At 54.1% G+C, this 112,483-nt stretch carries 124 protein-coding genes, 1 other RNA gene and 3 pseudogenes (2 of these 128 cut by a window edge); 43 read left to right on the forward strand and 85 right to left on the reverse strand.

Annotated features, from left to right (window positions below; genetic code table 11):
• The 9 genes and pseudogenes from lysC (HA50_RS31750) to HA50_RS17870 all read right to left on the reverse strand — a co-directional run.
• A protein-coding gene (lysC, locus tag HA50_RS31750) for an Rz1-like lysis system protein LysC (RefSeq protein ID WP_244193594.1) crosses the window boundary here: on the reverse strand, positions 1-131 show its 5' end (the start). 190 nt of this gene lie to the left of the window's left edge; 131 of the gene's 321 nt are visible here — the first part of the coding sequence; its start codon is at positions 129-131; its stop codon lies off the left edge, out of view.
• Positions 52-402, reverse strand: a pseudogene (locus tag HA50_RS17840) (Rz-like lysis system protein LysB); the annotation flags it as partial. The gene lysC (HA50_RS31750) and the pseudogene HA50_RS17840, both read right to left, overlap by 80 nt.
• A complete protein-coding gene (locus tag HA50_RS17845) occupies positions 399-911 on the reverse strand; it encodes a lysozyme (protein WP_084876894.1) in 513 nt (170 codons plus the stop codon). The pseudogene HA50_RS17840 and the gene HA50_RS17845, both read right to left, overlap by 4 nt.
• On the reverse strand, positions 892-1,107 hold the full coding sequence (locus HA50_RS17850) for an HP1 family phage holin (protein WP_244193623.1): 216 nt from the start codon (positions 1,105-1,107) through the stop codon (positions 892-894). The genes HA50_RS17845 and HA50_RS17850 overlap by 20 nt, the downstream gene beginning before the upstream one ends.
• Before the next feature lie 9 nt (positions 1,108-1,116).
• Positions 1,117-1,320: a tail protein X gene (locus HA50_RS17855; RefSeq protein ID WP_084876895.1), complete on the reverse strand. Its 204-nt coding sequence runs from the start codon at positions 1,318-1,320 to the stop codon at positions 1,117-1,119.
• Positions 1,320-1,775 carry a head completion/stabilization protein gene (locus HA50_RS17860; protein ID WP_139810958.1) on the reverse strand — a complete coding sequence of 152 codons (456 nt, stop codon included), beginning with the start codon at positions 1,773-1,775 and terminating at the stop codon, positions 1,320-1,322. The genes HA50_RS17855 and HA50_RS17860 overlap by 1 nt, the downstream gene beginning before the upstream one ends.
• A gap of 139 nt (positions 1,776-1,914) precedes the next feature.
• A pseudogene (locus HA50_RS31175) lies at positions 1,915-2,028 on the reverse strand (baseplate assembly protein); the annotation flags it as partial.
• 4 nt (positions 2,029-2,032) lie between these two features.
• Positions 2,033-2,383 (reverse strand): GPW/gp25 family protein, encoded by a 351-nt coding sequence (locus tag HA50_RS17865; RefSeq protein WP_084876897.1) that lies wholly within the window; start codon positions 2,381-2,383, stop codon positions 2,033-2,035.
• A complete protein-coding gene (locus tag HA50_RS17870; RefSeq protein ID WP_084876898.1) occupies positions 2,380-2,970 on the reverse strand; it encodes a phage baseplate assembly protein V in 591 nt (196 codons plus the stop codon). The genes HA50_RS17865 and HA50_RS17870 overlap by 4 nt, the downstream gene beginning before the upstream one ends.
• Before the next feature lie 82 nt (positions 2,971-3,052).
• On the opposite strand from HA50_RS17870, the gene HA50_RS17875 reads away from it, so the two are divergent.
• Positions 3,053-4,189 carry a hypothetical protein gene (locus HA50_RS17875; protein WP_084876899.1) on the forward strand — a complete coding sequence of 379 codons (1,137 nt, stop codon included), beginning with the start codon at positions 3,053-3,055 and terminating at the stop codon, positions 4,187-4,189.
• 7 nt (positions 4,190-4,196) lie between these two features.
• Here HA50_RS17875 and HA50_RS17880 read toward each other — a convergent pair whose 3' ends face one another.
• The 12 genes and pseudogenes from HA50_RS17880 to HA50_RS17930 all read right to left on the reverse strand — a co-directional run bounded on the left by HA50_RS17880 (position 4,197) and on the right by HA50_RS17930 (position 10,107).
• A complete protein-coding gene (locus HA50_RS17880; protein ID WP_084876900.1) occupies positions 4,197-4,643 on the reverse strand; it encodes a phage virion morphogenesis protein in 447 nt (148 codons plus the stop codon).
• Positions 4,640-5,107: a phage tail protein gene (locus tag HA50_RS17885; protein WP_084876901.1), complete on the reverse strand. Its 468-nt coding sequence runs from the start codon at positions 5,105-5,107 to the stop codon at positions 4,640-4,642. Before HA50_RS17885 ends, HA50_RS17880 begins: the two co-directional genes overlap by 4 nt.
• Positions 5,040-5,360, reverse strand: a complete 321-nt coding sequence (gene lysC, locus HA50_RS31755) for an Rz1-like lysis system protein LysC (protein WP_244193595.1) — start codon at positions 5,358-5,360, stop codon at positions 5,040-5,042. Before lysC (HA50_RS31755) ends, HA50_RS17885 begins: the two co-directional genes overlap by 68 nt.
• Positions 5,281-5,631 (reverse strand): annotated as a pseudogene (locus HA50_RS17890) (Rz-like lysis system protein LysB); the annotation flags it as partial. The pseudogene HA50_RS17890 and the gene lysC (HA50_RS31755), both read right to left, overlap by 80 nt.
• Entirely contained in the window at positions 5,628-6,011 is a 384-nt protein-coding gene (locus tag HA50_RS17895) for a hypothetical protein (RefSeq protein WP_084876903.1), read from the reverse strand. The pseudogene HA50_RS17890 and the gene HA50_RS17895, both read right to left, overlap by 4 nt.
• Entirely contained in the window at positions 6,008-6,523 is a 516-nt protein-coding gene (locus HA50_RS17900; protein WP_084876904.1) for a lysozyme, read from the reverse strand. Before HA50_RS17900 ends, HA50_RS17895 begins: the two co-directional genes overlap by 4 nt.
• Positions 6,504-6,719 carry an HP1 family phage holin gene (locus tag HA50_RS17905; protein ID WP_244193624.1) on the reverse strand — a complete coding sequence of 72 codons (216 nt, stop codon included), beginning with the start codon at positions 6,717-6,719 and terminating at the stop codon, positions 6,504-6,506. The genes HA50_RS17900 and HA50_RS17905 overlap by 20 nt, the downstream gene beginning before the upstream one ends.
• Before the next feature lie 9 nt (positions 6,720-6,728).
• A complete protein-coding gene (locus tag HA50_RS17910) occupies positions 6,729-6,932 on the reverse strand; it encodes a tail protein X (RefSeq protein WP_084876905.1) in 204 nt (67 codons plus the stop codon).
• Positions 6,932-7,399, reverse strand: a complete 468-nt coding sequence (locus tag HA50_RS17915; protein WP_084876906.1) for a head completion/stabilization protein — start codon at positions 7,397-7,399, stop codon at positions 6,932-6,934. The genes HA50_RS17910 and HA50_RS17915 overlap by 1 nt, the downstream gene beginning before the upstream one ends.
• A 91-nt stretch (positions 7,400-7,490) precedes the next feature.
• Entirely contained in the window at positions 7,491-8,159 is a 669-nt protein-coding gene (locus HA50_RS17920; RefSeq protein ID WP_084876907.1) for a phage terminase small subunit, read from the reverse strand.
• Positions 8,160-8,162: 3 nt separating this feature from the next.
• Positions 8,163-9,212, reverse strand: a complete 1,050-nt coding sequence (locus HA50_RS17925; protein ID WP_084876908.1) for a phage major capsid protein, P2 family — start codon at positions 9,210-9,212, stop codon at positions 8,163-8,165.
• A 49-nt stretch (positions 9,213-9,261) separates the two neighbouring features.
• The gene (locus HA50_RS17930; RefSeq protein ID WP_084876909.1) at positions 9,262-10,107 is read right to left on the reverse strand and encodes a GPO family capsid scaffolding protein; all 846 of its coding nucleotides are present in this window, start codon (positions 10,105-10,107) and stop codon (positions 9,262-9,264) included.
• A 145-nt stretch (positions 10,108-10,252) separates the two neighbouring features.
• On the opposite strand from HA50_RS17930, the gene HA50_RS17935 reads away from it, so the two are divergent.
• Positions 10,253-12,016 (forward strand): terminase ATPase subunit family protein, encoded by a 1,764-nt coding sequence (locus HA50_RS17935; RefSeq protein ID WP_084876910.1) that lies wholly within the window; start codon positions 10,253-10,255, stop codon positions 12,014-12,016.
• Positions 12,016-13,056, forward strand: a complete 1,041-nt coding sequence (locus tag HA50_RS17940) for a phage portal protein (RefSeq protein WP_084876911.1) — start codon at positions 12,016-12,018, stop codon at positions 13,054-13,056. The genes HA50_RS17935 and HA50_RS17940 overlap by 1 nt, the downstream gene beginning before the upstream one ends.
• Positions 13,057-13,172: 116 nt before the next feature.
• Here the strand turns inward: HA50_RS17940 and arsH are convergent, their stop codons facing one another.
• Entirely contained in the window at positions 13,173-13,871 is a 699-nt protein-coding gene (gene arsH, locus HA50_RS17945) for an arsenical resistance protein ArsH (protein ID WP_084876912.1), read from the reverse strand.
• A gap of 85 nt (positions 13,872-13,956) precedes the next feature.
• On the opposite strand from arsH, the gene HA50_RS17950 reads away from it, so the two are divergent.
• The 3 genes from HA50_RS17950 to arsC are packed head-to-tail and all read left to right on the forward strand — an operon-like array spanning position 13,957 to position 16,049.
• The gene (locus HA50_RS17950; protein ID WP_009639374.1) at positions 13,957-14,277 is read left to right on the forward strand and encodes a transcriptional regulator; all 321 of its coding nucleotides are present in this window, start codon (positions 13,957-13,959) and stop codon (positions 14,275-14,277) included.
• A gap of 44 nt (positions 14,278-14,321) precedes the next feature.
• The gene (locus tag HA50_RS17955) at positions 14,322-15,611 is read left to right on the forward strand and encodes an arsenic transporter (protein WP_084876914.1); all 1,290 of its coding nucleotides are present in this window, start codon (positions 14,322-14,324) and stop codon (positions 15,609-15,611) included.
• A 12-nt stretch (positions 15,612-15,623) separates the two neighbouring features.
• Entirely contained in the window at positions 15,624-16,049 is a 426-nt protein-coding gene (gene arsC, locus HA50_RS17960) for a glutaredoxin-dependent arsenate reductase (RefSeq protein WP_084876916.1), read from the forward strand.
• Between the two features lie 475 nt (positions 16,050-16,524).
• Here arsC and HA50_RS17970 read toward each other — a convergent pair whose 3' ends face one another.
• From HA50_RS17970 to HA50_RS18020, 11 genes are all read right to left on the reverse strand, one after another.
• Positions 16,525-16,782 (reverse strand): hypothetical protein, encoded by a 258-nt coding sequence (locus tag HA50_RS17970; RefSeq protein WP_084876921.1) that lies wholly within the window; start codon positions 16,780-16,782, stop codon positions 16,525-16,527.
• Positions 16,783-16,858: 76 nt separating this feature from the next.
• On the reverse strand, positions 16,859-17,092 hold the full coding sequence (locus HA50_RS17975; RefSeq protein WP_084876924.1) for a DinI-like family protein: 234 nt from the start codon (positions 17,090-17,092) through the stop codon (positions 16,859-16,861).
• A gap of 9 nt (positions 17,093-17,101) precedes the next feature.
• Positions 17,102-17,287, reverse strand: coding sequence for a hypothetical protein (locus tag HA50_RS17980; protein WP_084876927.1), 186 nt, complete (start codon positions 17,285-17,287; stop codon positions 17,102-17,104).
• Between the two features lie 170 nt (positions 17,288-17,457).
• The gene (locus HA50_RS17985; protein ID WP_084876930.1) at positions 17,458-19,737 is read right to left on the reverse strand and encodes a replication endonuclease; all 2,280 of its coding nucleotides are present in this window, start codon (positions 19,735-19,737) and stop codon (positions 17,458-17,460) included.
• 38 nt (positions 19,738-19,775) lie between these two features.
• A complete protein-coding gene (locus HA50_RS17990) occupies positions 19,776-20,072 on the reverse strand; it encodes a DUF3850 domain-containing protein (protein WP_084876932.1) in 297 nt (98 codons plus the stop codon).
• An 18-nt stretch (positions 20,073-20,090) separates the two neighbouring features.
• On the reverse strand, positions 20,091-20,297 hold the full coding sequence (locus HA50_RS17995) for a TraR/DksA C4-type zinc finger protein (protein WP_244193596.1): 207 nt from the start codon (positions 20,295-20,297) through the stop codon (positions 20,091-20,093).
• Complete coding sequence (locus HA50_RS18000) at positions 20,297-20,524, reverse strand: DUF2732 domain-containing protein (RefSeq protein WP_084876426.1); 228 nt, start codon at positions 20,522-20,524, stop codon at positions 20,297-20,299. The genes HA50_RS17995 and HA50_RS18000 overlap by 1 nt, the downstream gene beginning before the upstream one ends.
• 70 nt (positions 20,525-20,594) lie before the next feature.
• Positions 20,595-20,912, reverse strand: coding sequence for a hypothetical protein (locus tag HA50_RS18005; RefSeq protein ID WP_244193618.1), 318 nt, complete (start codon positions 20,910-20,912; stop codon positions 20,595-20,597).
• Between the two features lie 64 nt (positions 20,913-20,976).
• Positions 20,977-21,159 carry a phage filamentation protein Fil family protein gene (locus HA50_RS18010; RefSeq protein WP_084876935.1) on the reverse strand — a complete coding sequence of 61 codons (183 nt, stop codon included), beginning with the start codon at positions 21,157-21,159 and terminating at the stop codon, positions 20,977-20,979.
• 10 nt (positions 21,160-21,169) lie between these two features.
• Entirely contained in the window at positions 21,170-21,679 is a 510-nt protein-coding gene (locus tag HA50_RS18015; protein ID WP_084876938.1) for a phage regulatory CII family protein, read from the reverse strand.
• Between the two features lie 30 nt (positions 21,680-21,709).
• The gene (locus HA50_RS18020; RefSeq protein ID WP_084876940.1) at positions 21,710-21,931 is read right to left on the reverse strand and encodes a regulator; all 222 of its coding nucleotides are present in this window, start codon (positions 21,929-21,931) and stop codon (positions 21,710-21,712) included.
• Between the two features lie 140 nt (positions 21,932-22,071).
• Here HA50_RS18020 and HA50_RS18025 point away from each other — a divergent pair, with 140 nt between their 5' ends.
• Positions 22,072-22,653 carry a phage repressor protein CI gene (locus tag HA50_RS18025; protein ID WP_084876943.1) on the forward strand — a complete coding sequence of 194 codons (582 nt, stop codon included), beginning with the start codon at positions 22,072-22,074 and terminating at the stop codon, positions 22,651-22,653.
• Positions 22,650-23,687: a phage integrase gene (locus HA50_RS18030; protein ID WP_084876945.1), complete on the forward strand. Its 1,038-nt coding sequence runs from the start codon at positions 22,650-22,652 to the stop codon at positions 23,685-23,687. Before HA50_RS18025 ends, HA50_RS18030 begins: the two co-directional genes overlap by 4 nt.
• Positions 23,688-24,392: 705 nt before the next feature.
• Here HA50_RS18030 and HA50_RS18040 read toward each other — a convergent pair.
• A complete protein-coding gene (locus tag HA50_RS18040) occupies positions 24,393-24,803 on the reverse strand; it encodes a hypothetical protein (protein ID WP_084876947.1) in 411 nt (136 codons plus the stop codon).
• Between the two features lie 13 nt (positions 24,804-24,816).
• Positions 24,817-25,506, reverse strand: coding sequence for a hypothetical protein (locus HA50_RS18045; protein ID WP_084876949.1), 690 nt, complete (start codon positions 25,504-25,506; stop codon positions 24,817-24,819).
• A 1,114-nt stretch (positions 25,507-26,620) separates the two neighbouring features.
• Here HA50_RS18045 and HA50_RS18050 point away from each other — a divergent pair.
• On the forward strand, positions 26,621-27,337 hold the full coding sequence (locus tag HA50_RS18050) for a helix-turn-helix transcriptional regulator (protein WP_084876952.1): 717 nt from the start codon (positions 26,621-26,623) through the stop codon (positions 27,335-27,337).
• A 112-nt stretch (positions 27,338-27,449) separates the two neighbouring features.
• Here HA50_RS18050 and HA50_RS18055 read toward each other — a convergent pair whose 3' ends face one another.
• Positions 27,450-28,070: a hypothetical protein gene (locus tag HA50_RS18055; RefSeq protein ID WP_084876954.1), complete on the reverse strand. Its 621-nt coding sequence runs from the start codon at positions 28,068-28,070 to the stop codon at positions 27,450-27,452.
• 817 nt (positions 28,071-28,887) lie between these two features.
• On the opposite strand from HA50_RS18055, the gene HA50_RS18060 reads away from it, so the two are divergent.
• Positions 28,888-29,550, forward strand: a complete 663-nt coding sequence (locus tag HA50_RS18060; RefSeq protein WP_084876956.1) for a formyltransferase family protein — start codon at positions 28,888-28,890, stop codon at positions 29,548-29,550.
• Positions 29,551-30,185: 635 nt separating this feature from the next.
• The gene (gene ddlA, locus HA50_RS18070; RefSeq protein ID WP_084876961.1) at positions 30,186-31,280 is read left to right on the forward strand and encodes a D-alanine--D-alanine ligase; all 1,095 of its coding nucleotides are present in this window, start codon (positions 30,186-30,188) and stop codon (positions 31,278-31,280) included.
• Between the two features lie 3 nt (positions 31,281-31,283).
• Here the strand turns inward: ddlA and HA50_RS18075 are convergent, their stop codons facing one another.
• From HA50_RS18075 to HA50_RS18090, 4 genes are all read right to left on the reverse strand, one after another.
• Positions 31,284-32,708 carry a GGDEF domain-containing protein gene (locus tag HA50_RS18075; RefSeq protein WP_084876964.1) on the reverse strand — a complete coding sequence of 475 codons (1,425 nt, stop codon included), beginning with the start codon at positions 32,706-32,708 and terminating at the stop codon, positions 31,284-31,286.
• Positions 32,709-32,961: 253 nt separating this feature from the next.
• The gene (locus HA50_RS18080; protein WP_139810984.1) at positions 32,962-34,410 is read right to left on the reverse strand and encodes a SulP family inorganic anion transporter; all 1,449 of its coding nucleotides are present in this window, start codon (positions 34,408-34,410) and stop codon (positions 32,962-32,964) included.
• A gap of 2 nt (positions 34,411-34,412) precedes the next feature.
• Complete coding sequence (locus HA50_RS18085; protein ID WP_084876968.1) at positions 34,413-35,054, reverse strand: carbonic anhydrase; 642 nt, start codon at positions 35,052-35,054, stop codon at positions 34,413-34,415.
• A 569-nt stretch (positions 35,055-35,623) separates the two neighbouring features.
• Entirely contained in the window at positions 35,624-36,433 is an 810-nt protein-coding gene (locus tag HA50_RS18090) for a 5'-nucleotidase, lipoprotein e(P4) family (RefSeq protein ID WP_084876970.1), read from the reverse strand.
• Between the two features lie 109 nt (positions 36,434-36,542).
• Between HA50_RS18090 and HA50_RS18095 the strand changes: the two genes are divergently transcribed.
• The gene (locus HA50_RS18095) at positions 36,543-37,262 is read left to right on the forward strand and encodes a purine nucleoside phosphorylase YfiH/LACC1 family protein (protein WP_084876972.1); all 720 of its coding nucleotides are present in this window, start codon (positions 36,543-36,545) and stop codon (positions 37,260-37,262) included.
• On the opposite strand, the gene idnR is transcribed toward HA50_RS18095, so the two are convergent.
• From idnR to idnD, 4 genes are all read right to left on the reverse strand, one after another.
• Positions 37,226-38,254 carry a DNA-binding transcriptional regulator IdnR gene (idnR, locus tag HA50_RS18100; RefSeq protein WP_084876974.1) on the reverse strand — a complete coding sequence of 343 codons (1,029 nt, stop codon included), beginning with the start codon at positions 38,252-38,254 and terminating at the stop codon, positions 37,226-37,228. The genes HA50_RS18095 and idnR overlap by 37 nt on opposite strands.
• Positions 38,255-38,285: 31 nt before the next feature.
• Positions 38,286-39,605 carry a gluconate:H+ symporter gene (locus HA50_RS18105; protein WP_084876977.1) on the reverse strand — a complete coding sequence of 440 codons (1,320 nt, stop codon included), beginning with the start codon at positions 39,603-39,605 and terminating at the stop codon, positions 38,286-38,288.
• A gap of 70 nt (positions 39,606-39,675) precedes the next feature.
• Positions 39,676-40,440, reverse strand: coding sequence for a gluconate 5-dehydrogenase (idnO, locus tag HA50_RS18110; RefSeq protein ID WP_084876979.1), 765 nt, complete (start codon positions 40,438-40,440; stop codon positions 39,676-39,678).
• A 10-nt stretch (positions 40,441-40,450) separates the two neighbouring features.
• A complete protein-coding gene (gene idnD / locus HA50_RS18115; RefSeq protein ID WP_084876981.1) occupies positions 40,451-41,482 on the reverse strand; it encodes an L-idonate 5-dehydrogenase in 1,032 nt (343 codons plus the stop codon).
• A 468-nt stretch (positions 41,483-41,950) separates the two neighbouring features.
• Here idnD and HA50_RS18120 point away from each other — a divergent pair, with 468 nt between their 5' ends.
• A complete protein-coding gene (locus HA50_RS18120) occupies positions 41,951-43,954 on the forward strand; it encodes an NADPH-dependent 2,4-dienoyl-CoA reductase (protein WP_084876984.1) in 2,004 nt (667 codons plus the stop codon).
• Here the strand turns inward: HA50_RS18120 and rlmG are convergent, their stop codons facing one another.
• On the reverse strand, positions 43,955-45,073 hold the full coding sequence (rlmG, locus tag HA50_RS18125) for a 23S rRNA (guanine(1835)-N(2))-methyltransferase RlmG (protein ID WP_084876987.1): 1,119 nt from the start codon (positions 45,071-45,073) through the stop codon (positions 43,955-43,957).
• A gap of 81 nt (positions 45,074-45,154) precedes the next feature.
• Here rlmG and HA50_RS18130 point away from each other — a divergent pair, with 81 nt between their 5' ends.
• Positions 45,155-45,655, forward strand: a complete 501-nt coding sequence (locus HA50_RS18130; RefSeq protein WP_084876989.1) for a M48 family metallopeptidase — start codon at positions 45,155-45,157, stop codon at positions 45,653-45,655.
• Here HA50_RS18130 and HA50_RS18135 read toward each other — a convergent pair.
• Entirely contained in the window at positions 45,652-47,340 is a 1,689-nt protein-coding gene (locus HA50_RS18135; RefSeq protein ID WP_084876991.1) for a chloride channel protein, read from the reverse strand. The genes HA50_RS18130 and HA50_RS18135 overlap by 4 nt on opposite strands.
• A 151-nt stretch (positions 47,341-47,491) precedes the next feature.
• Between HA50_RS18135 and HA50_RS18140 the strand changes: the two genes are divergently transcribed.
• From HA50_RS18140 to sstT, 3 genes are all read left to right on the forward strand, one after another.
• Positions 47,492-48,472, forward strand: coding sequence for a Gfo/Idh/MocA family protein (locus HA50_RS18140; protein ID WP_084878603.1), 981 nt, complete (start codon positions 47,492-47,494; stop codon positions 48,470-48,472).
• Positions 48,473-48,767: 295 nt separating this feature from the next.
• Complete coding sequence (locus tag HA50_RS18145; protein WP_084876993.1) at positions 48,768-49,739, forward strand: TerC family protein; 972 nt, start codon at positions 48,768-48,770, stop codon at positions 49,737-49,739.
• 232 nt (positions 49,740-49,971) lie between these two features.
• On the forward strand, positions 49,972-51,207 hold the full coding sequence (gene sstT, locus HA50_RS18150) for a serine/threonine transporter SstT (protein WP_084876995.1): 1,236 nt from the start codon (positions 49,972-49,974) through the stop codon (positions 51,205-51,207).
• 81 nt (positions 51,208-51,288) lie between these two features.
• Here the strand turns inward: sstT and HA50_RS18155 are convergent, their stop codons facing one another.
• From HA50_RS18155 to uxaC, 3 genes are read right to left on the reverse strand one after another with little or no spacing between them, the layout of a single operon-like run.
• Positions 51,289-52,779 (reverse strand): UxaA family hydrolase, encoded by a 1,491-nt coding sequence (locus HA50_RS18155; RefSeq protein ID WP_084876998.1) that lies wholly within the window; start codon positions 52,777-52,779, stop codon positions 51,289-51,291.
• Between the two features lie 4 nt (positions 52,780-52,783).
• Positions 52,784-54,232, reverse strand: coding sequence for a tagaturonate reductase (locus HA50_RS18160; protein WP_084877001.1), 1,449 nt, complete (start codon positions 54,230-54,232; stop codon positions 52,784-52,786).
• A gap of 2 nt (positions 54,233-54,234) precedes the next feature.
• Entirely contained in the window at positions 54,235-55,650 is a 1,416-nt protein-coding gene (gene uxaC, locus HA50_RS18165) for a glucuronate isomerase (protein ID WP_084877003.1), read from the reverse strand.
• 397 nt (positions 55,651-56,047) lie between these two features.
• Here uxaC and HA50_RS18170 point away from each other — a divergent pair, with 397 nt between their 5' ends.
• From HA50_RS18170 to HA50_RS18215, 10 genes are all read left to right on the forward strand, one after another.
• A complete protein-coding gene (locus tag HA50_RS18170) occupies positions 56,048-57,349 on the forward strand; it encodes an MFS transporter (protein ID WP_084878605.1) in 1,302 nt (433 codons plus the stop codon).
• Between the two features lie 91 nt (positions 57,350-57,440).
• On the forward strand, positions 57,441-58,214 hold the full coding sequence (gene exuR, locus HA50_RS18175; RefSeq protein ID WP_084877006.1) for a transcriptional regulator ExuR: 774 nt from the start codon (positions 57,441-57,443) through the stop codon (positions 58,212-58,214).
• 322 nt (positions 58,215-58,536) lie between these two features.
• Positions 58,537-59,211, forward strand: coding sequence for a DedA family protein (locus HA50_RS18180; RefSeq protein WP_084877009.1), 675 nt, complete (start codon positions 58,537-58,539; stop codon positions 59,209-59,211).
• Positions 59,211-59,573, forward strand: coding sequence for an EnvZ/OmpR regulon moderator MzrA (mzrA, locus tag HA50_RS18185; protein ID WP_084877012.1), 363 nt, complete (start codon positions 59,211-59,213; stop codon positions 59,571-59,573). Before HA50_RS18180 ends, mzrA begins: the two co-directional genes overlap by 1 nt.
• 174 nt (positions 59,574-59,747) lie before the next feature.
• Positions 59,748-60,122 carry a DUF1090 domain-containing protein gene (locus HA50_RS18190; RefSeq protein WP_139810959.1) on the forward strand — a complete coding sequence of 125 codons (375 nt, stop codon included), beginning with the start codon at positions 59,748-59,750 and terminating at the stop codon, positions 60,120-60,122.
• A 35-nt stretch (positions 60,123-60,157) separates the two neighbouring features.
• Positions 60,158-60,463 carry an ElaB/YgaM/YqjD family protein gene (locus HA50_RS18195; protein ID WP_084877018.1) on the forward strand — a complete coding sequence of 102 codons (306 nt, stop codon included), beginning with the start codon at positions 60,158-60,160 and terminating at the stop codon, positions 60,461-60,463.
• Positions 60,464-60,465: 2 nt separating this feature from the next.
• Entirely contained in the window at positions 60,466-60,864 is a 399-nt protein-coding gene (locus tag HA50_RS18200; RefSeq protein ID WP_208617298.1) for a phage holin family protein, read from the forward strand.
• Positions 60,861-61,145, forward strand: a complete 285-nt coding sequence (locus HA50_RS18205) for a YqjK-like family protein (protein ID WP_084877023.1) — start codon at positions 60,861-60,863, stop codon at positions 61,143-61,145. Before HA50_RS18200 ends, HA50_RS18205 begins: the two co-directional genes overlap by 4 nt.
• A gap of 210 nt (positions 61,146-61,355) precedes the next feature.
• A complete protein-coding gene (locus tag HA50_RS18210) occupies positions 61,356-61,766 on the forward strand; it encodes a DoxX family protein (RefSeq protein WP_084878607.1) in 411 nt (136 codons plus the stop codon).
• A gap of 74 nt (positions 61,767-61,840) precedes the next feature.
• The gene (locus tag HA50_RS18215) at positions 61,841-62,815 is read left to right on the forward strand and encodes a glutathione S-transferase family protein (protein ID WP_084877026.1); all 975 of its coding nucleotides are present in this window, start codon (positions 61,841-61,843) and stop codon (positions 62,813-62,815) included.
• 170 nt (positions 62,816-62,985) lie between these two features.
• On the opposite strand, the gene rnpB is transcribed toward HA50_RS18215, so the two are convergent.
• Both rnpB and rsmI read right to left on the reverse strand, forming a co-directional pair.
• An RNA gene (rnpB, locus tag HA50_RS18220) (RNase P RNA component class A) lies at positions 62,986-63,364 on the reverse strand.
• Between the two features lie 33 nt (positions 63,365-63,397).
• Positions 63,398-64,261 carry a 16S rRNA (cytidine(1402)-2'-O)-methyltransferase gene (gene rsmI, locus HA50_RS18225; protein ID WP_084877029.1) on the reverse strand — a complete coding sequence of 288 codons (864 nt, stop codon included), beginning with the start codon at positions 64,259-64,261 and terminating at the stop codon, positions 63,398-63,400.
• Positions 64,262-64,323: 62 nt separating this feature from the next.
• Between rsmI and HA50_RS18230 the strand changes: the two genes are divergently transcribed.
• From HA50_RS18230 to dolP, 4 genes are read left to right on the forward strand one after another with little or no spacing between them, the layout of a single operon-like run.
• Positions 64,324-66,393, forward strand: coding sequence for a penicillin-binding protein activator (locus HA50_RS18230; RefSeq protein ID WP_084877032.1), 2,070 nt, complete (start codon positions 64,324-64,326; stop codon positions 66,391-66,393).
• Complete coding sequence (locus tag HA50_RS18235) at positions 66,351-66,746, forward strand: YraN family protein (protein ID WP_084877035.1); 396 nt, start codon at positions 66,351-66,353, stop codon at positions 66,744-66,746. Before HA50_RS18230 ends, HA50_RS18235 begins: the two co-directional genes overlap by 43 nt.
• 14 nt (positions 66,747-66,760) lie before the next feature.
• Complete coding sequence (diaA, locus tag HA50_RS18240) at positions 66,761-67,348, forward strand: DnaA initiator-associating protein DiaA (protein ID WP_084877038.1); 588 nt, start codon at positions 66,761-66,763, stop codon at positions 67,346-67,348.
• 14 nt (positions 67,349-67,362) lie between these two features.
• Positions 67,363-67,935 (forward strand): division/outer membrane stress-associated lipid-binding lipoprotein, encoded by a 573-nt coding sequence (dolP, locus tag HA50_RS18245; RefSeq protein WP_084877041.1) that lies wholly within the window; start codon positions 67,363-67,365, stop codon positions 67,933-67,935.
• 31 nt (positions 67,936-67,966) lie between these two features.
• Here dolP and HA50_RS18250 read toward each other — a convergent pair whose 3' ends face one another.
• A complete protein-coding gene (locus tag HA50_RS18250; RefSeq protein ID WP_084877044.1) occupies positions 67,967-68,668 on the reverse strand; it encodes a pirin family protein in 702 nt (233 codons plus the stop codon).
• A gap of 127 nt (positions 68,669-68,795) precedes the next feature.
• Between HA50_RS18250 and HA50_RS18255 the strand changes: the two genes are divergently transcribed.
• Complete coding sequence (locus HA50_RS18255; RefSeq protein WP_084877047.1) at positions 68,796-69,695, forward strand: LysR family transcriptional regulator; 900 nt, start codon at positions 68,796-68,798, stop codon at positions 69,693-69,695.
• A gap of 40 nt (positions 69,696-69,735) precedes the next feature.
• Here the strand turns inward: HA50_RS18255 and HA50_RS18260 are convergent, their stop codons facing one another.
• The 11 genes from HA50_RS18260 to pmbA form a co-directional block, all read right to left on the reverse strand.
• The gene (locus HA50_RS18260) at positions 69,736-71,646 is read right to left on the reverse strand and encodes a BglG family transcription antiterminator (protein WP_084877049.1); all 1,911 of its coding nucleotides are present in this window, start codon (positions 71,644-71,646) and stop codon (positions 69,736-69,738) included.
• 24 nt (positions 71,647-71,670) lie between these two features.
• A complete protein-coding gene (gene dagF / locus HA50_RS18265; RefSeq protein WP_084877052.1) occupies positions 71,671-72,408 on the reverse strand; it encodes a 2-dehydro-3-deoxy-phosphogluconate aldolase in 738 nt (245 codons plus the stop codon).
• A complete protein-coding gene (locus tag HA50_RS18270) occupies positions 72,405-73,526 on the reverse strand; it encodes a DgaE family pyridoxal phosphate-dependent ammonia lyase (protein ID WP_084877055.1) in 1,122 nt (373 codons plus the stop codon). The genes dagF and HA50_RS18270 overlap by 4 nt, the downstream gene beginning before the upstream one ends.
• Positions 73,510-74,643 (reverse strand): amidohydrolase/deacetylase family metallohydrolase, encoded by a 1,134-nt coding sequence (locus HA50_RS18275; protein WP_084877057.1) that lies wholly within the window; start codon positions 74,641-74,643, stop codon positions 73,510-73,512. Before HA50_RS18275 ends, HA50_RS18270 begins: the two co-directional genes overlap by 17 nt.
• A gap of 43 nt (positions 74,644-74,686) precedes the next feature.
• On the reverse strand, positions 74,687-75,328 hold the full coding sequence (locus HA50_RS18280; RefSeq protein WP_084877060.1) for a DUF4310 family protein: 642 nt from the start codon (positions 75,326-75,328) through the stop codon (positions 74,687-74,689).
• Positions 75,329-75,340: 12 nt separating this feature from the next.
• The gene (locus HA50_RS18285; RefSeq protein WP_021183537.1) at positions 75,341-76,117 is read right to left on the reverse strand and encodes a DUF4311 domain-containing protein; all 777 of its coding nucleotides are present in this window, start codon (positions 76,115-76,117) and stop codon (positions 75,341-75,343) included.
• 27 nt (positions 76,118-76,144) lie between these two features.
• Positions 76,145-76,444, reverse strand: coding sequence for a DUF4312 family protein (locus HA50_RS18290; RefSeq protein WP_084877064.1), 300 nt, complete (start codon positions 76,442-76,444; stop codon positions 76,145-76,147).
• Positions 76,445-76,446: 2 nt separating this feature from the next.
• A complete protein-coding gene (locus tag HA50_RS18295; RefSeq protein WP_084877066.1) occupies positions 76,447-76,803 on the reverse strand; it encodes an SFCGS family glycine-rich protein in 357 nt (118 codons plus the stop codon).
• Positions 76,804-76,828: 25 nt separating this feature from the next.
• Positions 76,829-77,161, reverse strand: a complete 333-nt coding sequence (locus HA50_RS18300) for a glycine dehydrogenase (RefSeq protein WP_084877068.1) — start codon at positions 77,159-77,161, stop codon at positions 76,829-76,831.
• A gap of 253 nt (positions 77,162-77,414) precedes the next feature.
• Entirely contained in the window at positions 77,415-77,801 is a 387-nt protein-coding gene (gene cybC, locus HA50_RS18305) for a cytochrome b562 (protein ID WP_084877070.1), read from the reverse strand.
• A 69-nt stretch (positions 77,802-77,870) separates the two neighbouring features.
• Positions 77,871-79,211, reverse strand: coding sequence for a metalloprotease PmbA (pmbA, locus tag HA50_RS18310; RefSeq protein WP_084877072.1), 1,341 nt, complete (start codon positions 79,209-79,211; stop codon positions 77,871-77,873).
• A 116-nt stretch (positions 79,212-79,327) separates the two neighbouring features.
• On the opposite strand from pmbA, the gene yjgA reads away from it, so the two are divergent.
• Entirely contained in the window at positions 79,328-79,870 is a 543-nt protein-coding gene (gene yjgA, locus HA50_RS18315) for a ribosome biogenesis factor YjgA (protein WP_084877075.1), read from the forward strand.
• A 709-nt stretch (positions 79,871-80,579) separates the two neighbouring features.
• On the opposite strand, the gene mpl is transcribed toward yjgA, so the two are convergent.
• Positions 80,580-81,935 carry a UDP-N-acetylmuramate:L-alanyl-gamma-D-glutamyl-meso-diaminopimelate ligase gene (mpl, locus tag HA50_RS18325; RefSeq protein ID WP_084877080.1) on the reverse strand — a complete coding sequence of 452 codons (1,356 nt, stop codon included), beginning with the start codon at positions 81,933-81,935 and terminating at the stop codon, positions 80,580-80,582.
• A 168-nt stretch (positions 81,936-82,103) separates the two neighbouring features.
• Here mpl and fbp point away from each other — a divergent pair, with 168 nt between their 5' ends.
• Positions 82,104-83,111: a class 1 fructose-bisphosphatase gene (fbp, locus tag HA50_RS18330; RefSeq protein WP_084877083.1), complete on the forward strand. Its 1,008-nt coding sequence runs from the start codon at positions 82,104-82,106 to the stop codon at positions 83,109-83,111.
• Here the strand turns inward: fbp and HA50_RS18335 are convergent.
• Both HA50_RS18335 and HA50_RS18340 read right to left on the reverse strand, forming a co-directional pair.
• Entirely contained in the window at positions 83,102-83,779 is a 678-nt protein-coding gene (locus HA50_RS18335) for a hypothetical protein (RefSeq protein ID WP_084877086.1), read from the reverse strand. The two genes, fbp and HA50_RS18335, sit on opposite strands and share 10 nt — an antisense overlap.
• A 111-nt stretch (positions 83,780-83,890) precedes the next feature.
• Entirely contained in the window at positions 83,891-85,450 is a 1,560-nt protein-coding gene (locus HA50_RS18340) for a methyl-accepting chemotaxis protein (protein WP_084878609.1), read from the reverse strand.
• Positions 85,451-85,623: 173 nt separating this feature from the next.
• Here HA50_RS18340 and HA50_RS18345 point away from each other — a divergent pair, with 173 nt between their 5' ends.
• From HA50_RS18345 to ppa, 3 genes are all read left to right on the forward strand, one after another.
• On the forward strand, positions 85,624-86,037 hold the full coding sequence (locus HA50_RS18345; protein ID WP_084877089.1) for a lysozyme inhibitor LprI family protein: 414 nt from the start codon (positions 85,624-85,626) through the stop codon (positions 86,035-86,037).
• 72 nt (positions 86,038-86,109) lie between these two features.
• Entirely contained in the window at positions 86,110-86,559 is a 450-nt protein-coding gene (locus HA50_RS18350) for a DUF441 domain-containing protein (protein WP_084877092.1), read from the forward strand.
• A 100-nt stretch (positions 86,560-86,659) separates the two neighbouring features.
• Complete coding sequence (gene ppa, locus HA50_RS18355) at positions 86,660-87,190, forward strand: inorganic diphosphatase (protein WP_031376399.1); 531 nt, start codon at positions 86,660-86,662, stop codon at positions 87,188-87,190.
• 53 nt (positions 87,191-87,243) lie between these two features.
• Here ppa and HA50_RS18360 read toward each other — a convergent pair whose 3' ends face one another.
• Genes HA50_RS18360 through tamA form a run of 3 tightly spaced genes read right to left on the reverse strand, consistent with a single transcriptional unit; the run spans position 87,244 to position 93,106 of the window.
• Positions 87,244-87,597 (reverse strand): gamma-glutamylcyclotransferase family protein, encoded by a 354-nt coding sequence (locus HA50_RS18360; RefSeq protein WP_084877095.1) that lies wholly within the window; start codon positions 87,595-87,597, stop codon positions 87,244-87,246.
• Between the two features lie 2 nt (positions 87,598-87,599).
• On the reverse strand, positions 87,600-91,370 hold the full coding sequence (tamB, locus tag HA50_RS18365) for an autotransporter assembly complex protein TamB (RefSeq protein WP_084877098.1): 3,771 nt from the start codon (positions 91,368-91,370) through the stop codon (positions 87,600-87,602).
• On the reverse strand, positions 91,367-93,106 hold the full coding sequence (gene tamA / locus HA50_RS18370) for an autotransporter assembly complex protein TamA (protein ID WP_084877101.1): 1,740 nt from the start codon (positions 93,104-93,106) through the stop codon (positions 91,367-91,369). Before tamA ends, tamB begins: the two co-directional genes overlap by 4 nt.
• A 454-nt stretch (positions 93,107-93,560) precedes the next feature.
• Between tamA and paeA the strand changes: the two genes are divergently transcribed.
• On the forward strand, positions 93,561-94,904 hold the full coding sequence (gene paeA, locus HA50_RS18375; protein ID WP_084877105.1) for a polyamine export protein PaeA: 1,344 nt from the start codon (positions 93,561-93,563) through the stop codon (positions 94,902-94,904).
• A gap of 77 nt (positions 94,905-94,981) precedes the next feature.
• On the opposite strand, the gene HA50_RS18380 is transcribed toward paeA, so the two are convergent.
• A complete protein-coding gene (locus tag HA50_RS18380) occupies positions 94,982-95,188 on the reverse strand; it encodes a DUF1107 domain-containing protein (RefSeq protein WP_084877108.1) in 207 nt (68 codons plus the stop codon).
• A 317-nt stretch (positions 95,189-95,505) separates the two neighbouring features.
• Here HA50_RS18380 and HA50_RS18385 point away from each other — a divergent pair, with 317 nt between their 5' ends.
• Positions 95,506-96,060: a YtfJ family protein gene (locus HA50_RS18385; protein ID WP_084877111.1), complete on the forward strand. Its 555-nt coding sequence runs from the start codon at positions 95,506-95,508 to the stop codon at positions 96,058-96,060.
• Positions 96,061-96,114: 54 nt separating this feature from the next.
• Here the strand turns inward: HA50_RS18385 and cysQ are convergent, their stop codons facing one another.
• Both cysQ and fklB read right to left on the reverse strand, forming a co-directional pair.
• Positions 96,115-96,861 carry a 3'(2'),5'-bisphosphate nucleotidase CysQ gene (gene cysQ, locus HA50_RS18390; RefSeq protein ID WP_084877115.1) on the reverse strand — a complete coding sequence of 249 codons (747 nt, stop codon included), beginning with the start codon at positions 96,859-96,861 and terminating at the stop codon, positions 96,115-96,117.
• A gap of 422 nt (positions 96,862-97,283) precedes the next feature.
• Positions 97,284-97,904 (reverse strand): BamJ family beta-barrel-assembly machinery protein, encoded by a 621-nt coding sequence (gene fklB / locus HA50_RS18395; protein ID WP_084877117.1) that lies wholly within the window; start codon positions 97,902-97,904, stop codon positions 97,284-97,286.
• Positions 97,905-98,121: 217 nt separating this feature from the next.
• On the opposite strand from fklB, the gene HA50_RS18400 reads away from it, so the two are divergent.
• Positions 98,122-98,775, forward strand: coding sequence for an OapA family protein (locus tag HA50_RS18400; protein WP_158087420.1), 654 nt, complete (start codon positions 98,122-98,124; stop codon positions 98,773-98,775).
• A 46-nt stretch (positions 98,776-98,821) separates the two neighbouring features.
• Here the strand turns inward: HA50_RS18400 and rplI are convergent, their stop codons facing one another.
• The 4 genes from rplI to rpsF are packed head-to-tail and all read right to left on the reverse strand — an operon-like array spanning position 98,822 to position 100,262.
• Positions 98,822-99,271 carry a 50S ribosomal protein L9 gene (gene rplI, locus HA50_RS18405; RefSeq protein WP_084877122.1) on the reverse strand — a complete coding sequence of 150 codons (450 nt, stop codon included), beginning with the start codon at positions 99,269-99,271 and terminating at the stop codon, positions 98,822-98,824.
• Between the two features lie 39 nt (positions 99,272-99,310).
• A complete protein-coding gene (gene rpsR, locus HA50_RS18410) occupies positions 99,311-99,538 on the reverse strand; it encodes a 30S ribosomal protein S18 (protein ID WP_000135199.1) in 228 nt (75 codons plus the stop codon).
• Positions 99,539-99,542: 4 nt separating this feature from the next.
• Positions 99,543-99,860, reverse strand: a complete 318-nt coding sequence (gene priB, locus HA50_RS18415) for a primosomal replication protein N (protein WP_084877125.1) — start codon at positions 99,858-99,860, stop codon at positions 99,543-99,545.
• A 6-nt stretch (positions 99,861-99,866) separates the two neighbouring features.
• A complete protein-coding gene (rpsF, locus tag HA50_RS18420; RefSeq protein ID WP_013510684.1) occupies positions 99,867-100,262 on the reverse strand; it encodes a 30S ribosomal protein S6 in 396 nt (131 codons plus the stop codon).
• A gap of 388 nt (positions 100,263-100,650) precedes the next feature.
• On the opposite strand from rpsF, the gene HA50_RS18425 reads away from it, so the two are divergent.
• Positions 100,651-100,857: a hypothetical protein gene (locus tag HA50_RS18425; RefSeq protein WP_084877128.1), complete on the forward strand. Its 207-nt coding sequence runs from the start codon at positions 100,651-100,653 to the stop codon at positions 100,855-100,857.
• Between the two features lie 49 nt (positions 100,858-100,906).
• Here HA50_RS18425 and yjfP read toward each other — a convergent pair whose 3' ends face one another.
• Positions 100,907-101,656, reverse strand: coding sequence for an esterase (gene yjfP / locus HA50_RS18430; RefSeq protein WP_084877131.1), 750 nt, complete (start codon positions 101,654-101,656; stop codon positions 100,907-100,909).
• Positions 101,657-101,818: 162 nt separating this feature from the next.
• On the opposite strand from yjfP, the gene HA50_RS18435 reads away from it, so the two are divergent.
• Positions 101,819-103,750: a methyl-accepting chemotaxis protein gene (locus HA50_RS18435; RefSeq protein WP_084877133.1), complete on the forward strand. Its 1,932-nt coding sequence runs from the start codon at positions 101,819-101,821 to the stop codon at positions 103,748-103,750.
• 55 nt (positions 103,751-103,805) lie between these two features.
• Positions 103,806-104,132, forward strand: coding sequence for a biofilm peroxide resistance protein BsmA (gene bsmA / locus HA50_RS18440; protein WP_084877136.1), 327 nt, complete (start codon positions 103,806-103,808; stop codon positions 104,130-104,132).
• Here bsmA and HA50_RS18445 read toward each other — a convergent pair.
• The 8 genes from HA50_RS18445 to hflK all read right to left on the reverse strand — a co-directional run.
• Positions 104,106-105,734, reverse strand: coding sequence for an isovaleryl-CoA dehydrogenase (locus HA50_RS18445; protein WP_084877138.1), 1,629 nt, complete (start codon positions 105,732-105,734; stop codon positions 104,106-104,108). The genes bsmA and HA50_RS18445 overlap by 27 nt on opposite strands.
• A gap of 84 nt (positions 105,735-105,818) precedes the next feature.
• The gene (gene rlmB / locus HA50_RS18450) at positions 105,819-106,553 is read right to left on the reverse strand and encodes a 23S rRNA (guanosine(2251)-2'-O)-methyltransferase RlmB (protein ID WP_084877141.1); all 735 of its coding nucleotides are present in this window, start codon (positions 106,551-106,553) and stop codon (positions 105,819-105,821) included.
• Positions 106,554-106,620: 67 nt separating this feature from the next.
• Positions 106,621-109,059, reverse strand: coding sequence for a ribonuclease R (rnr, locus tag HA50_RS18455; protein ID WP_084877143.1), 2,439 nt, complete (start codon positions 109,057-109,059; stop codon positions 106,621-106,623).
• A 16-nt stretch (positions 109,060-109,075) separates the two neighbouring features.
• Positions 109,076-109,519: a nitric oxide-sensing transcriptional repressor NsrR gene (gene nsrR, locus HA50_RS18460; protein WP_084877145.1), complete on the reverse strand. Its 444-nt coding sequence runs from the start codon at positions 109,517-109,519 to the stop codon at positions 109,076-109,078.
• A gap of 191 nt (positions 109,520-109,710) precedes the next feature.
• Positions 109,711-111,009, reverse strand: coding sequence for an adenylosuccinate synthase (locus HA50_RS18465; RefSeq protein WP_084877147.1), 1,299 nt, complete (start codon positions 111,007-111,009; stop codon positions 109,711-109,713).
• A gap of 169 nt (positions 111,010-111,178) precedes the next feature.
• A complete protein-coding gene (locus HA50_RS18470) occupies positions 111,179-111,376 on the reverse strand; it encodes a DUF2065 domain-containing protein (RefSeq protein WP_084877150.1) in 198 nt (65 codons plus the stop codon).
• 58 nt (positions 111,377-111,434) lie between these two features.
• Positions 111,435-112,439, reverse strand: coding sequence for a protease modulator HflC (gene hflC, locus HA50_RS18475; protein ID WP_084877153.1), 1,005 nt, complete (start codon positions 112,437-112,439; stop codon positions 111,435-111,437).
• A gap of 3 nt (positions 112,440-112,442) precedes the next feature.
• A protein-coding gene (hflK, locus tag HA50_RS18480; RefSeq protein WP_084877155.1) for an FtsH protease activity modulator HflK crosses the window boundary here: on the reverse strand, positions 112,443-112,483 show its final stretch. 1,198 nt of this gene lie beyond the right edge of the window; 41 of the gene's 1,239 nt are visible here — the last part of the coding sequence; its start codon lies off the right edge, out of view; the stop codon is at positions 112,443-112,445.

Consider the following 112,483-nt stretch of genomic DNA (forward strand, 5'->3'; position numbering starts at 1 on the left):
AGGCAGCTGGTCACGCGCGGACATCCAGTCCAGATAATCTCTGGCGCTGGCGAAGGCGGGACGGGCGTGCAGCCGGATAACATCGTCAGGCAAAGGAGCAGCAGACCAGTCGCGCAGTGTTGGATTCGCATCGGTTTCCCTCTGTATTTGCATTTCACGGTTGAGCGCGCCGGAACTTGCACGCCCCTGCATCAGCCGCAGCGCGGCCTCGCGTTTCTGGCTGTCGCGGTTTTCCGTGTTCAGCCGGGTGATAGCTTTATCCCGGCTTTCAATACCGGCCGACAGGGTGCCGATAATCCGCTGCGCGCCTGCCAGCTCATCACGGGCAACCGACCAGCGCCAGCCGGTAAAGGACAGTGCCAGTAGTGCAACGGCTAACAGCATTGTAATAGCGCGAGTCATGCTGCCCCCTTCAGGCACCAGGCCATTTCCCGCCCACGGCGGTCATCCAGCCCATCGTTAAAAATCCCTTTCACATACACCCAGCGTTTGAGCTGATGACAGGCATCAGACCAGCGGCCCTTATTCAGCAACTTCACCAGCGTTGAACCGCAGGCGTTGCCCGTGCCGACGTTGAAGGCAAACGACACCACGGCGTCGTAAACCTTTTGCGGCAGCTGCGTGAAGATACAGCGGGACAGCGCCGCCTCAGTGCGCAGCACGTTGGTGATAAAACTCCCCGCCGCCTGCCGTTCGGTAATGCTCCTGCCCGGTACGACGCCGGACGTGTTCCCTATGCCGTCGGTCCAGACGTTTGCGCTGCACTGGTACGGTTTCAGGCGACAGCCCTCGTAATCCGCAATCAGCTTTAACCCCTCAACGGAGGTATGCAGCTGCTGAAACCCCGGCAGCGTGGCGGCAATCGCCAGTACCGCGCCGACGGCGCAGCGCTTAACGGTTTGCAGATTCATAGTCCTCCCGGCTTACGCGGCCGCTGGCGAAAAGCTGGTAAGTCTTGCGGCGGTAGTACCAGCTCACCAGAAACATACCGACGCCCAGCACCATGCCGAGCAGGGTCGCCATGTCCTGCAAATCCCACTTACCGAGCCAGCCCATCACTACCGCCATGCAGTAGGTGAGAAAGGCGCTGATGCGTTCCATCGAAATAGTCATGATTCAGTCCCACAGGTTGACGGTTTCCGACGTTGACGACTCCGGCAGGTCGGGCAGCTCGACGGCATAGCCGTGCGGCAGTACCGGCCCGGCATCCGCCAGACCGTTATTCGCTGCATAAACCAGCTCCGTGACCTGCTCCGTGCGCCCGTAATAGCGGTTGCAGATTTCGTCAACGGTATCGCCCTGCATCGCGTAGACCTTCATCACAGCAGGTCCACAATGCAGCCCGGCCGTGAGGCGATGCGGCTGATACTGAATCGCGCATCGCGCCAGTATTCGTCCGCGCTGGCCTCAATCTCTCCGGCCTTTTTCGTGCCGGTCGCGTCATAGCCGCGATAGCGCTCGGTGATAGTGGCGGCGGTCAGTGAGGCGACGGCCGCAACGTAATGCGTCACTTTCTCGCTGACGCCGTCCAGGGTTTCGGCCGGGACATCGGGCAGCGTTTTATAGCCCGCCGCCATCTGGTCAGCCCGCCAGTCGTACAGCTCGGCGTTCACTTCTGAAATCGCCGTTTTTACCGCCAGGCGCAGGCGCTCCGCCGTGACCGTTCCCTCGTAGCGCAGCGCATCACGCAGCTGCTTCAGGTCAATGTCAGGCCAGAAAAACGTATTCTTTACCGGCGGCTCGGCACTCTCTGCCGGTCGCGGTGCGGGGATCACTACGAAGTTGTTCCAGTTGCCCGTTAAGCATGTCTTTCTGGTAGCGGTTGTCGCTGGCCTGCTGAAGCGCAAGCTGTTGGGTATGTTGAATGTCCTGCAGCAGGCTACTCTGTTCGAGCTTTAACTCTAGCTAGCTAGGGTCTTCCGGGTAGAGTGAAATCAGTGTGGCTTTGCGTTCAGCCAGCAGGGTTTCATAGTCCAGCGTTTCCACCACGTCAGGCGCGGGCAGCTGGCTCAGGTCGATGGTTGCCATGTTCTCAGCTCACAGGAACGGTTAAGGAAAAAGACTGTGCGGTGTCGGTGCGGTTGCCGGTCAGCTCAACCACCATGCCGCCGTTAAAATCAGACTCGTAGCTGATGCCGGTCAGCCTGACGCGCGGCTCCCACTGAATGATCGCCACATAGCAGGCCGACATAATCTGGAGACGCAGCGCGGCGTTTTGTGGCTGGTCAATCAGCGCCGACAGCAGTGAACCGTATTTACGGCGCATCACCCTGGAGCCTATCGGCGTCACCAGAATGTCGCGAATGGACTGCTGGATATGTTCGAGGCCGGTCAGTGCTTTGCCGGTTTCGCGGTTCATGCCGATGTATTTTTCGGTTGTCATTGCGGGCCATCCGTTCTGCTGCCGCCGCGTTGTACTCCGCCGTGATCGTGGCCATCAACGACAACACCGTTAGAGCTTAAGCTGCCGCCGGTGTGCGTCACGTTGCCTTTCATCGTGCCGCCTTTTGTCACTTCCAGCGTGGCGGTTTTCAGCAGGGTTGTGCACTCCACCTCTGGCGAATCAAACAGGATTTTGACGGCGGCTTTTATGGTGGCGGTCTGAATGCCGGTTGCCGTTAATGCGCCGTTCTTCGGCTCGTACTCGATCACCGCGCCGTCGGGAAAGGACCAGTGCAGCGCATCAGCAGAGGCTGACGGGGCCGGGTTGTCATCCGAGAAAATACCGGGCAGCACAAAACCGGTGTCGAGTTCGCCACCGATACAGAAGATCAGCACCTGCTCACCCACTGACGGCGCATTCCATGAACGGGTTTTACCCGCACGGGCGCTCAGCCAGTAGAGCCAGTCAGTGGTGTTATTTCCTGTATCGACGCGGCATTGCCCGCCGTCCAGATTTACGGCGGAGACGGTGCCAATACGGATCAGGTTGCGCAGCAGGCGCAGGATTTCTGCCATTTGTTCATTCATGAGAGCATAATGAGTCTGTAAAAGTGCTACGACAATTTGATGCTGTTTGGCTACTAATGGCAGAACAATATTAGGAGGGAAAATGCAGGATTACTTCAAAACAGATTACGTAAAGAAATTAATAGTATCATGCATCTCGGAGTTGAAAGGACGCAGCTACACTGATGCATTCCAGGAAGAGAGGAATGGCTTCATCGAAAGTGTTTTACTTAGTATGCATCAGGATGCAAATAAATGGGATGAGGATACGCAATTTAACATCAGGATAATGTCTCAGCGTTTAAATAGTTTACTGTCTGAGAAGCTTAAAGATGAAAGGAGTTGTAATCATTTATACGTACTCTGTTTTAGATTTTATAACGAATTTTATTTATTTCAGGAAGGGAATAGCGACACCCACAACCACATAATTAATTTTGCCTTGGATAATGCACAAAAAATATCCGAATTTGATAATCAATTATCTCAGCAAATTAAATATGCATTGAATGCTATGAACGCTGCAATTGTAAAGGAAATAATGTCAAATCAGGACTTAAAATCCATTAGGGAGTTTATATCAGTTAAGGAGGAGGCAACCAGGTTACACTCAGAATGGAAAGAGCAGGTTAAAGATTTAAGAAACTCCTGGAATGAAAAGTGCAGCAAAATAGAGAGGAAATGGAAGGAAGAGTTTAGCATCAAAGAAGGGAGAGTTAACGACCTTAAAAATACCTTGGACGAATATGAAACGGCATTCAACTTTGTTTCTTTATATGATGGTTTCAAAAAATTAGGTGATGAAAAGAAAACTCAACTTTGTTGGGCAAAACGCTTTCTTATAACTTTAGGTGGCATTCTGCCATGTTTGATTTTTTGGGAATTGCATAACATATTACAGCCCCAATCCCATCCAACCAGCCCTTACGACCTATTGTCTTTGATACCGGCGCTGGCTCTTTCATTGGTGCTCGTTTATTATTTTAGAGTGTCTCTTTCGAATTACAATTCCGTTCGCGCCCAACTTATGCAAATTGAATTGAGAATGAGTTTATGCCAATTTATTCAAAACTATACAAAGTACAGCGCAGAGATTAATAAGAGCAACCCAGGCTTGTTGGCGAAGTTTGAGGAGATTGTATTCTCAAATATCATGGTCTCGGAAGATAAAATCCCTTCAACATTTGATGGGTTAGAACAAATCGCAAGTTTGATTAGCACCCTGAAAGCTAAGGGATAATTTTCGTTTAGACTAGCGCGGCTATTATCTGATTCTGTATAAAGTCTAAATCAGTTTCACTTAATCCGAGTAATGGCCGAGCTTCATACTGCACCTCTTTGCCTTTCCGTGATGGCCTGTCCCGCAGGCCATAATGATGCACACGGGCCATCCGCTGCACGCGGCCGGTAAAGCTGACCACGGCCTCATCAGAATCAGCCTGGGCTTTCATGTATTTTGCGGTACGCAGCTTCGCGAACATTTCGCGCTTAACCCGGCCTTTTTTACGGCGAACCGGCTGCGTTTTGCGGGGTTTAAAAGGGGTGCCGTCCGGTGCCTGCTGGCGTTTGATATTATCCTGCTGGCTTGCCCGCAGCTTTTTGGCGATGTTACGCGCCATCTCTTTGCGTGCCGGGGCTGACAGGTTATTAATCAGCGCGCTCAGCCGGTCCTCAACCACTTTTAGCTCGCTCATGACTGCCACTCACTGATTAACTCACCCCGCAGATAGAGCTGCACAGGGCGCGTATCATTCTCCGGCAGCGGGTTCTCGCCAACGTGGTTTACGTGCAGCTCATCACCTTCCTGTTTCACGATCACCCGTTCAGTCAGCTGAATATCAATACTGATATCACTGGCCGTATCGCTGATGACGTCCGCTTTAAAGGTAAAGCCGGTCTGCTGTTTCTCCTTCGTCGCCATCACGTCGGGCTGGTTTACCCGCAGCCAGGCCAGCAGCGGCACAATCAGCAGATCAATATTGTCGGTGTAATCGGTGATCACCATGTTCAGCTGGTACTGATACTCAAACGACAGCGACGCGGCGAGCGTCGAGACAATGCGCCCATTATCGATAAACACATTCAGGCAGTCAGGGTTTCTTTGCAGCATCGGGACGCTGGCTGTCAGCGCCTCGCGCAGTTGTTTCGGTTTCAGCATCATGTTGTTCCTGGCAGTCTTTAATGGTTTCCACCTGCAACCCGCAGGAAACGAGCGCCGACTCTAAACGGCGGTTATCCGCCGCCAGATCGCCAGCCGTTCTCAGGCTGTTGCCCGGTATCAGGCAGCTGGTCACGCGCGGACATCCAGTCCAGATAATCTCTGGCGCTGGCGAAGGCGGGGCGGGTGTGCAGCCGGATAACATCGTCAGGCAAAGGAGCAGCAGACCAGTCGCGCAGTGCTGGATTCGCATCGGTTTCCCTCTGTATTTGCATTTCACGGTTGAGCGCGCCGGAACTGGCCCGCACCTGCATCAGCCGCAGCGCGGCCTCGCGTTTCTGACTGTCGCGGTTTTCCGTGTTCAGCCGGGTGATGGCTTTATCCCGGCTTTCAATACCGGCCGACAAGGTGCCGATAATCCGCTGCGCGCCTGCCAGCTCATCACGGGCAACCGACCAGCGCCAGCCGGTAAGGGCCAGCGCCATCAGTGCAACCGCTAACAGGGTGGCGACGATCCGCGTCATACGTGACAGCCCCTGAATAAGTGCCTTTTAATCAGCCAGGCGAGCGATACGATTGAGACACCATAGATCAGGCTGACGAGCGGACCACACAGGAGCAGACTTATCGCAGCCACACCGGCGCATGTCAGGCAGAAATTCCGTTTTCGCTTCGGCACACAAAACCAGAGAATGGTAAAAAGCGCTTCCCGGCGGATGTTCTCGCCGCCGCAGCGCACCGCAATAAAGGCGAACTGAAAAAAATAGAGTGTCTGCCGCAGTACCACCCCCGCGATATTTCCGGCCGGGTCTGTTGCCAGCGGGGGCGTGATTAGATCAACCGGCACCAGAAAAAGACACGCAACAACAAACCAGTAGCCGCTAGCCTGAAAATACTTTTTCATTCTGTTGCTCCTTTTAAACACCAGGCCATTTCCCGCCCACGGCGGTCGTCCAGCCCATCGTTAAAAATGCCTTTCACATACACCCAGCGTTTGAGCTGGTGACAGGCATCAGACCAGCGGCCTTTATTCAGCAGCTGCACCAGCGTTGAGCCGCAGGCGTTGCCCGTGCCGACGTTGAAGGCAAACGACACCACGGCGTCGTAAACCTTTTGCGGCAGCTGCGTGAAGATACAGCGGGACAGCGCCGCCTCGGTGTGCAGCACGTTGGTGATAAAACTTCCCGCCGCCTGGCGCTCTGTAATGCTCCGGCCCGGTACGACGCCGGACGTGTTGCCGATACCGTCTGTCCAGACGTTAGCGCTGCACTGGTACGGCTTCAGGCGACAGCCCTCGTAATCCGCAATCAGCTTTAACCCCTCAACGGAGGTGTGCAGCTGCTGAAACCCCGGCAGCGTGGCGGCAATGGCCAGCACTGCGCCGACGGCGCAGCGCTTAACGGTTTGCAGATTCATAGTCCTCCCGGCTGATGCGGCCGCTGGCAAATAGCTGGTAGGTCTTGCGGCGGTAGTACCAGCTCACCAGAAACATACCGACGCCCAGCACCATGCCGAGCAGGGTCGCCATGTCCTGCAAATCCCACTTACCGAGCCAGCCCATCACTACCGCCATGCAGTAGGTGAGAAAGGCGCTGATGCGTTCCATCGAAATAGCCATGATTCAGTCCCACAGGTTGACGGTTTCCGACGTTGACGACTCCGGCAGGTCGGGCAGCTCGACGGCATAGCCGTGCGGCAGTAACGGCCCGGCATCCGCCAGACCGTTATTCGCTGCATAAACCAGCTCCGTGACCTGCTCCGTACGCCCGTAATAACGGTTGCAGATTTCGTCAACGGTATCACCCTGCATCGCGTAGACCTTCATCACAGCAGGTCCACAATGCAGCCCGGCCGTGAGGCGATGCGGCTGATACTGAATCGCGCATCGCGCCAGTATTCGTCCGCGCTGGCCTCAATTTCTCCGGCCTTTTTCGTGCCGGTCGCGTCATAGCCGCGATAGCGCTCGGTGATAGTGGCGGCGGTCAGTGAGGCGACGGCCGTAACGTAATGCGTCACTTTCTCGCTGACGCCGTCCAGGGTTTCGGCCGGGACATCGGGCAGCGTTTTATAGCCCGCCGCCATCTGGTCAGCCCGCCAGTCGTACAGCTCGGCGTTCACTTCTGAAATCGCCGTTTTTACCGCGAGGCGCAGGCGCTCCGCCGTGACCGTTCCCTCGTAGCGCAGCGCATCACGCAGCTGCTTCAGGTCAATGTCAGGCCAGAAAAACGTATTCTTTACCGGCGGCTCGGCACTCTCTGCCGGTCGCGGTGCGGGGATCACTACCGTGGTCATAATTGGCCTCTGAATAGGTGGGCGGTGGAGGACAGCGCAGAAGCCTGAAAGGCGCATTGCTGTCCTGCCGCCCGGCGCGGGGCGCGTCCGGTCAGCGGCTGGCCTGTGCCTGCTTTTTCATGGCAGTCGCCAGCCGCTCAATGTCTTTTTTCACGCCGCAGCCCTCGTGCAGTTGCAGCGCGCGTTTAAGGTGATGCATGGCCTCATGAGTCCCGCCCGCGTCGCGATACACATACCCGGCAATTTTGTGCAGCTTGGCGCGCACCTGGTCGGGCATGTCTTCGGCGTCGGTCAGCCGGATGGTTTCCAGCAACGGCGCAATCTCCACCGTTTCTTTTGCCGTCCAGGCGCGCGTCGCGGTGCTGGCTACTTCTTCGGCCAGCAGATAGGGCAGGCTGTCGCGCTTGAATCCGTCAGGTGTCACCAGCCCGTGTTGCAGGGCATAGCGGGCGATTTCCAGCGCACCGGTGACGTCACCGGTATCGAGTCGCCAGATCATGACGGTCATCACGACGGCATCCTGCACACCGTGCCCGCCGCTCATCACGCCTGCAATCCACGGCAGATAGTCCGGCAGCAGCTGGCGTTTCAGCTCCGCCTTACGCTCTACTGAGTGAATTTTCTTCAGGTGGCGCTTGTCCTCGTTGAGTTTCACGAGCATCTGCTCATAGCCGGTAGCGTGGCGCAGCGGGTTAACATCCCGCTGCTGTGCGGTTTCGGCCTGGACGCGCATACGGTGACGGCGGGCGGGACTCAGCATTGGTTATGCTCCTGCTGCGCTGAAGTCGCCCAACTCGATGTTTTCCACCAGGCATCCGGCTGCGTAATCCTCGATCACGTAGTCCTCGTTGATGGATTCGTAATTCTCGATGCGGTCGCGCTTCGCCACTTCATCAATCAGGCGGCGGTGCGTGCCTTCCTGCCAGTAGATGGACAGGTTATCCAGGCGGGTGATCAGCAGGGCACTGGCCGGGAAGTACGGCACACGGACGGCGGGCAGGTTGCCGATGCGTTTCTGGCTGATGATCATGTCAGTCGCCAGCTGTTCGGTGCTGGCCTGGTTCTGGTTTACCAGCGGGAAATACTTGTCAGCCAGCAGCTGACGACCGCAGATAACAACCAGCTCCGGATCTTCCTGATACCAGGGTTCGATCAGGTCGTTGGTCGCATCCATCACCAGCGCATCGAGGTTGGCGTAATCACCCCCTTTACCCACGCGGATTTTTGCGGTTGTGGTGCCATCGCCAGAGGTGATTTTGTCCATCACGCGATCAGGGGCGTTGTCGCGGTACTTCTGCAGCCAGCCTTTTGCCACGTCCTGCAACATCGGATTGGCTGCGCGGTTAGAGGTTTTGGCACGACTGGTGCCGTTAAAGCCAATCATGATGCGATCCAGCGCCTGGCGTTTCACGATGGCGTCACGCAGACGGGCCTGAAAATCTTCGTAGCGTGCCCACAGGTCGAGCTGGTTATAGCGGATATGGAAGTCAAAGTTGACCTGGACACACTCGTAGCCTTCGGCGTCGAGCGCGGAGAAATCAGCGGTTTCACGCTCGTCGCCGCCTGCCGTGTCGGCGGTGCTGGCAATCGAACCGGACACGCCGATCCCGATTTTCTCGCCCTTCATTTCTGTCACCGGCACGATGTTGATGCGGGTCAGAAACTCGGATGACTCCTGCACGCGGTTCATCAGCGTCTGCGATACCGACGGCTCGACGGTGAATTTCTTGTTCATGTCGCCGGTTTCGACGCCGTTCAGCTCGGCCAGGCGGGACATGTAAGCGTTAAATTTAAAGCGGGTATTCTGGCGCATTAGCGTTCCTGTTTATCAGTGTTCGGGGGTGTTCTCAGACCGGGCGTTATCAGCAGTCGGTCTGCGCGCTGCCTTTGCCGTCGCCACCGGTTGACGGCGGGCGGCGGGTAAAACTGCCGTCGGTTTTCGTGAGTTTGTCCTGTAGCGCGCTCATGGCCTCGCGGTCTTCGCCGGTCTGTTTCTCCAGCGCATCAAGGCGGTCAGAAAAGGTTTTCTCCAGCGTCGCCAGCTGCTGCGTATGCGCATCACTGTTCTGCTGGACCTGCTCGGCGACCGTTGTCACCGCCGCGCTCACGTCGCTGAAACGCTCGTCATCGGTTTTCTCTTTGCGGGAAAACAACTCTTTCACGCGGGTCAGCAGCGACGGGCCTGCGTCGGCTTCTTCGTAGAACTCGATCAGGGTTTCTTCGGCGGCGCTGAACAGGTTTTCTTTATCCTGCTTGCGGGACGCCAGCGGATTCGCTTTGGCGCTGGCGCTGAAGCTCAGGTATTCCGTGCCGAGGCTCGCCGGGTCATCGGTCACGGCCAGACCAACCAGATAAGCCTCGCCGGTGTCGGCAAATTTAGGGTTGACCTCGATTGAGGTGTAAATCTTCTGCCGGGCTTTGGTCAGGTCAACCAGATCAGGAGTGGGATCGATATAGCCATACAGGGCCAGTTTGCCTTTCAGCGCGCCGTCGGTGATTTCCTCCGCCTCGACTTTCGTCACATCGCCAAAGCGGCGAAATGTACTGTCAGCGGCATAACCCTTGATGTGTTCCATGTTGACGCGGGCACCGTACACGGCCGGGTCATAGTTTTTTGCCATCTGCGTGATCCACTCGCGGGAAATCACGCGGCCGTCGGTCGTTGCGCCTTCCGTTGCGATGCGAAAACGCTTTGCTTTAGTTGCCATTAATCAGGCTCCGGTCGGTTAAGGGGGTCGGTTCGGGGCCAGTTTCCCCGCCGTGGCGTAATCCCTCAACGAATGCCCGCCCGCTCACCGACCAGCAGACAGCGAGGACAGGCGCGCCCTTTTTGCCGCCGGTAGCCTTAGCGGCATGAACATGACACCCGGCACCACCATCAGCGATCCGCGCCGTCAGGCCGCACTGCTTTACTGGCAGGGCTACTCTGTGCGCCAGATAGCGGAGACGCTCGGACAGAAAACGCCAACCGTGCAGAGCTGGAAACTTCGCGATGAATGGGAGAACGTTGCGCCCATCAGCCGCGTGGAATTCAGTCTTGAGGCGCGGCTGACTCAGCTCATCCTCAAAGACGTGAAGGAGGGAAGGGACTACAAAGAGATAGACCTGCTCGGCCGACAGATTGAGCGGCTGGCCCGCGTCGAGCGCTACCGGGGCAGCGGCAACGAGGCGGATCTCAATCCGAACGTGCGCAACCGCAACCGGGGCGAGCGTCAGCCGGTTATCAAGAACGTTTTCAGCGACGAGCAGACCGACAAGCTGACCGGCCTGTTTATGGATGGCTGCTTTGAGTACCAGCTCAGCTGGCACAAAGCCGGGCTGGCGCACCGTATCCGCAACATCCTCAAATCCCGTCAGATTGGTGCAACGTTCTACTTTGCCCGCGAGGCGTTGCTTGATGCGCTGACTACCGGCCGCAACCAGATTTTTCTGTCTGCCAGCAAGGCGCAGGCGCATGTCTTCAAAAATTACATTATTGATTTTGCCCGGTCGGTGGATGTTGACCTGAAGGGTGATCCGATTGTGCTGCCAAACAGTGCCCGCCTGATTTTTCTCGGCACCAACGTGCGCACCGCGCAGAGCTACACCGGCAATCTGTACCTGGATGAATATTTCTGGATACCAAAATTCCAGGAGCTGCGCAAAGTCGCCAGCGGCATGTCGCTGCATAAGAAATGGCGCACCACGTATTTTTCGACGCCGTCGAGCCTGTCGCACAGCGCGTATCCGTTCTGGTCCGGGGAGCTGTTTAACAAAGGACGACGCAACCGGGATGACCGTATCGAGATTGACCTGTCTCATTCGCACCTGGCAAAAGGTGCGCTGTGCGGTGACGGCCAGTGGCGGCAGATTGTTACCGTTGAAGATGCGCTGACGGGCGGCTGCGACCTGTTCGACATCGATCAGCTGCAACTCGAATACAGCCCGCATGAATATCAGAACCTGCTGATGTGTGAGTTTGTCGACGACGAGGCCAGCGTGTTTCCGTTCGCCGAGTTGCAGGGGTGCATGGTCGACAGCCTGGAGGAATGGACCGACTTTAACCCGTATGCGCTGCGCCCGTTCGATTACCGCCCGGTGTGGATTGGTTACGATCCCTCGCACACCGGCGATAGCGCAGGCTGTGCCGTTATCGCGCCACCGCTGGTTGTCGGTGGCAAATTCCGCGTGCTGGAGCGCCACCAGTGGCGCGGCATGGACTTTGCCGCGCAGGCGCAGTCGATTAAAGAACTGACGGAGAAATACGCCGTTGAATACATCGGCATTGATGCGACCGGCATCGGCCAGGGTGTGTTTCAGCTGGTCCGCCAGTTCTACCCGGCCGCGCGGGAAATCCGTTACACCCCCGAGGTGAAAACCGCAATGGTGCTGAAGGCAAAAGACACCATCAGCAGCGGCCGGCTTGAATATGACGCAGGCCAGACCGACATCACCCAATCCTTTATGGCTATCCGCAAAACCATGACCGCCAGCGGCAACCGCTCCACCTATGAGGCAAGCCGCAGCGAAGACGCCAGCCACGCCGACGTCGCCTGGGCAGTCATGCACGCACTGTTAAACGAACCGCTTACCGCAGCCAGCGGCGGCGCAAATCCTTCTTTCATGGAATTCTACTGATGAGCAAACGCAAAGGCCGCAAGGCATTTACCGCACCTGTCCGGCCCGCGCCGGTGGCATCGCAGCCGGTGGAGGCGTTCACCTTTGGCGATCCCACGCCGGTGATGGATAAGCGCGATATTCTGGATTATGCCGAGTGTATCCATAACGGCCGCTGGTATGAGCCGCCGGTCAGCTTTCACGGGCTGGCGAAAAGTCTGCGCTCGGCGGTGCATCACAGCTCGCCGTTGTATGTGAAGCGCAATATACTGGCCTCGACCTTTATCCCGCACCCACTTCTCAGTCAGCAGGAGTTCAGCAAATTCGCGCTGGATTATCTGGTGTTCGGCAACGCCTTTGCCGAGCTGCGCCGCAATGCGCTCGGCCAGCCGCTGCGACTGGAAACCTCACCGGCCAAATACACGCGGCGCGGGGTTGAGGATGGGGTGTACTGGTTTGTGAATGAGTGGAAAGACGCACACCAGTTTGAAGTCGGGCAGGTGTTTCACCTTATCGAGCCGGATATCAATCAGGAGCTGTACGGCCTGCCGGAATACCTCAGCGCGCTTAACTCCGCCTGGCTGAATGAGTCGGCAACGCTGTTCCGCCGCAAGTATTATCAGAACGGCGCGCACGCCGGTTACATTCTGTACATGACCGACGCGGCGCAGAGCAGCAGTGATATCGATCGGATGCGCCAGGCGATGCGCGACACGAAAGGGCTGGGGAACTTCCGCAATCTGTTTATGTACGCGCCGAACGGAAAACCGGACGGGATTAAAATTCTGCCGCTGAGTGAGGTGGCAACGAAAGACGATTTTTTCAATATCAAGAAGGCCAGCCGCGACGACCTGTTAAGCGCGCACCGCGTACCGCCGCAGATGATGGGGATTATCCCGGATAACACGGGTGGGTTTGGTGACGCGGTTAAGGCGGCGCAGGTATTTGTCCGCAATGAGCTGACACCGTTGCAGGAACGCCTGAAGGAGATTAACAGCTGGATTGGTGATGAGGTAATAACTTTCCGCCCCTACGAGCTGGAAGCAACCAGCACAGCCTGATTTGATTAGTCAGGCGTGTTCTAACGGCTCAGAGCTTAACCTAATCTGACAGGCAGCTCTGTGCCAGGAGCGGACGTTGTTAAGCTCATGCAGTATGGATTAACGAAGAACAGACGTTATATTTTGTCCTGATTGACACGGGATGAAAGCTCCTGATGGCTTTCTTTTCGCTCGCTGTAACGATCCGCAAGATAACTGGTTTGTCCCTTAAGCAGCAGCGTGATTTTAAACAGCTCCTCGGCTACATCGACGATGCGGTCATACCATGACGAAGGTTTCATTCGTCCGTTTTCGTCGAACTCTTGCCATGCCTTGGCTACGGAGGACTGGTTGGGGATAGTAAACATCCGCATCCAGCGGCCCAGAATACGCATCTGGTTCACTGCATTGAAGGACTGTGAACCGCCGCAGACCTGCATTACCGCAAGTGTTTTTCCCTGCGAAGGACGAACCGCGCCTTCACTTAATGGTATCCAGTCAATCTGCGCCTTCATAACTGCGCTCATAGCCCCGTGCCGTTCCGGAGAACTCCACACCATCCCGTCACACCATCTGACCAGTCCGCGCAGCTCGGTGACTTTAGGATGCGTGTCCGGCGCATCATCCGGCAGGGGTAAACCGGAGGGGTTAAAGAGTTTTACCACCGCGCCCATCGCCGTCAGCAGGCGACCAGCTTCTTCCGCGGCAAAGCGGCTGTAGGAGCGCTCTCTTACTGAGCCATACAGGATCAGAATCCGTGGCGGCTCCTGCAGGTGCAGGCGTTCAGCGATGTGTTGATCAAAGCATTCAGTATTCAGGGCAGGAAATTGTTCCATTATTCTCCTCCGAAGAGAGCAGATGATTTCAAAGTTAACACATATGATTTACCATATGTATATTCTAAAGGGAACGGAGTGAAAAATGCTACAACCTGTTCAGCTTTTCAAAATCCTGTCGGATGAAACACGGCTCGCCATCGTCATGCTTCTCCGGGAGTCAGGAGAACTGTGCGTCTGCGATATCTGCGCGGCCATTTCCGAATCGCAGCCCAAAATCTCGCGACATATGGCTATCCTTCGCGAGGCTGGGCTGGTTCTGGACCGTCGTGAAGGCAAATGGATCCACTATCGTCTGTCACCCCACATACCGGCATGGGCAGCTGAGACAATCACGACGTCCTGGCAGTGTATGCGGGAGGATGTGCGTGAATGGCTGGATAAATCAGCCTGCACCTCCTGCTGAAAAAGAAAAACACATTTACATAATCATATATAATGGAGTCTGAGATGCTTTTGGCAGGGAGTATATTTTTACTGACGCTGGTACTGGTGATCTGGCAACCCAGAGGCCTGAGTATTGGCTGGAGCGCGAGTATCGGGGCTGTGCTGGCGCTGGTAACCGGTGTCATCCATATCGCTGATATTCCCGTTGTCTGGAATATCGTCTGGAACGCGACAGCGGCATTTATTGCGGTCATTATCATCAGCCTGCTGCTCGATGAGTCCGGCTTCTTTGAGTGGGCCGCACTGCATGTCTCCCGCTGGGGTAACGGACGTGGCCGCCTGCTGTTTACCTGGATAGTGTTACTCGGTGCCGCTGTTGCTGCTTTGTTCGCCAATGACGGCGCCGCACTGATCCTGACGCCAATTGTGATTGCGATGCTGCTTGCAATGGGATTCAGCAAGGGCACAACGCTGGCCTTTGTGATGGCCGCAGGATTTATAGCAGATACGGCCAGCCTGCCGCTCATTGTTTCTAACCTGGTGAATATCGTCTCGGCGGACTTTTTCGGTCTGGGGTTTACGCAGTATGCCTCCGTTATGATCCCCGTAGATGTAGCAGCGATTGCGGCCACGCTGGTCATGCTGCATCTCTTCTTCCGCAGGGACATTCCGGCGACGTATGACGTTTCGCTGCTGAAGACGCCTGCCAGTGTGATAAAGGATCCGGCAACGTTCAGGGCGGGCTGGATTGTCCTGTTATTGCTGCTTGTCGGTTTCTTTGTTCTGGAGCCTCTGGGGATCCCGGTCAGTGCGATAGCCGCTACTGGCGCAGCAGTACTGTTTATAGTGGCGAAAAGAGGTCAAGCCATCAACACCGGAAAAGTCCTACGCGGTGCGCCATGGCAGATCGTTATTTTTTCACTGGGCATGTACCTGGTGGTCTATGGCCTGCGCAATGCAGGGCTCACGGAGTATCTGTCAGGCGTGCTGAACCTGCTGGCAGAAAAGGGGTTATGGGCAGCAACGTTCGGCACCGGGTTCCTGACCGCGTTCCTGTCGTCGGTAATGAATAATATGCCGACGGTGCTGATTGGCGCGCTGTCGATTGACGGGAGTACGGCGACTGGCGTCGTCAAAGAGGCAATGATTTATGCCAACGTGATTGGCTGCGATTTAGGCCCGAAAATCACCCCGATTGGCAGTCTGGCAACCCTGCTTTGGCTGCATGTGCTTGCCCAGAAAAATATAACGATTACCTGGGGATATTACTTCCGCACCGGCATTATCATGACTCTGCCCGTGCTGTTTGTCACTCTGGCCGCGCTGGCGTTGCGGCTCTCCATCACTTTGTAATGAGATACAGATATGAGCAACATTACCATCTATCACAACCCTGCCTGCGGCACTTCACGCAACACGCTGGAGATGATCCGTAACAGCGGCAACGAACCGACGATAATTTATTATCTCGATACGCCACCGACCTGCGATGAGCTGATTAAACTTATTTCAGATATGGGAATTACGGTGCGTGCATTACTGCGTAAGAATGTTGAGCCTTATGAACGCCTGGGTCTTGATGAAGAGAAATTTAGTGATGAGCAGTTGATTGATTTCATGCTTCAACATCCGATCCTGATTAATAGGCCGGTAGTCGTTACGCCGCTTGGTACTCGTCTTTGCCGCCCTTCAGAAATAGTGCTGGATATTCTACCGGAAGGTCAGAAAGGAGCGTTTACCAAAGAGGATGGCGAGAAGGTCATTGACGAAACGGGGAAGCGGATTAAGTAATCTGCCCACTTCAAAATATCGGACGCCTGTTTACGCTATGCAGGCGTCCGCTATCGCTCCAAGCCGACAGTCAGTTTTGATTGCGTTATACCCACAAAACTGTCAGTTCGAGTCTGAGTAAATCCTCCTGATTTCCGGTCGACTTGCAAATGGTCACCCCGCCTCATCTCTCTGTTAAAATCGCCACCTGACCGTACCCTTTCAGACGCTCTCAGACGCGTTTTACGGGGTTTTGCCGTTTCGCTCCCCTGTTTCGCTGCGATGGCGAGCGCCCGCCTCCGTGCGGCTGGTGCAGCCTGTTCATACATGTTTGCCCCCCTCGCGCGCAATGCTATCCCCGCCACGCCTGCCCGCTTTGTGCATCGCTTTTAATGCAGTTGCATGATCCATGAAAAACGGCACCTGAACTGGTGCCGTTATCGATTTTGACTGTGGTTTGATGCATGCAGATCCATGCACCTTATGCATGCATCACTCATTCCAGCACAAAATCGTCAGGGGAATCTGGCTTCCTGGTTGCTAGGCTATCCTGTTCCTGCATAAAAAGTATGCCCTGACGGAGGGATACGGGGTAAGAAAGCTCAAACATGAAAACAAAGTCATAGGTACGCCCGAGCCAGTAACCACCGCCGATCTCTTTTGGCCTCTGGAAAAATACCCATTCACCAGGCTTGTAATAAGTCAGCGTTTCACCCCGGTAAACAATCTGGAATTTTTCAACGCTTTTAACCATGAACTAACGCCTCGCGGTGCTCGTTGTTCAACCTTGCTAACGCCAAAATAAGGATTTTGACGCCAGCAACGTTATATCAATGCTGCCAGCTGTCGTCCTGCCAAACGGTCTGGAGGATGTCCATTACATTTTTTTTATCTTCATCCTGCCTGATGCCGCTTAACTCAATGCCGTTTGCGCTTCCCTTACGAATTCGGATTGCCGTTTTAGGGTAAATGGGAAGGAGGTTTTTAAGTAACTCTGACTCAAGAGCATCAAGCGTTGCCTGACTGATTTTCTGCTCTTTGTCGATCATGATTTCGATTCGCATGGGTGAACCTCATTCAGCAGCGTAGAAAAATTCGTCATCAGAATGTTGATGAGTCTCTGAGTTTGCCAATTCAGCAATAATTGTGAGCGCCAACTCCAGGTCAGACGGCTTGCAGTTCGCGATTAGTGATATCTCCGCAATGAACTGCACGCACGCCATTTTCTTATGTATCTGGCTTGAATCCTGAACCGTCATCTTCCCTCCCTAATGGTACTGTGTTTTTATACAGTATCACAGCATTCGCAACTAGAGAAAGAAAAATGTACATACCTGAAAGGATTTTCATCTGACTGATACAAAAGCACTTTCCGAGCAGTTCCTTGCTGCAGTGAACGGAAGAATGTTTGTAATGAAATGCCTATTGGTTACAGGGTGTTTAACCTGTTTACTCTATCGATGGGCGTGTTTTTTCTGACTGAATCAGCTAAACGGTTAAAACGTTCTAATATCCCATCCTTTCTTACCTCGATATTTGGGCGTAGCAGGTCGCCATAAGCCGAACTGCGGAACATTCGTCCGGCTATTTCGGTCTGAGTGCCACTAATCAAACGCACGGCCAGCCCGCGACTGATAGTTTCGCCGCATAAATCTCTAACCTGGCTAATCACGTTATCGCAAGCCGATTCAATTTTGTCTGACCGTCTAAATTTAAGATGCTGCTTTTGAGGCTCTTGTGCTCTTATTCGGGTAAAAAGCTGCCGCCGTTCTTTACGGTTCATGCTTTCAAAGTCAATTTTCTCGAAACTTTCCGGCGGGTTCGAATCCTCAGATCTCAAACCTCCCGTACAGTTATTGACAGAACTCCAAGAGGGCGCGGACGCGCCCTTAAGGTCAACGGCCAAATCAAGGGCACGTTTTGGAACAATCCTCCACTGTGCCAGGCGGGTTAAAATTGGCGTATCTGCGCCAACCTCCGTTGCATAAACTCCCTTAATACGGACAGTTTCTTCACCATATTCGTTAATGTCTTCGCTGGGCTGATACCAGGTGCGAACGGCCAGATCATCGCGGCGTACAAACGGCCCGCCCTGTGCATTAACATAAGCAGCCCAATCACCAGCGTCCGCAGCATCGTGCGCAGCTGCAAATTCAATGCTCAGGCCATGCGCGGTTTCACTGTCAGCCATGCGGCGGAGTTCACGATAAACCGTGACCGGTGCACCGCCTACAAACTGGAACTGGCGAATGTGCCAGCGTGCTGCCCAGGCTGAAACCGCTGGCGCAGTCTCTTTCAACAATTTGCCGCTTTCGTCGTCCAGCTCGCCATCGAGCGCATAGCCATCAATGTTTTTAGAGATGTACTTCGCTATGTATCCGGTGGCGCTGCCTTTCTCCGGGTCGATGGCTTCAGCGTGAAAACGCGCTTTACGGGCCTTATCGGTTGTCAGTTCGCTGCTGTCTTCCTGCCAGGCATAATCGCGCATGACTTCACGCACGCGATCAACATTTTCAGGAAGCATGAACATCAGCATGTGCCAGTGTGGGGTCGCATCGTGATGAGGTTCTGCAACACGGATCCCAAAGATGCGGATTTCTTCGCGGTGAAGTTTGGCGCGTATTTTTTGCCAGACATTGCAGAGATAGCGCTGCGTGTCCGCCGGGCTTGCACCGTTCCACTTACGGTTACGATGGCCGGTCTTGATTGTGGCGTGATAGCGCGCCGGGGCAGTCAGCGTATAAAACTCACCAACAAACCCCATCTGATTGCAGATATTTTCAAAGCCACGGATCCGGTTCATTAACTCACAGCGCTTGATAGCCGGATTTGAAACGCTCCCGTCGAACTTATCGATCAAACTGATTCGCTCGCCAGTCTCCTCGTTCTCCAGCTCAAGCCCTTTAAGAAATTCACGCGTGCGGCGCTTTTGCTCACGCCATTCAGCAACAGTCATATTGCTTGCGTATGGGGTGTGCTTCTTGCTGACGTTAGCGAGCGCAATTTGCAGATGTTCACGCCATGATGATGCAACACGACGCAGGCGGCTTTTCCACCATTTTTCCGTTTTCATGCGCATGATCGCTGGCGTAACTTCTTCAGGATCAAACAGACGGGATGTGACTTTTTCCCATAGCGGCGGGGTCTGATTAAACTCACGGGTAATAGTGGCTGCGGTCATATAAACGCGATGCGTATACCGATAATCTGACTCAGTGCTGACCTGTTCGTGCACCTGCGCCAGTTCGGCCATGATGAAATTAGCGATATCACCGGACAGGAGATCAACGTCAGAACGAGCCATATCAGGCAGACGGTTAAAGCGCTTCATTAATTCCCACAGCGCGCCGCCAGCACTGGCCGCACCTGTTTTTCTGATGGCGTTCTCAGTCAGCAGATTAAATGTGCCAGCTTTCATTTCACCGAGATGATACTGCGCGTTAACGACTTCAACGCGTGGCAATGTGCGCTCTACGAAAGTTTTCGTAAAGTACGCATTGGCACGGGCTGTGCCCTGTGTTTTTTCAAGATCACTGATACGGTGTTTAACGTCGAGCTGCACCAGAGTTGGCTGCTTTTCGAGTAGCTCCTGTGCATGCACTAAAGCCGCAATCATCTGACTGCGGCTACGGGCTTCCTCATAAGTGGGATATGGGCTGGTGATGGCTTCCCGTGGGGCATTCCACGGGTAGGCGTATTCCTGGAACATTCACATAACCCGGCGTAAACGCTGTTGCATAATGGTGCTCATGACAATTCCCTCAACTTTGCAGCAAGAATTTCAATAGCGTAATCATGAGGAGTGGTTGAAATTGAAAGTACCACCCAATCTGAACCTGAATTAATAAAGTCTTTAACCGGCAATATGTGAGTTACCTCTACAAGAATTACGTCAGGAGTAAATTCACTTTTAAACTCACACAACAAGAGATAATCACCGCAATGAAAATTGCGGTCATTAATTCTTAGCTCTGCTTTTTTTGTGCCATTACATACAGCCTCAAAATGCTCAGGGGTTATTTTCAGGCAATGAATCTTTCTCATAACTCAGTTCCTTTGTAATTAGCGTTTTTTAAACTCGCTGAATTCTTTGCACATCACACAGACAGACACACCCGGCAACGCACGACGACGCGCCTCGGGAATTTCTTCACCGCATGAAAGACAGAAAAACTCACTCGCCCCTGATGGACGGTGAGTTGCATTTGCCAGATTGCGCGCCAGTTCTTCCTGTACGCGCTGTTGAACCCGGTCCATTGAGTCAGCCATTAGTGCAGCTCCTGCGATTCATTCTGATAACGCTCTGCTTCCCGGCGTATCAGGTCGGCAGCTTCAATGCCGCTTAAACCTTTTTGATGCACATGTACCGCCAGTTCAACGAGGCGCTCAGAAACCGCCAGCGCACGGTCTTTGCGTTCCTCAACTCGCGCTTTAGTGATGATTGCTGCCAGCGCTTCAGTGTCGGCATCAAACTTATGTATTTCGATATTTCGCATTTCTCTTTCTCCAGAATTTGGGCAAAAAAAGGCCCGGCGGGTTTACGCCATTTAATTTATTGAGTGTTATTTACTCAGCTAAAAAACAGTCTGCCGTTGAAAACTGACGCGGTAATATCCGGCCCCAGCGCGCCATTTTATTCATGGCAATAATAATCAACTCCCGTCGATGCTCTTCAAAATATTGAAAAGGTTTACCAATCTCCTCCGGCTTAAAAGTTTTCGGGTTTTCACGATTAGCCAATGTCAGAACACAGAATTTGAATTCATCATTCTGATGATTGAAATAACGCAATGCGGGGTTCGCATTGTTGTCTCGCATTTGACGCCACTTTTTACGAAATTCATCAAACGTCATTGGCTGAAGCTTATCAACACGAGCGCCCATCAAATGAATTTTGGAAAAACTGGCGGGTTCGTGTTGTTTCGGTACTTCCCATAAAACTTGCATATTAACCACCGAATACACGGCGCAGGCGTAGAGCAAAACCGATGCGCTTAGTTGAAAGACCTTTGAGCAATGCCTGCTGACTGTCACACGGATGCCAGCGCTTGCCGTTCTCTCCCATAATCCAGCCATTGCCATATGACATTGACGGGCTTTGACGCTTTAGACGTGCTGCAAATGAGATCATCGCCCTACCTTCAGTTAATACCGATTGAAGCACCCAGCCCGCTTATTGCATCAACGGTTGAGGCTAAAGTCGGGTTTGACTGAATACGGGTTTGTACTGCCAGAGCGGCCAGCATCATGCAACGAATACCAGTATTGGCAGCTTCGACGATTCCACGGCGGCAGGTTGTTGTAATTTTCTCAGGGTCAGCGGCGTTAGCGGCCAGTAATCCAACCTCTGCGGTTGCCTTGAGCACATAAGCAGAATATTTATCCTTCGAAATTTCGTTGACCGGTACACATGGCAGGCATTGCAGTTGCGCAAGCGCGCCATCAATTAACGTCGCATCTTCCGTCAGATCAGTAAGCAAAAGCATCTCAGCGACCGTCAGTTGATGGACCTGATCAGGATTCAACTTGTTACGCAGGGTCTGAACTTTCATTTCAGCTTGCCCAGCCAATTCCGCCATGTTGTGCGTAAGAGCAAACTTGCGGCAGGCTTCGTCGAAATGACTATGTGTGGAAACCTTAAAATCAAACATGATTAGCCCTTGCCTAGTATCTAAGATTTATTACGCATTAAGCGAAATATCACATTCGCTTAAGGCTTGAATGGTAAGTGCGGCCATGTTGATTTCGACTAAACCTTTCTTCTGCAACCCTTTAGGTTTGATTGGCAACTTTCCGTATTCAATCAGGTTCTTGGCTGTTTCTTTGTTTGTCCCTGTACGGCGGCAGTATTCGTCGAGAGGCAGGTAAGGCTCGGGGATGATGATTGTAATGCTCGGGCGCATGGTGCAAACTCCTTAGCTAAATCCGATAGGTCAATATCGGTCAATAACGGGCAATGCGTCTTAAACTACAAAACGAGGACAGGTTAACTCGTAAAAAACTACACGTCAATATTGTGTAGCTTTTTGCTAACCAAAAACTTATGCCAAAACTACAAATCGACATGACCGGTGACAGCACCCCCATACTGGATCGGGTAATCGAGGCATACGGATTTGCCAAAAAAATTATGTTAGCTGATCATCTTGGCATCGCATCCAGCAGCTTAGCGGGACGCTATAAGCGTGATTTATTCCCTGCTGATATCGTTGTTCGCTGCATGGCCGAAACCGGGGCCACCCTTGAGTGGCTAGCAACCGGTAATGGGCATAAGTTTGATGAAAGCGAATCACAAGCGACCAATATAATTAGGAAAAAACTAGTGAATGGGATCATTCTTGATGATAAAAGTGTTTACTTTGATGAATCCCTTTACTCACATTTAAAAGAAGCCCCCATCCAACCTTTCCTCCTTTTAGATGAAGCATCACAGTTCATAATTGATACCAGCTTCAACGAAATTGAGGATGGCGACTGGCTTGTAGAAATCGAGGGAAAAACAAACATCCGAACCTTAACCCGTATCCCGGTTAGACGAGTTCACGTTAGTAGTTCTGGCATTGCTTTTGATTGCGCAATAGATGAGATCAAAGTAATTGGCCGCATAGCACTGACTATAAAATGACAATCCGCAAGTTAAGTTCAGGCCAATGGGTTGCAGATTTTTATGCTGTGAACCGAAGTGACGGAAAGCAGGGTAAGAGAGTACGCAAAAAGTTTGCAACCAAAGGCGAGGCGTTGGCTTTTGAAAACTACACACTTCAAAAAATAGAAGATGCCCCCTGGCTTGGTGATGGTAAAGACAGGCGAAAGCTAACGGATATCGTTCTGCTCTGGTTTGAACGGCATGGCATAACATTGCGTGACGGTGAAAAACGGAAAAGCTCGATGTTGTGGGCCGCTGAATGCATGGGGTCGCCGATGGCAACTGAATTCACCGCACAGCTTTTCACTGCGTACCGAGCGAAAAGACTGGAAGGGAAATTCTCACGCACTAAACGTGTTAGCCAAGTATCACCTCGAACTATGAATTTAGAGCATGCCTATTTTCTGGCTGTATTCAATGAATTGAAAAGGCTGGGCGAGTGGTCAGCACCTAACCCCTTAGAAAATGTAAGGCAGTTCAGGACTGAAGAAAGTGAGATGGCTTACCTTACTGGAGAGCAAATTGATCGGCTTTTGTATGAATGCAGGAACAGTTCAGCCAAAGACCTTGAGATGATAGTTAAACTTTGCTTAGCCACCGGTGCACGCTGGGGTGAGGCAGAGGCTCTTAAACGCTCCCAGTTATCCGCCGGTAAAGTTACATTCATCAAAACTAAAGGGAAAAAGAATCGAACTATTCCACTGGACCAGGATTTGTTGCTTGAGCTACCCCATAAGAATGGGGGTCTTTTTACCCCTTGCTATTACGCATTCAGGAACGCATTAGAAAGAGCCGAGATTGAACTTCCGGCCGGTCAGCTAACTCACGTCTTGCGCCATACTTTTGCGAGTCACTTTATGATGAATGGCGGCAATATATTGGTACTGCAAAAAATCCTCGGTCATACAGATATAAAAATGACTATGCGCTATGCCCACTTCGCCCCAAACCACTTAGAAGAAGCAGTTAGACTAAATCCGCTAAAGTGTCGCAAAAGTGTCGCAGCAAGTTAGGTTTATTGCCCTATATCGACTTATATTGACTTCGTAACTTCATGTTTTTTATTTAAGTTATTGTTTTTTGGTTGGCCTTAATGGTTCTCATAATCGCTTGGTCGCTGGTTCAAACCCAGCAGGGGCCACCAAATTTAGATATGTAAATCATGCACTTAAGCCGCTCTCTGAAGCGGTTTTTTTATTGGTCACTTTTAGAGTGGCGATGAAATGGCGATGGATTTTCACCGCCACACCTTCCAGCCTGACTATCGATAACAGGCAACCTCTGATTTAGAAGGACTCTAAATGAAGCATTTGAACGTAGTTTTGCTCAGTGCAGTCCAGCCTTAGTAGTTTCCTCTTCACCCGCAGCCAGTCTAACTTTCAGTGAGTTAGTAAATCTCGATATAGCGCCTGAATCAGTTATTGGTCCTTTTAACGGAAAAGAAGAGAACAAAGAGACATCAGGAGAGGTATACAGCCAACGCATTCTGGAGGCACAGCAAAAGTGGAAAGCCTACTGGGACCAGCTTTGTCTCTCAGTTGCTACTGAACTGGATGAGGATTCATATGATTATCAGTCATACATTGGCCAATGCACAATAAACCTAAATAAAAATCATGTCAGTGAAATTAAGCAGATGGAATTACCTCCTGCTAGCTGGCTTTAAAATATTGAGATATCCTTCATCTTTTTGTCATTGATATAATATAGAATATCTCTCAGTTAATCACTTTTGTTAGCGTTATGACATTCTTATCTTTATTCTGCGATAATAAGAATTGAACTTTCTTTTCCCTGTCAGACATCCAGACTTGTGTTAAACCATTATCTTCTTTTCTGAATAGAGAATACCCTTTTGATTTAAGATATTCTTCCAATTGCATCATCCCCCCCCCAGTATAAACAATAGCACTCATTTCCCCTTGGCTACCATCAGGGGAGGCATAGATAAAAGTGAATCTATCCGCGACTCTGGGAGCATTCTTTATCTCCTTATCCGTATAAAAATAATAGCTGTAAAGATCATTTTCTTTATACTCAAAATTTCCCCTGACCGGAACGTAAAGATAAAAGGCTACAATAATAATCAATAGAAATATAGAAAAACACCCCAGTCCTCTCATCTTCATATACTTCCACCACTCAATTCAAAAAGGAAAAATAAGTACCATTCCTGTTTAATACTCTGACTTTATCTGACCTGAAATCAGTGTACGGCTGAATCCACCGCATAAAATCAGGAAGGTTTCCCTTATAGGGCTTTTTGATTATACAGGGATCTTCTGGATCAGGGAAAAGTAGTGGTAAAAAACCAGTGTTTTTATAATTACCTATCGGACCATAGTAGTCCCACCGCTTCAGAGCATCAAATTTACTTACTAATCCAAGTCTTGATTGATAATTAGAAGGCAGTACCGCTCGATAAAAGCCCAGCAAATCAGATGTTAAGTCTTCACAGCTGAATCCGCTATCCGTATACCAACTGAAAAAAGCTGATGCCTGATACTCTTCAAACATCCTGGCAGTTGCCATCATCATCCCCAATGCAATACTATGTATCTCACTAACTGAACGGCCTTTTTTAATTTCCCATTTAACATATTTTCCAGTTCCAAATCGTTTACTGAAAGCATGCATCTTTTGTGTATAATCAATCTTATAATAATCATTTTTACCTGCCTCACCTCTGCGAAAATCTGCCAACAGAGAAGTTATATCTGTACCCTGCGCATGGCCCAAATCAATCCAACCCAGCACATTACTGTATACCAGACCATTTCTTCTATTGCTATTCCATTCATATGGCTCAATAATTTCATTACGATTACTCATAGCAACGTCCTCTGTAAATTTTCCTTTTTATTCTCGCCATCCTGAATGCAAGACTATGAAGAGTTTTTAGAAAAAGAAGTTCAATAAAAAGGCACATACTTAAGATAAAGCCTACCCCGGCTACCTTAGCCAATCCTTATTAAATTTTCACCTGACCATTCAGACCATATACTTATCAAAATAAAATATCCACCTTAAAAATTCACCTTAGATTCATTCTGTGAACTACCTTCTCTTTTTTACACCTCCTAACTCTAAAGATGTATGGGCCCTCAAATTCAGCATATAACTTATTATAATGATGTCCTTACCAATATTTACATTGTGATAATTTTCCGATTTCATAATTTATACCAAAAATTCTAAACTGCGAGTTTTTTACTTTCCAGCCTGATCACATCAGACTGACACACCTGCCTGCAAACCAATCATCAAATTTATGATCCACCTCACATCCCCACAAACTACACCAAGGTATAGTTTGCTCATGTATTTCCCTGGTGTTGGCCTGATTTGGCATCCCCTCGTCCGAGGGGATTTTTTTAACTTCACACATCCTGAAAAGCAGATCCTTCAGCCATATCCGCCCCACTCTGCATATTCTGACCCAATTCAATCACTAATTCCGGCGTAAACCAGCCACGCTTTCCGATTTAATCCGAAAGCGATTTTCGATATAAACCGTTCATTTTTTACCGAAATTCTGAATCAGTGATTACAGCCAGGGAAGTGAGCGGCGACAAGCAAAGGACTGAATGCTAATTTCTGGCGCAATTATAGCATGAGGGAGAAAATAGCCCTGCTTTATTCCAATATAAACCAAAGTCTTGTAGACTGACACTTCCGATGCAATCATGCCAGTTCCGGTGTGACCAATATAACATGGCACAGTTTAGGAACTGTCGCTCAGACCTCTTCCTACCTGATAATAATCATGGCCTGATCGTCATTAGAGTGTAATCGTTTTATTTAAATCTGTATTAAGCACAGGAAAAATTATTGATGCACATACAGATACCCCGGAGAGATCGACTATAATAGCTTGTAATGACTTAAGCTTTACTTTATTCGGAAAGCTATCGTTCTGAACATTTCTTTTAAAGAGAATTGACTAATGAAAAGTTACTTTTCAGATAACGAAAAAAATAATTATATAAAAAACAGTTTGGAAAGAAACATACTAAAGTACGGTAATTTTAAGTACGCATACGCTGTAATGGATAAAAAACATACAGATAACATAGTCGTCATTTATAACATAGAAAATGATTTTGTTGATGAGTATCTTTCCAATAAATATCAAAATATTGACCCTATTATTATCACTGCATTGAATCGCATAACATCTTTTACCTGGGATGATGACATCAAAATAAACTCTTATTGGCCAATGGATAAAGTTTTTGTTTTAAAATCTTGTAATTTTTTAGCTGGTCATACTTTTGTTGTACATGATTATTATAGCAATCTGGCAACGCTAACATTATATTATGATAAATTTCTGATGACTGATGTTGCTGAACTTATCAAAAATCTTAAAAATGATTTTCAGGATATTCTACTGAATACCCATGAAATGTTGCTTCAGATCTACATGAAATCAAAAGAAAAGTGCGCTATGAATATGGATCTGTCTACCCGTGAAGCTGAAGTACTCTACTGGAGCAGTACCGGAAAGACCTATGCTGAAGTTGCTGGGATCCTGCACCTCACCGTTAGCACGGTTAAATTCCATATGGGAAATACAGTCAGAAAACTTGGCGTCAAGAATGCAAAACATGCTATTAGCTTAGCAAATGAACTCAACCTTATACCCCGACCAGGTAAATGATTCTGAGCGTTCGCCTTCGTATTAAAAGCTAACAGTCAGACGGTAACCAAAATATAAAACGACTGACCTCCAATCATCAGTATTGTATCAGCTCACTTAACGTACTTATTGATTATAATTCAGAAAATGCAATGGTTTGCTGTGGTTCACGCCAGATTGGAAAGAACTCAGGGAAACCCTCTACCTTCCTGGGAGATCCTGCATCACGAAAACCAAATCGCCTGGATATGATTTGTCCACCGCGCCTTGTGCACTCGGAGTAGCATGGAAAACCATTTTTATCCAGAATGACATTCAGTTCACTGAACAACGTCGCCAACACTCTTGTGCTTTCATGGCCGCGATGTGCGCGCTTTACTGCCGTGAGAAATAAATAACAGTGAGGCGGGGTTCGGGGATGATAGTTATCACATCCCTTCATCCACGCTGCAACGGTCGTATAGTCTGAGTCACATGCCCGGCGCAGCCGGTTATCGATATCAAGCTGTTCGTTGCTTATTGCCATAAATTCTGATCGAAAATAAACCTGAACTCCCGCATAGTTTTCAATAAAGTGTATGCCGCCATATTCTCTGGCGAAATCAACATAGACACGAAAAAAACGCCACATTCTGTCAAACCGACCTACCTGATTGATAAAAACAAATTTATATATCGGATCGTCAAAAAACTCAGCTGTCAGCAGATCGCAGATATTATCCAGATCTGAATCCCTGGCTTGCATACATTGCATTTTTATCTCCTTATTTTACTTTATGCCTTTATTGAATAGCAGGTAATCATGATATTTCGCTAAAATATATTTATTCAGCCAGACCTTTTTTAGCCAGTGATTTGTGAAAACTTAATCTGGAATAGGGGGGGCACACCTAGCCTTAAGTACAGTATCATAAGGCATTGATGATTTTGCTGCATAACTTCACACTTTCGGAAGAAATTATGAAAGAATGGTTGTGATCATCAGATTTCAACTCAAATAAACAATAATATATTGATTTGTAATTTATTTTATGTCCGTATAATGAGAATCGTATTGAAAGAGGATTTTTATTAGGATGCTGTATACGCCGCTTCCAGCAACTGCACACAGCACTGCTACGCGTACTACTTTCGAGGCAACTTAATGAGTTTCGCGTAGCGCGAAGGGTGAGGTTCCACCTGTATAACTAATTAGATAAGCAATTAGTTTAGCTGATTATCTACCATCCGTGATGTCTACTATAATATCATCCAAAGTGATTTCATGAGGTTCTCCTTAATCAAAAACAATTTAATTTTTTGTTAAAAAAATAATCATAGCCTGCACCTTACCATCCTCACCTCGGAAGACCGAAAAATAGATTGATTTGTAGAGTTAAATTATTGTAGCTTTCATTTCCAGTATTGTAACTGAACGAATCACTACCCTTAATTAACTTGACTGAGGTGGTATATGTACACTTGCCTTACTGAATCACTATTTCATACTAGCTTCCTTGCAAAAAAACTAAATAATCATAACCTGAAATGGATCGTAAGAAACGCTCGTGAACTCGATTGCGAAGAATTGAATGAAATGCATTCAAGTCTTAGCAAAAAAAATTCATAGACAAAAAGACTTAAATACTATCGAAAGATCTTATCGCGGACTGAGTGAAGCAGAAGAGTATTTAGCGTTAACATATGGAGTACCTGAATTACATCCATTAAAACTGGCTAACATTGTCACAACGATCGACTTTACTGATGATTTTCTTTCTCATTGTACGGATGGCGTGAATGCGATTGACAATTCAGGTGCGATTATATTCCTTAACGTCATTCTTAAAAATAAATGGATTGATTTTTTTGAACAACGAATAGTTAATGCTCATCCCGCTGTTTTACCTTACGCAAGAGGAATGTTCGCCATTGAGCAATTTCTCGTTGATAACACTCACTGTCAATTTGAACAAGCTGCTGGAGCAACAATCCATTATATCGATATGGGAATTGACACAGGGGCTATCATTGAGACGGCTCAATTGGAAAAAATATGGGATCTTGAATCAATTTGGGCAGTTAAAGGAGAATCTTATCTCCTGGCATTCGAATTAATGAAATGTTATTTAACGCGCAAAGAAAAATTCACCTTAACTGATTGTCATAGGGCAGATAAAACTATATCAAGCCCTTTGTATTTCAGGCGTAACTTTTCACCCGAAATAAAAAAACATCCGAGACCAAATTCATAACATTGAAAGGTAACAATGCATGATGCCAATGTCGGGTTGTTTATCCTGTTAATCATTTCAATCTACATCTATATCGCAGAAAAGTTTAAAGAGATTAAATCCCTGCTCCCCCCTAATGGTAGGTGGGAAGTCAGGAAAAAATGTAATAATCGCTAAATTCAAAGCCAGTCAAGATATCTGGATTAATTACCGGGACACTTTTTTCCAGTCTGCCGTTCCCCATGCTCAAGGTACGCATAATTTAGGAAATGCAATAAAAGCCTGCACTCTTAATATGAGCACCTGGCGTATTGAAGAAATCAACCTCATCAATCCAGATGATTACCGGCTGAACTTATGAAGGGGAGACCTCCATCCCCTTTACATCAACGTCTTTCTCCCTGGCAATCCCTAAATCTCACGATGCAAAAATTCCCCACCTTCCTCAAATTTATGATCCACCTCACATTCCCACCAACTATACCAAGGTATAGTCCAATCATTGATTTCCCTGGTGTTGGCCTGATTTGGCATCCCCTCGTCCGAGGGGATTTTTTTAACCTCTCTCCCCTAAAGGCCGCGGCGACCCGCTATACCTGCGCCCCCCACCCCGTGCTATCTTACCCATTCGCTTTACCGCAATCGGACAAAAAACAATGGCAAAACAGCGCGTGGGAATCATTTTTGGTGGAAAGTCGGCCGAACATGAAGTGTCATTACAATCAGCAAAAAACATTCTTGAGGCCATCGATAAAAGTAAATTCGAGGTGGTGCTGCTGGGTATCGATAAGCAGGGAGAATGGCATCTGAATGATGCTTCCGGCTTTCTGCTTAATGCGGAGAATCCCGCACTGATAGCGCTTAACCGCTCCGGTGAGAATGTCGCGCTGGTGCCTGGGCAGGCATCGCAGCAGCTAATCACCCGTCACAATGCCCATCCTCTGTCGCAGGTTGATGTCATTTTCCCGATTGTGCATGGCACGCTGGGCGAAGATGGTTCGCTACAGGGTCTGCTGCGCATGGCGAACCTGCCATTTGTCGGTTCCGGCGTGCTGGGTTCTGCCGTCAGTATGGATAAAGATTTCACCAAACGTCTGCTGCGTGATGCCGGGCTGAATGTTGCCCCGTGGGTCAGCGTCACCCAGGCACAGCGCGCCCAGCTTGATGTGCAGGCAGTGGTGGAGCGTTTTGGCCTGCCGCTGTTTATCAAACCCGCGAACCAAGGATCCTCGGTTGGCGTCAGCAAAGTCAGCCATATTGAAGAATTAGCGGCTGCACTTGATCTTGCCTTTACCTTTGACCGCAAAGTCCTGATTGAGCAGGGTATTAAAGGCCGCGAGATCGAATGTGCCGTGTTAGGGAATGACGACCCCGTCGCCAGCCCCTGTGGCGAAGTGGTGGTGCACGATGAGTTTTACTCATATGACACCAAATACATCAGCGAGAACGGTGCTCAGGTTGTGGTGCCAGCTGCGATCGATGCTGAAGATAGCGAAGCGATCCGTGCCGTGGCGCTGAAAGCATTTCAGGCGCTGGAGTGCAGTGGTATGGCGCGTGTGGATGTGTTTCTCACGGCGGGCGGAGAGATCATCGTTAATGAAGTCAATACGTTACCTGGCTTCACCAACATCAGCATGTATCCCAAGCTATGGCAGGCCGCAGGTCTGGATTACAGCGCGCTGATTACCCGTCTGATCGAGCTGGCGCTGGAACGCCATCAGCAAAGCAGCGCACTGAAAAGCAGCGTGTAGCTATCAGGCAACATCATTTACCATCGTGCGAGGCTCAACGGCTGGCGAAGTTTGATTGCGGCCGTTGCGCTTCGACAGATAAAGGTTCTTATCTGCCGCCGAAATCAGGCGGTTAATCACGCCCTGCCACTCCCGCTCGTTCACCGCACTGCCATGTGCCAGCCCAAGGCTGCCGGTCACGGTCACGGTATTGCCCTGCAACCAGAACTTATCTTTAACCATCGACTGGCGAATCGCTTCGGCCAGTTGATACAGCTGGATGTGGCTGTAGTCAAACACCACCACGACAAATTCTTCGCCACCAAAGCGGCAAACCAGCCCGCGATTATTCACCACATCCTGAATACGCCGGGCAATTTCTTCCAGCACGCCATCACCGGCGTCATGACCAAAGTTGTCGTTAATGGCCTTGAAGTAGTCAACATCCAGCATCACCACCCCGGCGACACGGTGCAGAGAGAAAGGCTCCTGGCGCAGATTTTCATACAAGCCAGAACGCGACAGCAGCTGGGTGAGGAAATCAAAATTGGCGCGCAACGATAGCCGCTGATTCAGCTGGCGGATGGCGTCCATGCTGACGGCCACCAGCAACGGGCTGATGGTGATGGTCGCAACGCCAAGACGTACCGAGGTGAGATGGCTGATCGGCAGCAAAGCATCATCGCCCTGAATATTCATCACCCCGTGGGAAACCAGAATGATTTCGGTGATCCCGGTAAGCAGCAGTACCAGGCTGGTGATGGGGATCGGCAACACAATCGCACACCAGATCAATGCCGGAACCGGGAAAGTCAGACTACCCGCCCCGCCAATCATCGCGCCGATAGTCAGCGACAATACGACACCCACCAGCGGCAGCAACTTGCTGGCATGTAATAACGAACACCAGGCGACCGAGCGCAGCGGGCGCGCCAGCAGAACTGGCAGCAGCATCAGCGAGGTAGAAAATTGCTCACTGAACCAATCGCCCCAGGCGGTAACAAAACGCGCACTGAAGCCGACTTCCTGCACCCAGGCCCCCCAGGTCGCGCACGACATCGCTGCCAGCAGGCAGGCGGGGAAAATACGCATGGCGTTAATCACCCGGCTATTTGCCGATGGGGGCAACAGATGCTTAATCAGCATGCTGACCGCCACCAGGATAAACAGGATATTGGCCACGTTGAGGGTCACAGCGAGCATCGCCCAGCCGGAGAACACCGTATCGTTAAAGACCATCGCCACAAAACAGACGACATAACTGGAGATACGATGCAGAAAAGGGTTACGCACCATCAACCCGGTAATCAGCGCGTTGACCGGCCAGAACAGCGACAGCTCCTGCGGCACACGCAGATGGCTGCCAATAAAGCAGAAAAACAGCGTGATGAGGAACAGCGAGAGAGCATTCTTTTTAAAATTATTCTCTGCAAACAGCTTAACGCGCATACGTCGAACCCTGTAACCTGGAAAGTCGCTGCCATATGCCGGGGGCATCAGCAGGCATTAAACCTGAAAAAAGGACATTCTGATTCGTTAATTAAGCCCGTGTTCATCATTCAACTCTGCGCCTGGGGGGCCTGAGAGAAGCCAGGCAATGATGGAGAAAAGCGCGACAATTATGCCCTGTAAATAAAAAAATCGGATATCCGAGATATCCGATTTTTAAGTAATAACACAAATTTCAGTTGCAGACGGATTGCTATTTTACCGCGACTGGCCACTGACTCAGTCGAATGCCGCGTTTATCCGCATTTTCGCCAAAATCCTGTAGCACCGCTTTGACATCCGGGTCGAGATACTCGGCATTATCGTGGTCCACAATCACCACGCTGTTTTCCGGGATCTCTGCCAGCAGGCCCTGCAATTTGGGGTTATGCATAAAGGTCAGATTCTGCTGGAAGCGCAGCACGTAGTGGTCGTCATAACGGGTCAGCTGCAACGCATTGCGGTGGCTCTGATACAGGCTGAAAAGTATCTGGGTAACGATACCGATGCCGATCCCAGCCAGCATCCCAAACACGATAATGCCGCCGATGGTGGCAAGGAAGGGGACATATTGCTGCGCCCCCATGCGCATTTGCTCGACGAGCAGACGTGGCGTTGCCAGCTTATATCCGGTGTACAGCAGCACAGCCGCGAGGCTGGCGAGTGGGATCGCATTCAGCAACTCGCTAAACCACAGCCCGCAAATCAGCAACAACACGCCATGCAGCAGAATCGAGACTTTACTTTGCGCCCCCACGCTGACGTTCACCGAACTGCGCACAATCACTGCGGTGATCGGCATCGCCCCCAGCAACCCGGCGGTGAGGTTACCCACCCCCTGAGCAAACATCTCTTTGTTTGGCGAGGGGGCCGGATGTTGTGGACGCAGTTTTTTCAGCGCCTCCTGGCTGAGTAACGTTTCCAGGCTCGCCACCAGCGCCAGCGTCAGCGCCACCACCCATACCGCAGGATTTTGCCATGCCAGCCAGTCCGGGGTTTCCAGTTCGGCTGCCAATGCCGCCATGCTGTCAAAGGCAGGCAGAGTGATGCGCGGCAAACCCGCCACACCCGACACCGTTGCCAGGCATCCCACCAGCACTGCCACCAGCGGGCCGGGGATCCAGCTGAGCACTTTGATCGATTTGATAAATGGCGTGGTCCAGAACCACAAAATCAGCAGCCCGACACCGGCCACCAGCATCGCCGAGGCCGAGAACGCGAATTCGCCATTCAACAGCGACACCAGCTCCGCATCCCCCGCCGCCCCCAGCGCGACCGGAATTTGCTGGATAATCAGCAAAATACCAATTGCCGCCAGCATCCCCTTGATGACACTCCCCGGAACCAGGGCAATAAAACGTCCGGCACGCAGCACACCAAACAGGCACTGCAACAAACCCGCGAGCATCAACGCGGTGAGAAAAGCGGAGAAGCTGCCCAACGTCTCAATCGACGCCACCACGATGGTGACCAGGCCCGCCGCCGGTCCGCTCACGGCAAAGCGTGACGGACTGAGCGCCGTGACCAGCAATCCGCCAATCACGCCGGTGAGCAGACCGGCAAACGGTGGCAGACCACTGGCCTGGGCAATCCCGAGACAGAGTGGCAGCGCCACCAGAAACACCACCAGACCGGCCGGAATATCCTGACGCAGGGTATTCAGATTCATGGTATCGATTCCTCTGCAGATTGCTGAATTAACTCTTTCAGATGGCCAGACTGCAGGTCATACACGCAGCCAAACACATCCAGTTGTTGTCCGGCCTGCCACGCCAGCCGCACCGGTTCGGTTACCACTAACTGCGAAAACTGGGCAATCACGTTAGCTTCCACCAGACGATTAAGTTTGCTGCCCTCTTCTTCCTGCGCGCTGGCCGCACGATATTCCACCAGCCCCTGCGCTAAACCGTTGCGCAGGGCGGCAATGCGCCGCGCCAGCGCCGAATCTTCCTTTGCCAGCGGGCTTTCCGGCAGACCAAGAGCCGCCTGCACCCCGCCACAGCCGTAATGGCCGCACAACACCACACGCTGAACGCCGAGATAGAAAATCGCGTACTGCAACACGCTCATCAGATTGTCGTCATCAGGCACCACCATGTTGGCGATGTTGCGATGGACAAACAGTTCGCCCGGATGCGCGCCGGTTAATACCTCAGCTGGCACACGGCTATCAGAACAACCAATCCAGAGGGAATGCGGTTTTTGCTGATGAAGATATTTTTCGAAATAGTGCGGATTACGCTGGCGGCGCTGTAATGCCCAACTGCGATTTTTCGCTAATAAGGGTTTGAGTGTCGTCACAATTATCTTCTCTTAATGTCCGGGAATACCGTATCCAGGCAAATTACGCCGTGAATAAGACAGGGCTCAGGGGAAAAAGCGGAGCTTCCTCACAAAAAATGGTTATAGACGCTTAAGAGTAGTAATGCACCATGGTTATTTCCAGACCCTTCCATTTAAGGCTAAATGTAAATTTAGATTCAGTTTATGTCGGAGGAAAGTAAGGTTTTGCAAGGCGGCGGGGAAATGTTACGGCGGATGATACGCATTAATATCATATAGTTAAGTTGATAATTAAATCATGCATAATCAATACAATGACAAAAAAATACACGCAATTAGATTATGGTTAATTTTCTTTTAACGTTGCGGGCCATTTAATACCAGGAAATTTCTTAATTATAAAATTTATGATTGGATGATTTCACTGTCTTACCGTTAAAAACGCCGAATATTACGCTATTTATAGCGCCCGGTTGCGGTAAGAGATCACGAAAATAATGAGAAGAATAATAGTTGCGATGAAAAGTAAATATTTCCGGACCTGGAAGGGTTAAATAGCGCCCGACATCGCAGGCGCTTTTTTTCCTGACGAATTATTTACCGTTCCACGCTCTCAGACGCGCTTCACGTACCTGCAACTGCTGTTCCGGCGTCAGCTTGTTGTAGTTTTCCGCCATCCCGCTTTCCCAGTCACCGTACAGCGGGTTGGGCAGCACGATAAATTGCGTACCAAAGCGTTGATGATTGCCGCTGACAAACGCCCGACGCTGCTCATTGTTCTGATGCCATGTCGCCCCCCCGAAGTCATTCAGGTTGTCTCCGGCGTACAGCACCACGTTATAGCCTTCGGCTTTGATCGCATCGAATCGTGCCTGTTTGTTGGAGCTGCCAGTGCTGAGCCGTACCGTTTTCTCATTCACTCCGCTGAAACCTAGCTTCTTCAGGTTATCCACCGTCGCGGCGTAATCCTTTTGGTCGCGATTGGATACATAAAACATAGTGCCGCCATGGCTGTTGACGTAGTTGGCAAACTCCACTGCGCCCGGTACCGCCAGAGCCTGACGCGCCTGTGTCCAGGCTGACCAGGTTTTGCCGCTAAATGGCTGACCATTTTTTGCCTGCCACGCACTGTAGGCGCTGTTATCGATCATGGTTTCATCGAGATCGACGATCACCGCCTTGGGCTTACCAGCCAGCGAAGGAGCCTGATCAAACGCCATGCGCGCGGTGTTGAACGCCTGCCAGCTCAGAGCCTGATACTCGCCCGATTGCTGGAACCAGTTTACCGCCAGTACCGACTGCTGGCCGAGCTGCGCCTGTGCCTGCTGTTTCGAAGGCTGCGCACAGCCGGTGAGCGCCAGCGCCATCAGGCTCGACGTGACCAGCCAGGTGGTTTTTTTCATCATTTCATCCTTAAGTGATTACGGTCAGTTTGTGTAAAGCTGTCAAAATGTAGCAGTTAACGTAAGCTGTTGGCAGCAGAAAGCGATCGGCTCGATAAAGGAGATACTTATGGCTCACCCCGAACATCCGGCACCACGCTCAGCATTGCTCGATGCGCTGGGCTGGCTGGAATATGCTTTTCAGCCAGCGGGCGTACCGGCTCCCGGCGATGCCGCCTATGGACATCAACGCCACAGCGCCAACGTGGTGATGGCGGGTGACAACCTGCCGCCCAAAAGCTGCGAATCCGATGGGGTGATTGGTGAGGATAACCGGCCGGTCGCGGTCTACACGGCCGACTGTCTGCCGGTGCTGTTCGCCGATACCCATAACCATCAGGTTGCCGCGGTACATGCCGGGTTGAAAGGAACCTTGTCCGGCGTGCTGAATAGCGCCATTGACCGCCTGTTGGCGCTGGGCGCTCAGCCCGCGACCCTGCATGTCGCCATCGGTCCGGCAATTGGGCCGTGCTGCTATGAACTGGGCGAGGATTTAGTGACGCAAATGCAGGCGCAGCCCGGTTTACCCGCGCTGAACTGGTCGGCCATCCAGCCGGAAAATCCGCAGGCCATCCGGCCTCAGGCACGCGCCCAGCAGCAGGGGATTTGGTTTGATTTGCCGCATCTGGCGCGGGGATTATTACAGCAACGCGGCATTCCGGCAGAGCAGATTGAAGTGGTGCCGCTATGTACCTATTGCATGGCCGAAGCCGGTTCCAGTTACCGCTACAACACCCATTTTGCCAGCGGTTATCAATCCCGCTTCTCATGGATTCGCTGTCGCGACTGAATGGTTTCGCCCATAAAGATCTGATAGTTGAGATCGATGCTGTCAGCATTAAAGGTCGGATCGGCAATTTTCTTCAGCAGCAGCTCCGCCGCCTGGACGCCAATGGCATAGCGCGGCGTGATCACACTGGCGAGGCTGGGATACATCTCCCGGCTGATATCAAGGCCGTGAAAACCGGTAATGGCGATCTCATCCGGCACGTTGATACCGTGGCGCTGACACCAAAGCAGCGCGCCCAGCGAAATATCGTCATTGGTACAGAAAACCGCGTCCAGTTCGGGGTGCAGGCGTAGCGTCTGCTCCAGCATGGTGGCTCCGAGCCGCTGGGAAGAAAGGGTACGCGGATTGATCCGTGCCGCACGTAGCCCCCGTTCCTGCATCGCTTTGCGGAATCCCTGGAAGCGAAACTCATCCCGACGATCATCCAGCGAACCGAGATAAACAATGCAGCGTCGCCCCTGCTCCAGCAGCGTGCGCGTCATATCATAACCCGCATTGAAGTTGTTAAAACCCACCTGCATATCGAGGCACGGCCCCTGAGTATCCATCACTTCAACGATGGGAATCTTTGCCGCACGCAGATACTTCACCGTACGCTGCGTATGCTGTTTTTCACACAAGATGATGCCGTCAATATTCCACGCCAGCAGATTGCGCACCTGCTGCTCTTCACTGCGTGCATCGTAGTTATAGTTGGCGATCAGGGTCTGGTAGTGACCGGCGCGGGTGGCATGTTCGATGCCGCTCAGCAGATCAGCAAAGATCTGGTTTTTAAACGAAGGGATCAGTACGCCCAGCGTGTCGCTTTTCGCCGGTGACTGCCCCCCGGCCACAGGCTGAGGCACATAGTTCAGTTCTTCGATGACCCGCGCAATACGTTCGCCGGTATGGCTGGCCACCTTATCCGGCGTACGCAGGTAGCGGCTGATGGTCATTTTGGTGACGCCCGCCAGCTCGGCAATGTCCTGAAGAGAGATACGATGCTCAGTCATGATGGCTCACCTCCCTGTGCAGCCACATCGGTTAGTGGATCAACGAATTGAGGATCAACACGCCAGCCAGACCCAGCACCGAGATCAGCGTTTCCATCACTGTCCAGGTTTTCAGCGTCTCAACCACGCTAAGGTTGAAATACCCTTTGAACAGCCAGAAACCCGGATCGTTAACGTGCGAGGCGATCACGCTGCCCGATCCCACGGCCAGCACCATCAGCGCCGGATCGGCGTGGGTCGCTGCGATAATCGGCGTCACAATCCCGGCCGTGGTGATGGCCGCCACCGTCGCCGAACCCAGCGCAACACGCAACATCGCAGCCACGGTCCAGCACATCAACAGCGGAGACAACGAGGAACCTTTCATCATATCGGCGATATAGTTGCCGACGCCGCTATCCACCAACACCTGCTTGAAGGCACCGCCACCGGCGATGATAAAGATGATCATGGCAATGGCGGCGATAGACTCTCCGCACATGTCCATCACCTCGCCCATCTTACGGCCATTGCGCAGACCCAGCGTCAACACCGCAATCACCACGGCGATAAACAACGCCACTGCCGGGTTACCGATAAATTCAAAAAACTGGCGCAGCGGATTCTCTTTCGGTGTGGTCAGCTCAAACACCGCAGCAATCGCCATCAGCACCACCGGGATGACGGCGGCAAAGATGCTGATACCAAAGCCCGGCATCTCTTCTTCGGCGAAGATTTTCGGGTTATACAGCCCTTCCGGCGGTGATTTTTCAAAGCTTTTGAGGAATTTGGAGAAGATCGGACCTGCGACAATCACGGTGGGAATGGTGATGATCATGCCGTACAGCAGCGTGGTACCGAGGTTCGCACCGAAAATGGTAGCGATAGCCGTTGGCCCCGGATGCGGCGGCAGGAAGCAGTGAGTCACCGACAGCGCAGCCACCATCGGCACACCGACATACAGCAGCGGTAAACCGGCAGCGGCCACGATGGTGAACACCAGCGGCAGCAGCAGCACAAAGCCCACTTCATAGAACATCGCCAGGCCAACAATCAGGCCGGTGACTACCAGCGCCCATTGCAGCCGTTCCTTACCGAAGGCGGCAATCAGCGTAGTGGCAACACGTTGCGCGGCCCCGGTGTCAGACACCAGCCGCCCGAGCATGGCACCAAAACCGAGGATCATCGCCAGTCCGCCCAGCGTCGAACCGATCCCTTTCTGGATCGACGCCATCACATTCAGCGGCGTCATCCCTTCGGCGATACCCACCACAGCGGAGACAAACACCAACGCGATAAAGCCGTTGATCTTAAAAACAATCATCAACACCAGCAGGAGAACCACGCCCAAAACAATTATGGTTATTGGCATTTTTTATTATCCATAGAGAAACAAGAGGTGATTAAGGTTTAGGCGCACCCTGGTGAATGCGCCAATTGAATCACACAGCCACGCGCATACCGCCATCGACGAACAACAGGTGACCATTAACAAAATCAGACGCTTTGGAGGACAGGAACACGGCAGCGCCGATCAGTTCCTCGGGTTTACCCCAGCGCGCTGCCGGAGTGCGTTTGGTGAGCCAGCCGGTAAAGGCGGGATCGTCCGCCAGCGCCTGGGTCATTTCAGTCACGAAATAACCGGGAGCAATGGCGTTGACCTGGATATTGTGACGCGCCAGTTCCACGCACATGCCACGCGTCAGCATGGTGACGGCCCCTTTGGACGCGGCGTAAGGCGTGATGGTGTCGCGCCCCAGCTCGCTCTGCATCGAACCGATGTTGATGATTTTGCCCTGCTGACGATCCACCATCTTCTTCGCCACGGTTTGTGAGACGAGGAATACCGCGGTCTGGTTAACGGCGATAACGTCATTCCAGTCCTGCTCCGGGAATTCGAGGAACGGACGACGACGCTGAATCCCGGCGTTGTTCACCAGCACATCAATCGCACCCCACTCCGCTTCAATCTCATCCACCGCCTGCTGTACCTGGGCTGACTGCGTCACGTCAAACGCCTTCGCCTGGGCGCGCAGCCCCAGATCGCGCAGCTTGGCAGCGGCCTGTTCCGCACCGCCCGGGGTGGTGGCGTTAACAATCACTTCCGCACCGGCCTCGGCCAGGCCGCGTGCCAGCAGGAAACCAATGCCGCGTGCCGAACCAGTGATCAGAACACGTTTACCTTCGAGGGAAAAAAGCTGACTCATAACCATCTCCTTAAAATGTTAACTGGACTTTTGCGGCACGGGTTTTGTCACCCGCAAACTGCAGCGCAGCATCAATGTCCTGCCAGCCATACTCACCGCTGAACAACGGCAATGGGTTGACAATGCCCTGAGCCAGCCACTCGACGGCAGTGTTGAATTCGTGGGTAAAACGGAAGGAACCGACCAGGTTAATCTCTTTGGCAATCAACTGCATAATCGGGAACGAGGGGATGGCACCGCCCATACCCACCTGCACCAGCGTGCCTTTGGCGCAGACCACATCCAGGCAGCGTTGCAGCGATGACGGATGCCCGGAAGCTTCAAACGCCACGTCAAAATAGCCCTTATCGGCCAGATACGGCGTGAAGTCGCCAGTGGCGGCATGAATCACGTCCGTGGCCCCCATCTGCTGCGCCATTACCAGCGAACGCTCGCTGATATCGCTGCACACCACCGACGCTGCACCGCGTGCTTTAGCCGCGGCGGCAATCAGGCAGCCGATCGGGCCAACCCCGGAGATAAATACATGCTTGCCGCTGAGATCGCCGGCCTGATGGGTAGCGTGAATGCACACCGCCAGCGGCTCGGCAAATACCATCACACTTTCATCAGCATCCTGGGGAAAGGGGACGCACTGCGCGCTATCCACCACTTTGTACTGGGTGAAACCGCCGTCAACGTGCGGTACATACATGGCGCTGCCGAAGAAACGCATGGAGACGCATTGGTTCTCCTGCTCGCGCTGGCAATATTTGCACTCGCCGCAGGGCTTAGAAGGGTTAACCGCCACTTTCTGATCGGGCTTCAGTCGTGGGTCGTCGCTTTCAACCACATAGCCAATCACCTCATGGCCGAGAATCATCGGCATTTTGACTTCAAAGCTGCCGACTTTGCCTTCCTGATAATAATGCAGATCCGAACCGCAAATGCCGCCGCGCGTAATGCGCACCAGCGTCCCTTTGCCGTTCCATTCCACCTGCTGCTGTGCCACGCTGACTTGTTGTTTTCCGGTGATCACGCAGGATTGCGTTTCGATATTCATAACTTCCCCATTCAGTGGTGTTGCAATGGGGGCCATAAAACCGGGTTAGCGGGGTTAAAACTGTGACGAAGATCACTCAAAAACATGTTACGAAAAAGCTGTTACGCATAACGTGATACACGATCGTCCTACCCGGAACTCAATGAGAGAAATATCCAGGTTATCGCCAGACCGGTCCTGGTTACCTCCCATCCCGAACCTGCGAAGATACGCCCATCCTCAATGGGGATAGCTGGATTGAGTCTCAGTAATTAATAACTAAAGAGCTAAGTCGTTAGCCATGACCTTAATGCCATTTCAGGGTGAGTAAGTTCTTTCCCGTGCCTGGGTAAAAGATGTCCGATTCTTGCGCCCGTACTTACCACCCTGCTTTTTTTGATGTGACTCACAGGCTGAATACGTCCCACTTCCTTCCTGATAAATACCCATTAAAGTTAACTCATCCGACCACTTCATTAGTGAGTGATTATGACTGAGTACCCTGCGCTGTTCGCCCCACTGGATCTGGGTTTTACCCAACTTAAAAACCGTTTTCTGATGGGTTCCATGCACACCGGTCTGGAAGAACATAGCGATGGCGCTGAACGGCTGGCCGCCTTTTATGCAGAACGGGCGCGAGAAGGCGTGGCGCTGATTGTCACCGGCGGCATCGCCCCCAATCCACAAGGTGTGGTGGCGCAGGGCGGCGCGATTCTTCATCAGGAAAGTCAGTGCGGCTGGCACCGTAGCATCACCGATGCGGTGCATGCAGCCGGGGGTAAAATTGCCCTGCAAATCCTGCACGCGGGACGCTACAGCTATCAACGCAATCTGGTGGCCCCTTCGCCGTTACAGGCACCGATCAATCCCTTTATGCCGCAGGCGCTGAGCGAAGCGGATATCCTGCAAACCATTGCCGACTTCGCCCATTGCGCCCGGCTGGCGCAGCAGGCGGGCTATGATGGCGTGGAGATTATGGGTTCGGAAGGTTATCTGATTAACCAGTTTCTGGTAGCGCACACTAACCAGCGCGAGGATGACTGGGGCGGCGATATCGCGCGACGTCAGCGTTTTGCGCTGGCGGTCACGCGGGCAGTGCGCGCTGCGGTGGGCAACGACTTCATCATTATCTTCCGTATTTCCATGCTGGATTTGGTGCATAACGGCAGCACGCTGGCCGAAACGCTACAACTGGCGTCAGGGCTGGAGCAGTGCGGCGTCACCTTGTTTAACAGCGGCATCGGCTGGCATGAAGCACGAATTCCCACCATCGCCACCTGCGTACCACGCGCCGGATTTGCCTGGGTAACGAAGCACCTGCGTGACCATGTTTCCGTACCGGTGATTGCCACCAACCGCATCAATCACCCGGCGGTAGCCGACGAAATAGTGCGTGACGGCATCGCCGATATGGTGTCGATGGCGCGCCCTTTCCTCGCTGATGCCGCATTTGTCAGCAAAGCCCAGGCCGGTAATGCCGATGCCATTAACACCTGCATCGCCTGTAATCAGGCCTGTCTCGATCAGATTTTTGTCGGCAAGGTGACGTCCTGCCTGGTCAATCCCCGCGCCTGCCATGAAACGCTGATGCCCGTGACCGCCGCCTCCCCACCAAAACGGCTGGCGGTGGTTGGCGCAGGCCCGGCGGGCATGGCGTTTTCGTTGCAGGCGGCACAGCGCGGCCATCAGGTCACGCTGTATGAAGCCAGGACGCAAATCGGCGGGCAATTCAACATTGCCCGGCAAATTCCCGGCAAAGAGGAATTCAGCGAAACGCTGCGCTACTTCCGCCATCAGCTTGAGGCCGCTGGCGTAACCTTGCATACCCAATGCCGCGTCACGGCTGAGCAACTGGATGACGCCGATGAAGTGATCGTCGCCACCGGCATTGCCCCACGCCAGCTCACGCTGCCCGGCATCGATCATCCCAGCGTTTTAAGCTATCTCGACGTGCTGCGCGATAAAAAGCCGGTGGGGCAACGCGTGGCGATTATTGGCGCGGGCGGCATTGGTTTCGATACCGCAGAATTTCTGCTGCATCAGGCCACACATCAGGAAGATTTCTATCAAAGCTGGGGCATTGATCATTCGTTGCAGGCGCGGGGAGGATTAATACCTGCTGCGCCAGTGCCTGCCGATCGCCAGATCTGGCTGTTGCAACGCAAATCCGGCAAACCCGGTGCCGGGCTGGCAAAAACCACCGGCTGGATCCATCGCGCCAGCCTGCAAGCGCACGGCGTGAAAATGTGGGGGGATGTGGAGTATCTGAAGATTGATGATGAGGGGCTGCACTTGCGCCATCTGGGTGAGGACATCACGCTGGCAGTGGATAACGTGGTGATCTGCGCCGGTCAGGAACCTCTGCGCGAACTGGCCGATCAACTCAGGGCGCGCGGTAAAGCGGTCCGGCTGATTGGCGGTGCGGACGTGGCGCAGGAGCTGGATGCCCGCCGCGCCATTTCACAAGCGACTGAGCTGGCGCTCAGCCTGTAATCAACGCAGTTTGACGGAACGCAACACCACAAACTTGGCGGTTGACGCCACCAGCGTGCAGTTGCCGAACAGCTTTTTCATCTTGTGATGATAATCGAGGTGGCGGTTGCCCACGATGCGCAACTCGCCGCCATATTGCAGACAACGTTTGGCATCACGCAGCATTTGCCACGCCAGATGATCGGTTACGGCATGCTGCTGGTGGAACGGCGGGTTACACAACACCGCGTGCAGACGATCGGAAGGGAATCCGCTCAGCGCGTTGTTCACGCGGAACTGGCAGCGCGCTAAATCCTGCGGGCGGTTCACTTCGACGTTAAGACGGCTCGATGCCACCGCCATGTAAGACTCATCAAAGAACAACACTTCAGCCTGTGGATTCTGCTCCAGCGCCATCAGGCCAATCACCCCATTACCGCAGCCGAGGTCGAGAATCTCCCCTTCAACATCATGTGGCAGATGCTGCATAAAAAAGCGCGCACCGATATCCAGCGAGCTACGGGAAAACACGTTGGCATGGTTATGGATCTGATAGTCAGTGTCATCCAGCGGCCAGACGGTGGTTGGTGACTGTGCAGCCAGCTTTGGCGCGGTGTAATGGCTATACACCAGACGCGCCTTTCTCCATGCCAGTGAGGTTTTGCTTTCGCCAAGAATGCGCTCAAACAGTTGCAGGGTGGAGCTATGGATATCTTTGGCTTTCGCCCCGGCCAGAATCAGCGTGTCAGGCGTCACCACATCACGCAGCGCACGCAGCTGATGCTCCAGCAATGCCAGGGTTTTAGGGATTTTGATCATCACCACCGCCGGGGCGGCAGGCAGCGCCGCCAGGCTGTCGAGAAACTGCACCTGATCTTCATCCATATCATTGAGGCGCAGGTTTTGCCGGGCCGCCTGCTGGCTGAGCCATGAATCGCTGACATGCCAGACCTGACGATTATGCAGTCCGCAAGTCAGCGCACCGAAGCTGTCATTAAATAACAGTACCGGACCGTCCGGCAGCGCCTGCTGCAACAGATATTCATCTGCCGCATCCCACGCCTGCAAAGGGCTTTCTTCGCGCATCGGCGGAAAGCGGTGCAGCGTCAGGGTGCGATCGGTCAGTTCAAGTTGGCTCATGGAATCTCCGGCGTGGTACACTTTGCGCGATTTTCGCCCTAAAAAGGGGGCGCAGTATACTGTCTTTCGCCGGGAATCCCAATGTCATTAATCTATCTGCAGGGCTACCCTGAACATATCCTCAGCCAGGTACAGACGCTGATTGAGCAGCAACGTCTCGGCGCTTTTTTACAGCAGCGCTATCCCGATATGCACGATCTGGTGAGCGATAAAGCGCTGTACGATTACACCCAGGGACTGAAAAACCGCTACATGCGCAGCGCGCCGCCAGTCAGCAAAGTAATTTGGGATAATAAAATCAAGGTGATGAAGCACGCCCTTGGCCTGCACACTGCCATCTCCCGCGTGCAGGGCGGCAACCTGAAAGCCAAAGCCGAAATCCGCATCTCCACCTTTTTCCGTCTCGCGCCGGAAGCCTTTCTGCGCATGATCGTGGTGCACGAACTGGCGCATCTGAAAGAGAAAGATCACAGCAAAGCCTTCTATCAACTCTGCTGCCATATGGAGCCGGATTATCATCAGCTGGAGTTCGATGCCCGGCTGTGGATGACCGAGCAGGCGCTGCGCGGTAACGCGGCTTAAAGAAACTCCTGCGCCTTCTGAATCAGACTGGTTTTCGTCAGCGCGCCAAGGAAATGGCGCTCCTGCGGATTGTTCAACACCGGCAGGCGTTCCAGCGTCACGCGGGCAAATGCTTCCCAGCCTTCGCGCATGCTCTGGTTCTGATAAATACACGGGAAATTGCTATCCATCACCATACTCACCGGTGACTGTAAGGTGATTTCCTCGGACAGCACCTTGCGCGCAATATCGTGAATCGATACCACCCCGAGAAACTGGCCGCTGGCGTTGATGACATAGACATAACGCTCGCGCTTCAGCGAACTCACCGCCAGCGCCTGCCCGACTGACTCATCCGGTTGCAGGGCGGCACCGGGGATGATCAGCTGATCAACGCGCATATTATCGAAATCATATTTGGCTTCAGAACGGCTGAGATGCCCACTCACCACCGGATAAGTGCTGGCGGATTGCAGACGATAGACCAGCATCGACGCCAGCACCGACGCAATCATCAGCGGGAACAGCAGGCTGCTGTTGAGCGTCATCTCCAGCACCATCAACATCGCCATCAGCGGCGCCTGGCTGACTGCCGCCAGCACCGCCGCCATGCCGATAGCGGCATACAGCAGCGTATCACCCACCGGCAAATGCAGCGCGGCACCCAGGCTGGCAAGCAACGCCCCCAGCAACGCACCAATTAATAAGGAAGGGGTGAATAATCCGCCTACTGCATTCGAGCCGACCGAAAGCGTGGTCGCCAGGGTTTTCAGGATCAACAATCCCAGCAGGCCCCATAGCAGATAATGACCCTCGATGATTTTAATGATCACTTCATAGCCATTACCCAGAATATCGGTGGAGATCAGCGCCAGAAAACCCACGGCCAGACCACCGGCACCGAGACGCAACGGCAGAGAACGCACACGCCCAAACAGCGCTTTGCTGCGCGCAATCAGTTTGATCAGCAACCAGCCCGCCAACCCGGATGCCAGCCCAATCAACACCGTCATCAGCAGGCTGGTCATATCCAGCTGGAAGCTGACGTCAGACAATGGATAGAGCGCGTTACGGAAACCCAGCGACCACATGGTCATCACCGCCACCGCAGAGGCGATGACCAGCGGAATCAGCCGCTGCAAGGCAGAAATACCAAAGGCAATTTCGGCGACAAAGATCGCTGACGCCAGCGGCGCATGGTACACCGACGACAAGCCAGCAGCGGCGGCCATCGCCACAATATCGCTATTACGCAGACCGAGTGATTTCGGCAACCAGCGGCCAATTAAGCTGCCGCACAGCGCCGAAAGCTGCACCATCGGCCCTTCTTTACCTATCGATGCGCCACTGCCGATACTGGCAATCGACGACAGAGCGCGAAACAGTGAAGTTTTGGTCGGTACCGCATCCAGCCGGGCGTTGATCACTTCGAGGTAATCGGTTTTCACCGTTTCCTGCTGCTCAATGCTGACGGCATAACGCAAAAACCACCCCGCCAGCAAGCCACCAGCGCCCACCAGCAGCGGCCAGAAAATCCACGGCCAGACATGCATCGCCACGGTGATTTCACTATCACTGTGAAATAACAGACGGTTAATCAGATCGATAACCCCGCGAAAAGCGAGCGTCACCAGTGAGGCCGCGCAACCGACCGGGATGGCAATCAGCAATGTGGTCCAGTTCAGTGCATGTTTACTTCCACTCACCCGCGCGTCCTCTTCTGTCCGGGATAAAAATCATAGCTGCATCATCATATTGGAATGCGGATCTCAGGATCAAATTTCGCCTGTGTTTGCTAATTACGTTACCGTGCCAGCATGCTACTCTGCCGTTTTATCCCTGCCGGAGAAACCGCACGTGATTCGCTTCGCTATTGTGGGAACCAACTGGATCACCCGCCAGTTTATCGACGCCGCACATGAAAGCGGCAAAATGAAACTGAGCGCTGTTTATTCACGCCAGCAGCAGCAGGCTGAAGCCTTCGCCAACGATTATCCCTGCAAGCACATCTTCACCTCGCTTGAGGCGATGGCCGCCAGCGACGCCATCGACGCGGTCTATATCGCCAGCCCGAACGCGTTGCACTGCGAGCAGGCACTGCTGTTTATGTCGCACGGCAAACATGTGATTTGCGAAAAACCGCTGGCCTCTAACCTGCGTGAAGCGGAAGCAATGATCGCCTGCGCGCGGGAAAACCAGGTGGTGCTGTTCGAAGCCTTTAAAACTGCCAGCCTGCCGACCTTTTTGCAGCTGCAAAAATCCCTGCCGCAGGTTGGCAAAATGCGCAAGGCGCTGCTGAATTACTGCCAGTACTCCTCACGTTACCCGCGCTATCTGGCAGGCGGAAACCCCAACACCTTTAATCCGCAATGGTCCAACGGTTCCATTATGGATATCGGATATTACTGCCTCGCGGCAGCAGTCACCTTATGGGGCGAACCCCAGCAGGTAACCGCCCAGGCTTCACTGCTGGAAAGTGGTGTGGATGCACATGGCGTAGCGGTGCTGGGCTATGGCGATTTCGATGTGACGATTCTGCATTCTAAGGTGAGTGATTCGCTGATACCGAGCGAAATTCAGGGCGAGGCTGGCTCGCTGGTGATTGAGAAAATCTCCGAGTGCCAGCAGTTGCGCTTTATCCCACGCGGCGGTGAGAGCCAGAATCTGACGCAGATGCAGCACATCAACACTATGCTGTATGAAGCCGAAACCTTTTCCCGGTTGGTGAATGGGGGTCAGGTGGAGCATCCCGGTCTGCAAACGTCGCGTATCACCGCCGCATTGCTGACAGAAATTCGTCGCCAGACGGGTGTGGTTTTCCCGGCGGATAATCCGTAGCGGCACGTTTTTATCCGTCCGAGCGGAATCGACGGGTGCGTAAATATTTCAAAATATTTCCTGCACCCCATTGCTTCCCGGCGCTGTGGCAAGTATGTTAGCCAACGCAAAGGGGAGTAACTTATAAGCTGATTGATCGTCATTACGATGCATTAAGCATCCGGTCATCAGGCAACCCGGAATCCATTCTGAGTTGTAAGTGAGACCTTGCCGGAAGGCGAGGTTTGCTTATAACAAAAAAGCGGCTGACGTCTTCTGACTTCGGCCTTTTTTATTTTCAGGACAGGATACGTTTATGCAAACTGTAGGCACGCCACTGCTGTGGGGCAGTTTTGCCGTTGTAGTGTTCATCATGCTGGCGATTGATCTCTTGCTCCAGGGACGTCGCGGCGCACAAACCATGTCATTCAAACAGGCGGCAATCTGGTCGCTGATTTGGGTCTCCGTCTCCTTGCTGTTCAGCGCCGCATTCTGGTGGTATCTCGACGGCAGTGCCGGGCGCGAAGTGGCAACGGCACAAACCCTCGCCTTCCTTACCGGCTACATCCTGGAAAAAGCGCTGGCGGTGGATAACGTCTTCGTCTGGCTGATGCTGTTTAGCTACTTTGCCATTCCGGCCCAGCTGCAACGCCGTGTACTGATCTACGGCGTATTGGGTGCGATCGTACTGCGTACTATCATGATTTTCGGCGGCAGCTGGCTGGTCACGCAGTTCAGCTGGATTCTGTATATCTTCGGTGCCTTCCTGTTGTTCACCGGCCTGAAGATGGCGCTGGCGAAAGAGGATGATGACAATGCGGTGGGCGATAAGCCGCTGGTGCGCTGGTTGCGTAAACACCTGCGCATGACCGAGAGTCTGGAAGGTGAGAAGTTCTTCACCCGCAAAAACGGCGTGTTGTTCGCCACCCCGCTGCTGCTGGTGTTGATCATGGTGGAACTGAGCGACGTCATCTTCGCCGTTGACAGTATCCCGGCTATCTTTGCCGTCACCACCGATCCCTTTATCGTTCTGACCTCAAACCTGTTCGCTATCCTCGGTCTGCGTGCCATGTACTTCCTGCTGGCCAACGTAGCAGAACGCTTCTCAATGCTGAAATACGGCCTGGCCATCGTGCTGGTGTTTATCGGTATCAAGATGCTGATTGTTGAGTTCTACCATATCCCGGTCGCCGTCTCGCTGACGGTGGTTGGTGTGATTCTGGGGGGGACACTGCTGATTAATGCCTGGGTTAACCGCAGAAACGACCAGAAGAAGATCTCATCATAATCTGCTACAGGGGCGTTAATCGCCCCTGCTTTATTTTGCGATATAACCCACCCTCCTGCCGATATTCTGCAACCATCGACATCATCAGCAGATCAAAAATCCACACCCACCACAAACTGCAGAATTATCTCTTTCTTCATCGAATGTTTTCCTTATACTCCGCCAGCTACACTATCGCCGCGCGGTGATTCTGCGCAGCAAACTTATTACCGACATATAAAAAGATCGTGATATGCAAACAAACATCATTGGACGACTCGGCGCGCTGTTCGCAGGCAGCCTGGTAAAACAAATTATGCTGGGACTGATTGCCGGTGTGGCACTGGCCTGGTTTTCGCGCGATGCGGCGCTGGCCGTTGGCCTGCTGGGTGAGTTGTTCGTTCGCGCCCTGAAAGCGGTGGCTCCGTTGCTGGTTCTGGTGCTGGTGATCTCGTCGATTGCCAATCACCAGCAGGGGCAAAAAACCAATATCCGCCCAATCATTATGCTGTATCTGCTGAGCACATTTTTCGCGGCCATCGTTGCGGTGGTGTTCAGCCATCTGTTCCCGCAGATGCTGTCGATGAATGTCGGCAAGACCGAAATCACCCCGCCCTCCGGTATTGCCGAGGTGTTACATGGCCTGCTGATGAGCATGGTGTCGAACCCGATTGAAGCGCTGATGAACGCCAATTACATCGGCATTCTGGTGTGGGCGCTGGGCCTGGGTCTGGCGTTTCGTCATGCCAGCCCGAGCAGCAAAGCCTTTCTCAACGACGCCTCGAATGCCGCTACCTGGGTAGTTCGTTGCGTGATCCGTTGCGCCCCGCTGGGGATTTTTGGCCTGGTGGCGTCGATTCTGGCTTCAACCGGTTTTGATGCGTTGTGGGAATATGCCAGCCTGCTGTCATTGCTGATCGGCTGTATGTTGCTGATGGCGCTGGTGGTTAACCCGCTGCTGGTGTTTAACAAAATCCGCCGCAATCCCTACCCGCTGGTCTTCACCTGCATGCGTGAAAGTGGCGTCACTGCCTTCTTCACCCGCAGTTCGGCAGCCAATATTCCGGTGAATATGGCACTGGCAAAACGTCTGGGCCTCGATGAAGACACCTATTCCGTCTCAATTCCGCTGGGTGCCACCATCAGCATGGCCGGGGCGTCGATCACCATCACCGTGCTGACGCTGGCTGCTGTACATACGCTGGGGATTTCTGTCGATGTGCCCACTGCGATTCTGCTTAGCCTGGTGGCTTCGCTGTGCGCCTGTGGAGCCTCGGGCGTCGCTGGCGGTTCGTTGCTGCTGATTCCGGTCGCCTGCAATATGTTTGGTATTCCCAATGACCTGGCAATGCAGGTGGTGGCGGTCGGTTTCATTATCGGCGTGTTGCAGGATTCTGCCGAAACCGCGCTGAACTCCTCAACGGATATTCTGTTTACCGCCGCGGTGTGTCAGGCCGAAGCGGAGCGTGAAGCACGCGCGGCAGCCTGATTTACGCATATTCTCGTAGCGGCGCGATTTATCGCGCGTAGTGGGTTAAAACCCGCGCGATAAATCGCGCCGCTACGGCCTTTACAATGTGACGCCGCTTTTAAAAATCGCTAACTCGCGGAAATCATTGGCTTCATTACGGCTGGGTTTACCGTTGGCAATGGCGACAATCATGTCGACAAAATCCGCCAGCATCGCCTCCATACTCATGCCTTCAATCAGCCGTCCGGCATTAAAATCAATCCAGTGGGGCTTCTTCTCCGCCAGTTGCGTATTGGTGGCAATTTTCACCGTCGGGACAAAGCCGCCATAAGGCGTACCACGACCCGTGGTGAACAGCACCATATGACAGCCCGCCCCCGCCAGCGCACTGGTGGCGACCGCATCATTGCCCGGCGCGCTCAGCAGATTCAGACCTGGCGTTTTCAGCCGCTCGCCATATTTCAGCACATCCACCACCTGGCTCTGCCCGGCTTTTTGCGTGCAGCCGAGCGATTTTTCCTCCAGCGTGGTGATGCCCCCGGCTTTATTACCCGGTGAAGGGTTCTCGTAAATCGGCTGCTGATGATCGATAAAGTAGCGTTTGAAGTCGTTAATCATCGCCACGGTCTTATCAAAGGTGGACTCATCACGGCAGCGGCTCATCAGGATGCGCTCGGCGCCAAACATCTCCGGCACTTCGGTCAGCACCGTGGTACCGCCGTTGGCAATCATCTGATCGGAGAAACGCCCCAGCATCGGGTTGGCGGTGATGCCGGAAAAGCCATCAGACCCGCCACATTCGAGGCCGAATTTAAGTTCGCTCAATTTGCCCGGCTGGCGCTGGTCATGACGCATCACGTTATACAACGTATGCAACCGCTCCAGCCCCGCTTCGACTTCATCATCCTGCTGCTGACACACCATAAACTGCACACGATCGCTGTCGAAGCCGCCCAGCGTGTCGCGGAACACATCAACCTGATTGTTCTCGCAACCAAGGCCAATCACCAGCACCGCCCCGGCGTTGGGGTGTCGCACCATGTTCTGCAACATGGTACGGGTGTTTTCATGATCCTGGCCGAGCTGCGAACAGCCAAACGGATGGCTGAACAGATGCACACCGTCGATCCCTGCCGCATCATCCGTCTCTTTCAGGAAACGTTGCAGGATCTGTCGGGCGATGCCGTTAACGCAGCCCACTGTCGGCAGGATCCACAGTTCATTGCGGATCCCTACTTCACCATTGGCGCGTCGATAAATTTGTACCTCGCGATCCCCGGCCTGCGGCGGCAGCGTAATAAAATCAGGCTGATAATCATATTCATCCAGATCGCTCAAATTGGTCCGGGCGTTCTGTGAATGGATAATTTCGCCTGCGGCGATCGGTGTCGTGGCATGGGCGATGGGTAATCCGTATTTGATCACCAGCGCATCGGTTGCCAGCGGTTGCAGGGCAAATTTATGCCCGCGTCCTACCGCCTGCTGCAACTCAACACGCACGTTATTGATTTCAACCTGGGTATGGGCTTCCAAATCGCGCAACGCCACGGCGACGTTATCGCGTGAATGTATTCTTATCGCATCTTGCATAGCGTTATCTCAGTTGTGTCAGCGCCGTTCGCATCCCATGAACGATGATGTTTTGCAGGTGATGGCTTACCGCAGCCACCAATCCTGGCTGCCGGGTTAAATCTTCGCCCCAGTGGCTGGTGTCGCTCAGTACCGCGCGTACCAGTTGCTCCGGGGTTTGCTGATCCGCTTCCAGCGCTGGCCACAGCTCAGCATAGCGTTGCAGCCAGTGGGCATCGTCCTGTAGCGGCCAGTTTTTATCGCCCTGTTTGCCACGATAAAACGCCAGCAGCGCCGCAAAGGCGAAGGTCAGACGTGGCGGCCAGCTGCCCTGTTTTTGCTGCGCCAGCAACAGCTGTGGCAGAATCCGGGTGCGGAATTTGGTCATGCCGTTCAGCGCAATCGACAGCAGCGCATGGCGAATAAAGGGATTGCGGAAGCGACGCTGTACCGCGTCGGCAAAGGCATGCAGCTCCGCAGGCGGCAGGTCGAGCGTTGGAATCACTTCTTTACGCAGCAATTCATCAACGAAGCTGGCGATCTGCGCATCATCCATCGCTTCGCCCACGCTCTCCAGACCCGCCTGAAACGCCACCGGCACCATCGCGGTGTGCGCGCCATTGAGGATCGCCACTTTCTGCGCTTTATAAGGTGTGATGTCGTCAACCAGCCGTACTTCCGGTGCCAGCGCCGCCAGCTTCAGTTCCTGCGCCAGCGCATCCGGCCCCTGAATCACGAACTGGTAATAAACCTCGCCCGCCACCAGGAAACGATCTTCGTAGCCCAGCTGGGCAGCGATTTCATCAGCGTCAGCCGGAAAACCGGTGACGATACGGTCCACCAGGGTGTTATAAAACGCACAATGCTGCTGAACCCACTGGGCAAACGCCTCGGGCAGTTGCCAGTGTTCGGCGTAACGCAGCACCAGCTCGCGCAGCGTATCGCCGTTGTAATCAATCAATTCACAGGGAACGATCAACCAGCCTTTATCGGCGGCACCGGAAAAATGCAGGTAGCGTGCCCACAGCAGCTGGGTCAGTTTGCCGGGAAAGGAGGAGGCTGGCGCATCGTCCAGTTGGTCCTGTTCAGCAAATGCGATACCGGCTTCGGTGGTATTCGAAAAAACAAAACGCATCTGCGGGGCGCGTGCCAGCGCCAGAAAATCGTCAAACTGCTGATAAGGCTGAATTTCACGGTTGAGGCTGCGAATCAGGCGGGTGGCACTGACCTGCTCACCCGCCGCATCCAGCCCGCGAATCAGCGTGGTATACAATCCATCCTGCTGATTCAGTGAATCCTGCACTTCCCTGTTGCGCGGCCGCACCACCACTACACCCGCATCGGTGCCCTGATGTTCATTCAGCCAGTCAAGCTGCCAGTCGATAAAGGCGCGCAGGAAGTTACCTTCCCCGAACTGAATGACGCGATCGGTATAGTGAGCGCCGGGAAAATCGTGACGGTTAAGCCGCTGCATCATCAGGCTCCTAACTCTATGCCGAAGTAATCACGCGCATTGTTGAAGCAGATGTTTTGTACCATCTGTCCGAGCAGCGCTTCGTCTGCGGGTGCTTCACCGCGTTCTACCCAGTTGCCAATCATCTGGCACAACAGGCGGCGGAAATATTCGTGGCGGGTGTAAGACAGGAAGCTGCGGCTGTCTGTCAGCATGCCGACAAAGCGGCTGAGCAGGCCAATCTGCGCCAGCTGGGTCATCTGACGTTGCATGCCATCCAGCTGATCGTTAAACCACCATGCGGAACCAAACTGCATCTTGCCCGGCTCGCCTTCGCCCTGGAAATTCCCGGCCATGGTGGCCAGCACTTCGTTATCACGCGGATTCAGGCAATACAGGATGGTTTTCGGCAGACCATTCTGGCGGTTTTGCGCATCCAGCAGACGTGCCAGCGGGATTGCCAGCGGCGCATCATTGATGGAATCGAAGCCAGTGTCCGGTCCCAGCAATTCGAAGTGATGGCGGTTGGCGTTACGCAACGCGCCGATGTGATACTGCTGTGCCCAGCCACGACGGGCATATTCGCTGCCCAGCCACACCAGCACCGCCGTTCTGAACTGCGCGGTTTCTTCTGCCGACGGCGCACTACCCTGTAAACGACGCGCCAGAATGCTATCGAGGGTGGCTTCATCCGCTTCGGCATACACCACCACATCCAGCGCGTGGTCAGAAACCTTGCAACCGTGAGCGGCAAAGTGGTCGAGACGTTTGCTTAAGGCGCGGCGCAGATCGTCGAAGCGCTGCACGCTGACATCCGCTACCTGCTCCAGACGCTGGATCCACGGCAGGAAAGTCTCCAGCTCGATATTAAAGGCTTTGTCCGGACGCCAGCTCGGCAGCACTTTGACGTTAAAACTCGCGTCCTGTGCCAGCGCGTGGTGATGGCGCAGATCGTCGAGCGGATCGTCAGTGGTGCCGACCATTTTGACCTTCATCTGTTGCATGATGCCGCGGGCGCTGAACGCATCCTGTGCCAGCAATGCGTTGCAGCTGTCCCAGATGCGGTCTGCCGTTTGCTCAGACAACAGAACATCGGTGATGCCGAACGGACGACGCAGTTCGAGATGCGTCCAGTGATAGAGCGGATTACCAATGGTGTGCGGCACGGTGCGCGCCCAGGCGTTAAATTTTTCGCGATCGCTGGCGTTACCGGTGCACAGGGCTTCCGGTACGCCATTGGCGCGCATCGCTCGCCACTTGTAGTGGTCACCCCTCAACCAGATGTCATAGAGGTTGGTAAAGCGGTAGTTTTCGGCGATCTGCTGCGGCGGCAAATGGCAGTGATAATCGAAAATCGGCTGGTCTTTGGCGTAGTCATGATAGAGACGACGCGCAAATTCGCTATCCAGTAAAAAATCCTCACTCATAAAACGCGGCATACCTGCTTCCTCATTTTTGTAGCCTGTCGGCTAATGACACAAAGTTATCATACCAATTTTAGTAAACGGCAAAATTCTTTGCGATACACCTCACATTAATGACAGCTTTTTAGTGTGGATATGGACAAAAAAGCCGCACCAATGCCGCTAAATGGCTGTTATTACGTTGCATAACAGTATCACACACAGCTTTAAGGGTTTTTGTGATAGCTCTCAACTTTTAAAGTTGTATAACAAGTTAATCTCTCGCTCCATCAATGCCAGACCGATGGCACAGGCAAGGAAATAAGGCGGCAGTTTGTGCGCCTGCGGGCGTGAAGAGAGCTGTATCACGTGCAGTCCCGCTCCAGATAACTACAGCGGCAAAGCCGCAACGACAAACTGGAAGAGGTTAATGATGCGTAAGATCAAAGGGCTACGCTGGTACATGATTGGGCTGGTGACGATGGGCACTGTGCTCGGTTACCTGACGCGTAATACCATTGCCGTAGCAGCACCCACGCTAGCCACTCAGCTGCACATCACCACTCAGCAATATTCATATATCGTCGCCGCTTATTCAGCTTGCTATACGGTGATGCAGCCGGTCGCCGGTTATGTCCTGGACATGCTGGGTACCAAAGTGGGTTATGCCGTATTTGCCATACTCTGGGCCATCTTCTGCGCCGCCACCGCGTTTGCCGGTAGCTGGGGCGGTTTTGCCCTGGCGCGTGGTGCCGTGGGTGCCGCCGAAGCGGCGATGATTCCGGCTGGATTAAAAGCCAGCAGCGAGTGGTTCCCGGCCAAAGAACGCTCCGTAGCGGTGGGCTATTTCAACGTCGGTTCATCGATTGGTGCCATGCTGGCACCGCCGCTGGTGGTGTGGGCCATCGTGGCGCATAGCTGGGAGATGGCGTTTATCATCACCGGTGTGCTGAGCATGATCTGGGCGCTGTGCTGGCTGGTGTTTTATAAGCATCCGAAGCAGCAGCACAAACTGAGTGAAGAAGAGCGTCACTACATTATTGCTGGCCAGGAAGTCCAGCATCAGACCGGTAACAGCAGCAAAATGTCGGTGGGTCAGATTCTGCGTAACCGCCAGTTCTGGGGCATTGCGCTGCCGCGTTTTCTCGCCGAACCGGCCTGGGGTACCTTCAACGCCTGGATTCCCCTGTTTATGTTCAAGGTGTACGGCTTCAACCTGAAGGAAATTGCGCTGTTTGCCTGGATGCCAATGCTGTTTGCCGATTTTGGCTGCATTATCGGCGGTTATCTGCCACCGTTTTTTCAGCGCGTGTTCGGCGTCAATCTGATCGTTTCACGTAAGCTGGTGGTGACCATGGGCGCGGTGCTGATGATCGGCCCCGGCACCATCGGCCTGTTTACCAGCCCGTACGTGGCGATTGGTTTGCTGTGTATCGGCGGCTTTGCGCATCAGGCATTGTCCGGTGCGTTGATCACCCTGTCATCCGATGTGTTTGGTCGTAATGAAGTGGCGACCGCCAACGGTCTGACAGGCATGGCCGCATGGACTGCCAGCACCCTGTTTGCTCTGGTGGTCGGTGCGTTAGCCGATACGCTGGGCTTCAGCCCGCTGTTCGCCGCACTGGCAGTCTTTGACCTGATCGGCGCAGTGGTGATTTGGACCGTTCTGAAAAATAAACCGGTTTCCGAGCTGGAAAGCGCAATTCCTGCACAAACCGCAGCCGCCCGCAGTTAATCTCCCTGGGCTGGTGTGAGCCAGCCCATTTCTTCCGTCCGGCTGAAGTGGTATAACAACTCAACTTTTTGTCGTAATACGGAACCGTGCCATGGACCTGACCGAATCCCGTCGCCTTTATCAGCAACTGGCCAGCGAGCTGAAACGCCGCATCGAAGCCGGTGAATACCCGGTGGGTGAAAAACTGCCAGCCGAGCGCTTGATCGCCGAAGAGATGCAGGTGAGTCGCACCGTGGTGCGTGAAGCCATCATCATGCTGGAAGTGGAAGGCTACGTGGAAGTGCGTAAGGGTTCCGGTATTCATGTCATTGCCAGCCAGCAGCAGAACCGCATTGTCACCTCCAGCCAGCTGGAATTTGCCAGTTTTGGCCCGTTTGAACTCCTCCAGGCCCGCCAGCTGATTGAGAGCAATGTGGCGGAATTTGCCGCCACCCAGGTGACACGCCAGGACATCATGGCACTGATGGCGATTCAGGAAAAAGCCCGTCAGGAAGACCATTTCCGCGATTCCGAATGGGATATGCAGTTCCATGTCCGCATCGCCCAATCCACGCAAAACAGCGCTTTAGCCGCAATTGTCGAGAAAATGTGGCTGCATCGCCTGCATAACCCCTACTGGCTGAAGCTGCATGAGCATATTGATCAGCGCAACATCCTCAGTTGGTGCGACGATCACGACCAGATCATGAAAGCATTAATCCGCAAAGATCCCGCCGCCAGCAAGCTGGCTATGTGGCAACATCTGGAAAATACTAAACAGATGTTGTTCAACGCTACCGCAGACGATTTTGAGTTCAATGTTGACCGTTACATGTTTGCTGAAAATCCGGTCATCCTGCCGGAAGGTACTGACAATTCCCGTTGATTCTGCTGGATTTCCAGGCGGTTAAGTCAGTTAATCTGCAATAATGTCAGCTCATGTAAAGCTCCTTTGGACCAGCTGCGTCAAAAGGTAAAACTCCTGTGCAATGGGTACTTTCTACTGTCTCAGATTTATGATTTTTGTTACAGTTATCGCCCTTTTCTTACCCTTTGCGACAAGGGCATTAAAAAGTTGCTGATTTAACAATCAATTCTGGAAGGACCCGGAAAATCCGGCTCAGCTGCGCTCCTAAAATGCATAACCAAATCGCCAGCTTGTGCTCCAGCCCGATGGGCACGTTAACAATGATGTTCAGGACCGATTGATGGATATTTTGCAGGCATTGCTGCATGCCTTATGGCAGCAGGATTATGAAACCCTCTCCGACCCGACGCTGGTGTGGGCCATTTATGGCGTGCTGTTCATGATTTTATTCCTTGAGAATGGCCTGCTGCCCGCCGCTTTTCTGCCTGGTGACAGCCTGCTGATTCTGGTTGGCGTACTGATATCGAAAGGCACCATGGGTTTCCCTCTTACTCTGCTAATTCTGACCACCGGTGCCAGCCTTGGCTGCTGGGTTAGCTATATTCAGGGGCGCTGGCTAGGCAATACGCCCACGGTGCAAAAATGGCTCTCGCATCTGCCCGCGCAATATCATCAGCGCGCACATAGCCTGTTCCACCGTCATGGCCTCTCCGCGCTGCTGATTGGTCGCTTTATTGCGTTTGTCCGCACCCTGCTACCCACCATCGCCGGATTATCCGGTCTCAGCAATGCACGTTTTCAGTTCTTCAACTGGGTGAGCGGCCTGCTGTGGGTGCTGATTCTTACCGTTCTGGGATTTGCGCTCGGCAAAACACCGATTTTCCGTCGTTATGAAGACGAACTGATGTTCTGCCTGATGATGTTGCCGCTGGTACTGCTGGTAATCGGTCTGGTAGGTTCCCTGGTGGTGCTGTGGCGTAAACGTCAGTCTGATCAAAACGGGAAATCACAGTAATGAAAAATCTGATTCCCAAACGCCTGCTGCCGTGGCTGCTGGGTGGTGCACTGGCACTGCTGGCGTTAACCCTTGCCCCGGCATTACTCAACCATGAAACCGTGGTGAAAATCCGCGTTGCCCATAACGGCACGGCGCTGCCGGATGGCTTCTATCTCTATCAGCAACTGTCTGCCCAGGGCGTGCGTATCAAAAGCATTACGCCGTCTGGCGATGCGCTGGTGATTCACTTCGAAAACGAAGAACAGAGTCTGGCGGCACAAAAAGTGCTACGTCGTCTGTTGCCACAAGGCTTTGTCGTGGCTGCGGGTCATCAGGCTTCACAGCAGAATCAGGACACTAATCGTCCGACTTATAGCTAAGCAATGTCGCCTGTTTACCCCTCAGGCGACTCCTTCATCCTCGCTATCCCCGCGTCTTCTTTGAATTTTTTCATCTGCTGTCTATTCTTAAAGGTAGCGTGAGCACAAGACAAGCTGGGATGCCTCTCCTGCCCGGTTTGCGGCAGGTCATTCACAATGGAAGGTATTAACCTGATGAAACGTCAATTACTCCTGGGTGCTGTTCTCTTCTCCCTCTCCGGCTCACTGCTGGCAGCAGAGTCACTGTGCCAGCAAAAGGAGCAGGATATTCAGCGCGAAATCGGTATGGCAAAGCAACATGATAACCAGCGCCGTGTAAACGGGCTGGAGCGCGCGCTGACCGAAGTCCGCGCCAGCTGCACCGATGAAAAACTGAAGGCGGCACATCATGAACGGATCGAAGCGCAAAAACATGATGTGGCTGAACGTGAACGTGAACTGAAAGAAGAGCGCCAGAAAGGTAATGACAAAGAGAAGATTGCGAAACGCGAGCGCAAGCTGGAAGAGGCGCAGCATGAGCTGAAACAGCTCGAAGCTGAGCGCTACTAATCGGATATAACTTTATGATGTAAATGGAGATTGTTATGGCTAAAGAAACAACATCAGAACATTTGCGTGCGGAACTGAAAAACCTGGCAGATACGCTGGAAGAGGTTCTGAGCAGCACCGGTGAAAAATCGAAAACCGAGCTGGATAAGCTGCGGCAGAAAGCGCGTGACGCGCTGGATAACTCGCGTGAACGTCTGGGAGAATCGGGGGAGCGCCTGGCGCAATCAACCCGTGAAGCGGCACACAAAGCGGATGACTACGTGCGCGAAAATCCGTGGCACGGCGTGGGTATCGGTGCAGCGGTGGGCGTGATCATCGGCATTCTGATTTCACGGCGTTAATGATGAGTGACAGTCAGCAAAGCCACGGCCCAGGCAAAGGGGTCATCAACATTGGTCAGCGTATTGTCACCACGCTGGTCAGCATCGTTGAGACACGTATCCGGCTTGCAGTGGTGGAACTGGAAGAGGAAAAAGCCAACCTGATTCAGATGCTGATGATGGTGGGTTTGACCATGCTGTTTACCGCCTTCGGCTTGATGAGCCTGATGGTGCTGATCATCTGGGCGGTCGATGCGCAATATCGGCTGATGGCGATTGCCATTACCACTGCTGTGCTGTTTCTGCTGGCGCTGATTTTTGGTCTCTGGACGCTACGTAAATCACGCCAGTCCACGCTGCTGCGCCATACGCGTAAAGAGCTGGAAACCGATCGCCAACTGCTGGAGGAGCATCGCTCATGAGCCGCCGCGAGCGCGAAGCACGTATTCACGCCTTGCTTAACCAGGTGCAGCAGCAGCGCCTGGATCTGAGCGCTGCGCGTCGTGACTGGCTGGAAGGCACTGCGCACTATGATCGTGGCTGGCTCACTTTCCTCAGCCTGCGACGTTATCTGGCGATTGGCAGCAGCGCGCTGGCGATTTGGTCGATCCGCAGCCCTAATCGCCTGTTGCGTTGGGCAAAACGCGGATTTGGCCTGTGGAGCACCTGGCGGATGATCAAATCCGCCCTGCCGCCACGCTGAATTCCCCCTTCCCTCAACGGACCTTCTTCAGGTCCGCTTCATCCTTTTTCAGAATTCCTGAATAACATCGACAGTTTATCTCGCTTACAACCTTTCCAGACCGCGATTATCATCTTCAGCCATCAGCCCAATGAATTACCACACGTTATTCGGCGGGAATAAGACCCTGCAGGCCAACAACCTGCAACAAAATCCTTGTTGGAGTAGATGATGAAAAAATTCGAAGATTCAGGCCTGTTGCTGGCACGCGTTCTCATGACCATTCTGTTTATCACCGCAGGCTGGGGTAAACTCACCGGTTACTCGGGCACCGCACAGTACATGCAATCTATGGGCGTGCCGGGCTTCCTGCTGCCGCTGGTCATTCTGCTCGAACTGGGTGGTGGTCTGGCGATTCTGTTTGGTTTCCTGACCCGTTTCACCGCGTTGTTTACTGCGGGCTTCACCATCCTGACGGCGTTCCTGTTCCACAGCAACTTCGCAGAAGGTGTTAACCAGCTGATGTTTATGAAAAACCTGTCAATCGCAGGTGGCTTCCTGGTGCTGGGCCTGGTCGGTCCGGGTGCTTACAGCATCGACCGCGTGATTCGTCAGCGTTTGCAGCCCGCGACCGCACGCTAAGCGCGCAAGCTGAACGCAGCATATACTGAAAAGGGGCGAGGATATTCCTCGCCCCATTTTTTTATGGAGGGCTTATGGGACAACTGATTGACGGTGTCTGGCATGACACCTGGTATGATACGAAGTCAACCGGTGGCCGCTTCAAACGCACAGAAGCGGTATGGCGCAACTGGGTCACCGCCGATGGCAGCGCAGGCCCCACCGGCAACGCCGGTTTTGCCGCCGAACGTGATCGCTACCATTTATATGTTTCACTCGCCTGTCCGTGGGCGCATCGCACCCTGCTGATGCGTAAACTCAAGGGACTGGAAGAGATGATTTCCGTCTCGGTAGTGCATCCGCTGATGCTGGAAAACGGCTGGACCTTCGACGACGATTTTCCTGACGCCACGGGTGATTCGCTGTACCAGAACGAATATCTGTATCAACTCTATCTGCATGCCGATCCGCACTACAGCGGACGCGTCACCGTACCGGTGCTGTGGGATAAGCAGCAGCACACCATTGTGAGCAACGAATCCGCCGATATCATCCGCATGCTGAATAGCGCCTTTGATGCGCAGGGCGCGCGGGCCGGGGATTACTACCCGGAAGCGTTGCGACCACAAATTGATGAGCTGAATGGCTGGATTTACGACACGGTAAACAATGGCGTGTATAAATCGGGTTTCGCCACCTCACAGGCGGCTTACGATGAGTCGGTCACCGCGCTGTTTCATTCCCTGGCGCGCCTGGAGCAGATTCTTGGTCAGCATCGCTATCTCACCGGCAATCAGTTAACCGAGGCTGACCTGCGACTGTGGACCACGCTGGTGCGTTTTGACCCGGTCTATGTCACCCATTTCAAATGCGACCGCCATCATATTAGCGATTACCGCAACCTCAACGGCTTCCTGCGTGATATTTACCAGATGCCAGGCATTGCTGAGACGGTGAACCTGCCGCATATTCGCCATCATTATTATTGCAGCCATAAAACCATTAACCCGAGTGGCGTGATTTCACTGGGACCGGCGTTTGACTGGAACGAACCGCACGGCCGGGGCTAACGGCAACGCTTAAAACGCAAAAAAACCGCCGAAGTGGTTTTTTGCGTAAAAAGTCGAAACTGACCGATAAGCCGCGTTCTTTTCATGAAGAGTGGATTGGACAGTCATTCATCTTCGCGTGCACAAAGTAAAACGCCCACAGGCTTTCACCTGTGGGCGTCTTTTTGAAGAGTCGAAACTGACCGATAAGCCGGGTTCTGTCTTGGACAGTCATTCATCTAGGCCAGCAATCGCTCACTGGCTCAAGCAGCCTACCCGGGTTCAGTACGGGCCGTACCTTGTGAACCCCTATTTGGCCTTGCTCCGGGTGGAGTTTACCGTGCCACGAACTGTTGCCAGCCGCGCGGTGCGCTCTTACCGCACCCTTTCACCCTTACCTGATCCCATTACTGGGCCATCGGCGGTTTGCTCTCTGTTGCACTGGTCGTAGGCTTGCGCCCCCCAGGCGTTACCTGGCACCCTGCCCTATGGAGCCCGGACTTTCCTCCCCTCTGCCCGTCTCCCTCCGAAGAAGGACGACGACAAAGCGGCGACTGTCTGGTCAGCTTCGGCGCGGGATAATAGGCGATCCGACGTCGTTTGTCACGCCTCTTGCTGATCGAGTGCGTAGCGATACAGTGCATTCTTCTTCACACCGTGGATTTCCGCCGTCAGCGCAGCCGCTTTCTTCAATGGCAGCTCCTGCTGCAGCAGCGCCAGGGTACGCAGCGCTTCGGCAGGCAAGGCCTCTTCATCCGCCTTATGCCCTTCCACCACCAGCACCATCTCACCTTTACGACGGTTTTCATCTTCCAGCACCCACGCCAGCAGCTCAGCCACCGGCGCGCCGTGCAGCGATTCCCAGGTTTTGGTGATTTCACGCGCCAGCACCACATAACGCTCCGGCCCCAGTTCGCTCACCATATCCTGTAAGCTATCGATCAAGCGGTGGGTAGATTCGTAGAAAATCAGCGTACGCGGCTCCTGGGCCAACGCCCGCAGTGCATCACAGCGCGCTTTGGTTTTGGCGGGCAGAAACCCTTCGTAACAGAAACGATCGGACGGTAATCCCGCTGCGCTTAATGCTGTAATCGCCGCGCAGGCACCCGGCAACGGCACTACGCGGACCCCAGCTTCACGACAGCGACGCACCAGATGGTAGCCAGGATCGTTAATTAATGGCGTGCCCGCATCGGAAACCAGCGCAATGCTCTGGCCTTCCTGCAATTTGGCCAGCAGCACCTCAGCTTTCTGCTGCTCGTTGTGGTCGTGAAGTGCGAACAGTCGCGCATTGATGGCGAAATGTTGTAGCAACAGCCCGGTATGACGTGTATCTTCCGCAGCGACCAGATCGACGCTCGCAAGCACCGTTAACGCTCGCTGCGTAATATCACCCAGGTTACCGATCGGGGTAGGAACGATATAGAGCGTGCTGGCAGAAATGTCTGCCCGATCGAGTTGTTTCATTGTTTCATCCGAATTGCCGATTTAATATTGAGCATCTTGAAAAAAACATCACTGGATACAGTATGCTTCCTTCAAAAGTCGTACGTCATAAAGCAGGACGCCTGGTACCTGTTCTTCTCGCTGGATTGATTTTAGCCGCCTGTAGCGGCCAGGGACCGCAGCAAACATCTAACGTCAATATTCAGGGGCCAGCGACGGGCCGCTCTGACTATTATCTGCAGCAGGTGCAGCAAAGTAGCGATGATAGCAAGACCGACTGGCAATTACTTGCCATCCGTGCCCTGCTGAAGGAAGGAAAGTATCCACAGGCTGGCGATCAGATCAAACAATTGCCGCAGCAACTGTCGGATGTGCAGCAACAGGAACTCCAGCTGCTGCGTGCGCAGATGCTGATTGGTCAGCAGGATTTTAATGGCGCACAGCAGCTACTGGGCCAGTTGAAAACCACGGGCATGTCACAGGATCAGCAGGCACGCTTCTACGGTCTGCAAATCGCTGCCGCTCAGAATCGTCCATCGCTGGCACTGCTACGCGCCTATATTGCTCAGGAACCGCTGCTGCAAGGGGCCGACCACCAGAGCAATATCGACGCCACCTGGCAGGCGCTGACGCAAATGACCAAGGACCAGACCAATAACCTGGTGATCAACGCCGACGAGAATACGTTGCAGGGTTGGCTGGACCTGCTGAATACCTGGCATACCAACAGCCAGGACCCGGAGATGCTGAAAGCCGCGATTAAAGACTGGCAGACACGTTATCCGGTGAACCCGGCGTCAAAAACGCTGCCGACCGCGTTAAGCCAGGTGCAGAACTTCAGCAAAGCCTCTACCAGCACCATTGCGCTGCTGCTGCCGCTGAATGGTCAGGCGCAGATCTTCGCCAACGCCATTCAGAAAGGCTTTAACGATGCGAAAAACGGCGTGTTAACCGCCGCACCCGCACCGCAGCCGCAACCCACAGCCACACCGGCCACTGGCGATGCCAGCGCCCAGCAACAGCCCGCAGCGACGCCTGCAGCCCCAGCCGACAATAATGCCGTGGTCAGTCCGGCCGCCGCTGCCGTCACGCCGGATCAAAACGCGCAACCGCCAGCCCCTGCCCCTGCCCCTGCCCCTGCAACACCGGCCCCGGTGGCCAGTGCAGCCGACAGCAATGCCCAGGTTAAGGTGTACGACACCAGCAGCCAGCCGATTCAGCAGGTGATGCAGCAGGCACAGCAGGATGGCGCGACCATCGTGGTGGGTCCGCTGCTGAAAAGCGACGTCGAAACCGTGGCGAACAGCAATTCACCGCTTAACGTACTGGCGCTGAACGAGCCAGAACAGATCCAGAACCATCCGAATATTTGTTACTTTGCGCTTTCTCCTGAAGACGAAGCGCGTGATGCCGCCCACCATATGTGGGACCAGGGCAAACGCCAGCCATTACTGCTGCTGCCACGTAACAGCTACGGCGATCGCGTCGGCAAAGCCTTTGCGCAGGAATGGCAGACGCTGGGCGGCTCCACCGTGCTGCAACAGCGCTTTGGTTCAGTGGGCGAGCTGAAGCAGGGCATCAACAGCGGTGCCGGTATTAACCTGAGTGGTACGCCGCTTATCGTCGAACCGGCACAGTCACAAGGCGTGTCGATTGCCGGACTGACCATTCCGGCACCGCAGACCAGCGCCCCGGTAGCGGATGCCAGCGGTGGCAGCCTTGACTCGGTCTATATCGTTGCCAGTCAGGATGAACTGCAGCTGATCAAACCGATGATTGCGATGCGTACCAGCAGCCGCAGCAATATCGCGCTGTATGCCAGCTCGCGCAGCTTCCAGGCCGGTGCTGGCCCGGACTTCCGTCTGGAGATGGATGGCCTGCAATTCAGCGATATTCCGCTGCTGTCCGGCACCAACCCGGCGCTGATGCAGCAGGCAGCGAAGTCGTTTAACAACGATTACTCGCTGGTGCGCCTGTACGCCATGGGCATTGATGCCTGGACGCTGGCGAACCACTTTAACCAGATGCGTCAGGTACCGGGTTTCGCCATTGATGGCAATACCGGTAAGCTGAGCGCCACCCCGGATTGCGTGATCAACAGGAAGTTGGCATGGAACCAGTATCGTCAGGGACAGATCGTTCCGGTACAGTAAACCGCCAGCGCATTGGCGCTGAGCAGGAGCAGCAGGCGCGTCGCTATCTGGAGCGCGCCGGGCTGCGCTGGGTTGCCAGCAACGTCCGTTACCGCATCGGTGAGCTGGATCTCATCATGCAGGATGGCGATTGCTGGGTATTTGTCGAAGTGCGCTATCGGCGCGATGGGCGTTTTGGCGGTGCTGCCGCCAGCGTGACGCGTCAGAAACAACAAAAGCTACTCCGTGCAGCCGCGCTATGGTTGCTGGGACGTAACGGCAGTTTTGCTACGGTGAATTGCCGTTTTGACATCATTGCCATCACCGGCCACGAGCTGGAGTGGCTGCCCGATGCCTTTCATGCGGATGTGTAGAACCAGGTGGTCTTGTGCAGGACAGAATTAAAGCGTGTTTTACCGAAAGTATTCAGACTCAAATCGCTGCCGCCGAGGCGCTGCCGGATGCCATTTCCCGTGCGGCGATGGCGCTGGTGCAGTCGCTGCTGAGTGGTAACAAAATCCTGAGCTGTGGCAATGGCGCGTCAGCGGCCAATGCCCAGCATTTTGCTGCCAGCATGATTAACCGATTTGAGACCGAGCGCCCCAGCCTGCCCGCGCTGGCGCTGAGTGCCGACAACGTGATGTTGACGGCGATTGGCAACGATCGGTTGCACGATGAAATTTACGCCAAGCAGGTGCGAGCGCTTGGTCAGGCCGGTGATGTACTGCTGGCCATTTCCACCCGTGGCAACACCCGCGACATTATCAAAGCGGTGGAAGCTGCGGTTACACGCGATATGACCATCGTGGCGCTGACCGGCTACGACGGCGGTGAGCTGGCTGGGCTACTCGGCCCGCACGATGTGGAAATTCGCATTCCGTCTCATCGCAGTGCGCGCATTCAGGAGATGCATATGCTGACGCTGAATTGCCTGTGCGATTTGATTGATAACACCTTGTTCCCCCACCAGGAATGACTGAAGGAGCTAAGATGAAAGCATTGAACGCTGTCGCCATTCTTTTAACCGCCATGATGTTGCAGGGCTGCGTTGCCGTGGTCGCTGGCGGCGCTGCAGTTGCGACCAAAACCGCCACTGACCCACGTACCGTGGGCACTCAGGTTGATGACGGTACGCTGGAACTGCGTGTGACCAACGCGCTGGCGAAAGATGCGCAAATCAAAAACCAGGCGCGCGTGGTGGTGACGGCCTATCAGGGCAAAGTGCTGCTGACCGGTCAATCGCCGTCGGCGGATCTGTCGAACCGCGCTAAACAGATCGCCATGGGTGTTGATGGTGCCACCGAGGTTTACAACGAAATCCGTACCGGCCAGAAAGTCAGCCTGGGTACATCCTCAAGCGACACCTGGATCACCACCAAAATCCGTTCTCAGCTGCTGGGCAGCGATCAGGTGAAATCCTCGAACGTGAAAGTGACCACCGAAAACGGCGAAGTGTTTTTGTTAGGGTTAGTGACACAGCAGGAAGCGACTGCGGCGGCCGATCTTGCCAGCCGGGTGAGCGGCGTGAAGCACGTCACCACCGCGTTTACCATTCTGAAATAACCTTTCAAGGGCGGCATCAGCCGCCCTTTTTTCACACCGGAATATCAATCACCAGCGCACGCAACGGCGTTTTAGCCTGTAGCGTAATCTGCTGTTCTTCCGCCAGAAACGCACCATCACCGCAGCTCAGTTTTTCCTGATGATTGCTGCTGGCCAGCACATCAAGCGAACCGTGGATCGATTGCAGATAAGCGCGTGGCCCATGCAGCTTCACGCTGTGCTGCTCACCGGGTGCCAGCGTCACCTGATGTACCCACACCTGCTGACGCAGTTGCAGGCTGCCTTCTGCGCCATCTGGCGAGGCCAGCAGGAAAGCGGTTTGCTCTGGCAACGCCATTTTCTGCAACAGCGGATTCTCACGCTCCGGACAGGCTGACAGCCACAGCTGCATCCTGGTCAGCGGTTGATCTTTGCTGAGGTTGATTTCGCTATAGCTCACGCCCTGGCGCGCCGACAGCAGCAGCGCTTCACCGGCACGGGCGATGATATGGTTACCGTCACTGTCGCGGTACTCCGCCTCACCCTGTAGCACCAGGTTGAGCACATCAACCTGTGGATAGGTACGTGGCTGGAAGGCGGCACCGGGTGCCAGCACTTCCTGATTGAGCACACGCAACGAGGCATAGCCCATCAGTTTCGGGTCAAAATAGTGGCCAAATGAGAAGCTGTATCGCGCCTGCAACCAACCGAAATCGGCCTGGCCACATGCTGACGCGCAGCGGGTTGTCATCATGATTTACCTCCGACGCTCTGCGGGATGATACGCCGCAGATTTATAGGATTATGGTAAAAGGCTGGACGCCGGATTGTTAGCCAGTTAATCTGCCCGGCATGTTCAAATTTCCTGACAGAGAATCGGCATGGCAAAAGAGCGCGCGTTAACCCTTGAAGCTTTACGTGTGATGGATGCTATTGACCGGCGTGGCAGCTTTGCGGCAGCGGCCGACGAGCTGGGACGCGTGCCTTCAGCCCTGAGTTACACCATGCAGAAGCTGGAAGAGGAGCTGGATGTGGTGTTGTTTGACCGCTCCGGCCATCGCACCAAATTCACCAATGTCGGCCGCATGTTGCTGGAACGTGGCCGGGTGTTGCTCGAAGCCGCCGATAAACTCACCACCGATGCCGAAGCGCTGGCACGCGGCTGGGAAACCCATCTCACCATCGTCACCGAGGCGCTGGTGCCGACTGAACACCTGTTCCCGCTGGTAACCAAACTGGCGGACAAAGCCAACACGCAGATTTCACTGGTCACCGAAGTGCTGGCCGGTGCCTGGGAGCGGCTGGAGCAGGGTCGCGCCGATATCGTGATTGCGCCGGATATGCATTTCCGCGCCTCAACTGAAATCAACACCCGTAAGTTGTACAGCATGATGAGCGTGTATGTGGCCAGCCCGGATCATCCCATTCATCAGGAAGCCGAGCCGCAATCTGAAGTCACGCGCGTCAAATATCGCGGCATTGCCGTCGCCGATACCGCCCGTGAACGTCCGGTGCTGACTGTGCAGCTGCTGGATAAACAACAACGTCTGACGGTAAGCAGCATGGATGACAAACGCCGTGCGCTGCTGGCAGGGCTGGGTGTGGCAACCATGCCCTATTCGCTGGTGGAGCAGGATATTGCCGAAGGACGCTTGCGCGTGGTGAGTGCGGAATATACCCGCGAAGTGGATATCATCATGGCATGGCGGCGCGACAGCATGGGCGAAGCCAAAGCCTGGTGCCTGCGCGAAATCCCGCGCCTGCTGGCGAAAAAGGGCTAATTAACAACCGTAGGGTGCGGATTCATCCGCACCTGGGATTTTACAGACGGCTCAGACAATCCATCGCCACCGCCTTAAAGCTGGCGAAATCGCCACAGTCGCGCAGCCGAGTCATCGCCCGTTCACGCAGGAAGGTGACGAACAAATCGTAAATCGCCATCGCCTCTTCATATTCGCTTTTGCTAATTGCCAGCAGGAAAATCACCGAGGCGGTTTCATCGCCCCAGCTAATTCCCTGCGGAGCCAGCACGGTGTAGACCACGGTTTTCTTCGCCAGCAACCCCAGCGAGTGTGGTAAGGCAATCCCCTCACCCAGCATGGTGCTGACAATCGCTTCGCGCTCCTCTACCGACGGATAAAAATCGTCGTCGACATAGCCTTCCTGTTGCAGCTGGTCACACAGCTGGTGAAACAATGCCGATTGCGTCATCGGCTGATCCACCACCAGAAAATGTTGCGCGTCGAAGTATTTCTCCAGCATGTAAGGACGGGTGCGGTCCACCAGCACCAGTTTGCCCAGTTGCTCCAGCTGGAATTCGGTGGGAAACGGCGACATCACCACCACCGGGCTGTTTTTCTCGGTCAGCCGTGCGGTGGAGATAACAAAATCTTCTTCAATAAAATCGAGCGCCTCATATTCACGCTGTGACAGACGCGCCGTCACCTGTAATTGCGGATACTTACGCAGCAGCAGCGCCTCAATCATCCGCAGCGTGGAGTTACCGCTGTCACACACCAGCAGCACCTGCGGATGGCGCTGATAGCCCACGTCATAATGGCGCTCCAGCCCCACACCGATATGCAGCACCAGAAAACCGATTTCGTTTTCGCTGATGGTGTACGGCGTATATTTGCCCCAACTGGTGACCGCCGCCAGCGTCATGTCATAGGCCATCGGATAATGCTGCTTGATGTTGTTCAGTAACGGATTGGGGATGTGGATCTGGTAACGCACCCGGGTGATCATGGTTTTAATATGGGTGAGCAAATCGGCGCGCAGCTGCTCATCCTGTTGCAGGCGGTAGTTGTAGTGGGTGTTGATATAACTCAGCAGGTAATCCACCAGCGCATCGGCATCGTCAGCGTTAATGGTGCTGGGTGCCAGCGCCTGAATCTGGCGGGCGGCGATATTGACGCGCAGCCAGTTCTCTTCCGCCTGTGAAATCGGTTTGCCGACCAGCGGCAGCATCAGCTCAACCAGCTGGTGTGCCGCTTCACGCACCTCTTCCCCCACATCCTCGGCACCGGGGTCGTTTAGCGGAAAGCCTTCGCTGATACGCCGCACCGCCACCGCGCAATAGATTTGCAGATAGCGCTCACCTTCATCGCTCAGACGAATGGCGTGATGGGCAAAGCATTGCTGCAACAGCGGTTGCAGCTGCTCCAGCATTCCGCTGTGCAGCGCTTCCACCGTCAGCAGCGGGCTATCCGGCGTGTCCTGATCGATCTGCCACAGCAGGTCGGTCAGGCAGGTGCGAATCGCCGCCTCGCTACCAAACAGTTTCATGCCGTAGCGCGGCTTGGTTTCGATATTCAGGTGATAGCGCCCCAGCCATTCTCGCACTTCGGCCATATCGCTTTGTAGCGTAGCGCGGCTGACAAACCACTCTTCCGACAGATCTTCCAGCTTGAGCGAATACGCCGCCGTCAGGAAGCGGCTGAGCAGATAACGCACGCGATCTGGCGAGGTGCGGGGCACGCGCAGCGGCGCGGCGGTTTGTGCCTGCAACTGACCAAAACGCCGTGCGTCATCTACTTTCAGCTGATACCCCGCGCCACGCGCCAGCACAAACTGCGCGCCGTGCTGCGCCAGCAGCGCATTCAGTGCCGTGATGTCGGTACGCACCGTGCGCGTCGAGACGGAGAAACGCCGCGCCAGCTCATCCTGCGGCAGCGTTTCATTTTGCAGAGCAGCGAAAAGTTGGGCCAGACGCTGGTTAGGGAATCTCAAGGGGCTTCACCTGTTACTTATTTGCTACAACAGCTTTTTGCACGTTGCCAGAAGCTGACGGACATCGTCAATGCGCGTGTCGCCGGTGGCGCTATCGATAATGGAACTATAGACATGCGGAATCACTTTACTGACGCCCGCCTCCAGCGCAATGCGCACGATCTCCTCAAAGTTGCTGAGATCGATACCGCCGGTCGGTTCCAGCCAGAAGTCATGACGCGCACAGGCTTCCGCCACGGCACGATATTCATCCACCGCTTTTAATCCCCCCATCGGGAAATATTTCACCGAGCTGCCGCCCATATCCTGAAGCAGCGCGATGGCGCTATCGATCGGTACGAGGGCATCTGGCCCCTGGGCACTGCGCGGTCCGGTAGAGATTTTTACCAGACCCGGCGTACCGGTAGGCGAAATCAGACCGTTGACCACAGTTTCGTTCTGCCCGAGCAACGCACGGCTGGTGGCGACGCCGGTAAATACCTGGTTAACGTGCTGCGGCTGAATCGCTGCCGCAATCGCGCTCACCATCGCCGACTGATTGGGATCTCCGGCACCCAGCCCAACGGAAATGGCGTTATCAATCAGCCCAGCGTACTCGCGCATATCGTCGATGGCCGCTTCGGTGGTGGCATAGTTTTTTGATAATACGCCCACCAGCACATGGCCTTCCGCCGCCTGCCAGATGTCGCGCGCATTCTGCTTTGAACCCGCCAGCACATTGAGGCACAAACGGCCCTGATAAAAATTCGGTGTCAGAGTCATGCCTGTTTCTCTCCATTGAGCAATGCCTGGATGGCGGTAAAAATGGTATGCAGCTGATCGGCGCTGACGCTGCGCACATCGGCTTCAATAATGCCTTCGTTGGCTTTGTAGCCACGGAAGTAGATGGCGATAACGCCGGTTTTCAGCGCCTGTACCAGCTCGCCGGTGCCCCAGCCTGTTTGCCCTTCGTCAAACTTAATCTCGGCGCGCGCGATGTCACGTCCGGCGGCATCCCATACCACCCGTGCACTCACGCCCTTCAGGGTGTTGAGGTTGGCGATAAACGGCGTCATTTTTTCCACCATTTGCGCGCCCGTGGTTTTTTCCTGCACCAGATAGTTTTCAATCGCCTGGGTCAGACCGAGGATGCCCTCTTTGCCCACTTTCATGGCGCGACCAATACCGTTGCTCTGACGCTTCACCCACTCAACATATTGCGTGCGGCCAATCACCAGCCCGCTGGTCGGCCCTTCAATCGCTTTCGCGCCGCTGTAGATCACCAGGTCAGCACCCATCTGGTAATAGCACTGCAAATCTTCTTCAGCCGCGGCATCGACAATCAACGGAATGCCGTGTTTACGTGCCACCACTGCCGCCTGTTCGACGCTGAGATGGCTTTTTTGCACGCAATGGTGTGATTTGATGTACAGCAGCGCGGCCGTGGTCGGCGTAATCGCGGCTGCCAGCTGTTCTGGCGAGCATTCGTTGCTGTAGCCTGCTTCCACCAGCCGTCCGCCCCCCAGCGCAACCATGGTGCCCACAGGGGCGCCAAAATTGACGTTATGCCCCTTCGGCACCACGATGTCGTGCGGCACGCTCAGCGGAGCGGCATGCAGGTTCTCCAGCAGCCAGGCGTTATCTTTGACGATCACCGCCGCCACGCTCTGCGCAATCCCCGCAGAGGCGCAGGACACCACTACCGCATTCTCCACCTGCAACAGCTGCGCGATATACGCGCCGGTCTTATCAACCAGATCTTTCATCTCAAAGTAGTGGTTGAGGCCGTATTTCACGGTATCCACCACATCCGCTGCCGGTGTTGATACGCCGAGAATGGTCATGCGACCGGAGGCATTAATGACCTGTTTCAGGCCATATTTTTCATAAATCGAAGACATGATTGGTTTTCCCTTCATCAGTCAGATGCCACTGGCCCGCCACTACGGCAGCCAGCGGCAACACATGTTGTTCACCCAGCACCTGTTCGCCTTCCGCATCGACGAACGGGCGGGCTTCTTCTTTGACGGTAAAAATGGTCAGGTCGGCGTCATAGCCCACGGCCAGCCGCCCTTTGTGCGCCAGACGCAGCCCTTCAGCGGCTTTCCAGGTGACGCAGTCGATCACCTGCGCCAGCGTCATACCGATGCTGAAAAATTTCGACATCACATGCGCCAGGCTGTGCACCGGTCCGTTGAGACGGTTGCGGCAGTAGATATCCGAGCTGATGGTGTCCGGCAGAATGCCCTGGGCAATCGCCTGACGAGCCACTTCAAAGCTGAAGCTGGCGCTACCGTGACCGATATCCAGCCGCACACCGCGTGCGATGGCGTTTTTCACTGCCGCTTTCAGTTCGCCCTGCGGCGTGAGGATGCGGTTGGGTTTGCCGTTGTAACAATGGGTGATGATGTCGCCGGAGGTCAGCAGGTCGGCGATTTCTTCCAGCACCGGCGGGTTATTACCGATATGCACCATCAGCGGCAGATGACCGGCAGCCTGCTGAATGGCTTTGGCGCGGATTAACGGCTGGATGCCGTTTTCGCCGACTACGCTGCTGCTCATGCGCGCTTTCAGGCCAACAATAAAATCCGGGTGACGCTGCACCGCCTGTACCACCGCCTCGCCGTCAATCTGCGCCATATCGGCCAGTTCGTTCTGCGTGACAATGCCGGTGCGGGCGATGTTGATCAGCGCACGTACGTCCGTGGTGACCTGGCGCGTAAGCTGATAAAAATCGTCAATGTCATCCGCCCCGGTGCTACCAGCATCGATCACCGTGGTGACACCCTGCGCCACACCAATCGCATCGGCGTCATCATGGTAAATCGGTGATTTTGGGTAGCAGTGCACATGGCTGTCGATCCAGCCTGCGCTGACGTAGTAACGCCCGGCCAGATCGCGCTCTTGTGCTGCCGGGCCGTGTACCTCGCCCACCGCAGCAATCTTGCCGTCCTGCCACGCAATATCGACCAATTGTTCGTCGCACAAACGCGCACGGCGCAGAATCACATCAAACATATCAACTCCTTAAGCGCGGCCCGTTACCAGGCCGCGCATGACATCAGAGAGAAACCGGGAAGATCGCACCCAGCACCATGGCACCGAGGATCGCGCCACCGGTAATCGGCTTATTCCACAGGTAGAACAGCAGCGCACCGACCAGCGAACCGAGTCCGATAGGAATCGATGCCGCCATTGCCGACAGGATGATCAACGGACCCAGGAAGCGACCAGAGGCGTTACCGGCCCCCATCATCACGTCGGCACCGTAGGTGGAGTCACTCTGATTAATGGTGAACTTACGCGCCAGAATGATGATGTAGCCGACCGCCAGACCCAGCACCAGGCCGGTCGCCAGCGAAGCAGCAAAGTTCGCCACCGGAAAGACAATCCCCGCGCCCAGCAGCAGTGCCGGAACACCGAGGCCGATACCGGTCTGAATCGCTCCGCCGATGTCGAGAATCCCCACCAGCGAACCTTCAATGATGCGGGCAAACAGGAAGCTGGCACCGAAAGCCGCCACCGCACCGTAGACGCCGGTTTCCATGCCGGAACGCAGCATCGAGACAAACGCCACCTCGTTAAAGGCACCAATGCCGTACAGGTAGTACATATGCGTACCGGCAAACACACCGGCAGAGAGCAAGCCGACAAAGATCGGGAAAGACCAGTCGGCGTACCAGAACCCTTTGTTTTCGTTCATGCTGATGGCTCCTTATTTGCCGCTGAGGCTGTTGTGGATCATGTCCAGCCAGCCAGGAATACCAAGCTGGAAGGATTGCAGCAGTTTCATGTCGAAGCCGCGGAAGAAGCCACTCAGCACGAACAGCAGCACGATCGCGGTCATCATCACTTTGGTGACTTTGTTCCAACCGCTTTCTTCGACGCCTTTACCGATCAGGATGCCCAGTACCAGACCAGGTACGGCGTTGCCCATGATCAACTGCGCCAGGCCGCCAAAAATGGTGGCCCAGAAGCCTGATTTCTTACCGGCATCAATCGCCGCCAGCCAGAAAATCACCGGCATCACGGTGTTCACCAGCAAGTTGGCCGCAGGAACCAGCACTTTAACGGCGGTGACCTGCAAAGCCGCCGGGACGGCAGAGGCGGTGCTGTTGAGGAAGGCCACCACGATCATGCCGATGATGCCGCAGGCAATGGCCATCTTTTTCGGGTTGTGTAGTGTTTCTGCTACGTTGCGGTTTTTCACCATCAGTGCCGCCGCGCCCCAGTTGGGCAGGATGCGATGGTCAACGTCTTGCGTGAATGAACCCGCCGCCACGGATGAAGCCCAGGCGTTAAAGAAAAAGCCGAGACCAAAGGAGAAGTGCGATGCTGGATCGCCTTCACAGGAGTTAAGCTCGCCCAGCGTACGGAACGCGCCCATGCCCTGCGTGGTAGGTGCGTGAAACATGCGTGCGGCACCTGCTCCGACGCCAACCCCTACCAACCCGCCAATGATTAACGACTTAAACAAAATAATTAAAAACATGCGCTTACCTTTGTTTTTCGTCTGTTGTTAAGGTGCCGCCGTGAATTCCACCTGTTCGGTATCGATCACGGTGACGCTGACGGTAATCTCCAGCTCGACGCTGTAGTTCCGTCGCTCACGCGCGAGGAAAAAGAACAAAAATTTCTCCGTCTTGACGCGTTCCTGCGCGCGCAGCACCCGAACATCCTGGGGTTCAATGCGCAGCAGAATCTTTTGCGTGGTGCGCAGCACTTGCTGCTGCACCCGACTCAGGGCATCGGCAAAGGCTTTGGCTTTGGTATCGCCTGCGCCCTGCACCGTCACCTGAGTCACGTATTGTTGTTTCATGCTTAGCTGCCGTGTTTTTTCGTCCAGGCCTGCACCAGCCGTTCACCCAGCTCTTCTTTGTCCATAAAGCCGAAGCCAAGCACCGTGGCACCTTCGTTGATTGCCGTAACGCCTTCATCAATCGAACGCATGCCGTGTTTCGCTTTGTAGCCATATTTGTTCTGCGCGGTGATGGCACCTGCGCCGCCACTGCCGCAGAAGGAGATGCCAAAGTCGGCGTTTTCCGCTTTCATTACGTCGCCCAGCTTCATATCCGCCGCCACGCCCGGTACCACCACCGCACGGCCACCGGCTTTCTCGACACCTGCCGCCACTTTTTGCCCTTTACCCAGACGATCGCCAATCACTACCGTTACCATGTTCAATTCCTCTTAAAATTTCTGACTAATTCGACCTTGCAACTTCAATGTGTACCGACAATAACCACGCCTCTTCGCGTGGCAGGTTGCCGAACAGATCCACCACCTGCTGTGCCAGTGCCATCGTCTCGGGCGAGATATCCTCAAATAGCTCCGCTTCCACTTCCGGTAAGGCTTCCCCGGTGAGGGAGCGCGAGGCCATGGCCCGCACGTGTGAGGTCAGCATTTGCTGCTGCACCGCATTGGGTTCGATGTGGTGTGCCGCATACAGCGCGGCAATCTGCGTCATCACGTTATCCGCCAGAGCCTGAATCGCTTCCGGCGTGCTCTGTTTCAGCGGAACTGCTTCACTACTCACCTGGCTCACTCCTGTTTACAGCGGACAATGACCGTTAATTCGCGTTGAAAAGAAATTATCCTGTCCACCGGGCGGTGTGGAGACGCATCTTTTCCACCTCGAAGTGGAAATCATGCGGGTGACTGTGCGCCAGATCGCAGGATGCACGAAGAATGCAAAATACATCACATTTCGCACAGAATGATGGGAACAAGCGGCAGAATCGGGCGAGTTATGCCCAGGAATAAGGCCAGCCAGATGGCTGGCCTGGCTGTCAGCGGAATTTCTTATGGTTGGCGTTGCGAATATCTTCCAGTTTCTTCGCTTCGGTTTTAGCCTCGTCCAGTTTGTTGGCTTGAGCCAGTTGATCCACCACATCAATCTGGGCGATCAGCGAATCCAGTCCGGCGTGGAAATCCTTGATCTGAGCGCTATCAGCAGGCTGACCTTCCAGCTTTTCCGGCGTGGATTTTTTTGCATCCTCCGCCGCCTGACGCATCTTGCCGAGCGCGGTTTGCATTTCCTGGGCATCGGAGGCTTTTTTCACCGTGCTCAGGCCATCTTTGAGGGTATCCATATCTTTTTCCAGGTCAGCCGCATACAGGCTGGCACTGGAGAACAACAGCGAGAGAGACAACATTGCAATCACATGCTTACGCATCGTTCATTCCTTTATTATTGTGGAGATAAAAAAGGCAGCCTTGCGGGCTGCCTTCAGGAAGCGATGTCATTACTGCCCGGCGATCTTCATCTCCGGAAGCAGCACCGATCCACACTGGATGTTGCTGCGGGTTTCAATATCGTTGCCGACGGTGACCATATTGCGCCACATATCTTTCAGATTTCCGGCGATGGTGATTTCGCTCACCGGATACTGGATTTCACCGTTCTCCACCCAGTAACCGGCCGCACCGCGTGAATAGTCGCCGGTAATGGCGCTGACGCCCTGGCCCATCAGTTCCGTCACCACCAGGCCACGGCCCATCTGCCTGATCAAATCGTCAAAGCTATGGCCCTGACCGGCAATACGCCAGTTGTGAATGCCACCCGCATGGCCGGTGCTTTGCAGGCCAAGCTTACGCGCGGAATAGCTGGTCATCAGCCAATTTTGCAGCACACCATTTTTGATAATGTCACGCGCCTGGGTACGCACCCCTTCGCTATCAAATGGCGTCGAGGCCAGGCCTTTCAGCAGGTGCGGCTTCTCTTCGATGGTCAGCCATTCCGGCAGGATCTGTGTACCCAGCGCATCGAGCAGGAAAGTCGATTTGCGGTACACGCTGCTGCCGCTGATGGCTCCCACCAGGTGACCAAACAAGCCTGTTGCCACTTCCGGGGCGAAAATCACTGGCGCTTTCATGGTGGAAAGCTTGCGCGGTGCCAGGCGTGACAACACGCGACGTGCGCATTCTGCCCCGACCCACTCGGCACTTTGCAGATCGTGAATATCACGGCCAATGGTGTAAGCGTAATCACGCTCCATTTCGCCGTTTTGTTCGGCAATCACGCAGCTGGATAGCGAATGGCGGCTGGAGCAGTAGCTCTGCAACATGCCGTGGCTGTTGCCGAATACTTTGATACCGACGTGACTGTTAAAACTGCCGCCTTCGGTATTGGTGATGCGTTTATCGGCCTGTAAGGCGGCTTGTTCCGCCTGCGCCGCCAGTTCAATCGCGCGATCGGCGTCGATCTCCCACGGATGGTAGAGATCGAGATCCGGGGCGTCGAACGCCAGCAGATCGCGATCTGCCGGACCGGCATAAGGATCGGCGGAGGTGTAACGGGCAATATCGATCGCCGCCTGAACGGTTCGCTTGATGGCGTCCGGGCTGAGGTCGGTCGAGGAAGCACTGCCTTTGCGATTCTGGTGATAAACGGTGATGCCGAGCGCGCCATCGCTATTGAATTCGACGTTTTCCACTTCGCCGTAGCGGGTGCTGACACCGATACCGGTGGTTTTTGTCACCGCCACTTCTGCGCCATCGGTGCTGGCTTTCGCCAGTTCCAGCGCCTGTGCGACAGCCTGTTCCAACACTTTACGTTGTTCTGCAACCTGAGTAGATACGTTCATCGACCTGCCGTCTAATCTTATGTATGAATATTTTGAGTCTATCAGACTCAGAGAACAATTTCGCAGTCCCCCGATAAACTGGTAGGATTAGCCTCTTTTTTTTAGGGAGCCAAGAGATGACCAAGCAGCCCGAAGACTGGCTCGATGATGTGCCGGATAATCAGGAAGAAGAAGACGAAGAGATTATCTGGGTCAGCAAAAGCGAAATTAAACGCGATGCCGAGGAGCTGAAGCGCCTGGGTGCCGAGTTAGTTGAACTGGGGAAAAATTCCCTCGACAAGATTCCACTCGACGAAGATTTACGTGCCGCCATTGAACTGGCGCAGCGTATCAAGAAAGAAGGCCGTCGCCGCCAGTTGCAGCTGATCGGTAAGATGCTGCGCGCCCGTGATGTGGAGCCGATTCGTCTGGCTTTGGACAAACTGAAAAACCGCCACAACCAGCAGGTAGCGTTGTTCCATAAGCTGGAGAATTTGCGCGATCGTTTGATTGAGCAGGGTGATGATGTGATGGCCGAGGTGGTTAACCTCTATCCGCAGGCCGATCGCCAGCAGCTGCGCAGCATGATTCGCAATGCGCAGAAAGAAAAAGCGGCGAACAAGCCACCCAAAGCAGCACGCCAGATTTTCCAGTATCTGCGCGAACTGGCTGAAGCTTAATTTCGTATCACGTAACGGCGCGATTCATCGCGCGGATTTTGATCACCGGTGCGGGTTTCGTTCGCCACGGGCTGGGGCAGTTTCAGTTCGCCGGTGCGGCGACCGAACAAAGGGCGCCAGGCCGCGCCCTTTGCAATCCCGGGCCTTGCGCTGGCCTGCCTCGCCGCTTCGCGGTGCCTTCGCTCAGTCACGTTTCCGACGGACCGGCGTCGATTCGCTCCTGCTCAGCGCCGCCTTTCGCTGCATCCATGCAGCTCATCCTGGAATCGTTCCTTCACTCAGCGAGTCCGGATAGCGCCCCACCCCTCGCTGCAACCGCGATGACTTTCTGTGTTTTTCTTTTTTGCTGTTGGTTTTGTATTTTCTTGTATTTTCTGCGTTCTTGCAGACGGTGGGGGGGTGCGGCATCCACAGCGCCGAGCGCAGAGGGAAGGCCAGGACGAGCCGACAGGACGTCGGCGAGAGCGCGGTTTGAGCCAGGATGGCGAATCCGCGAGCTCCGTGGGCCTGAGTGATAAGCGAGGGCACAGCGCATCGCGCTGCGCGAGGACGCCGCGTGGCGCGGATTGCAAAGGTACGCGCCATCGTACCTTTGCCCGTCCGCCTGCACGGCTGTGCTGAAACTGCCCCATGTCTGGCGGGCGGAACCCCGCTGAAGCACAACCGCTGCCTGGCGGGCGGACTTGACACTCAAGACGGTAGCTACGGATTAACGTCCCAGACGTTCCAGCAGTTTCTGATGAATCCCGCCAAAGCCACCGTTGCTCATCACCAGAATCGAATCCCCTGGCTGCGCGACTTTCGCCACCATTTCTACCAGCGTATCGATATCGGCACTCCAGTGAGCAGGCTGGATGCAGGCATCCGCCACATCGGCAACCTGCCACGGAATATGGTGCGGCTGGAACAGGAACACTTCATCGGCTCGTCCCAGTGACGGTGCCAGCTCATTCTTGCTGACACCCATTTTCATGGTGTTCGAACGTGGTTCCAGCACCGCCAGAATGCGTGCCGTGCCCCCCACCTTGCTGCGCAGTGCGGCCAGGGTGGCGAGGATCGCCGTCGGATGATGAGCAAAGTCGTCATAAACCTTGATGCCGTTGACATCGCCACGCAGCTCCAGGCGGCGACGCGCATTAATAAAGCGCCCCAGCGCTTCTCCGGCATCGTCCGGCTTCACACCCACATGACGTGCAGCGGCCATCGCCATCAGGCCGTTATGCATGTTGTGCTCGCCCACCAGGCCCCAGTTCACTTCCGCCACTTTTTCACCATCCAGCCAGGCTTCCCAGCGTGAGGCATCCGGCGTCAGTTTTTTCGCCTGCCAGTGACCGTTGTCACCCACCGTTTCCTGCTCACTCCAGCAGCCCATGGCCATCACCTGCTTCAGGTTATGATCGTGTTCCGGCAGCAGGATCTTGCCCTGACCCGGTACGATGCGGATCAGATGGTGGAACTGTTTCTGGATGGCACGCAGATCGTCAAAGATATCCGCATGATCGAATTCCAGATTGTTGAGGATCAGCGTACGCGGGCAGTAATGCACAAACTTGGAACGCTTGTCGAAAAAGGCGCTGTCGTACTCATCCGCTTCAATCACGAAGAACGGGCTTTTTCCTAATTTTGCCGAAACATCGAAATTTCCTGGCACACCACCAATAATAAAGCCCGGTTCAAGGCCACAAGCCTCAAGAATCCACGCTGCCATGCCGGCTGTGGTGGTTTTACCATGGGTACCGGCGACGGCCAGCACCCAGCGATCGCGCAGCACGAAATCGTGCAGCCACTGCGGGCCGGAGAGGTAAGGAATGTTACGTTCCAGCACTGCTTCCACACAGGGATTGCCGCGCGTCATGGCGTTGCCGATGATCACCAGATCCGGGGCGGGATCCAGTTGACTGGCATCATAACCTTCCGTTAATTCAATGCCTTGCTGCTCCAGCAAGGTACTCATTGGCGGATAGACATTGGCGTCAGAGCCGGTTACTTCGTGGCCAAGTGAGCGCGCCAGCATCGCCAGACCGCCCATAAAAGTGCCACAAATCCCAAGGATGTGAATGCGCATAAAGAGATCCATTACTCAAAAGTTCGGCGCACAGTGTAACGCCGAGTGCAGGTGGAAGAAACGGATTAGGACTATGGTTTTTAAAGTTCAATCGGCTAAACTGCGTACGCATACGTTGGCAGTTTGTTAGAGCTGCTGCCACTCCATCGTAGATTCAGGGAATGTGTTATGAAAACGTTAGGCGAATTTATCGTCGAGAAGCAACACGACTTTCCTCACGCCACAGGTGAACTGACGGCGCTGATTTCAGCCATCAAGCTGGGTGCGAAAATTATCCACCGCGATATCAACAAAGCGGGTCTGGTGGATATTCTCGGTGCCAGCGGCGTTGAAAACGTACAGGGTGAGCAGCAGATGAAGCTGGACCTGTTCGCCAACGAAAAGCTGAAAGCAGCACTGAAAGCACGCGGCATTGTGGCGGGTATCGCTTCCGAAGAGGAAGATGAGTTCGTCATCTTCGAAGGAGTGGAACACGGCAAATACGTGGTGTTGATGGATCCGCTGGACGGTTCTTCCAACATCGACGTTAACGTTTCCGTTGGTACGATTTTCTCAATCTACCACCGCGTATCCCCGCCGGGCACCCCGGTTACCGAAGCTGATTTTATGCAGCCGGGTAGCAAGCAGGTTGCCGCAGGTTACGTGGTGTATGGTTCATCCACCATGATGGTGTACACCACCGGGGTGGGCGTGCACGCCTTTACCTACGATCCATCCCTTGGGGTGTTCTGCCTGAGCCACGAACGTATGACCTTCCCGGAGAAGGGCTACACCTACTCCATCAACGAAGGTAACTACATTCGCTTCCCGCAGGGCGTGAAAAAATACCTGAAGTTCTGCCAGGAAGAGGATATCGCCACTCACCGTCCTTACACCTCGCGCTACATCGGCTCCCTGGTGGCTGACTTCCATCGTAACCTGCTGAAAGGCGGCATTTATCTCTATCCAAGCACCGCCAGCCATCCGAAAGGTAAGCTGCGTCTGCTGTATGAATGCAACCCGATGGCCTTCCTGGCTGAGCAGGCAGGCGGTAAAGCCAGCGACGGTAAAAACCGTATCCTGGATATCCAGCCAGAGACCCTGCACCAGCGTTGCCCGTTCTTCTGCGGCAACGACGCCATGGTGGATGACGTCGAGCGCTTCCTGCGCGAGTTCCCGGATGATCGTCAGGGCTGATTAGCCTCGATGACGGAAGCCCGCTCAATGCGGGCTTTTTGTTGCTGGTAATAATTTTCGATTTCTTTCTCTGCTCTCCTGCGTCCCAGTTTCCCGACCGGGAAATGTCCCAGACCCAGTATGTATAAAATCATACCGACAACCAGGAAAAGTAATCCGGGAACTTCAGCGCGAATACCGACAAAGATAGCAAAGAAAATAATCGCCACCCCGACGCCCACCAAACAGAATGCTTCGATATAACGTTCCCTGATCTTTTTAGGGTTAATAAAAAGCTCACCCTCAACATTCACGCTGAGATAATGTCGGTGCATCACGAAGTATTTATTACTGCGTATTTCGCTGGAGCGGTCGATGATCTTTATCACTTCATCCTGAATATGGCGATTCTCAATACCATACATGCGTTGGTTGACCAGCTGAATATATTGCTGCGCCAAACGGCTGCGATCCTCATTACTCAGAAACGCGTTATCCAGCTGGCTGGCAACAAATTTTATCCGATTATTTAATGAGTTTTTGAAGATATGCTCACCCTTAATATCGGAAAACATACTTTTCAGCATGCCGAGAACCGGAAAGAGCACCAGCAGGAGCAGGGTATAAAACGGATGGGCCTGGATAGCAGCTAATAACGTATCAATATGTTCGACTACGGCAGGATTCATTATCATCTCCTTGATATTTTACCCTGATTAACGTAGCAGAATATCAGTAATGATGATCGTATCATTTTGTAGCGGCACAATTTATTGTGCCGCTACCGACCAGACCTTAATTTACACCGTCGTTATACGAAACTGCGCCATAGAAGCCTGCAACTGCTGTGACTGCGCTTCGAGCGATTGCGTCGCGGCGCTGGCTTCTTCCACCAGTGCGGCGTTCTGCTGTGCCGCCTCATCCATCTGCGTCACCGCCTGATTGACCTGCTCAATGCCACGGCTCTGCTCCTCAGATGCTACTGAAATCTCCTTCATCAACGCGGTCACACGCATCACTTCACTGGAGATTTCATCCATGGTTTCACCCGCCTGGGTGGCCATGTCAGTCCCCTCTTTGACCCGGACCTGGGATTCGCTAATCAACTCACGAATCTCCTTGGCGGCGGTAGCGCTGCGGCCAGCGAGGGTTCGCACCTCATTGGCAACTACGGCAAAACCCCGTCCCTGCTCACCGGCGCGCGCCGCTTCCACAGAAGCATTCAACGCGAGGATATTGGTCTGGAAGGCGATGCCATCAATCACGCTGAGAATATCGGCAATACGGTCAGAACTGTGGGTGATTTCCCGCATCTTCTCCATCACATAACACACCACTTCGGCACCGCGATCAGCGGTATCCGAGACGCTGTTCGCCAGCTGGTGCGCCTGATGTGCGTTGCTGGCATTGAGGCGTACCGTCGCGGTGAGCTGCTCCATACTGGCAGCGGTCTGCTCCAGCGAGGCTGCGGATTCTTCGGTACGCTGTGACAAATGCACGGTACCTGCCGACAGTTCACGGCTGCCGACATCAATTTGCAGGCTGGCTTCGCGAACCTGGTTTACCGAATCACGCAAGGCCAGCTGCATAGCGGCCAGCGCCTGATTCAGTCGGCCCAGTTCGTTATTGGCAGTGGCTGGCAGTGCCTGCGATAAATCCCCCTCCGCGACCTGTTGCAGGTGCCCGATCGCCCCCTCCAGCGGACGCAGTAACAAACGACGCAACAACTGCCATGCCAGCACAATCATCAGCAGGGTCATCAGCACCGCGATGCCAATCAGGACTTTCATCTGTATTTCGTTGCGCGCCGCCTGGGCCAGTCGCTCGGCTGACACCTGATCGGCATAGCGGCTGAAATCCTGCACCGCTTTGGCGTAATTGGCGGCCAGCGTCGAAAGGTTGCCCTCCAGCACCGTGTAATATTCATCGGTATATTGCTTCTGCAACGCATCCATCATCGGCGTGATGCCCTGTTGCAGATAGGCAGCAAAGCTGGCGGCCACCGCGTCTGCCAGCGCTTTCCCCTGCACTGTCACCGTACCGGCATCGACAAAACTCTTCAGGTGTTGCTGCGAAGTGGCGACATCAGCCTGCGCCTGTTTCGTCACTGCGGCCCCTTCATCCAGCAAGCCGATTTCGATCTTGCGCACCGCCAGAGCGCCACTGGCGCGGGCGCGCATCAGGTCTGCGTTGCTTTGATACAGGCTATTGAGTTCAACACCCTGGATGCGATTGATAACATCCAGCGACTGATTACCTGCATTGATGGCGTAAATGCCCAGAGTGCTGACCGCCAGCAGCAGTAGCGTCATAAAAGCGAGTAAAGCGAGTAAACCGGTCCGTATTGATAAATTTTTGATCATGATAGTACCCGTGTGTATGAAAAAAGGCAGAAATCCAGCAGCCCTAAAACGGATAAGTTATCGGCAGTCACTTTGCTAAACTTTAACCACTGTTGATGGTCAATGAGCTGATGATCACCCTTTCTTCAAAATCGCTAAAGTCATCTTCATCCCGAATAAGGAATATCACGATGAATAAATACTTCCCGGTTGCCTGTCTGTTACTGAGCGGTTATGCGACTGCGCAGGAAAATGCCATCGACCTGAAGTTACAGCAGTGTCTGAATAAGGAATCCAGCACTGTCGCGCTCACGCAATGTTACGACAGTGCAAATAAAGCATGGGATCAGGAGATGAATCAGCAATACGCGCAGGCAATGAAAAAATTAACCGGTGAACCTAAAGCCAAATTACGCAGCGCACAACGCGCCTGGCTGGCTTACCGTGACAGCTGGCTGGAGGCCAGCAGGAGTTACTTCTTTGCCAGCCAGGGCACGATGGCATCGCTTTCCCTGGGGGCACAGGGCGTGAATCTGGTGCGCAACCAGGCACTGATGCTGCAATCAATTAACAAAGGCAGTTGCGCCAATCCCGATGATTGTTGATAAATGGGGGCGGTAAAAAAACCGCTTCGAGCTGGTCGTTGCCAGTGCCCCTTCAATCCTCTGGGAGAAATCATGGCTGCTTATGCCTCCACCATTATTCTGGTTTGCCTCGCTGTGCTCAGTTATTTCGTTCATAACAACGCAGTCACCATCTCGATTCTGCTTCTGCTGGTGATCAAAATTACCCCGCTGGCACAATTCTTCCCTTATGTGGAAAAGCAGGGTATTCAGCTCGGCATCATTATTCTTACCGTGGCGGTGATGGCCCCGCTGGCCAGCGGCTCGCTGCCCGCTTCCTCGCTGATTAAGTCGTTCGCTAACTGGCAATCGATTGTGGCCATTCTGGTGGGGGTATTTGTCGCCTGGCTTGGCGGTCGTGGCGTGCATTTTATGAGCGCACAACCTTCGGTGATTGGCGGCTTACTGATTGGTACGGTGATTGGTGTGGCCTTCTTCCGTGGCGTTCCAGTAGGGCCATTGATTGCCGCAGGTATCGTCTCGTTGTTTGTGGCGGCGAAGTAAGCGGCTGGACCATTCCGAAACGCCAAAAAGGGGGCATACTTTCAGAGTCAGTTGGCTATAATAGCCGACACTCAACTTACGACTAATGAAGGAAAGCCAGATGAGTTTGAACCAGGTGCCCGCAGGTAAAGATCTGCCAGAAGATATCTATGTCATCATCGAGATCCCGGCCAATGCCGATCCGATCAAATATGAAGTGGACAAAGAGTCTGGCGCCCTGTTTGTAGACCGTTTCATGTCTACCGCCATGTTCTATCCGTGCAACTACGGTTACATCAACCACACCCTGTCTCTGGATGGTGACCCGGTTGACGTACTGGTGCCGACCCCGTATCCGCTGGAGCCGGGTTCTGTGATCCGTTGCCGTCCGGTTGGCGTGCTGAAAATGACCGACGAATCCGGTGAAGATGCCAAACTGGTTGCCGTACCGCACACCAAGCTGAGCAAAGAGTACGATCACATCAAAGATGTGAACGACCTGCCGGAACTGCTGCGTGCACAGATCACCCATTTCTTTGAGCACTACAAAGATCTGGAAAAAGGCAAATGGGTTAAAGTTGACGGCTGGGATAACGCTGAAGCGGCCAAAGCCGAGATCATCTCTTCTTACGAGCGCGCGCAGAAGAAATAATTCTGCTGCCCTTCGCGCATAAAAAAACACCGTCCAACTGGACGGTGTTTTATTTATGCTTCTGATTCGTTATCACGCTGCAACCAGTCACCACTGATGATGCGCGAGCGACCGGTAACCGGACGCTGGTAAACGTACAGCCAGGCGCTGCCGAAGGGCGTCTGGATTAACTGGCGTTTGTATTCGCCATTTTTGGTGCGCAGGGCATCCAATTCGCCAAGGGTGCTGGCGTCGATGCGATAAACCTCGCAACTGACATTGCCCTCACCCTCAATCACGCCAGGATAGTGACCGAGATTGTAGAGTTCGTACCCTTCAATCTGGTGGTCACCAAGCCATTGCGCATTCGTCATCCAGTGACTGTTTCCCTGTTTGCGCCGTAAACTGCCGTAGACAATTATTCGCATTGCTAAAACTCAAACTGATAGAGCAAATCGAGTGCCTGATCAACACCAGACACAGCTTCCAAATAAAGTTTGGGCATCAGGCGATAACGCAAGGTTAAGGTCGCCAGTGAATCAAATATGCCAACACCGTATTTTACTTGCAGACCCGGTAGCACATAACCGCTCACCTGCACCTGCTGGCTATCGCCAACGCCGGTGGTATCAAGCGCAAGGTTACTGACGCCGAACGTCTCGCCGATTTTACCCATAACCTGCCCACTTTGTGCAACCCCCAGACCAATTAACGCTGAAGTTAATGCGTTACTGTCGCCATTGGCATCAAGTCCCTGACCGCGCAACAGATAAGACAACGCCTCCTGCTGCGACATCGTCGGGTCGGAGAAGATTTCAACTTTCGGCTCATCAGCTAACCCGGTGACGCGGATACCTGCGGTGACGTCATCCTCGGTGGAGTCCGGGTTACGAATCGCTTCCAGATTAAGATAAGGCTGATCCGGCGGTCCGGCAAATTGCAGCTCACCTTTGCGCACAATCAGATCCTGACCATAAGCATGGAAACGACCATCCGGGATATTAATCTGGCCGTTTAAGCCGAGACCGGTTCTATCCTGCACCAGCTTCAGGTCACCGTTCAGCTTGGCTTTCAGGCCAAAGGCTGACAGGCGCACATCGTTGCCGACGTGGATAACCAGATTGCTGTTGATCGGGATCGCCGTGGTTTTCGGCTGAATCGGCTTCAGATTCTGGTCCAGCATCACCTCATCCGACGACACGCCAGTCGCGCTGGCCGGTACTTCCTGCACCGTGATGCGCGCCCACGGGATATCCACCCGACCATCAAGATTGAAGGCGGCGGGTGTCGCTTCAAACACCAGGTCTGGCGACACGTCCATGCGCACCATCGGCGGCACAGTGACACGTACCCGGCTTCCCTGCGCAGCAATGCGCGCCCGCCAGTTATTCAGCTGGCTCCAGTCGGCGTTCCCGTTGAGGTTGATGTTGCCCTGCGCGGTCTGAATCAACCCATTGAGGGTAGAACTCATACCGTTAAACACCATGTTGAGATTGGCGGCAGTGAGGGCAACCGGCATAAAGCTGGCTTCCACATTGACGCCACTCAGCCCCAGCTGGCCGAATACCTGCGGCTGTTGCAGATTACCGCCGAGACGCAGGGCGCTGTTGAGATTGCCTTTGATTTTCTCGCCCTGCATCAATGCCGGGTTGAACATCGCCAGCGAAATATTGCTGATATTCACGTTACCCGACAGCTGACGACGGTGCTGCGGATCGGCGATTTGCACGTCACCGCTCAGCTGTCCATTGTTGGCGATGTGTATCAGCCAGTCGAGCTGGGCACGGCCATTACGCAGCGCGGCATTCAGGTTGAGAGTGTCGAAGGCGATGGGCAAGGTGTTGCCCTGCACATCCTGCTCCACTTTCACGCCGTTGCCTTTCAGCGAGACGGTACCGGTCGGCAACGCGCCGTCGGCAGTCCAGTTAACCCGTGCATCACCGCTGAACACCCCTGCCAGTTTGGTTTCATCGGTCAGGAACGGTTTGAGCATCGCCAAATCAAAGCGGCTGAGCACCACATGCGCATGGCCGCTGGCTCCCGCTTCAATCGGTTCCGGCACACACAGTTGCGCGTTCGGGTTCTGCCAGCAGTGTGGCCCAATGGTGGCGGTCTGCTTGCTGTTGAGATAATCAATCGCCATGGTACGCGTCAGACGCCACTCGCCCACCGGCGTATCGAAGCGGGTATTATTCAACGTGCCCTGCCAGTGCTGGGTTTTGCGATCAAAGCTGCCGTTCAGCGCCAGCTGACCGGAGACCGGCTCGCCCTGCACCTCAAGTTTTAGCTGATGCTGCTTCTCGTTGCCGTCGGCATTGAGCGTCAGCAATTTAATTGCCAGCGCATCCTGTTTCAGCTGCTCCACCCGCAACTGCACTTTACCCGCAATCTGGTCACTGGATTTCACATCCCCCTGCAACAGCACGCGCGCAATTTGCAGTTGCTGCCAGCGCAGGCCAGTGGCGGTAAGGTCGGCCAGCAGTTGCGGAGCCTGTAGCGTCCCGCGCGCCTTGATGGTGCCTTTCGCCACCCCACCCAGCCCTGGCAACGCGTTGTCGAGATGCGGAGCATCAATGCTGGCATCCAGATTCAGCGCATCGCCCAGTTCACCTTTGACGTCTACATGGTTACGCCCCAGCACCAGGTTGATACCGGGGATTTTCCACTGATTGTAGCTATTGCCGGTCAGGGAGCCGTCAGCGCTGACCGCGTTCTGTTTGACGTTCCCTTTCAGCTGTAGCTGCGGCACGCTCAGTTGCCAGCTGCCGCCATACAGGCTGCCGCGCGTGGCGATTTTGCCATCCAGCTTCGCTGGCCAGTCCGGGTATTGTTTTGCGGTATTGATGCCGGACAACGTCAGCTCACTGCGCCAGCTAATCGCTTTGCTCCAGTCCACCAGCGCGGTCAGGTCGATATTGCCCTGCAACGCCGCCACGCGCAGTTTGTCGAGGCTGAACTGCTGTACATTCCCTTTGCCATCAAGAGAAATCGCCGCTGGCGGCACTCCTTCGCCCTTCACGGCGGTACGCAGCGACATCACATAATCGGTGGCTTTGCCCTTGAACTGATAATCCAGGTTGTCGGCCTGGTACTGCACCGGACCGGTCAGCGGCCAGCGCAATTCCGGGCTGGTAAGCCTGAGCGATAACGGCAAACCCGCCACGGCAGGCTGTGCTGCAGCATCCAGCTGCGCCTGGACCGGACCGGACAAATTGAGCGCCAGTTTCAGCTCATCACGCAGCGCACCGCTGAGATTCATTTTAATCTTCTCGCCCTTAATCGGGTCGAGATTCACCGCGCCGTTAAGGGCAAAGTTTACCGGCCAGTTATCCGCCAGAGTGGCATCGCCGCTGGCGTTAAGTTGCCCCTGAGTCGAATCCACAGCGAAGGTTTCCAGTTGCAGATGGCGATCGGCAGTCCGGGCCTTCAGCAACAGGCTGTTGATGGTGACATCGGTATCGCCGGTAATACGCAGCTGTTTGCCCGTCAGTTCCTGCACGGTGATATCCAGCGGCAGCTGGAAGTCTGGCAGTGCGGGCAGCAGCGGTTGCGCGAACATCGCCTGCAACGTCTCACCCAGCGGTTTTTCATCCGGTTTAGGCTGCTGTACTTTCGGCTGCACCACCTGTTCATCCGCCACTTTGGCCGCTTTTGGCAACGCAATCAGCAAACTTTCGATATGGGTGGGGGTCAGCGTCAGGGCGCGGTTCTGCCATTGCATACCGGTGGTGAAATCGAGCAGCGAAACCGCCGTGTCATCCACTTTGACATTGATGTTGTGCAGCCCGACTTTACTCAGCGTGATCGGATAAGGCGTGCTGAGGTTGGTGCTGCCGCTCGACTGCTCCTGCGGGGGCGTACTGGCTGGTGCCATTTGCTTGCTATCCACCACCACGCTGACATCCTGCAACGCGATATCGTTGACGCACACCGACGAGTGCAGCAGGCAGTTGAGATTGAGCGCCAGATGGAAGCGCCCGGCATCGACGCTCACCCCCGGCATACTGTACTTCACCCCGCTCAGCGTCAGATCGCGCCAGCCACCTTCAACGTTGTCGATCGACAAACCCGGCACCCAGCGATCGGCGCCCTTCAACAGCAGATGCAAACCCGGTGTGGTGCCAATCAGGAAAGCCATGCTGCCAACAATCAGCAGCAGAAAAATACCAAAACCAATCAGGACCTTTTTCCACAGCTTCATAGTTCAGGCCCCAGTCCGATATAAAATTGCAATCCGTGCTCCTCGCTATCACCAATCGGGCGGGCGATATCAAGTTTGATCGGCCCGACCGGAGAGGCCCAGCGCACGCCGAAGCCCGCACCGGTTTTGAAGTTGCTTTGTTTGATATCGTTAACCGCTTCACCGGAGTCGATGAACACCGCTCCCCACCATTTTCCGCTCACGTTGTACTGATATTCGAGCGAACCGGTCGCCAGTTTGGATGCACCGGTCAGCTTGCCATTGTCATCGCGTGGCGAGATGCCCTGATATTTGTAGCCGCGAATACTGCGGTCCCCCCCGGCGAAGAAGCGCAGGTCAGGTGGCACTTTGTCGAAGTCGTTGGTTTCGATCCAGCCAAGATTGCCGCGTATCACAAAACGGTTTTTCTCACCCAGCGTACGGATCCAGACGTTTTGCGCTTGCAGGATCAGGAAATCGACATCCGATCCCCAGGTGGTATCCGATACATCAGCGGAATAGCGCTGCGAGTCACCCCAGGTGGGCATCAAACCACCGCGCGAACGGGTGCGGCTCAGGCTGACGCCAGGATAAAGCAGCATGGTGGTGTTGGTGACGCTGCCCTGAGTAAAGTGATCGAGGCTCCAGCGCAGGTTGATCGCCCGCTGCCAGCCGCTGCTGCTATCCCAGTTACGCGATACGCCGAGCGTGCTGGTATCGGCTTTGGTGTCGTTCAGATCGGTGCGTTTCAGCCCGGCGGAGAAGGTGTAGTACTGTTCCAGCGGGCTTTTCAGCAGCGGGACTTTGTAGCTCAGATCGATCTGCTGTTCTGGCGCTGAAATATAGGCGCTGGTGGCCAGACTGTGGCCGCTATCGTTGATCCAGGGCTTTTTCCAGGTGCCTTTCAGACGCGGGCCCACATCGGTGGAATAGCCAATACCGGTTTCCAGCGTATTTTCTACTCGCGGAGACACGGCCGCGTTGAGCGGCAGTACCTTGGTCTGACGCCCTTTGGCAAAGTCCGGTGCCACCACCACCGAATTGAACCAGCCGGTGGCGGAAAGACGACGGTTCAGTTCCGCCAGATCACGCGAACTGTAAGGGTCGCCCTTTTTGAACGGCACCAGATTGCGCAGGTAAGCTTCCTGGATCTGGGAGCCCTGGAAAGTGACATCGCCAAAGCGATAGCGCGGGCCGCTGTCGTAGTCGATATCCCAGAAAGCCTCCCGGCGTTCAACGGATACACCAAGCTGGCTTTGCTTAAAGTCACCATCAAAATAACCATTACGCAGTGCCAGGCTGGAAAAACCGCTTTTAAATCTATCGTAATCACCGTGGTTAAGCTGGGTACCGACCTTCGGCGTGCCCTGTTTAACCCAGGCTTTGTAATCAGGATCGTTTCTTGCCGCACCCTCTACCACGATGGTGCTGCCGCCAATCTTTACCGGCTCTCCGGCCGTGACGCGCGCGATCAATACCGGACGTCCACCCTGTGGCGGTGCCGGACGCGATTCAAAATCAATCTGTGGTTCATAGTAACCGAGTGCGCGCAAACCTTCTTTCACCGCGACGGAAACACGGGCGCGAAAACGACCATCGTTAGAAACCTCGTCGCTACCAATGGTGGAGAGACGCGCCCTGACGTTTTTCTCTAAATCCCCGGATAAACCTTCCAGCTGCAATCGCACCTTAGCCGCCTCAAGAGCGGGTGCCACCAGCAGCAGGCTGGCTATGCAATAAATATGAAATCGTGGCACGCTTACTCCTGTTAATAATGCCTGCCCCTATTCCGCAGGGGCATGTATCTGTTTCGCGGGTAAAATCCAGCGCAGGCATACCCATCAGCATAGCCGCTCTTTTCCCCGAACAGCTGTGTAAACGCGGCAATTAAGCCAAATCGTCACTATTGTCGGCAAATGACGGGATCGATACAACAACGAAGCGGCGCTTCTGTGGTTTACCAGCACGCACTCAGACTATTCTTAAGCCGCCTGACGTCTCCGCTAGCGGCATGATAAGTGCTGCTGCTATAATCAGCGTCCTGCAGGCAACACCTGCATTCATTTCTGCCCCGACGCTTAACTGCCTTGTCGAATTGGCGCAGACATTTTTGGCACGGATAGCCCTGTTTGATTGGTGAGTACCGGACGTACGCCCATTCCCATGCTGCCCAGGCCAAAAATGACAAGTGATTAACCCAACGGATCTTTTATGCTCGATAGCTTACTTGTCATTCTTTTACTGATTGTTATCAGTGCGTTTTTCTCCCTGTCGGAGATCTCGCTGGCTGCTGCCCGCAAGATCAAGCTGAAACTGCTGGCCGACGAAGGCAATATCAACGCACAGCGTGTCCTGAAAATGCAGGAGACGCCAGGCATGTTCTTCACCGTGGTGCAGATCGGCCTGAACGCAGTGGCGATTCTCGGCGGTATCGTCGGTGACGCGGCGTTTTCACCGGCTTTCCGTTCTCTGTTCATTCGTTTTGTGTCACCGGAGCTGGCCGATCAGCTGAGCTTCATCTGCTCCTTCACCATCGTCACCAGCATGTTCATCCTGTTTGCCGATTTAACCCCGAAACGGGTGGGGATGATCGCGCCGGAAACCATTGCGCTACGCATTATCAATCCGATGCGCTTCTGCCTGTTGGTATTCCGTCCGCTGGTGTGGCTGTTTAACGGCCTGGCTAACGTCTTCTTCCGCATTTTTAAACTGCCAATGGTGCGTAAAGATGACATCACCTCCGATGATATCTACGCGGTGGTGGAAGCGGGTGCGCTTGCCGGGGTGCTGCGTAAACAGGAACATGAGCTGATTGAGAACGTGTTTGAGCTGGAATCGCGCACCGTGCCGTCTTCAATGACATCGCGCGAAAATATCATCTGGTTTGATTTGCATGAAGATGAAGGCAGCCTCAAAACAAAAATCGCCGAACATCCCCACTCCAAATTCCTCGTCTGCGATGGCGATATCGACCATATCGTCGGCTACGTCGATTCTAAAGAGCTGCTGCTGCGCGTGCTGGGCAATCAGAGCATGGCGTTGAATAGCGGCGTGCAGATCCGTTCCGCGCTGATTGTGCCGGATACGCTGACGTTGTCAGAAGCGCTGGAAAGTTTCAAAACCGCGGGTGAAGACTTCGCGGTGATCATGAACGAATATGCGCTGGTGGTGGGCATTATTACCCTGAATGATGTGATGACCACGCTGATGGGTGACCTGGTAGGCCAGGGGCTGGAAGAACAGATTGTGGCGCGTGATGAGAATTCATGGCTGGTGGAGGGCGGCACCCCTATCGATGACGTGATGCGCGTGCTGCATATCGACGAGTTTCCGCAGTCGGGTAATTATGAAACCATCGGCGGCTTTATGATGTATATGCTGCGTAAGATCCCGAAACGTACCGATTTCGTGAAGTTTGCCGGTTATAAGTTTGAAGTGGTGGATATCGATAGCTATCGCATCGACCAGTTGCTGGTCACGCGTATCGATGAGCGCCCGCCAGTGCTGAATGTGGCTAAAAACGCGGCGGCTGATGCAGAAACCCCCTCATCGTAGCGGGTTCGGGTAACAGAAAAAACAAAGGCGCGATAAATCGCGCCACTTCAGGGCGCCCTCGGCGCCCTTTCTTCTGCTTAGTTGTACTCGGCTTTTAACCGTATCACCTGGCGATTGATTTCAGACATCACGCTCAAATGTTGTACGTCTTTGACGCGCGGGATAAGCACCTTCCCTTTATCGAATTCGAATGCGCCAACGTCCTTGATATACAACCTTCCTTTAAATAGCGTTTTTACGTATTTCGCAATTTGCAGCGGATTATAACGCTGGAAGATCTTCATGTTGTTCTAACTCCTGTACAGAAAGAATACGCTTCTTCGTTGCCAACATCGGTACGAGCCCATGAAGCGCAAATGAGGCCTAAACTATAGAACATCCTGCGCTGCGGATGTTCCGAAAAAATGAATTTTTTACTGAATTGACACATCATTACAGAACACTCTGTTACCGAGGTCACAGAATCCAGTATAAACCTTCAGTGATTAAGGAATTGTGGCATCGGTTGCAAAGCTGTTAACTCGTCGCGACAGGGCGCATCATCCACGCTTAATATTGCAGGAACATGACCAACTGGTCGGATCACCAAGGAGCCACTTTTATGCGATTGCCACACATGGTGTTAGCACTGGCACTACTTCTGCCCAATCTCGCTGCGGCACATCTGTTCAAGCAAGGCGAACGCGTTCCTGCGGTCGGCGTCAATGACAAAGGGGAACTGATCTATCTTCAGGACAAGTTTAGCTATCGCCCGTGGAATAGCGCGCAGCTGGTGGGAAAAGTGCGGGTTATCATGCATATCGCCGGGCGTTCGTCAGCAAAAGAAAAGAATGCGGCATTGATTGAGGCCATTAAAGCCGCCAAATTTCCCCACGACCGCTACCAGACCACCACAGTGGTCAATACTGACGATGCCACCCCTGGTACCGGCATGTTTGTACGCAGCAGCATCGAAAGCAATAAGCAACAGTATCCGTGGTCGCAATTTATCGTCGATAGCAACGGCAACGTCAGCAAAGCCTGGCAACTGGAGGAGGGAAGCTCAGCCATCGTGGTACTGGATAAGAACGGGCGGGTGCAATACGCCAAAGATGGCGCACTGACACAGCAGGAAGTGCAGCAGGTCATCACCTTACTGCATAAGTTGCTGTCGTAGCGGCGTGGATTTAAGGGCCAGGGCGCGCGATAAATCACGCCGCTACCAATATGCCTAGAACAGGGAGACGCGGAAGCCTGGATTGAGGAAGGATTCCCGCGGTGCATAGTCGAGGGTTTTACCTTGCCAGTCATGCACATGAGCGCCTGCGGCAATCGCCACTGCGTGTCCGGCTCCGGTATCCCAGATGTTGGTCGGTCCAAAGCGTGGATAGAGCTGGGCTTTGCCTTCGGCAACCAGGCAGAATTTCAAAGAGGAGCCGATGGCCGTGGTCTGATGCTCGCCCAGTTGTTGCAGATACTCTTGCAGTTCTTCATCTTTGTCGAAATGCGAACGGCTCACCACCACCAGCGGCGGACGCGCATCACGCACATGAATCTGGGTTTTGTGTCCGCCCTCTTCTTTCCAGGCTTTGCCTTCCGCAGCAGAATAAAGCACGCCAATGGCTGGTGCATAAACCACACCCAGTACCGGTTTTCCTTTTTCGATCAGCGCGATATTCACCGTGAATTCACCGTTGCGCTTGATAAACTCTTTGGTGCCATCCAGCGGATCCACCAGCCAGTAGCGCTGCCACTGCTGACGGACTTCCCAGGCCGGGGGATCTTCTTCTGACAATACCGGCACTTCCGGCGTCAGGGCCTGTAGCCCATGAAGAATCACCTGATGCGCGGCAAGGTCGGCAGCCGTGACCGGCGAATCATCCGCCTTACGTTCGATATCCATCGGCTGCGCGCCATCATACACCTGCATAATCGCATCACCTGCGGCACGGGCCAGCTGGCAAATTTGCTCTAACATTCTTCACCTCTTTTCTGCTGATTCTGCTTGCTCGCTGCTAACAGCAAACCTGTAACTATTTTAGCAGGCGACCTGTTTCATCTGACATTTAAACCCGTCGCGAGAGCAATCTATTTTAATATCAATATCATAGTTCATCGCCTGGCGTCACGTATGAGATGTGGTTATATCTGCTGCGTTTCTCCACAAATTATGCGCAGGGATCGCAACAATCTTCAGAGAAAGAGCTATGTTGATGACATCAGGGAAACAGTGAAGTGTCAGATGACGAAAAAGAATACAAAAAGTGCTGAAATTATCACCACCCTGCATTTTGGTTTAAGCAGTCACACGATGACCGGGAACCCTGGGGTTCTATCTGGCAAGTAAATTTACAGCAGAAATAGGAAATGAAGGGCGGCAACCGCCGCCCTGACTGCGGCTTACAGAATTTCCAGCAGCTCGACTTCGAAGATCAGCGTGCTGAACGGCGGGATGGATGCGCCAGCACCACGCTCACCGTAGGCGATGTTGTGTGGGATCACCAGTTCCCATTTGGAGCCAACCGGCATCAGGGTCAGAGCTTCAATCCAGCCTGCGATAACGCCGCTAACCGGGAATTCTGCTGGTTCGCCACGCGCCACTGAGCTATCAAACACGGTGCCATCGATCAGTTTACCGGTGTAGTGTACACGTACACGGTCCTGACGAGACGGGATAGCCCCATCACCCTGTTTGATGACGCTGAATTGCAGACCTGATTCGGTGCTGCTCACGCCTTCACGCTGGGCGTTCTGATCCAGGAATTTCTGGCCTTCTGCCGCCATCGCCTGGACGCGCTCACGACGCACGCCTTCCGCACGCTCGTGTACTTCGCGCAGCGCACGATGTACCACATCAACCGGAACTGCCGGTGAATTCCCTTCCAGCGCGTCGCGCAGGCCCGCGAGCAGCGCTTCCGGCTGCAAACCCTGCAGTCCGGACTCCAGCAGCTGCTGGCCTACCTGTAAACCAATACCGTAACTTGCTTGTGCTTCGACGCTGTCAAATGAAGGGGTCGTCATCTTGATTCCTTAATCCCGGAGAAAAAATTGAAACGGCAGCATAACAGCGCAGGCCGCTGGCGTAAAATCTCACGCATCGCAGATGACATTTCTCAGGGAAAGAGAAACAATATACAGATCAGAATTTTCAATGCTGGCAGGCACTTCGCGCCGGTATTGCCCATACTACATTTAAGGAAAGGATAAACCTTTCCACCGTCGAGATAAGAGAGAATACATGGGCCAGATCGCCCCACGACGTCGCAGGACGCGCACCCCGCGTACTTTACCCTGGTTGCGGAACTTGCTGCCGCAAGGCAAACGCCCGGTTACCAGTGAGGAGGAACCACGAATGGCTTCTGCTACCCCTTCCCGACTTCCCGGCAGTCTGGGCCGTATCTGGCATCTGCTGGATAACGTACGCTGGATGGATCCGCTACCCGCCCTGCATCGTCGCGGTATCGTGATTGCACTGGTGATTATCCTGCTGGCATTCCTGTGGCCGTCCAGCACCCCTCAGTATCCGGTGGAGCGTCCGGTCAGCGATAACGCGGCCAAAGAGGTGCCAATGCAGGCAGATATTTATGACAACAACAACGCGCAAAACAACACGCCAAAACCCGATTCTCAGGGTGAATGGCGCAGTTATACCGTGGCTTCAGGCCAGACGCTGGCGCAGCTGTTCCGTGATAACAATTTACCGGTGAGTGATGTGTTTGCCATGGCGCGGGTGGAAGGTAATGATCAGCCGCTGAGCGCCCTGCAGACGGGTCAGCAGGTGAAAATTCGCCAGAATGCGCAGGGTGTGGTGACGGGATTAACCGTGGATAGCGGCAACGGCCCGGTGCTGTTTACCCGTCAGCCTGACGGCAGCTTTATCCGCGCGCAATAACAAAAAAGCCGGCACAAGGCCGGCTTTTTCGCATTACCGAGTAAAATTACTCAGCAACTACATTCACAACCAGTTTCGCGAATACTTCGCTGTGAACCTGGAAGTCAACTTCGTGCTCACCGATAGTGCGCAGAACGCCGTTCGGCAGACGAACTTCGCTCTTAGCCACTTCAACGCCAGCTGCAGTTACAGCGTCAGCGATGTCGCGAGTACCGATGGAACCGAACAGTTTACCTTCGTCGCCTGATTTAGACGCGATGGTGACGCTGCCCAGACCGTTGATTTTCTCAGCACGTGCGTTAGCAGCTGCCAGAACGTCAGCCAGTTTGGCTTCCAGTTCAGCGCGGCGCGCTTCGAAAAATTCAACGTTTTTCTTGGTAGCAGGAACAGCTTTACCCTGCGGAACCAGGAAGTTACGAGCGTAACCCGCTTTAACGTTAACCTGATCACCCAGGCTGCCCAGGTTTGCTACTTTATCAAGCAGAATAACTTGCATTACCTTATCCTCTTAAAGTCGTTATTAGACAGCAACCGATTACTGATGACGATCAGTGTACGGCAGCAGAGACAGGTAACGCGCGCGCTTGATAGCACGAGCCAGCTGACGCTGGTATTTTGCGCGAGTACCGGTGATACGGCTCGGTACGATCTTACCGCTTTCAGTGATGTAGTTTTTCAGCGTAGCGATATCTTTGTAGTCGATCTCTTGAACGCCTTCCGCGGTGAAACGGCAGAACTTGCGACGACGGAAATAACGTGCCATTTGGCTAGTCTCCAGAATCTATCAATTCAATCTGCTCGGCATGTAACACAATTCTACTCTGGCCATTGCGTGCCTGATGGCAGCTAATAAAACCTTCGAGAGTGAGTTGCGTGCCGACCGTTATATGTTGAGTAATCACCTGATGGGTGCTGCCGCTGATAATCACCGGCATCTGACACCAGGCTTGCCGGTGAAACCCGGCTTCCTCCTGCATGGAACGGTGCTCAAGCACGAACTGGCAGTGAGGAATTCCTGACGGACTGATTTTTCGAACTGGCGTCTTACACACAGTGCCAGACAGGCGCAGTCGATTGGCCGTCATAATGGATTACTCTTCAGAATCCCCAGCATCTGAGTCATCTGCCGCTTCGTTAGCGAAATCTTCACGGCGTTCACGACGCTCGTCTTTCGCTTTAACCATCGGAGATGCTTCAGTTACCGCGTGCTTAACGCGCATAACCATGCTGCGGATAACGGCGTCGTTGAAGCGGAAGTTAGTTTCCAGCTCGTCAATCACTTCCTGCGGCGCTTCTACGTTCAGCAGAACATAGTGTGCTTTGTGCAGTTTGTTGATCGGGTAAGCCAGCTGACGGCGGCCCCAGTCTTCCAGACGGTGGATCGTGCCCTGTGCACCAGTGATAGCACCAGTGTAACGCTCGATCATGCCCGGAACCTGTTCGCTCTGGTCAGGATGGACCATAAATACGATTTCGTAATGACGCATCGAAATTGCTCCTTACGGATTATTCAGCCTCCTGTCAGGGTCAGCTGCGGCCCACGGAAGCAAGGAACGTTATAGGTTGTGAATCATCCGATAAATGAAACACACCTCTGAATGCAGCTGAAAAATTGACGCGTAATCATACTGACGTTGCCCGCTAAACTCAAGCGCACAATTCATCAAATGGCGTGCAGCGTGCCAGATGATGGCACTTTTTGTGCTAAGGGTGAAAATTCAGGAGGTTAAGCGGCATTTCATCAAAATGGCTGAACAAGGTGTTCAACCAGACCGGCTGGCAGCAATGTGGCAAAGAACTAAACTATTTATGGACGCAACGGTTTGGCTTGTCGTCGGCGTCTGAGAGTGAATTCCCTGTAGTGAGGAGTCGATTATGAGAAGTATCGTCATCGCCACTTTACTGGGTCTCTTCCTGTCTACACCCGCTTTTGCCAGCTCAACTGACTATGCGCAACAGATGAGAAGTAACAGCAGCAAAGCGGCATCAGGCTATGTCTACGTCAACCGACTGGGCGCCCCCAGTGATAACCACACCGGGGCCAACAGTAGCGCGGCTGAACGGTTGTCGTCACAGCTGTAGTCCGGTATGTCGTAACGGGCTGGCAGTATCTTGCCAGCCCGAATTATTTTCACAGGTGATGTTTGAAAAAACTCACCAGCGCACCCAGCGCTGAGGGCGTGATTTTGTGGCCGATCTGCTTTTCCGACAGGTAAGTGACGCGCCCATCCAGCTGCGCTTCACGCAGCGCTTTCTCCAGCCGCACCGTTTCCGCGAACGGCACCACCTCATCGGCTTCCCCGTGCCACAACAGCAGCGGACGGTTCGCCAGTTTTTCCAGTTGCTGGCTGGGATCGTAACTGGCTAACGGTGCCAGCCGGGCGGCAAAAGCTTCTTTCTGCTGCGGCGTGCGTGCCACCAGCGGCGGGAACAGCGTGTGGCTCAGTTGCATAAAATAGCCCGATCCCATCATGCAGGCGACGCTGTGAATCTGCGGATAACGCGCCATCGCCCCGAGTGCCGTCATCCCGCCCATTGAAGCTCCCGCCACGGCAAAGCGATCATCGGCAATCCAGTCATTGGCGCGCAGCTCGGCTTCCAGTAGCGGCACCTCGTCGATATTTTTTCTGAGAATCTCCCAGAAATGCGTCATACGGGTTTCCGTATCACCGTTATAGCGGGTGCCATGCATATCCGCATCCGGCATCACCACGCGAAAACCCGCCTGAGCGAGCGCAACCGCAAAGTAGCTGTACACCTCTTTTGACGAGGTGAAGCCATGATAAAACAGCACGGTCGGTAAACGCGCCTGGCGCTGTCCGGACGGTGCCGCGTGGATACACTGAATCCCTGCCAGTGTTTCCGTTGCCAGTTCAATCATGTCGCCTCCGTTGAGAATGATTATCACCTGCTCACAGTGTAAACCCTGAGACCTGAAACGCGAGTCGCTTCACATTTTCGCGTGAATAATTTCCACCCTAAACCTTTTCCCCAATTTGCCGTTGATCTTGTATCCCCTCATCCATATCAACATAGGTACTTTATGAAGCGTCTCTCTCTCAGCGCCATGGGTCTCGGAATTAAGCTGTCTGTACTGACGTCTTTAAGCGTAGCCGTGGTGCTGCTGACCCTCACCCTTACCCTGAGCCACAACGCCTCCCGTCAGCTGGAAAATCTGGCGACGGACGATATGCAAAATCAGGTGCAGGGCATCAGTGAGATGGCCAGCATGTTTAATACCACCTTGTCTGCCGAAGTGGCGAACTACACCCGGCTGTTTCAGAGTTTTCTCCCCAAACGCTTCAGTCGTGATGAAAGCACCCGCATTCAGGTGGGGGATATCAGCACCCCCACTCTGCGTGCCGGGCTGAAAACCCTCAACCTTGACCAGATTGCGGTGGATGATTTTCTCGATCGTACCGGCGCAGTCTCCACCATTTTTGTGCGTGACGGCGACGATTATGTGCGCATCGCCACCTCGCTGAAGAAAGAAAATGGCCAACGTGCGATCGGCACCAAACTGGACCGCAGCAGCACCGCATGGCGCAGCGTGAATCAGGGCGAAGCTTACCGTGGCCTGGCAACCCTGTTTGGTCATCGTTATATCACGCAATATCAGCCGGTCATGGATGAGAGCGGCGCAGTCATCGGCATTCTGTTTGTCGGGGTACAAATCGATCAGCAATACGCGCTGATGCGCGACAAAGTGCTGGCACGCCATCTCGGCGACAGCGGGCATTTCTTTGTGCTGAACGGTGCGCCTGGCACCACCCAGGGACAATTTCTGTTTGCCAGCCAGCGTGAAGGTAAGCTGCCGCTGTGGGATGCCGCGACACAGCAACAGTTACTGAGCCAGCCGAAAGGTTTGCTCACCATGCAGCTGGATGGCGAAACCAAACTGCTGGCCTGGCAACAGTTGCCGGGCTGGAACTGGATTATCGCCGGGGAAGTCAGCCGCGCCAGCCTGCTGGCCCCGATTACCCACAGCCGTGACCTGTTTATCGCCATCGGTCTGGCGCTGGTCATCCTGTTTGCTTGTGGATTCATGTGGTACAGCCGTCGTGCGATTACCCGTCCGTTGCATCAGGTGATCCATCTGGCCGAAGAGTATGCGGCGGGTAATTTACAGGCGCACCTCGACTCCACACGTCATGATGAAATCGGCCAACTGGTGGGGGCGATCAACGGTATTGGCGATGGTCTGGAGCAGATCGTCGGCCAGGTACGCCAGACGGCACAGCAAATCAGCCAGGGCACTGACAGCATCGCCGCCAGCAGCCAGAACATCAGCGCGCAGATTGGTCGTCAGGCCAGCAGCGTGGAACAAACCTCGGCCAGTATGGAGCAGTTTGGTGCCACCGTGGCGCAAACTGCCGCTAACGTACGCCAGGCACTGGTGCGGGTGAGTGAAGCTGATCAAACCGTTGCCCGGGGTGGCGAGACCGTATCGCGTTCGGTCAGCACCATGGCGGAAATTCGCGTCGCTTCGCAGAGCATTGCCGACATCACCCATGTGATTGAATCCATTGCTTTCCAGACTAACATCCTGGCGTTGAATGCCGCGGTCGAAGCGGCACGCGCAGGCGAGCACGGCAAAGGTTTCGCGGTGGTGGCAGCGGAAGTTCGCGCACTGGCGCAGCGCAGTGCCCAGGCGGCAAAAGAGATCGACGGGCTGATCGCCAGCTCCATCAGCAAGGTCGCAGAGGGGCATAGCCTGTCTGAGCAGACACGCGATGCCATGAACCACATTGTTGAACATATCGCACAGGTGAAAACCCTGATGGGGGAAATCAATATCGCCGCGCAGGAGCAGGCATCGGGCATTGGTCAGGTGAACCTGGCGATGAACCACATCAGCCAGGCCACCCATCAGAGCAGTGATTTGGTCACCGAATCTGAGGCTTCAGCCCAGAGTCTGAGTCAGCAGGGACATCATCTGACTGAGCTGGTGAGTATTTTTCATCTGAAGTCCTGATACCGCCGGGGAAGATGGCATACACTTGAGCCATCTTCCCTGAACCGGAGTTGCCATGCGTGTTTCGTTATTTCTGGCGCTGAGCCTGCTGTTAAGCGGCTGCTCGGCCCTCACGCCGACGCCTAAAGCGCCACCACCGCCCACGGCGCATGCCCAGGAAATTAACCGGGCGCAGAGCTACGGCTTGCGCAAACTGGGTACTATCAGCGTCCAGGTACGGGGTTCACCGGATGATGCCCAGCGCGCCATTGCCGCGCGGGCTAATCAGCTGGGTGCCACCTATTATCAGGTGTTACTGATTGATGAGACGGTGATGCCGGGTTTCTGGTACTCCACTGCGGTGCTTTATGCTGCCTCACCCGGCAGTGGCGCGCAGCAGTAGCCGTGAGCTGAGATCGTGGCTTAATAGCGGCTGGCCGCGCGTATCCAGGAACTGCTGACACCAACCATCGGCCAGCGGCGGTTCCGCCACTTTCAGCAGGATTGCCGCCGTTGCCAGCTGCAACAGATCATGCGTCACCGCCCGCGCCTGCGCTTCCTGGACGTTACCGAGACGCAGGCGCAGCTGCCGCCAGCGGCGGTCGAAATGACGATTACATCCTTTCACCGCGTCCAGTTCATCACTCAGCATCGTCAGCGTATCCGATTGGCGGTTAAGTACCCGTAACACATCCAGGCACATGACATTGCCGGAACCTTCCCAGATGCTGTTGACCGGCATCTCACGATACAGCCGCGGCAACTCGCTTTCTTCGCAATAACCGATGCCGCCCAGCACCTCCATCGCTTCAGCGACAAAAGGTATCCCCGCCTGGCAAGTCACATATTTGGCCGCCGGGGTGAATAGCCGGGCATAGAGACGTTCATGCTCGCTGGAGGGGGTTGACCAGGCGCGCGCCAGACGCAACAACAACGCGGTTTGTCCCTCCAGCTGTAGCGCCTGCTGGGCCAGCACTGCGCGCATCAGCGGCTGGTCGCTGAGGTTTTTGCCCATCACCTGACGCTGCTGGGCATGGTGCAGGGCAATGGAGAACGCCCGCCGCATCAGCCCGTGGCTACCGAGTGCGCAATCGAAACGCGTCATACCGCCCATTTTCAGGATCAACCGCACGCCTTCGCCCTCTTCCCCCAGCAGCCAGCCGATCGCATCCTGAAACTCTACTTCACAGCTGGCATTGGCGCGATTGCCGAGCTTGTCTTTGAGGCGTTCCAGCCGGATAGCATTGCGTGCGCCATCCGGCAGCAGGCGCGGCAGGAAAAAGCAGCTCAGGCCACCCGAGGTCTGCGCCAGTATCAGATGTGCGTCGCTTTGTGGCACCGAGAAAAACCATTTATGGCCGATAATGCGATAAGCCTCACCGGGGCCGCGTCCACCCAATGGCTCCGCGCGCGTGCTGTTGCTCAGTACATCGGTGCCGCCCTGCTTTTCGGTCATCCCCATACCAATCAGCAACCCCCGTTTCTTGTTACCGGGTTGATGATGCGCATCGTAGCGGTCGCTCAGCAACGCATCGTGCCAGTCGAGCCAGGGTTCTGGCAGGTGATTTTGCAGCAGCGGAATGGCGGCGTGGGTCATGGTGACCGGGCAAAGCGACCCTGCCTCCACCTGCGCGTGCAGGATAAAGCGCGCCGCACGAGCCACCATCGCGTTGGGCTGAACATCGGGTTGCCAGCTAAGATTGTGCAGGCGGCTGGCGCATAAGCCCTGCATCAGCAGATGCCACGCGGGATGAAAGCGTACCTCATCCAGCCGTTCACCGCGCGCATCATAGCGCAACAGCTCCGGTGGCTGAGCATTGGCCAGTCGTCCCAATTCGAGAGATTCGGCGCTGCCGAGTTGCAGTCCGACCGAAGCCAGCCATTCACGGTCCCAGCTGGCACCTTCCCGCGCAACGGCTTCGCATAAGGGAAGATCGCGGGTAAACAGGTTGCTGTTGCTGAGCGGCTGAGGCTGATTGAAAACGCTGTGGGTTGTCCAGGTCATAACGTCCCCCTAACTTGGCTCACAGCCTAAGTATGGGGGTGATAGTCAGTTATGCCTGGTACAAAAACTAATTTGCGGAGGGGATCACGCCAGGCGCTGACGTACCGCTTCGAACAGACAAATACCGGTCGCCACGGAAACGTTCAGAGAAGATACGCTGCCCGCCATCGGGATGCTGATCAACTCATCGCAATGCTCACGCGTCAGACGGCGCATACCCTCGCCCTCTGCACCCATCACCAGCGCCAGTGAACCCGGCAGCTTGCTCTGGTACAGCGTATGATCGGCTTCACCCGCCGTCCCGACGATCCAGATGTTGTATTCCTGCAGCAAACGCATGGTGCGCGCCAGGTTAGTCACGCGGATCAGCGGAACGTTTTCTGCCGCTCCACTGGCTACTTTTTTCGCCGTGGCATTCAGCTGTGCGGAACGATCTTTCGGTACGATCACCGCATGCACGCCAGCCGCATCAGCGCTGCGCAGGCAGGCTCCGAGGTTATGCGGATCGGTAACGCCATCGAGGATCAACAGGAACGGATTATCCAGCGATTCCAGCAGATCCGGCAGATCGCCTTCCTGATAATTTTTACCCGGCTTCACGCGTGCCACGATCCCCTGATGCACACCGCCTTCCACCTGGCTATCCAGCCACTGGCGATTGGCCAGCTGAATAACAATTCCCTGAGCTTCCAGCGCGGCGATCAGCGGTTGCAGGCGACGATCATCACGGCCTTTGAGAATAAAGACTTCCTGAAAACGCTGAGGATCGCGTTCCAGCAGGGCCTGCACGGCATGGATACCAAAAATTATTTCACTCATTACTTTGCTCAAGGTTGGATGTCGGACGTCGCGGCGCGATACATCGCGCCGCTACAACTGATCAGCATCAGGCTTCGCTGGTTTTCTTCTTCGCCGCGCGCTTAGCCTTAGTGGCGGCGGCGATTTTACGGGTTTTTTCGGAGACTTTTTTGCTTTTTTTCTCAGCTTTCGCTTTCGCCGGTTTTTTCTTCTCACCGCGGAAAGCGGCATCCGGCTCGAAATTCACATTTTTACCGGCATCACGGCGGCGTTTAGCCGGAGCTTGTCCACCACGCTTCTCGCGCTCGCGAGCGGTTTTACCTTCACCACGCGGGACACGCTGGCTGGAAATCAGCGCGAAGTCGATTTTGCGTTCGTCCATGTGCACCGCTTCCACCCGCACTTCAACGGCATCGCCCAGGCGATAGGTTCGTCCACCGGATTCACCGATCAGACGTTGCCCTACCGGATCGAAGCGGTAGTAATCATTGTCCAGCGAGGAAACATGCACCAGACCATCGATAAATAGATCGTTCAGACGCACGAAGAAACCAAAACCGGTCACGCTGGAGATCACACCGGTAAAGACGTTACCCACCTGATCCTGCATAAAGTCGCATTTCAGCCAGTCAGCAACGTCACGCGTGGCCTCGTCGGCACGGCGTTCGGTCATGGAACAGTGCTGGCCGAGTTGCAGCATCTGCTGCATATCATAGTGGTAACCGCCGGTCGCCGTGGTGTTACCTTTCTCCTCACCCTGCTCTTTCGCCAGCAAATATTTGATGGCGCGATGCAGCAGCAAGTCCGGGTAGCGGCGAATCGGTGAAGTGAAGTGTGCATACGACGCCAGCGCCAGACCAAAGTGGCCACGGTTTTCCGGATCGTACACCGCCTGCTTCATCGAACGCAGCAGCATGGTTTGCAGCATTTCAGCATCCGGGCGATCGGCGATCTGCGTCAGCAGCTCGGCATAATCAATCGGCTGCGGCTTGCTGCCACCCGGCAGGCTCAGACCCAGCTCGTTCAGTACAGTACGGAAGCTGGTGATGCTGTCGTCACTCGGGCGATCGTGATCGCGGAACAAGGCCGGTTCTTCGTTCTTCTCAACAAAACGCGCTGACGCGATGTTGGCGAGGATCATACATTCTTCAATCAGCTTATGGGCATCGTTACGCACCGTGCGCTCGACGCGCTCAATACGGCGATCGGCATTGAAGATGAATTTAGCTTCTTCGGTTTCGAAGGAGATGCCGCCACGCTGCTCGCGCGACTTTTCCAGCACCTGATACATGCGGTGCAACTCTTCAAGATGCTTCACCAGCGGTGCGTATTGTTCACGCAGCTCCGGGTTGCCTTGCAGGATATTCCACACTTTGGTGTAGGTCAGGCGCGCGTGTGAATTCATCACCGCTTCATAATGTTTGTAGCCGGTCAGTTTGCCGGTGGCCGAGATGGTCATTTCGCACACCATACACAGGCGATCAACCTGCGGATTCAGTGAGCAGAGGCCATTCGACAGCACTTCCGGCAGCATCGGTACGACCTGCGACGGGAAATACACCGAGGTGCCGCGCTGGTGCGCTTCGTTGTCCAGAGCGGTGCCCGGACGCACGTAATAACTGACGTCGGCAATCGCCACCCATAAACGCCAGCCACCACCGCGTTTTTTCTCACAGTAGACTGCATCGTCGAAGTCGCGCGCGTCCTCACCATCAATGGTGACTAACGGCAACTGACGTAGATCGACACGACCTTTCTTCGCCGCTTCCGGCACTTCTTCTTTCAGTTTGGCGATCTGTTTTTCGACTTCTTCCGGCCAGACGTGGGGAATTTCATGGGTGCGCAGCGCCATATCGACAGCCAGACCGGTGCCCATATTGTCGCCCAGCACTTCCGTGACCTTGCCCAGCGCTTTGGTGCGACGCGTCGGGCGCTGAGTGATCTCCACCACCACGACCGAGCCCATACGCGCGTTCAGCGTCTGGTCCTGTGGAATGAGGATATCAAAGCTCAGACGACTGTCGTCCGGCACCACAAAGCCCGTCCCGGCATCGGTAAAGTAACGACCAACAATCTGGCTGTTACGTGGCTCCAGCACGCGTACTACGCGCGCCTCGCGGCGGCCTTTGCGATCCGCGCCACCGGGTTGCGCCAGGATCACGTCACCGTGCAGACACAGTTTCAACTGTTCGGCAGAAAGATAGAAATCATCCTTCTGCCCTTCGACGCGCAGAAAGCCGTAACCATCACGATGGCCAATCACTTTGCCACGCAGCAAATCAAGGCGCTCAGGCAGCGCGTAGCATTGACGGCGGGTAAATATCAGCTGTCCATCGCGCTCCATGGCACGCAGACGGCGGCGCAGCGCTTCCAGCTGCTCTTCACTGCTGATATTGAGTTCCTGGGCGATGTCATCGCGGCTGGCAGGCTTTTCGCGTTTTTCTAATAGCGCCAGAATAAACTCCCGACTGGGGATCGGGTTTTCATATTTTTCAGCTTCTCTTTCCTGAAAAGGGTCTTTTGACATTACGGTTCCTCCGATGTCATTTTTGATGGATTGCCACCGGCGGTTCGGACAATAAGATTTGGTACAGTGGTTCGTTGTCTTTGACGAGATCGGCTAGCGTGTAATTATCCAGCTCATCAAGAAATAACTGGACCGCACTGCTCAACGCTTTGCGCAAGCGACAGGCTGGCGTAATGCTGCATTCACCACAGTTAACCAGCTGTAGTGGCTCCATTTTCCTGACAACGTCGCCAATGACAATTTTTTCCGGGTCCATGCCTAAACGAATTCCGCCGTTTTTACCGCGTGTTGCGGCCACAAAGCCGGCCCGGCTCAGTTGGTTGATGATTTTCACCATGTGATTACGCGACACCCCGTAGGTATCGGTCACTTCAGTAATGTTGGTCTGCTTACCCTCGGGCAAAGTGGCCATGTAGATCAAGGCACGCAGACCGTAATCAGTAAAACTTGTAAGCTGCACATGTACCTCAGTGAATCATCGGGTGTTATTTTTATATGCCGACTGGCGTTGCGTTTAATTATGATGATAAACCAGTGCGTGAAGGCCGGTGCGTTTTTTTCAGGCAACTCTTGATATTTGCAAGAAAAAATATTGTGAGCGGAGTCAAAGAGCAGATAAACAGAGGCCGGACAGGGTCCGGCCAGAGGGGATTATGCGTCAAACGGATCGCGCAAAATCATGGTCTCACTACGGTCAGGACCAGTAGAAATAATATCCACCGGAACACCGGTTACCTCTTCCACACGTTTGATGTAGTCACGTGCGGCCTGCGGCAGACCTTCCAGCGTTTTCACGCCAAAGGTGTTTTCACTCCAGCCCGGCATTGATTCGTAAATCGGCTCAATACCTTCCCAGCCTTCAGCAGCCAGCGGCGTGGTGGTAACTTCGCGGCCATCCGGCATACGATATCCCACACAAATTTTCACTTCTTTCAGGCCATCCAGCACGTCCAGCTTGGTCATGCAGAAACCTGACAGCGAGTTGATCTGCACTGCACGGCGTACCGCTACGGCATCCAGCCAGCCAGTACGGCGACGACGACCGGTGGTGGCACCGAACTCGTTACCTTTGGAGCACAGGAACTCACCGGTTTCATCAAACAGTTCAGTCGGGAACGGACCTGCACCCACGCGGGTTGAGTAGGCTTTGACGATACCCAGCACGTAGTCAACATAACGCGGACCGATACCAGAACCGGTTGCCACGCCACCAGCGGTGGTGTTTGACGAGGTCACGTACGGATAAGTACCGTGGTCGATATCCAGCAACGTACCCTGCGCACCCTCGAACATGATCAGATCGCCACGCTGACGCGCGTTATCCAGCAGTTCAGACACGTCAACGACCATGCTGGTCAGGATGTCGGCCACAGCCATCACATCGTTCAGCACTTTGTCGTAATCAACCGCGTCTTCTTTGTAGTAATTCACCAGCTGGAAGTTGTAGTAATCCACCACTTCTTTCAGCTTGGCAGCGAAGGTGTCTTTGTTGAAGAGATCGCCAACGCGCAGACCACGGCGGGCAACTTTATCTTCGTAAGCCGGGCCGATACCGCGACCGGTGGTACCGATAGCTTTCGCACCACGCGCTTTTTCGCGCGCCAGGTCCATCGACACATGGTATTGCAGGATTAACGGGCAAGCTTCAGACAGCAGCAGACGTTCGCGTACCGGTACACCGCGCTCCTCAAGACCTTTCATCTCTTTCATCAGCGCTTCTGGTGACAGCACAACGCCGTTACCAATGATGCTGGTAACGTTTTCACGCAGGATGCCTGATGGAATTAAGTGGAGGACGGTTTTTTCACCGTTGATAACCAGCGTGTGGCCTGCATTATGACCACCTTGATAGCGCACGACGTATTTCGCGCGCTCTGTGAGAAGGTCTACGATCTTGCCTTTACCTTCGTCACCCCATTGGGTGCCCAGTACGACGACGTTCTTACCCATTTTTTCAAAATCACCGATTGCTTAAAAATGGATTCTACCACCTGACTTTTCCACTTTCAGCTCTTTTAGCATACGATTGCGCGGTTTTTTGCCTGAGTTTTGATCGATACAACATGTTGGGGATAAAACAGCGGCAAGACACAACGATGCTGCGAAATAACGCGCATTTTTAGCTCGCGTGCACACTTAACATGTAATAGATCACCACCCCGGCAACCACCAGTCCACCGCCAAAACGATGTAACAGGCGATCCGGCAGCTGCGCCATAGTCAGAATCATCCGTCGCCAGATGCGCGGCAGAAACATCGGTCCCAGCCCTTCCAGAACCAGCACCAAAGCCAGTGCCATCCAGATGGTTGTGTTCATTATCTTTTCCCCAAAAAAAAGGCCGACAAGATTGTCGGCCTTGAATTTATATCAGTTCTTAATGCGTTGCGTTAGAGGGGGCCTTCATATAACGGAAGAAATCGCTATCCGGGCTTAAAACCATAATATCCTGATTATCTGCGAAGCTATTTTCATAGGCACGCAGGCTACGGATAAAGGCATAGAAATCCGGATCCTGGCTGAACGCATCGGCAAACAGTTTCGCCGCTTGCGCATCACCTTCACCACGAGAAATCAGTGCCTCACGCTGGGCTTCTGCCAGTGTACGGGTCACCTGATAATCCGCCTGAGCGCGCAGTTTTTCTGCCTCTTCCTGACCCTGTGAACGCTGGCTACGTGCTACCGCTTCACGCTCGGCGCGCATACGGTTGTAGATCGCATCAGAGACTTCAGTTGGCAGGTTGATCTGCTTAATCCGTACGTCAACCACCTGAATACCCAGGGCAGCCATGCTGTTCGGGTTCGGCGCTGGCTCTTTGCTGTTGGTTTCACGCTCAACGCGTGCTGCGGCATCAGCAATCGCATCGTCTGCAGCTGGCGTCTGTACTTCGTCATCGTTACCTGCGCTACCGGTATTCAGGGCATCACGCACATCAGTAGTCAGACGACCACGTGAGTCGGTCACGATATCTTTTACATCCAGACGACCCATTTCAGAACGCAAACGGTCACTGAACTTACGTTTCAGCAGCACTTCAGCCTGAGAAATGTCGCCACCACCGGTCGCCAGGTAGTAACGGCTAAAATCACTGATACGCCATTTGATGTAGGAATCAACGATCAGGTCTTTCTTCTCTTTGGTGACAAAGCGATCCGCCTGGTTGTCCATGGTCTGGATACGCGCATCCAGTGATTTCACGGTTTCAATAAACGGAATCTTGAAGTGCAGACCCGGTGCATAGACCAGCGGTTTGTTCTCGCTATCACGCAGAACCTTGCCAAAACGCAGCACGATGCCACGCTGACCTTCCTGCACCACGAACAGTGACGCGTACAGCACCACCAGCACTACAATAATTACGGCGATGATTGGCTTACGCATCGATTACTCCCTCCCTTCACGCTGGGTATCGTTACGCTGCGCGT

Source organism: Pantoea cypripedii, from assembly GCF_002095535.1.
Lineage (GTDB): Bacteria > Pseudomonadota > Gammaproteobacteria > Enterobacterales > Enterobacteriaceae > Pantoea > Pantoea cypripedii.

Bases quoted from the DNA above. Each gene is read 5' to 3' on its own strand.
- HA50_RS17910 (WP_084876905.1), bottom strand. From the start codon at position 6,932: ATGAAGGTCTACGCGATGCAGGGTGATACCGTTGACGAAATCTGCAAC.
- HA50_RS17950 (WP_009639374.1), top strand. From the start codon at position 13,957: ATGCTACAACCTGTTCAGCTTTTCAAAATCCTGTCGGATGAAACACGG.
- exuR (WP_084877006.1), top strand. From the start codon at position 57,441: ATGGACCTGACCGAATCCCGTCGCCTTTATCAGCAACTGGCCAGCGAG.
- rnr (WP_084877143.1), bottom strand. From the start codon at position 109,059: ATGTCAAAAGACCCTTTTCAGGAAAGAGAAGCTGAAAAATATGAAAAC.
- HA50_RS18285 (WP_021183537.1), bottom strand. From the start codon at position 76,117: ATGTTTTTAATTATTTTGTTTAAGTCGTTAATCATTGGCGGGTTGGTA.
- rsmI (WP_084877029.1), bottom strand. From the start codon at position 64,261: ATGAAACAACTCGATCGGGCAGACATTTCTGCCAGCACGCTCTATATC.
- hflC (WP_084877153.1), bottom strand. From the start codon at position 112,439: ATGCGTAAGCCAATCATCGCCGTAATTATTGTAGTGCTGGTGGTGCTG.
- HA50_RS17990 (WP_084876932.1), bottom strand. From the start codon at position 20,072: ATGAGAAAGATTCATTGCCTGAAAATAACCCCTGAGCATTTTGAGGCT.
- HA50_RS18470 (WP_084877150.1), bottom strand. From the start codon at position 111,376: ATGAACACAACCATCTGGATGGCACTGGCTTTGGTGCTGGTTCTGGAA.
- dagF (WP_084877052.1), bottom strand. From the start codon at position 72,408: ATGACTCTGACACCGAATTTTTATCAGGGCCGTTTGTGCCTCAATGTG.
- HA50_RS18105 (WP_084876977.1), bottom strand. From the start codon at position 39,605: ATGCCAATAACCATAATTGTTTTGGGCGTGGTTCTCCTGCTGGTGTTG.
- mzrA (WP_084877012.1), top strand. From the start codon at position 59,211: ATGAAAAATCTGATTCCCAAACGCCTGCTGCCGTGGCTGCTGGGTGGT.
- ddlA (WP_084876961.1), top strand. From the start codon at position 30,186: ATGGCAAAACAGCGCGTGGGAATCATTTTTGGTGGAAAGTCGGCCGAA.
- HA50_RS18130 (WP_084876989.1), top strand. From the start codon at position 45,155: ATGTCATTAATCTATCTGCAGGGCTACCCTGAACATATCCTCAGCCAG.
- cysQ (WP_084877115.1), bottom strand. From the start codon at position 96,861: ATGTTAGAGCAAATTTGCCAGCTGGCCCGTGCCGCAGGTGATGCGATT.
- pmbA (WP_084877072.1), bottom strand. From the start codon at position 79,211: ATGAACGTATCTACTCAGGTTGCAGAACAACGTAAAGTGTTGGAACAG.
- HA50_RS17970 (WP_084876921.1), bottom strand. From the start codon at position 16,782: ATGGTTAAAAGCGTTGAAAAATTCCAGATTGTTTACCGGGGTGAAACG.
- idnO (WP_084876979.1), bottom strand. From the start codon at position 40,440: ATGAGTCAGCTTTTTTCCCTCGAAGGTAAACGTGTTCTGATCACTGGT.
- HA50_RS18295 (WP_084877066.1), bottom strand. From the start codon at position 76,803: ATGGTAACGGTAGTGATTGGCGATCGTCTGGGTAAAGGGCAAAAAGTG.
- bsmA (WP_084877136.1), top strand. From the start codon at position 103,806: ATGCGTGTTTCGTTATTTCTGGCGCTGAGCCTGCTGTTAAGCGGCTGC.
- HA50_RS18200 (WP_208617298.1), top strand. From the start codon at position 60,466: ATGAGTGACAGTCAGCAAAGCCACGGCCCAGGCAAAGGGGTCATCAAC.
- HA50_RS18145 (WP_084876993.1), top strand. From the start codon at position 48,768: ATGCAAACTGTAGGCACGCCACTGCTGTGGGGCAGTTTTGCCGTTGTA.
- HA50_RS17870 (WP_084876898.1), bottom strand. From the start codon at position 2,970: ATGAATGAACAAATGGCAGAAATCCTGCGCCTGCTGCGCAACCTGATC.
- HA50_RS18190 (WP_139810959.1), top strand. From the start codon at position 59,748: ATGAAACGTCAATTACTCCTGGGTGCTGTTCTCTTCTCCCTCTCCGGC.
- HA50_RS17955 (WP_084876914.1), top strand. From the start codon at position 14,322: ATGCTTTTGGCAGGGAGTATATTTTTACTGACGCTGGTACTGGTGATC.
- HA50_RS18435 (WP_084877133.1), top strand. From the start codon at position 101,819: ATGAAGCGTCTCTCTCTCAGCGCCATGGGTCTCGGAATTAAGCTGTCT.
- HA50_RS18290 (WP_084877064.1), bottom strand. From the start codon at position 76,444: ATGAAACAACAATACGTGACTCAGGTGACGGTGCAGGGCGCAGGCGAT.
- HA50_RS18060 (WP_084876956.1), top strand. From the start codon at position 28,888: ATGAAATGCATTCAAGTCTTAGCAAAAAAAATTCATAGACAAAAAGAC.
- yjfP (WP_084877131.1), bottom strand. From the start codon at position 101,656: ATGATTGAACTGGCAACGGAAACACTGGCAGGGATTCAGTGTATCCAC.
- priB (WP_084877125.1), bottom strand. From the start codon at position 99,860: ATGACGGCCAATCGACTGCGCCTGTCTGGCACTGTGTGTAAGACGCCA.
- HA50_RS18400 (WP_158087420.1), top strand. From the start codon at position 98,122: ATGGGCCAGATCGCCCCACGACGTCGCAGGACGCGCACCCCGCGTACT.
- arsC (WP_084876916.1), top strand. From the start codon at position 15,624: ATGAGCAACATTACCATCTATCACAACCCTGCCTGCGGCACTTCACGC.
- tamB (WP_084877098.1), bottom strand. From the start codon at position 91,370: ATGAAGCTGTGGAAAAAGGTCCTGATTGGTTTTGGTATTTTTCTGCTG.
- HA50_RS17935 (WP_084876910.1), top strand. From the start codon at position 10,253: ATGAACATGACACCCGGCACCACCATCAGCGATCCGCGCCGTCAGGCC.
- fklB (WP_084877117.1), bottom strand. From the start codon at position 97,904: ATGACGACCCCTTCATTTGACAGCGTCGAAGCACAAGCAAGTTACGGT.
- yjgA (WP_084877075.1), top strand. From the start codon at position 79,328: ATGACCAAGCAGCCCGAAGACTGGCTCGATGATGTGCCGGATAATCAG.
- HA50_RS18445 (WP_084877138.1), bottom strand. From the start codon at position 105,734: ATGACCTGGACAACCCACAGCGTTTTCAATCAGCCTCAGCCGCTCAGC.
- HA50_RS18160 (WP_084877001.1), bottom strand. From the start codon at position 54,232: ATGCAGCGGCTTAACCGTCACGATTTTCCCGGCGCTCACTATACCGAT.
- HA50_RS18335 (WP_084877086.1), bottom strand. From the start codon at position 83,779: ATGAATCCTGCCGTAGTCGAACATATTGATACGTTATTAGCTGCTATC.
- HA50_RS18155 (WP_084876998.1), bottom strand. From the start codon at position 52,779: ATGCAAGATGCGATAAGAATACATTCACGCGATAACGTCGCCGTGGCG.
- HA50_RS18235 (WP_084877035.1), top strand. From the start codon at position 66,351: ATGGAACCAGTATCGTCAGGGACAGATCGTTCCGGTACAGTAAACCGC.
- HA50_RS17915 (WP_084876906.1), bottom strand. From the start codon at position 7,399: ATGACCACGGTAGTGATCCCCGCACCGCGACCGGCAGAGAGTGCCGAG.
- idnR (WP_084876974.1), bottom strand. From the start codon at position 38,254: ATGACTGAGCATCGTATCTCTCTTCAGGACATTGCCGAGCTGGCGGGC.
- HA50_RS18205 (WP_084877023.1), top strand. From the start codon at position 60,861: ATGAGCCGCCGCGAGCGCGAAGCACGTATTCACGCCTTGCTTAACCAG.
- HA50_RS17875 (WP_084876899.1), top strand. From the start codon at position 3,053: ATGCAGGATTACTTCAAAACAGATTACGTAAAGAAATTAATAGTATCA.
- HA50_RS18050 (WP_084876952.1), top strand. From the start codon at position 26,621: ATGAAAAGTTACTTTTCAGATAACGAAAAAAATAATTATATAAAAAAC.
- HA50_RS18250 (WP_084877044.1), bottom strand. From the start codon at position 68,668: ATGATGACAACCCGCTGCGCGTCAGCATGTGGCCAGGCCGATTTCGGT.
- HA50_RS18280 (WP_084877060.1), bottom strand. From the start codon at position 75,328: ATGAACGAAAACAAAGGGTTCTGGTACGCCGACTGGTCTTTCCCGATC.
- HA50_RS18045 (WP_084876949.1), bottom strand. From the start codon at position 25,506: ATGAGTAATCGTAATGAAATTATTGAGCCATATGAATGGAATAGCAAT.
- HA50_RS18380 (WP_084877108.1), bottom strand. From the start codon at position 95,188: ATGAAGATCTTCCAGCGTTATAATCCGCTGCAAATTGCGAAATACGTA.
- rplI (WP_084877122.1), bottom strand. From the start codon at position 99,271: ATGCAAGTTATTCTGCTTGATAAAGTAGCAAACCTGGGCAGCCTGGGT.
- HA50_RS18075 (WP_084876964.1), bottom strand. From the start codon at position 32,708: ATGCGCGTTAAGCTGTTTGCAGAGAATAATTTTAAAAAGAATGCTCTC.
- HA50_RS18170 (WP_084878605.1), top strand. From the start codon at position 56,048: ATGCGTAAGATCAAAGGGCTACGCTGGTACATGATTGGGCTGGTGACG.
- HA50_RS17885 (WP_084876901.1), bottom strand. From the start codon at position 5,107: ATGCTGAAACCGAAACAACTGCGCGAGGCGCTGACAGCCAGCGTCCCG.
- HA50_RS18095 (WP_084876972.1), top strand. From the start codon at position 36,543: ATGGCTCACCCCGAACATCCGGCACCACGCTCAGCATTGCTCGATGCG.
- HA50_RS18425 (WP_084877128.1), top strand. From the start codon at position 100,651: ATGAGAAGTATCGTCATCGCCACTTTACTGGGTCTCTTCCTGTCTACA.
- HA50_RS17920 (WP_084876907.1), bottom strand. From the start codon at position 8,159: ATGCTGAGTCCCGCCCGCCGTCACCGTATGCGCGTCCAGGCCGAAACC.
- HA50_RS18120 (WP_084876984.1), top strand. From the start codon at position 41,951: ATGACTGAGTACCCTGCGCTGTTCGCCCCACTGGATCTGGGTTTTACC.
- HA50_RS18350 (WP_084877092.1), top strand. From the start codon at position 86,110: ATGGCTGCTTATGCCTCCACCATTATTCTGGTTTGCCTCGCTGTGCTC.
- HA50_RS18255 (WP_084877047.1), top strand. From the start codon at position 68,796: ATGGCAAAAGAGCGCGCGTTAACCCTTGAAGCTTTACGTGTGATGGAT.
- mpl (WP_084877080.1), bottom strand. From the start codon at position 81,935: ATGCGCATTCACATCCTTGGGATTTGTGGCACTTTTATGGGCGGTCTG.
- rlmB (WP_084877141.1), bottom strand. From the start codon at position 106,553: ATGAGTGAAATAATTTTTGGTATCCATGCCGTGCAGGCCCTGCTGGAA.
- HA50_RS18005 (WP_244193618.1), bottom strand. From the start codon at position 20,912: ATGGGCGCTCGTGTTGATAAGCTTCAGCCAATGACGTTTGATGAATTT.
- HA50_RS17995 (WP_244193596.1), bottom strand. From the start codon at position 20,297: ATGGCTGACTCAATGGACCGGGTTCAACAGCGCGTACAGGAAGAACTG.
- HA50_RS18360 (WP_084877095.1), bottom strand. From the start codon at position 87,597: ATGCGAATAATTGTCTACGGCAGTTTACGGCGCAAACAGGGAAACAGT.
- HA50_RS18345 (WP_084877089.1), top strand. From the start codon at position 85,624: ATGAATAAATACTTCCCGGTTGCCTGTCTGTTACTGAGCGGTTATGCG.
- HA50_RS18025 (WP_084876943.1), top strand. From the start codon at position 22,072: ATGCCAAAACTACAAATCGACATGACCGGTGACAGCACCCCCATACTG.
- paeA (WP_084877105.1), top strand. From the start codon at position 93,561: ATGCTCGATAGCTTACTTGTCATTCTTTTACTGATTGTTATCAGTGCG.
- HA50_RS17855 (WP_084876895.1), bottom strand. From the start codon at position 1,320: ATGAAGGTCTACGCGATGCAGGGCGATACCGTTGACGAAATCTGCAAC.
- HA50_RS17865 (WP_084876897.1), bottom strand. From the start codon at position 2,383: ATGACAACCGAAAAATACATCGGCATGAACCGCGAAACCGGCAAAGCA.
- fbp (WP_084877083.1), top strand. From the start codon at position 82,104: ATGAAAACGTTAGGCGAATTTATCGTCGAGAAGCAACACGACTTTCCT.
- HA50_RS17880 (WP_084876900.1), bottom strand. From the start codon at position 4,643: ATGAGCGAGCTAAAAGTGGTTGAGGACCGGCTGAGCGCGCTGATTAAT.
- ppa (WP_031376399.1), top strand. From the start codon at position 86,660: ATGAGTTTGAACCAGGTGCCCGCAGGTAAAGATCTGCCAGAAGATATC.
- cybC (WP_084877070.1), bottom strand. From the start codon at position 77,801: ATGCGTAAGCATGTGATTGCAATGTTGTCTCTCTCGCTGTTGTTCTCC.
- HA50_RS17845 (WP_084876894.1), bottom strand. From the start codon at position 911: ATGAATCTGCAAACCGTTAAGCGCTGCGCCGTCGGCGCGGTACTGGCG.
- idnD (WP_084876981.1), bottom strand. From the start codon at position 41,482: ATGAATATCGAAACGCAATCCTGCGTGATCACCGGAAAACAACAAGTC.
- sstT (WP_084876995.1), top strand. From the start codon at position 49,972: ATGCAAACAAACATCATTGGACGACTCGGCGCGCTGTTCGCAGGCAGC.
- dolP (WP_084877041.1), top strand. From the start codon at position 67,363: ATGAAAGCATTGAACGCTGTCGCCATTCTTTTAACCGCCATGATGTTG.
- rpsF (WP_013510684.1), bottom strand. From the start codon at position 100,262: ATGCGTCATTACGAAATCGTATTTATGGTCCATCCTGACCAGAGCGAA.
- HA50_RS18090 (WP_084876970.1), bottom strand. From the start codon at position 36,433: ATGAAAAAAACCACCTGGCTGGTCACGTCGAGCCTGATGGCGCTGGCG.
- HA50_RS18275 (WP_084877057.1), bottom strand. From the start codon at position 74,643: ATGTTTGATGTGATTCTGCGCCGTGCGCGTTTGTGCGACGAACAATTG.
- HA50_RS17940 (WP_084876911.1), top strand. From the start codon at position 12,016: ATGAGCAAACGCAAAGGCCGCAAGGCATTTACCGCACCTGTCCGGCCC.
- HA50_RS18020 (WP_084876940.1), bottom strand. From the start codon at position 21,931: ATGCGCCCGAGCATTACAATCATCATCCCCGAGCCTTACCTGCCTCTC.
- HA50_RS17900 (WP_084876904.1), bottom strand. From the start codon at position 6,523: ATGAATCTGCAAACCGTTAAGCGCTGCGCCGTCGGCGCAGTGCTGGCC.
- HA50_RS18210 (WP_084878607.1), top strand. From the start codon at position 61,356: ATGAAAAAATTCGAAGATTCAGGCCTGTTGCTGGCACGCGTTCTCATG.
- HA50_RS17980 (WP_084876927.1), bottom strand. From the start codon at position 17,287: ATGACGGTTCAGGATTCAAGCCAGATACATAAGAAAATGGCGTGCGTG.
- HA50_RS18015 (WP_084876938.1), bottom strand. From the start codon at position 21,679: ATGTTTGATTTTAAGGTTTCCACACATAGTCATTTCGACGAAGCCTGC.
- HA50_RS17930 (WP_084876909.1), bottom strand. From the start codon at position 10,107: ATGGCAACTAAAGCAAAGCGTTTTCGCATCGCAACGGAAGGCGCAACG.
- HA50_RS17895 (WP_084876903.1), bottom strand. From the start codon at position 6,011: ATGAAAAAGTATTTTCAGGCTAGCGGCTACTGGTTTGTTGTTGCGTGT.
- HA50_RS18215 (WP_084877026.1), top strand. From the start codon at position 61,841: ATGGGACAACTGATTGACGGTGTCTGGCATGACACCTGGTATGATACG.
- HA50_RS18195 (WP_084877018.1), top strand. From the start codon at position 60,158: ATGGCTAAAGAAACAACATCAGAACATTTGCGTGCGGAACTGAAAAAC.
- lysC (WP_244193595.1), bottom strand. From the start codon at position 5,360: ATGCGAATCCAGCACTGCGCGACTGGTCTGCTGCTCCTTTGCCTGACG.
- HA50_RS17985 (WP_084876930.1), bottom strand. From the start codon at position 19,737: ATGTTCCAGGAATACGCCTACCCGTGGAATGCCCCACGGGAAGCCATC.
- HA50_RS17925 (WP_084876908.1), bottom strand. From the start codon at position 9,212: ATGCGCCAGAATACCCGCTTTAAATTTAACGCTTACATGTCCCGCCTG.
- HA50_RS18230 (WP_084877032.1), top strand. From the start codon at position 64,324: ATGCTTCCTTCAAAAGTCGTACGTCATAAAGCAGGACGCCTGGTACCT.
- HA50_RS18000 (WP_084876426.1), bottom strand. From the start codon at position 20,524: ATGCGAAATATCGAAATACATAAGTTTGATGCCGACACTGAAGCGCTG.
- HA50_RS18270 (WP_084877055.1), bottom strand. From the start codon at position 73,526: ATGTCTTCGATTTATGAAAAATATGGCCTGAAACAGGTCATTAATGCC.
- HA50_RS18055 (WP_084876954.1), bottom strand. From the start codon at position 28,070: ATGCAATGTATGCAAGCCAGGGATTCAGATCTGGATAATATCTGCGAT.
- uxaC (WP_084877003.1), bottom strand. From the start codon at position 55,650: ATGCCGCGTTTTATGAGTGAGGATTTTTTACTGGATAGCGAATTTGCG.
- arsH (WP_084876912.1), bottom strand. From the start codon at position 13,871: ATGGAACAATTTCCTGCCCTGAATACTGAATGCTTTGATCAACACATC.
- HA50_RS18465 (WP_084877147.1), bottom strand. From the start codon at position 111,009: ATGGGTAAGAACGTCGTCGTACTGGGCACCCAATGGGGTGACGAAGGT.
- HA50_RS18030 (WP_084876945.1), top strand. From the start codon at position 22,650: ATGACAATCCGCAAGTTAAGTTCAGGCCAATGGGTTGCAGATTTTTAT.
- HA50_RS18180 (WP_084877009.1), top strand. From the start codon at position 58,537: ATGGATATTTTGCAGGCATTGCTGCATGCCTTATGGCAGCAGGATTAT.
- HA50_RS18385 (WP_084877111.1), top strand. From the start codon at position 95,506: ATGCGATTGCCACACATGGTGTTAGCACTGGCACTACTTCTGCCCAAT.
- HA50_RS18010 (WP_084876935.1), bottom strand. From the start codon at position 21,159: ATGATCTCATTTGCAGCACGTCTAAAGCGTCAAAGCCCGTCAATGTCA.
- rlmG (WP_084876987.1), bottom strand. From the start codon at position 45,073: ATGAGCCAACTTGAACTGACCGATCGCACCCTGACGCTGCACCGCTTT.
- rpsR (WP_000135199.1), bottom strand. From the start codon at position 99,538: ATGGCACGTTATTTCCGTCGTCGCAAGTTCTGCCGTTTCACCGCGGAA.
- HA50_RS17975 (WP_084876924.1), bottom strand. From the start codon at position 17,092: ATGCGAATCGAAATCATGATCGACAAAGAGCAGAAAATCAGTCAGGCA.
- HA50_RS18040 (WP_084876947.1), bottom strand. From the start codon at position 24,803: ATGAAGATGAGAGGACTGGGGTGTTTTTCTATATTTCTATTGATTATT.